The sequence below is a fragment of the Streptomyces sp. SID13726 genome (genome assembly GCF_010548375.1).
Taxonomy (GTDB): Bacteria; Actinomycetota; Actinomycetes; order Streptomycetales; family Streptomycetaceae; genus Streptomyces.
Genome location: NZ_JAAGLY010000015.1, coordinates 112,604 through 226,943, shown reverse-complemented (window position 1 = coordinate 226,943; position 114,340 = coordinate 112,604). Strand labels below are relative to the sequence as shown.

The window sequence follows — 114,340 nt, the reverse complement described above, 5'->3', positions numbered from 1 at the left end:
GCGTCCTGCTCGTTCTGGGTCAGGCCGGCGAACAGGGGTTCCTCGGCCAGGACCTTCAGCAGCCGTTCCCGCAGCTCGACGCCCTCCGGGGTCAGGACAAGCTGCTTGGCCCGGCGGTCGGTGGGGTGGGGGCGGCGTTCTATCAGCCGCAGGCTCTCCAGCTTGTCGATCACGACGGTGGCCGGATCAAGAAGGAGAGACCGACCTCATGCGGTGAACCAGCGCCGGCGCCCGCGCTCCGGTGTGGGCCCTCGTCATCTGCCACCGCGCCGTACGGACCCTTCCCGGCAGCGGCTATCCCGCACGGCAGAATGCTCACCCGGCATTGCGCGGTTCACAACGCCGGTACGGCATCGATCTGCCGCTTCACCCGGAGGAGGTCGAGCTGGCGTCGTTCGCCGACGATCCGGCCGTCGGCCACGTAGGAGGAGTTCATGGCCCGCACCGAAATCTTGTGACCGAAGTGTCACCTGATGACCACCGGGTGACCGCTGTCCACCGGGCGATTTGCCGGAGTCCAAGGAATGCTTGGAGAGCGTCACCGCGAGCGATCAGCCGCCGATACGCCGTGTGAAGCACCCGAACCGCACCGGAAGGAATCTCACGCCATGACCGAGACCGCGCCCAAGGCTCCGACTGCACCAGGGGTGCGGTCCTGGTGGGGGATCCCGTACGCCACCGCCGAGCGGTATCGCCGCCCCGTGGTCGCGGACTTCGATCCGAGTCTCCCGTACGACCGCAAGGGCGTCGTCTCCATCCAGCCGGACAGCGGCGACTGGCTCGAAGCGGACAGTGGGATGGGCGAGGACTGCCTGAACCTGAACGTGTGGGCCCCCGAGCAGCCGGCCGACACGGCGCTCCCGGTGACCGTGTACATCCACGGCGGCGGATTCGAGTACGGCGCGAACACACAGATCACCTCGAACGCCGCCGGTCTCGCCGCGACGGGGCGCGTGGTGGGCGTGTCCATCAACTACCGGCTCGGCGCCCTGGGCCCGCTCTCGCTCTCGCAGTACGGCGGGAAGCTCGCCGAGGCCAGCAACCTCTTCCTCCAGGACATCATCGCCGCGCTCACCTGGATCCAGCGGAACATCGCCCACTTCGGCGGCGACCCCGACAACGTCACCGTCTACGGCCACAGCGGCGGCGCCTACTCCACCTTCGGGCTGCTCGGCGCCTCTTCCGCTGACGGCCTGTACCGGCGACTGGCCGGGTTCTCCGGCGGGCCCGCCCGCTCCATCCCGGCCTGGTGGGCCGAGGAACTCGGGCACCGGTTCGTCACCGAACTCGGCGTCGCGGACAACCCGGAGAAGCTCCTCGACCTCGACCCCCTCTCCCTGCGGGACGCGCTGCGCAAGGTCCTCCCGACGGACCTCGGAGTCCGCGGAGGGGTGGACAACAAGGCCACCGGCGTCGTCCTGGACATCGGGCAGCCCGGCGCGGTGGTGCACGCCCACCCCATGGACGTCCTCGCCTCGGGCGCGCACCGCGATGTCGACGTGCTGCTGAGCATGGCGAGCGACGACATGGGCTGGTGGGTGGCGAACGACCTTGACCGGTTCGACCCGGGCACCGTCGACCGCGTCGTCGACGAGGTTGCGGGGTGGCGCATCTCCCGCTCCCGCGCGCAGAAGATCGTCGACGCCTACGACCGGGACGGCCGTACCCCGGCCGAGGTCCGCGCCGCGGTCATGGCGGACTACCTCTTCGCGATCCCCGCCGCCCGCGGCGCCCTGGCCCACGCCGCCGCCGGCGGGAACGCCCACCTCCTCCTGATCGGCCCCGCCGAGGGCGCACCCGCCGTGCACGGCACCGAGATGTACGCCCTGGTCGGCCAGGAAAAGCCGGGCCGCAGCGTTGAACAGGGCGAGCGTGACACGCGGATCCGCGACATCGTGCTCGACTTCGCCACCGGCGAGCACTCCCGTCTGTGGCCCGCGGTCACGGACAAGCCCACCTCGGAAACCGTCGGCAACTCTCCCTTCGAGGGCACCGCTCACTACCAGCAGGTCCTCGACCTGTGGGAGGGCATCGACCGTCCCTGACGGCCGGCGGGCGATACGGACGACGCAGGGAAAACACGGAGTGAGGTACTCGGTATGAGCCAACCGACAGCAGCAGGCGACGCCGCCGCACCGGCGACGATGAGGGCTGTCGTCGTCACCCGGCCCGGTGGCTTGGAGGCACTGGAGATCAAGGACGTCCCGGTGCCCGTCCGCAAGCCCGGCTGGGTGCGGATCAGGGTGAAGGCGTTCGGTGTCAACGAGTCCGAGGTCACCACCCGCAAGGGCGAGTCGGATGCGGAGGTCAGCTACCCGCGGGTGCCCGGCATCGAGGGCGTCGGCGTGGTCGACGAGGCCGACGAGGACAGCGGGCTGTGGCCGGGACAGCAGGTGGCCACGATGATGGGCGGCATGGGCCGGGCCTACGACGGTGCGTACGCCCAGTACGTGACCGTCCCCGCGGCACAGGCCATCCCGTTCGAGACCAGCCTGCCGTGGGATGTCGTCGGTGCGCTGCCGGAGATGTTCCAGACCGCTTACGGGTCCCTGACCCGGGGCCTGGCCCTCAAGGCCGGACAGACGCTGCTGATCCGCGGCGGCACCTCCACGGTCGGACTGAGCGCGGCCACGATCGCGAAGGACCTCGGAGCGACCGTGCTGTCCACTACCCGCAGCGAGTCGAGGTCGGGGGAACTGCGGGCCGCGGGCGTCGACCACCCCCTCGTCGACAGCGGCACCCTCGCCGACCAGGTGCGCGAGCTGGTTCCGGACGGGGTTGACGCAGCCCTGGAACTGGTCGGCTGCTCAGTCCTTCCCGACACCCTGCGCACCGTCCGCCAGCACGGCACGGTCTGCTTCACCGGAGCCCTGGCGGGCCAGTGGACGATCCCCGACTTCAGCCCGTTCATGATCCCGGGTGGGGTGCGGCTGACGTCCTACGGGGGTGAGGCCGCCGACCTCCCGGCAGACGTCTTCGCCCACCAGCTCCAGGCCATCGCCGCCGGACGTCTCAACGTGCCGGTCGCGAAGGTCTACCACGGGCTGGAACAGGTCCGTGACGCCCAGGCCGACCTTGAGTCCGGTGCCACGCCGGGCAAGCACGTCGTCGTCCTGGGCGACTGAGACCTGATCGCGGGACCCGACAGGGTCATCGCACACATCGTGCGCAGTGGGTGCCTCAGTCCGGCGGTGAGCGTCGGCGATGCCCGTCGTTTTTGGAGGAGAGAACAGATGGCGGACCAGACAGCAGCAGACTTTTTCGGTGCCGTGACTGCCCGGCCCCCGTTGGACCCGGAGCTCGCGCCCGTCGAGGAGGCGCGGGGAGCTGTCTTTCCGGCCCTGACGGACGAGACCCTGCTGGAGATCAGACGGCAGATCGCCGCGGGTTCCCCTGCGTTGGATTCGGAGGCTCTGACGGTGGGCGGCAGAGTGCGCGTGGAGGAACGCAAGGTAGCCGGGCCGGAAGGCGCGCCGGACATCACGGTGCTGATCCTCAGCCCCGTCGAGGACCGAGGCCCCAAGGGAGGCATCCTCAGCCTCCACGGCGGCGGGATGATCATGGGGGGACGCCGGGACCACGTGAGTCATCTCCTCCCGCATGTGATCGAGGGGAGTGCGGTCGTCGTGTCGGTCGAGTACCGGCTGGCGCCGGATCACCCCGATCCCGCTCCGGTCGAGGACTGCTACGCGGGGCTGGTGTGGATGGCGAAGAACGCGGCCGACCTCGGCATCGATCCCGAGCGCCTCCTGATCGCCGGAGTCAGTGGTGGCGGCGGCCTCGCGGCGGGGACCGCGCTGCTCGCCCGCGACCGCGCCTTTCCCAGGCTCAGCCACCAGATTCTGATCTGCCCCATGCTCGACGACCGCTTCGAGACGCACAGCAGTCGCATGGTGGACCGCGAAGGCGTATGGGACCGCCACAGCAACCTGTACGCGTGGACCTCCGTACTGGGCGAGCGGCGCGGCGGCCCGGATGTGTCGCCGTACGCCGCGCCGGCCCGCGCCGAGGACCTCAGCCGGCTGCCGCGCACTTACATCGACACCGGCTCGGCCGAGGGGTTCCGCGACGAGATCCTGAGCTACGCCGGCCGCCTGTCCGAGGCGGGCGTGAGCGTCGATCTCCACATGTGGGGTGGAGGTTTCCACGGGTTCGACATGTCGGTGGGTGACGCGGCTGTGTCGCGTGCCTCCGACGCGACCCGTGAGGAGTTCATCCGGCGGGCCCTTGACGCGTGAGCGGTGCGACAACGCGCTGACGGCGAAGACAGCCGTTGCCTCCTGACGGGCAAGGGGGCGTTCGCCGCGTTTCCGTCAAGCGTCGGTCCTTGTTTCGCGGGCCGCGTAGGCGGCCGGGGTGAGGCCGGTGCGGTCGCGGAAGAAGCGGCCGAAGTTCGCGGGGTCGGTGAAGCCGAGGTGGACGGCGACGGTCCGGGCGTCCCAGCGGGCGGTTCCCAGCAGGCGCCGGGCTTCGAGGAGGCGCCGCTCGTCGATGAGTTCGCGTACCCCCTTGCCGGTGGCGTCCCGGGCGGCGCGGCTGAGGGTGCGGACCGAGCAGCCGAGCAGGTCGGCGTAGTCCGCGGCCTGGTGGAGTTCGCGAAAATGCAGCTCCAGCGCGTCCAGGAAGCGCCCGTACCGGTCGGCGCGGCCCGTGCCGGCCGTGGCGACGGGGGCGATGCCCGGGGAGTTAGCCAGGCGCAGCAGCAGCGATTCGAGCAGACTGCGGCGAAGGGCATGGTGCACGTCAAGGGGGCGGCGCCCCAGCGCGCGGTGTTCGTCCAGGAGTTGGAGTGCCGTCTGCTGGAGCCAGGCGGTGTCGTCGGGGTGCGGGGTGAGCACAGCGGGGGCATCGTGCGCGGTGAGCGGGGTCAGGAGGCGGGCGAGGTCGGGCCGCAGTACGTCGGGTTCGAACAGGATGAAGGCGCCGCGGGCTGCGCCGGGCGAATGCCAGCACTGGGCATGCCCCGGACGCACCCACAGCCACTGGCCGGGGGTCACGGTCCGCGTGACGTGGTCGACGTCATGCAGCAGCTCACCCTCGGTGACCGCGATGAGGTAGTGGAAGGTGGCACGGCCCGGACGGGGCGGATTCCACGGCCAGTCATCGTGCTGGGCGAAGAAATCCTCGACGGTGCTCACCTCAAGGCCGTACGGAGTACCGACCGGGGGCTGGAAACCGTACAGCGGAACCGCGGCTGGTCCGGCCTGCCAACTCGGCCCGGAGTGTCGCTCATCGACCATCACGTGTCCGCAGCCTACCGCCCTCTTCGTTGGTTTCGACGTAAGGATGGGACGTGCCCCCGCGCCCGCGCGGCGCGCCCTCCGCTTCCTTCGATGCCATAGCCCGTCACCACCTCAGGAGGCACACCACTCATGAACGGATCGGCCCTGCACAAGACCGCCGCCGACTGCGCGGAGGAACTCCCCGGATCCCAGCTGGAGCATCCCTTCGGCCCCGACTGGGAGGTCTTCAAGGTACGCGGCAAGGTGTTCATGCTGATGACCGAAGTCCCGGGGCAGCCCGTCGTGATCCTCAAGGCGGACCCCGGCGAGGCCCACGCCCTGCGGGAGCAGTACAGCCACATCACCCCCGGCTACCACATGAACAAGAAGCACTGGATCACGCTGGAGAGCGGAGAAGGCGTCGACGAGGAGCTCGTCAGGGAGCTCGTCACCGACTCCTACCGGCTCGTCGTCGCTCACTTGCCCAAGGCCGAGCGGCCTGTCGACCCGCACACCTACGGCACCGGCACGCGGGCGGCCAGGTGAGCGCGGCCGGTGACCGGCTCCAGGACACCGCCCGACAGGTGGCCCTGGCCCTCCCCGACGTCAGCCACGGCTACCCCTTCACCCCAGGGCTCGACGTGTACAAGGTCGTGGGCAAGGTGTTCCTGATCGTCACCAACGACCCGGACGAACAGATCATCACGGTCAAGTGCGAACCCGAACACGCCCGCACGTACATGCACAAGCACGCATCGATCACACCGGGCCGCTACCTCGACAAACGCCATTGGATCTCCCTCGGTCCCGGTACCGGCATCACCGAGCGGCTGGTCACCGACGTGGTCGAGGATTCCTACGACCTGGCCGCCGAGCGCCTGCCGCGACGCGACCGCCCCACTGCTCGGTGATACGCCGCGAACTTCCCCACGAACGGCTGAGCCGACGCTGCCCCGTGCACGGCTGGCCGCGTCCGCACACGTCCGCCTGCGACCCGAGAGACCGATGGAACCGACCCTGCCGCTCTTCGACGAGGAGCCCTCCCGGCCGCTCGCCGACCGCCTGCGCCCCACCCAGCTGAAAGATGTCGTCGGGCAGGATCACCTCCTGGCCCCGGACGCCCCGCTGGGCCGCATGGTCGCCCAGCAGCGCCTCAGCTCCGCCATTCTGTGGGGCCCGCCCGGCGTCGGCAAGACCACCATTGCCCGGCTCCTCGCGGACGCCGGCAACCTGGCCTTCGAGCCGGTGTCGGCCACCTTCTCCGGCGTGGCCGATCTGCGCAAGGTCTTCGCCACCGCCCGCAGCCGACGCGGCATCGGCCAGGGCACCCTGCTGTTCGTCGACGAGATCCACCGCTTCAACCGCGCCCAGCAGGACAGCTTCCTGCCCTACGTCGAGGACGGCACCGTCACCCTGATCGGCGCCACCACGGAGAACCCGAGCTTCGAACTCAACGGCGCCCTCCTCTCCCGCACCCAGGTCCTCGTCCTCAAACGCCTCGACGAAGCCGCCCTGTCCACGCTCCTCGACCGCGCCGAGCAGCTCACCGGCCACCATCTGCCCCTGGACGACGACGCCCGCCGCGCCCTGATCGCCATGGCCGACGGCGACGGCCGCTACCTCCTCAACATGGCCGAACAGCTCCAGGCCCTCCCGGACACCGAGACACCCCTGGACACCGCCGGGCTCGCCCGCCACATCCAGCAGCGCGCCCCGCTGTACGACAAGGCGCAGGAGGGCCACTACAACCTGATCTCCGCGCTGCACAAGTCGATGCGCGGCTCCGATCCGGACGCGGCCCTGTACTGGCTCGCCCGCATGCTCGACGGCGGCGAGGACCCGCTGTTCGTGGCCCGCCGCCTGGTCCGCTTCGCGAACGAGGACATCGGCATGGCCGACCCGCACGCCGTCCAGCAGGCCCTCGCCGCCTGGGACGTGTACGAGCGACTCGGCTCCCCCGAGGGCGAGTTGGCGATCGCCCAGGCCGTCGTCTACCTCGCCACCGCCCCCAAGTCCATCGCCGTCTACCGCGGCTTCAACGCCGCACACCGATCAGCCCGGCACACCGGCTCACTCATGCCACCCGCCCACATCCTCAACGCCCCGACCCGGCTGATGAAAGACCTCGGCTATGGCAAGGACTACCAGTACGACCCGGACACAACCGACGGCTTCTCCGGTGACGACTACTTCCCCGACGACATGCATCGCCAGACGTACTACCAGCCCACCCGCAACGGCCACGAAGCCCAGATCACCGAGCGACTACGCCGCTGGGCCGATCTGCGCGCCCGCCGGCAACGCGGCTGACCGGCCGACGCCCGCGACATCCTTTCCGAAGGAGAAAACAGATGGCAGGCCGGACAGCAGCAGACTCTTCGGTGCCCTGACCACCCGGCCGCCGTTGGACCCGGAGCTCGCGCCCGTCGAGGAGGGCGCTGGGTGCTGTTTTTCCGACCCTGCCGGAAGAGACCCCTAGTGGTCCGACGGCAGCTGGCCGACGAGCTCTCCGAGCGGGAACCGGTCCCAGGGCACTCCTTGCCCCAGGTGGACGCGGACGGCAGCGACATGGTCTCCGCACCGATGTCGGCCGCCTACTCCCACGCGATGCGTCCTTAACCGAACCGCTCCAGGCGCCGATGGTAAGTGGATTGACTTGCCTCATGGATGGCGCGGAGGCTATCTTCCAATGGTGAGTCCATCGACTTACCTAACGACTCGGCAAGGAACAATCACCATGAATCGTCTTGCGGGCAAGCGCGCCCTCATCACCGGCGGCACCAGCGGGATCGGTCTGGAGACCGCGCAGCGTTTCCTCGCGGAGGGCGCCGATGTGCTGGTCACCGGCGTCACCCCGGCCAGCATCGACAGGGCGCGGCAGATTCTCGGGGACAAGGTGCCCGTCGTGCAGGCCGACGCACGCGATCTCGATGCGCAGCGCGGCCTGGCCAAGCAGGTGCGTGAGCACTTCGGGGAGCTGGATGTGGCGTTCCTGAACGCCGGAGTCTCGGACTGGCGGCCGTTCGAGGACCACACCGAGGACAGCTTCGACCGGCTCTTCGACATCAACGTCAAGAGCGTCTTCTTCCTCACCCAGGCCCTGGTGCCCGTGCTGGCCAACCCGTCCTCGGTCATCCTCAACGCGTCCAACAGCGCGCACGGCGGCTACGGGCTTTCGAACGCCTACGCCGCGACGAAGGCGGCCGTCTCCTCCCTGATGCGGTCGTGGAACGCGGACCTGCTCACCTCGCACGGCATCCGGTTCAACGCGGTCAGCCCCGGCCCGGTGAACACCCCGCTGTACTCCGCCGCCAAGCTCGGGATCGAGGACCCGGCGGTGCAGGTGGCGGTTGTGGAGGGGATCAGCGCCGGTATTCCGCTGGGCCGCATGGGCATGCCGGAGGAAGTCGCCGAAGCCGTGGTGTACCTGGCCTCCGACGTCTCCGCCTTCGCCGTGGGCCAGGACCTTATCCTGGACGGCGGCCAGACCGTCCTCTGAGAGCGAGGATGCGGCCGGGAGTCGGGCGAGGGGCGTGGGTATGTCGGTGGCGGACCGTGACCGAGCGGAATGCGGTGGCGATGCGCGCCAGGCCGGGTATCACGCGCAGATCAAAGCGGAGAACCTCGCGCGCATCATCCGCGCTGCTCGCGACCTCTTCCTCGCCCGGGGATACGACAAGACCTCTCTCGCCCAGATCGCCAAAGAGGCCGGCGTCTCCACCGGCACCCTCTTCAAGCGCTACCCCTCCAAGGCCGCGCTGTTCGCGGCCGTCACCTCCGAACAGTGGCAGCTGGACGTGGAGTACGCCGAAGCGCCGCCGCCCGGTGACCCCCGGTACGGTCTGGACCACATTGGCCGCGACTACGCCTGCCTGGTCGCGCGGCCGGGCACGGCGGCGCTGTGCCGCCTCATCATCACCGAGCTTCCCCAGATGCCGGAACTCGCCGACATCGTCGGCACCGGCTTCGCCATCGACCGCGGCCCCTTCTTCGACCGGCTCCGTGACTACCTGGACGCCGAGGCCCAGGCCGGCACCCTCGACTTCCGTTCGGCCGAAGGACAGCCGCACCCGGCGTCCGCGGTCGCCGAACAGTTCCTCGGCATGATCTGCAGCCAGCTCCTGTGGCCCCAACTCGTACGGAACGACTTTGTCCCGCCCGACCCGACCGACACCGGCATCGTCGACGAAGCCGTCGCCCTCATGCTCACCCGCTACCGCACCGGATCTTGAACTCGGACGCAGCGGATGCTGCCAGCTGACCGCAAAGACGTCGGACGCAGGGTGGCGGCCCGCACCTGAGTCACATCGCCGCGTGGCGCCGGTCCTCGCGCGCTGGGCGGACCCGGACGGGGACCAGGTCAGGACTGTGATGGTGCGGAGGTGCGGCTGCGGGCGGGCAGGGGAATGACGGCGGCGCCGCCGCGCATGGCGTGGTTTTCGAGGGTGAGTTGGCGGATGGCCTCCTCGTAGAGGGCGAGGGTCCGGCGTAGGTCGGTGTTCTCCTGCCGTAGCCGGCGCAGGTTCTCCTCGTTGGGCCCGTCGGTCTTCGGCCGGTCCGTGCGCGTCTGGCTGCGGGCCGCGGGGATCCGGGGCCGGAAATGGGTGTCGATCAGGTCGGCGTAGTGGCGGTGAAATGTGGCGTGGGGGATGCCAAGGCGGCGCTCGATAGCGGTGACGGTCGGTCTGCGTCCGCTGTCGAACGCCTCGTCAAGGACGGTGTCGATGGCGGCCTTGACGGTGTCGACGTCGGGCAGGGCTCGATTCACGCTGCGGGCTCCGGATCGTGGCGGGCCAGGAACGCAGCCGTGGCACGGTGCTGTTCCTGAAGACGGTGTCGGATGTAGGGGGCCAGGCAGGCGCCGTCATCCAGGGCGTCCTCCAGCTGGGTGAGGTGACCGACCAGAGCCTGCTGGTTGGCGGGGGTGAGGGCGGTGTTGCGGCAGGCCAGGGGCTGGCAGTCGGCGAGGACCGGTTGGTAGCCGGGGTCGGCGGGGGCGCGGCACAGAGCGCGGTCGGGGTTGTAGACGCAGGTGACGAAGGTCCCCGGGTACAGGTGCGGGTCGTGGCGTGCCACGATGCGGCGCAGGCGGGCTTCGTCGGTGACGACTTGGCCGTCGAAGACGGTGTGGCGGGCGAACTCGGTGAGCCGGGCTTCGGCCTCGGCTCCGGCCGGTCCGGCCAACGCCGGACGGTCGGCGGCACCCATCCCGGCGAGGAACTGGCCCCGGGCGAGGGCCTCTTCGGCTTCGACCTCGTCGCGGAACCCGGAGTCGCTGGTGCCGGCGTAGCCCTCGAACATCTGAATCCCCTGATGGCGGTACTGCAGAGCGCCGGCGATGGTGCCACCAGGGCGGCGGGCGATGAACCAGGCCAGGGTTCGCCGAAAGCGCCGCGTGGTCAGGTGCGGAACCCGCCCGCGCTCCGGCGGGATGCCGTCCGCGCGCTGGTGCGCGGTGCAGTAGGCGTTGATCCACTTGATCAGGTCGGTGATGTCCGTGTTGGTGGCGTTGCTGTCCAGCACCCCGAAAGGGCTGCGGCGTTGGCGGTAGCTGCGGGAGGTCAGCGGCGGGGCGAACAGGTAGGGCTGTTCGGCCGGCTGGAAGCGTTCGAGGACGGCGACGGCCCGGGCGACCGGGGCGGTGACGATCCAGGTGGCCTGCGCGCCGTGGGCGTTCTCGCCCTTGAAGGCGAGGCTGTGCAGGCGGTGGCGGTAGACGCGGCCGGCGGAGTCGCGTTGGACGCTCAGGCAGCCGCGCTGGAGGTGTTTGGCTTCGGAGTCGCGCATCCCGGAGAGGTAGGCGATCACGATCCAGCAGGCCCCCTGGAGCAGCCGCTCGTACCGCGGCACGTCGTAGTACGAGATCGCCGCCAGCCACGGGCGGCCGTCCAGCTGTCCTTGGACGCGGTGGGTGAGGGGGCAGTCGGAGTCGACGCCGACCTCTTGCGCGGCTTCGGCGATCAGCCGCTCGGCGTCGAGCCGCTCCAGCCGGTCGCGGTCATGGCCCAGCAACCGGGCCAGGTGGCTCAGGCACGGCGCCAGCTGCGGCCCTCGGCGCCGCTTGCCGACGGGAAGAGCTGGCAGGGGCTGGCCCCGGCGACGGTATCCGTCCAGCAGCACGGCCAGGGCCGACAGCGCGTCGGGGCCAGCCGGCACACGCGCATCGAGGGCGGCGCGCTCGTCACGAGCGGCGAGGACATCCTCGGCGAAGTCATCGACCCAGCGCAGCGCCCACGTGAGCAGGGGGCCCAGGATCTGCTCGGGGATACGCTCGGTGAGGTTCTCGCCGAACCGCCGCGGGTTCGCGCGCGCCCACGCCTGCCAGGCCGAGCGCCGCAGCGGGTCGCTCGCCAGGGCATCGGGGACCCGGCTGCGGTAGGCCCACAGCATCCGAATCGCACGGCGGTAGCGGTAGGTGGAGGCGAGGGACAACCGCTGCTCGGCGAGCTCGCGGTGGAAGATGTCGAGGTCCTCTCCGCTCACCTGGGCGAGGGCGAGTCCGCGGTCGTGGACCCAGGTGAGGAAGCGGCGTACGCAGCTGAAGTAGGTGCGGATGCTGGGAATGGTGAGCGGCAGTTCGCCGGGCGGGGTGTCCTGGGCGAGCAAGGCGTAGAACAGGCTCTTGGCCGTGGTCACGAACGGCGGCGGAACCGTGCTGAAGTCCAGCTTGAGCGACTTGCGGTCGGCCCGCAGCCACGCCGGCGTCAGCCACCAGGCGTCGTCGGCGAACCGGGACGTCTCCTCCAGCCGGAATTCGGCGCGCAACGGTCGTGCAGCCAGCACGAGCGCCCGGGCGGGCACCGCCCCGGACCGTGGAGCGACCTCGACAGGACTGGTCACGAAAGCTCCTTCGGGCCGTCGAGCAGGTCCAGCGGGAGAACCGGGCGGGTACGGGCCGCGGCGGCGCGCTGGGCAGGGCTGAACCGGGGCAGGATGTCGCGGGTCAGGACCGTCCAGGTCGCCCCGTGCCGGGCCGCCCACTGATCGACGTCCCGCTGCTCAAGGTCCTCTCGTAACACGTCGGCCAGCGCGAGCAAGGCGGGCAAGTGCCGCTCCAGGACCAGGGCGTTGGGACAGGCGAAGCAGGCCAAAAACGACTGGCGGCACCGGCCGCCGGACGGGCTGTCCTCGATGTCCAGGCACGAGGCGGCGAGCGTGTCCAGCTCGCCCGCCTCCGCCTGGCCGAGCGACCGCTGCGAGACGGCGTCCGCATCCGCGCCGCCCAGGCGCACGACGACGGCACGGGCGTGCCGCTCGGCATCGTTGATCGCCTCGGTCAGCACATCGGCAGCCCACTCGGTGACGAACGGATCCCCGCGCAGGTAGTAGGCGAACGACGTCTCGGCCGTGTTGGTCAGCCGCGCGGACGGCAGGTGCCCGCCCACCTGCTTGGCCGTCCGCGTCTCGGCCGTCTTCTTCATCCGGGTCAGCATCATCTGCAGCGGTGCCCCATCGTCGCCGACCAGGCCGTGACGCTCGGCCCACTGCCCGAGCTTCAGCTTGCGCGCCAACTCGGCGTCGAACGGACCGAGGTGCCCGCCGGTTGAGGCATGGCGGACACCACCACGGCCATTGCCCGCCCAGATCGACCACACCGAGGATGTACCGGAGAACGCCCGGCTGCGGGCCATCATCCGGTGCAGCAGCAGATAGAAACTGCCCATCGCCCTCAACTGCCGGTCCGGGTCCGGGTCCACGCTCCAGTGCACAGTCGTACGGGAGTTGGCCTTGCCCCGGCGGCGTTTGACCAGCGTCACCGCCACCGCCCGCTCCTCCAGCAGCCGGTGTTCGGCGGGCAGCTCCTTCAGCGTCTCCGGGTTACGGCCGCTCAGCCCGGCCGCGTAGACCAACAGAGGAGCCAGGTCCTGGTCGACCACGAACAACTGCCGCGCCTGCGCGTAGCAGGCCGCCGGGTACTCGCCCACCGCCAGCCCCCGGTAATCGACCTGGATCCGGCCTGTCCGCGCCATCGCCTCCAGCCGCGCCCCCTGCTCCCGCTCGGCGGCCAGCAGAGCCTCGGGGTTGTCGAGGAAGCGCCGCAGCAGGTTCTCGCCCGCCGCGATCCGGTCACGGATGGCCGCCACGTCCGAGCGAGCCGCGGTCATCACGGCCTGGAACTCGCGATCCGAGTAGCCCGGGCGCACTGCCTGCTGGGCATCCACCCCGTGCCCAGGCTGCCCGGCGTAGTCCACCACAGCGCCATCCAGCCGGTCCTGGCCCGGAAGGACCCTCACGATCCGCAGCAGATCCTGCAGAGACCGGCGGGCCGACGTCTCCAGACACGTCTCCCGCCGCGACATCAGGTACCGCTCCAAGTGGCGCACCCGCAGTTCCTCCACCCGCTGCGGCGGCACCGGAAGCCTGTCCAGGAGCAGGAGAAACCGCTTGACCGTCTGCCACTGCCCGCTCGCCGCCCGCTGCGTGCGGCGCCCGCCGCCGGGCCCGATCCGCACCCCGAGCGCGTGGGCGAAGTCCCGGTGCATCCCCGCCAGCGGCAGCTCTGCGAACCGGAACACGCACTCGCGGCCGTCCTCACCCATGAAGCGCACCACCGGCGACCCGCCGTCCTCGGGGAACTCCACCGCGGGAGGAGGCTCATAGAAACCGTCCGGCACCACTGCCGTACGCCCGCGGCCCGCCCGCGCCACGCCCTCGCTCACGCGGCCACCGCCGACCGCTCCAGCCAGCCCTCCTCGCTGAAGCCCGCCGGCTCCCACGCCCCCTCCGGTACCAGCTCCAGCCGCGTGCGCATCTCCAGCTCCTGCAAGGTGTGCAGGTAAACCGCCGTCGTCGTCGCCGACCGGTGACCGAGCCTGATCCGCACCCAGTTCAGCGGATCACCGAACACCCGCTGATACGTCAGCCGCTGCTGCTCGTTCATCTCGCCCAGCGCCTGCAGATGCCCCCGCCACAGCAGCTCCAGCGTGGTCACCGCGTACGAGTGCCGCAGCATGTGCGGAGTCGCCGCCACGCCAACGTCCTGCGCACGGCACCGGTTGTTGGCGTCGGCGAAGACCTGCTTCCACCCGGACACCGTCATCGGCAGCCCCCACTGGTTCAGCCACACCATCGCCGGCGCCCACCCGCCATCCCCTGTGGCCACCAGCAGCCGACGCCGCTCGGCCGCGTCCAGGCGGGCCACCGGCACCCACCGGCCGCCCATCCGCACTCGGGGTACAGCCGGGTCCTCCACCAGCAGCGACCGGCGCGTCGGGGTGTAGAAGCCGCGGGCGCGGCCGTAGTCGAGCATCTCGGTCCGGTCCCACTCCATGTAATCGCGTACGTCCCGCAGCACCGAGACCGGCCAGTACACCGCCCGCCCCGAGCGCCCCTTGGAGATCACGTGCGGCAGCATCGCCCGCGCGTTGACGATCCCAGCCCCGGGCGGCGGCAGCTCCGGCAGCTCGAACACCGTCAGCGCCGAGTGCTCACACAGCCGCAGCCCCGTACGGATCATCGAGTCGGCGTACGCCGTATTCCGCGCCGCCCACCGTCCGCGAAACGCCCGCCTCGGCATCTCCGTCGCGTCAAACCCGCACAGCCCGACATTGCGCCACAGCCGGTACGACAACGGCGGCAGCCACTTCACCTCACGCCGCGGACCCGTGTGCGACGCTTCGGCCGGCACCTGCCGCACCGTGCCGCCGCCGGAACCTCGCGCCCAGGGCGACCACGCCGCAGCGGCACGCTGACGGATGGGATTGGCCCGCACAAGGTCCTGCTCGATCGCCCACAGATAGAACTGGTTGACCGTAGAGACCTCCCGGTCCCAGCTGGAGTCCTCCACCCGAGGCCCGTGCTCGTCCCGACGACGCCACCACTCATACGCCGCCCGGTCGTCCATGGACGCATCACGCCAGTCGCGTCGGCCTCGCCCGAACCACAGAAAGTCGAAGTACGTGCGCAGGTCCCGGGCATGGGCGGCCTGAGTGTTCCACGGAGACGACGCCAACCACACCGAGAAGTAGCGGTTCAACGCCACGTCGTACTGACCCGCCGGACTGATCAGGAACGGCTGCCCCTCGGGCACACCCAGCTCGTCCAACCGCTGATCGAGACCGGAGAACAGATCCCTGAACTCCCATATGAACGGCGTCGCTTCGCGCGGCCACGCCGGGTCCCTGCGGGTGAAGTGCACCCGCCAACCCATGATCGACATGACGTTGGACGATAGTCCGTGGACAGCTCAACAGCGCATAACAGAAGGTCGACGGCCACCGGACCGTGCTGTGGCGGACCGAGGACGGCGTCCGGCTCCAGTCGAGGACCGGCCGCGATGTCACCGCGCTCTGGATGGACCTGGCCGTGGCCGCCATGCACCTGCCGCCCGGCGTGATCCTGGACGGCGAGGCCGTGGTGTACATCGCCGACGCCGGCGGCACCGCGCACATCAGCTTCGCCGCGGCGCAGTCCCGCGCGCTCTCCAGCCCCCGCCGCGCGAGGGAGCTCGCCGACCAACACCCCGCGACGTACGTCGCGTTCGACGTCCTCGCCCATCCTGCTGCGGGCTTCCCTGATCTGCGGCCGCATCCGTACTCGGAACGGCGCCAGGTCCTCCTGGACGTGCTCGCCGACGTCGGCCCGCCGATCGAGCCGGTGGCTTTATCCACGAGATCGGACAGCACTTCGACACCGATTTGGGAGGCGGGAAGCCCGAGAGACCGGGGAGGATGTTCACGAGATTCGACAGCGCCACCAAGGGGGCGGCCGGGTCGGGCACCGAGCCCTGACGTACGTTCAAACCCATGATGCGCACCCTGAGATCCCAGCTGGTGGCCCAGTGAGCGGCTGGTGGGCCTACTTGGAGGAACGGACCTGCCGAGAGGTCGATGCCGACGTGCTGCGCGACCGCCGGCTGTCGGCGGTCAGGTCTGTCTGGGAGGCGCTGCGCCCGCTGGGGGTAGGCCTACACGAAGCCGAGCGGGTAGTCCACGCACGATACGAGGCTCTGGGCGACCGTGTGCAGCGCACGCCGCCTGATCCGCTAGACCTCCCCTCGCTCGCAGCCCGCGCCGCGGCTCTCCCAGGCCGTGTGGCGGCGGTGGAGGCGCTCTGGGACGGCGATACAGTGCACGACTGGTTCGTGCTCCTGGTCGCGGTCCTGGACGCCCCAGAGGGGGAGGGCCACCTGGCGACCGTCTACCACCGATCTGGCGGCCCTCCTCCTGGTGTTGCCGCCGCCGAGGCCGGACAGGCGCTGGCCGGCCACCTTCGCGTGCCTTTCCACTTCGCGTCTCCGGACGTCCCTGATGACGACGCCCCGCGCTGGAGGACGATCCAACGGTTGACGGAAGGGCCCTGACTGGGGGCATGGACAGAGCGCAGCGACCCCAAGGAGGCCGGACCACCTGGTGCCTCCCATTCTCATGAACATGGCCTCCGGCCCGATCGGGCTGCCTCCCGAGACGGTGAATAACTGCTGTCGAAACTCGTTGACAAAGCCAAGCCGGTGTGGTCGACCACCGACCGGGACGAGGCACTGCTCTGGTACGCGGCGCTCGAGGGGACGGACATGGAGGGGATCGTGGCGAAGCCGCTGCGGTCGTCCTACAAGGCGGGCCGGGTGTGGTCGAAGGTGAGGCACGCGGACACGGTCGACGTCGCCGTGGTCGGCTTCACCGGCACGGCCCGGCATCCGAAGGCGCTCGCCGTACGGCTGCCCGACGGACACGTCACGCTCTCGCAGAGGCTGACCACGACGCTCGCCTCCGTCGTCGGCCCGCGCCTGGTCCCCCAGGCCGGGCGGGCGTTCACGACGGCCGGCGACTCCTACACGCCCGCCGTCGACGACCTGGTGGTGGAGGTCGTGGCGGGCACCACCCGCCACGCAGTCGTCACCGTGGTCGGGCTGCGCTGACCCGTGACGGTGTCGAGCGGAGGCCGGAAACTCTGAGTGGACGCACCGGATGCCGGTCTGCGGGGCGTCCTGTCCGCGGCGCGGTCGGGAGCTTGGGAGCCGGCGGCGGAGTTGCTGGCGCAGACGCGCGTCGACCGAGACTGGGAGCGACGAGGCCAGTACAGTGCGGGTCTCGCCGAACTCGCTCTGCACCACACCGGATGGTTCGACGAGTGGCGGCGCGTGCGGTCCGATGACCCCGATGTCGCCTTGGTCGCCGCCGAGTTGGAGATCGACCGCGCCTGGGAGATCCGTACCGCCGCGCGAGCCCGGCATGTGTCGCAGGAGCAGTTCCAGGCGTTCCACACGGTCCTGCGCGACGCGATACCGGTCCTGCGTACGGCCGCCGACCTCAACCCCGGAGATCCCGTTCCCTGGCGGGTGCTCATCGCTCACGCTATGGGACTCGGCGCTCCGCGCGACGTGTACGACGAGTACCTGGCTCGGGGCCGCGCGGCGGATCCGCATCACGTGGGACTGCACGCCCGCGCGGTGCAGTACCTGGCGCAGAAGTGGTATGGCTCGCACGCGGAGATGTTTGCGTTCGCCGAGTCGGCCGCCGCCGCGGCTCCTGAGGGGTCACCGCTGCGAGGTTTGCCACTGCACGCGGTCACCGAGTACGCGCTGGAGCACGAGGCAGGGATCGGGAAGGGGCCGGTGGCCTGGTCCCGGATCGAGGGGCTCGTCGAGGCGGGACTGGAGCTGTCGGCGAGCTTCGAGCCGGGTGACCGGCGGGCGGCGGGCTTCCGCAATCACCTCGCGCTCGCGCTGATCCGCTCCGGCCGTGAGGCCGAGGCACTGGAGGTCTTCCGGCTCATCGCTACCGACGCGTGCACGTTCCCGTGGGCCTACATGGGCGATCCCCGGGAGACGTTCCTGCTGATGCGGCAGGGAGTGCGCGCCCATGTCGCCCGGCGGACACCGTACTTCGGCGGTTCCGTGCCCTCGCCGGCCACGGACGGTCCGGCGGGGCCCACGGACCAGTCAACCGCCACGACGTCTCCTGCCGCTGCTCCGGCCGTCGCGCACGCCAGTGCGCCACTGCGTGAGGTTCGCGAGGCTGTTCTGATCGCCGGCACCACCATGCGTCTCGCGCCGGCGCCCGGCGGCGGCACGTTCGTCGAGACGGCACCTTCGGCCGACCCGCCGGGCCGGCGCAAGGGCATGCGTACGACGCTGCTCGGGGAAGGCGAACTGCCCCGTCTGGCTGCCACGTTCAGCCGGGGTGAGAAATGGCCGGTCCTGGTCGTGGCCAAGGAGGGAGCCGACTACACGCTCCAGCTCTACCGCGACGGCCGTCTGGTGACTGCCCACGTGTGGTGGGAGGACCCCGCGGAGATGCCGACACAACAGGAAGCGGCGGAGCGGGCGACCGCGCTGTCGGCGGCGTACAGGAAGACGGACCACCGCCCCCTGGCCGCCGCGTTGCGCGGCACCGCTGACCCACGGCACCACCTCGACGAGGCCTTCGCAGCGCTGGGCCTGCCGCTTCTCCCCGCAGCCTTCGGGTACCGCCCGGAGCCATTGGCGGAGGCTCGGGGGGCGCAACTGGTGGAGCGGCGGTCCTTCCTGCGCGCCATCAAGGAGTCGCTGTCATCGCAGAGCGACGTCACCTCCAGCGGAGAACTGCCGCCCTTGTCCTGAACCGGTCGAGTCCAGCGCGAGTGGTTGTCGTGGTCGGCGGTGGGCTGAGATGTGCCGTCTTCGTTGCAGTGAGTCGGCTGGGGGTGCCTCTGGTCCCCGTCCCCGAGGTCGCCTCGCTGACCGAGCTGAACGCCATGGTCGACCAGTGGGACGTGGATGACGAAGGCCGGCGTCTGCGGTCGAAGACCCGCACCATCGGGGAGCACTTCGCCCAGGAACAGCCGCTGCCGCGGCCGCTGCCCCGCGAGGTGTTCGAGACCGGACGCTGGTTCACCCCGCGGGTCAACCGCTTCGGCCAGGTCACCGTCCGCTGCAACTCCTACTCGGTCCCGGTCCGCTTCATCGGCTGCCAGCTGCGGATGCTGCTGCACGCCAACAACCTGGTCGTCTACGACGGCCGCACCGTGGTCGCCCACCACGAACGGCTCAGCGGCCGGGGCGAATCCCGCCTGGTCCTGGACCACTGCCTGGAAGCACTCCTGCGCAAGCCGGGCGCCTTCCCCGGAGCAACCGCCCTCGAACAGGCCAAAGCCGCAGGGAAGTTCACCCCAGTCCACGAAGCCTGGTGGACCGCCGCCCGCGCCGCCCATGGCGAGGCGGCCGGCACCGGGCCCTGATCGAGGTGCTGCTGCTGGGCCGCCACATGGAACACGAACACGTCGTCGCCGGACTCGCAGCCGCCCACCAGGCCAGCGCCCTGACCGCGGACGCGGTCGCACTGGAGGCCCGCAAGGCCGCCGAGGGCGAGACCTTCACCGAGCCCGTGAAACCTGCTCCGGCCCGGCCCGTCCAGCCGCAGGAGGAGACCAGCGGCACGGTCACCTTCCTGTCCGACTGGAGGCTGTCCCACCTCCCGCCCGACAACCGGCCGCTTCCGTCGGTGGCCCACTACGACCAGCTCCTGCAACGGCACGGCCGCACGGCCGGCGAGAAAGAGGGGCCATGACACGCAAGCGCGGACTGACCGAAGAAGCCGCCACCGCCTCGATCGACCAGGCATGCCGCATGCTCAGGCTGCCGTCGATCCGACAGCAGTTCGCCGACCTCGCCGAAGGCGCCGCCCGCGACCAGATGTCATACCGGGCCTTCCTCGCCGAACTGCTGATGACCGAGTGCGACGACCGGGCCCGCCGACGCTCCGAACGCCGGATCAAGGCCGCTTCCTTCCCGGGGGACAAGAGCCTGCGGGCGTTCGACTTCGACGCCAACCCCAGCATCGACCCGGCCACCGTCAACACCCTCGCCACCTGCGAATGGGTCAAGAAGGGCGAGCCGCTCCGCCTGATCGGAGACTCCGGCACCGGCAAGTCCCACCTCCTGACCGCCCTGGGCACCGAGGCGGCGATGCACGGCTTCCGCGTCCGCCACGTGCTGGCAACCAAGCTCGTCAACGAACTGGTCGAGGCCGCCGACGAGAAGATGCTGTCGAAGACGATCGCCCGCTACGGCCGTGTCGAACTTTATGCATCGATGAACTCGGCTATATGGAAGTTGACCGCAGGGGTGCTGAGCTGCTGTTTCAGGTTCTGACGGAGCGTGAGGAAAAGAACAGCGTCGCCATCGCCTCGAACGAGAGTTTCAGTGGCTGGACGAAGACCTTCACTGACCCCCGGCTCTGCGCGGCCATCGTCGACCGCCTGACCTTCAACGGCGCCATCATCCAGACCGGCACCGAGTCCTACCGCCTCGCCCACACCAAATCCCTGGCCGAGCAGACCGCAGCCGGATGAACAGCACCGCATGGCCGACCCCGCAGCCAACGGGGTCGGCAGCACGGCGAGATCAGCCGTCGACTTCCCGCGCCACACGCTCCAGTCGGCTCCGGTAATCCTCCCACCACGCCTGATCCCCTGGCGGCAAGTCGTCCTTGCCTTGCAGATATCCGACGGATCCGTCGATGAGCTCTCGCACGATATCGGCGTGACCAGCATGCCGCTGAGTATCGGAGATCACGCGCACCACGATGTGGTTCAGCGTCACTTCTCGGCGTTCCTCCGGCCACCACGGGACGTGACCGACCGCGTCAAGCGGCAGCGTCGCGATCGTGCTGTTGGAGTGCTCCCACGCCTGGCGATACAGCCCAACGATCTCTTCCCGAGACTCATCTGCAGTGGCCCACATGTCCGAGTTGAGCTCTGACTCCTCGGTATACCACCAGGACGGCGGCTCCTCGTCGAAGAACGGTCGCCCAAACGTGTCTCCGAGATATCCCAGCTCCACGTTGGCGACATGCTTGACCAGGCCCAACAGGTTCGTGCCTGTGGGAGTCAGCGGACGGCGGATGTCGTACTCCGAGAGGCCATCGAGCTTCCATACCAGGGCGTCACGCGCCTCTTGCAAGTATCGGAGAAGGTCCGCTTTCGGATTCGGTTCGATCATGCCGGGCAGTCTCCCACCCGGCACTGACAGCCGGGAGTGACATCAAAAGTCACTGACATTGATCTTGTCCGCAGGTGCGAAACGACTCCCCAAGTCACCTCGAAATGACTCCCGTTGAAAGTGGCACAGCCACCACTCGGAGGCCGCCGCAGCGTCATGCTGCGGCGGCCTCCCTTCAGTACAGGGCTCTTCCCCGACCAGTGCACGGCGGGCTCAGCCTGGTCGGATGTCCGGCCGGAAGCTTCCACCAGCACTTCCAGTGGACGCCCACGGGCCGCTGGTCCTTGTCGATACCGTGCATCACGAGGCAAGCACTGAATGGGGATGACGGATTCGGCATCTACCTGTAGTAGATCCCATCCGCCTTGTTGGCGCCCGGCCAGCCGCTATGGAAGTCGTAGCCAGGGTAGAGGTCACCGAGCTCAATCCCGGTAGTGCCGTGGATGTCGAGGAAGGTGACCGGGATGGTCGTCTGGTTCACGGCGGAATGGACGTTGTTCTCCCACACGGTGTTGAACCATGACACGCCGTCACCGTGTGCGATGCTGCCGCCGTAGCCGCGGCCGCTACCGGTGTAGTTCTCACCTGTCCAGATGCAGAGGAAGTACTGCGGACAGGCGGCACGGCCTTGGCCTACGGAGATCACGGCCGTCCAGCCGGTTGCGGCTGCTGTGCCCGGGCTCGTCGTGCTTGTGGTGGGCGCCGCCGGCGCGGCGGATGCCGAGGTCGTCAGACCTGCGCCGGCAAGTGCCAGTGACGCGAGAGTGACTGCAACGGTCTTGCGGAATGCCACGGTTCCCCCAGTGTGATAGGGCCTGCTGTCTCCTCTTCAGCAAGGCTGCACCCCGCATCTGGGCCTGTCGTTACGGCTGAGCGCACAGGTCTTCAGTCTGCGTGCACTGTCGCGTGGTGCTGACGGAATTGGCGCGGGGAGAGACCATAGGCGCTGCGGAAGGCCTGGCTGAAATGAGCGGGGCTGGTGAACCCCCACCGGGCTGCGATCGCGTGGATCGGGCGGCTGGCCAGCCCGGTGTTGGCGAGGTCGCGGCGGCACTGTTCCAGTCGGCGTTCGCGGATCCAGCCGGCGACGGTGTGGCCTTCCTGGTGGAACAGTTTGTGCAGGTAGCGCAGGGAGATGTGGTGGGCCGTGGCGATCGCGTCCGGGGTCAGGCGCGTATCGCTGAGGTTGTCTCGGATGAAGGCGTGGATCTGTGCCATGAGCGCGCGTTGTCGGGTGTGGCGTGGCACGGTGCTTGGGGTGTCCAGTGCGTTGGCTAGTGCGGTGGTCAGTATGTCGAGAGTGAGGATGGCAAGCCGAGCGGTGTCGGATGGGCTGAGTTCGTGCAAATGACGGGCGAGGTTCAGCAGGAACTGTGAGGACAGCGCACTGATGCCCTGGGCGCTCGGTAGGCGACCCGTGTCCGGGCGCCGCAGGTCCCGGGCGGGTAGCGGGAGAAAGGAGCACGGGAACCTCAGAAGCAGCAGCCGACTGTCAGAAAAATCAGGTGCGACTTCAGGCAGGTGCGGACGCGAGGTGAGGTACAACACCAGGTCCCCGATGTCGACTTCCGCAGAGCGGCCGTCCTGAGTGATCATGCCGTTTCCGTGCACGAAACAGCACACCGTGAGCACTTCGAGATCGGCCTGGCGGATGAGCTTGGGTGTGAGGTGAATCGAATGCGGCATCGTGATCATCCGCGTCGCCTGCGCAGGCTCGAACTCGCTGATACAGACCTGAGTCCTGCATCCGCTGTCCAGCCGCGGTTCGCAGCGCAGGTGGTAGGGCGCCCAGAGCTTTGAGTTCGCCTCGCGCCAGAAGGCGAAGGCTTCTCCCACCGCGACCTCGGCGGTGCTGACCACGTGCATGACTCGCCACCTGCCAAAGGTCAAGTTCTTGGATCGTGCGAAGAGTTGAGAGCGAGACGGCCGACGCTTGGCGCACGTCACAGGAGGAGCCGAGAGAACCCGACGAGTACGTCCACGACGCCCCTCCACTCGGCGAACGTACGGGGACGACCTTGTTGAGCCCGATGTGCACGAAGCCCCGACTCCGTGGAAGAGCTCGCCCGCCGAAGCAAGACGGGTCTTCCTCCGGTATCGAGCGGGGCATCTCCCATGCCTTGAGCCTGCGGCGCAGCCGGGCACACCAGTAGTGCCGAACTCGTATGAGAACGCGTGGAGTTGTCACGTCCTCGCGTGACGTCTGTCATGGGGCCTGGGCTGAGTGACAATGGCCGGATGGGGGATGGGCCGATCGACCGAGGGGCGGGGCTGATGAGCTTCCGTCGTTACACGTGGTGGGCTGTGCCGGGCACGACCGTGTGCCTTCTTGTCCTCTTCGTCGGCGAGTGGGTGCTCGACGGTGACGTCCCGCTGTGGGCGCGAGGCCCAGCCGCCGCGGCGGCGGTCGTCGAGGTGATGGCGAGCGTGGTGCTGCTCAGCCGGCGGCTGGCTCTATTGCCGGTGACCGACGACCCGCACTCCGATACGTCGCCCTCGGACAGTCGCCCTGCTGAGTTGTCCGTGGGGTGGCTGGCTGCTGCCGGCGGGGCGGCGGTCGTCCTCGCGGTGTTTCCGCTGGTCCTGCGCAATTACGGGTTGTGGGCGGTCGCGCCCGCCATGGCGGTGGCGACCCTGGCGACGTACCTTCCGCCGCGCCGCAGACGACTGCTGATCACCATCGCCGCAGTGCTCGCGCTGCTGCCGGGCGGTGTGGTCAGCCTGGCCGACGGAGACGGGAAGCTGTTGTACGCCGCTCTGTTCCCGCCGGGACTCGTCGCTCTCACCGCCTGGATGACACTGGCCCCCCTGTCGTCGTGGGACACCGCGCGGCGGCTGAGCGACGCGCGACGCCTCGAAGCGGAACTGGCGGTCAAGGACGAGCGGCTGCGTTTCTCCGCCGACCTGCACGACATTCAGGGCCATCACCTGCAAGTGATCGCGCTGAAGGGTGAGTTGGCGGCCCGGCTCGTCAAGATGGACCCGGCGAGGGCCGCCGCGGAGATGCAGGACGTCATGCGGCTCGCGGCCGACGCTCTCAGCGACACGCGTGCCATGGTGCAGGGCTACCGCCGCACGACGTTGGATGACGAGATCGCCAACGCGACGCGGGTAATGGCCGCGGCGGACATCGACGCCAGGATGACTCTCGCGCCCGCCGTCGTTTCGGCGGAGTTGGGTGACTCCGCCCGTCACCTCCTGGGGCTGGTGATGAGAGAGGCCACCACGAACGTGCTCCGGCACAGTAACGCCCGGCACGCCGAGGTCGACTACCGTGTCGTGGGCGGTCGCGCCCGCCTCCGGGTGGGCAACGACGGCGCCGACGGGCATCCCGCCGGTCTGAACGACGGCACAGGCTTGTACACACTCGCCGAGCGACTGGGCGCGGCCGGCGGCGAGTTGGTCTGGACCCGCGACGGCGACCACTTCGTGGTCGAGGCTTCGCTGCCGACGACGGCAGTGGGGGGAGTGGGTCGATGATCCGGCTGCTGATCGCGGACGACGAGGATCTCCTGAGAAGCGCCCTGGCCGCCCTGCTCTCGCTGGAGGACGACCTCACCGTGGTCGCCGAGGCAGCCAGCTCCATCGACGCGATACGGCTGGCTCGCGAGCACCGCCCCGACATCGCCGTCCTCGACCTGGAGATGCCGCCCACCGACGGCCTGCGCGCCGGCGAGGAGATCCGGGCCGAACTTCCCACCCAGATCATCCTGGTGACCCGGCACGCCCGCCCCGCAGTACTGCGCCGCGCGCTGTCCGCCGGAGTCCGAGGCTTCGTCCCCAAGACAACCCAGGCGACCAGACTTGCGGAGATCATCCGTGACGTCGCCGCGGGCCGCCGATACGTCGATCCCGACATTGCCGCGTCGGCGCTCACCGAAGACGACTGCCCCCTGAGCGACCGCGAGCTGGAGGTCCTGCGCGTCACCCGCACCGGAGCCTCGGTCGTGGAGATTGCCGCCGAGATCCACCTGGCCCCCGGCACGGTCCGCAACTACCTCTCCGCCGCCATGTCCAAACTGGGCACACCCACCCGGCACGCCGCAGCCCACCACGCCTGGCAGCAGGGCTGGATCTGACGGTCTGAAGGCGAAGGGTGTAGATTTCCTGCCCGGAAACGCTGAGCTGGCAGTTTGGTTGCTATTGGCAGGAGCGCAGCAGAGAACCAGGGAGTCCCCGTCACCAAAGGGACAGCTCAACGCGTCCCACGAGGAGAGCTACGCCCTGCTGAGTTCCAGCAACACCCGGAGGCTTGCGGCGGGAGGGTGAGCTGCGATTCTTCCCCAGGGCCTGTCTGACAAACGATCACCCGGCAGGTTCGCGTCGCGGTGCGGGAACGGGTGTAGCGGTCGGAGGAGGCCGGTTCACTACCATGGCCCGATGGCCCGGACGAGCAAGCCCACCGACATGCCCCCACCCCGTGTGCTGGCCCGCGCCGCCCGCGAGAATCTGGGCGAGTTCCAGCAGCGGGTACGCCGTCGCCCCGGCCTCGGCGGGGCCGCAGTGTGCCTGGTGCTCCTTGTCGTCGTCATGAACTTCCTGGTCAACGGGCCGGAGAACGTCTGGGGCCGCGGTGTCGTGGTGGCCGGTCTGCTGATCGTCATCACATGGGGCTATGTCTGGGTTCAGCGCACGCGGGGCGGGCTCTACCTGTTCTCGGAAGGGTTCGTCGACGCCGCCGGCCGGCGCATGGTCGTCGTGACGTGGTCGCAGATCCGGTCGGTCGAGGGCCAGAGGACGCAGTTCGCCCTGGGAGCGCTACCGGCGGGCAGCGCCTTCGCCTACGAAGTGGCGTTCACGTCCCGGGTGCCCGGCCACGAGGCGGTGTGGAGGCTCAACACCACGTACAGCAACGTAGGTGAGCTCGCCGGACTGGTTTCCCGGCGCTCCGGTGTCCCGGTGACCGGCCTCACCGGCCCATAGCAGCAGTGCGGTGCGTTGCCGGGAAAGGTGAACGCACCGCTGTCCCAGGACGAGGCGGTTCGCCGGCCCGGTCTACAGATCGATCCGGATGTGCTCCACGTCGGTGAACTCCACGCCCAGGCCGTGTGCGCGGGTGTTGTTGTTGCGGAAGTACATCTCAGCCAGGCCATCGGCGGCGATGCGCTGGAGCTGCTGCTCGGTGGCGCCGGCGTCACGGGCCTCGAACAGCCGGTCCGCCCAGCGTGGCGGCAGGGCTTGGGAGACGTCACGGATCCGTGCGTCGTCGGTGGTGCCGGGAGCCGCGGTGAACCCGAACCTGGCGCGGGTGCTCACGACCAGGCCGCCGGTGCTCGTGGCCTTCTTCCTGGCCTTTGCCCGGATCTGCGGCTGCCACCGCTTCCTGACCTCCCGTTCCAGGCGCTCGCGCAGGTCGCGGCGGGGCCGCTTGAACTTGCCCGCGACGTACCGCTCCACGGTGCGCTGGGAGATCCCCAGCACCTGGGCTGCGGCCCTGGTGCCCTTGAGCTGCCTGACCAGGTACTTCATCTGCGCCTGGGCGCTCTGTGGGATGCGGCGGGTGAATGCCGTTTCCAGTGCCTGGTCCAGGCCGTCTCCGACCGAGTCCGCCATGACCTGCTACTCCCCTTCCCCGGCAGCCGGGTCGTTCTTGATCAGGTTGGTGAGGTTGAAGACCCCGCCGGCCTCCTCGAACTGCTGCTCCGCCCACAGCACGGTCTGGGTGCCCTGGTGCTTGACCATCCCCGGGGAGACACCGAGCCGGAACGTGCCCGCAGCCGGTTTGCCCTCGGGCGTGTACGGCAGGGCATCCAGCGGGCTGGGGCCGTTGGAGGGATAGGCGATGGCATCGGTGCCGATCGCGACCGGGTAGAGATCGGCCGCGGCGGCGGTCTTCATCAGCTTGCGGTGCATGCCGACCCGGACATTGGCGAGCACAGCGGCCCGGATGTCCGGGCGCCACGTCTCCCGCGCGAGCGCCGGCCACGGCTCGTAGTACGGCACCTGACCCCGGCTGCGCTGGCGCAGTTTGCCGATACCGCCCTTCGCGGTCGCCTTGATCGCCTTCACCAGCAGCGCCATCACCGGGTCGACGTGCGTGGAGCGGGCCATCGCCTCCAGGAACTCCGCATCGGTCATGGAGGTGGTGACCCCGAGTTCGGCCATCACCGTCACGTACGCGTCGCGCAGCCGCTGGTACCACGGGTCCAGATAGCGGCCGGACTGCAGGCGCACGTACGCCTCGACCGGCGCGACCTCGAAGCCCAGCTCCACCGCGTACGCCACGGTGGGGGTGGCGTACCAGGCCGGGCCGGTCGGCCGGTCGCCCCTCGGCGTGAACGGCGACGGGAGCCGGCCCGCGTCCACGGTGCGCCCGCCCACCTGTACGCGGGACAGGTCGACGTGGGAGAGATCGACCAGCCACGAGCCCGGCACCTTCGGGTCGAACGCCGGGCGGTTCTTCAGGTGGGTGGGGCCGCCCAGACCGACGGTGAGGCCGTTGGCGGCCGCTGCGAACGCCATGTTGACGTCGATCACGACCAGGTACGGCCTCATGCACTCGTCATCGGTCAGCGGCCGGCACCAGTCGTACGGCTCCTCCATCAGCATCTGGTCCGGGGTGCGCAGGTGGTGGCGCTCGAACCTCCCCTTCAGCAAGGGGTGTTCGTCCGGGACCTCGCACTCCACGTGCTCGTACACCGCGGTGAGCGCGTCCGCATTGAACGCCCGCTCGAACTCACCGGTCGCCTCGTTCCTCTCCGCCCGGGTCGGCGGACGCAGCGCCGTCATCAGCTCCAGACCGGTGGTCGACGCGGTACCCCGCGGTGTCATGACCAACTGGGCGTACGTGCCGAGGTACCGGGCGAGGTCGGCGGGGTGCATGGTCGGCAGCTGCGGGTCGTCCTTGCTGTCCCACTCCCGCACATCCAGCGCGTTCCAGGAGGGGATGCACAGCTGCACGCAGCGGCGCCGGGAGCCCTCGGGATCACGGAAGACGCGCGCCCAGGGCCCGAACCCGCGCTGGGTGAGCTGGAGTTCGGCCTTCTTGATCTGCTTGACCACCTTGTGGCTGTCCGCGAGCCGCCCGGCACGCCGCTCCTCGTCCGACAGCGCGGCGGGCAGCCCGTAGCGCTCCAGCGCGGTGGGGGTCAGGACCAGGACCGGGTCGGCGTCGCGGCCGTTGCGGTGCAGCCGGGGCTGACCGAGGCGTGCCTCGGTGATCGTCCAGTCGACCAGCGCGGGCAGGGACTTGGCGGGCACGTCCAGGACCAGGCCGCCGACGCAGTACGCCGACACCTGCCCGTCCTCGCAGTCGACGACCGCCAGCGGGCCGTTCGCGAAGCGCGGGTCGACCGCGGCCACCGCCGCGGCGGTGGCCTTCTTCGCGGCCTGGCGCCGCAATCCCGACCCGGGCCTGGTGGTACTGCTGGCGACCGGGCGGGCAGGCGGCTTCGCGACGGCCGGCACCGACGGGGTCACCGGGGCGGGCGCGGTGGTAGACGTCTCCGGCACGTCCGGCTCGGAGTCCGGGCCGGCCTCGGGGGCGGGGAAGCGCACGGCGAGGCCTTCGAGCAGTCGGGCGTACGCGGCACGCTGCGGCGGCCGCGGCTCGTTCTTGCCCCCCTCCCAGCTCGCCACCGTCTCCCGGCGGGTACCGAGAGCCCCCGCGACATCCCCCTGCGTCAGACCAGCAGCCTCACGCAGACGCCGACGCTCCACAGGCGACGGCAGATCGCCCTGGTCCACCCGCCCCAACAAGGCGTCAACAGCACCGAACAACTCGCCCTCCGCGGCCACAGAGACCTCACCTCCACCACCCACCCTACTCCCGCCGCCCATTGAAACCCTCGCCGAATCGCACACCGGAACACACGAATTGAGGGAGGATCCGGGGGCGTCCGCTCACACGGCTCGCCCCCCCCCCGACCACCTCAATCGCACGCACGCCACAGCACACAACAAAGCAGATGCACGCGGACGAAGCCGTCAGAACACGCCCTTGTACCCCTGCCACCCCGTCGCGATCTTCGTACGGGCCCCCAACGACCCCTTGCCGTTGCCGGAGTTGCGCCACACCGCGCCCGAGGTGTCCCGGGAGATGATGTCCGCCTTCGCGTCACCGGTGATGTCGCCGACTCCGACGATGACGTTGTAGGAGGAGCCCCAGTTCGCGGCGAGTTTCACCCGGGCCTTGAAGCCGCCGGTGCCGTTCCCGTCGTAGCGCCACAGGGTGTTCGACTTGTCCTGGGCCAGCAGGTCGCCGCGGCCGTCGCCGTTGAAGTCACCGACGCCCACGATCTTCTTGTACGTCTTCCAGTTGTCGTAGAGCTTCACCCGCGCCGACAGCTTCCCCGCCGCAGTCCCCTTGTAGAGGTACACGGTGCCCGTGGAGCTGTTGCGGGCGATCAGGTCGGGCCGCCCGTCGCCGTTCACGTCTCCCGGCGAGGTCAGGACGTCGTACTGGTTCCAACCCTTGCCGAGCGAGGTGCGCGGGGTGTTGGTGAGGAAGGCCTGGCCGCTCCAGGTCCGGTAGGCCCTCAGTTCGCCGTTGCTGAAGCGGACGAGGACGTCGTTCTGGCGGTCGCCGTTCAGGTCGCCGAAGGGGACCAGGGTCACCGAGGAGGGCCAGCCCGAGGCCGAGACGGCCTTGTCGATGCCTCCCGTCCCGTTGCCCGGCCGGTAGCTGACGACACCGGACGGGCTGAGGGTCATGAGGTCGCCGATCCCGTCGGGCATCCAGCTGGTGGAGTTGCTGAAGTCGCGGCGTACGACGGCTCCGTAGGACACCCGCATCGACTGGGTGACCGTCAGCGCGGGTCCCGATCCGTCGGCTGGCGGGGCCGTCAGCTTGAGGGTGTACGTGCCGTTGGGGACGTACGCGCCCTTGCCGTCTCGGCCGTCCCACCGCACGGCCAGGTCGCCCGACGCCTCACCGCCCGAGAACGTACGGACCACCGCGCCCGTGGCCTTGCTGGTGAACGTGGCCTTCCAGGACGCGGCGGGCCTGGAGAGCAGCCCGCGCCACTGCCACCACCAGTCGCGGCCCATCTCGGAGGTCACCTCGGACTCGATCACCCCGAGCGGCTGGGTGGCGGTCCCGCTGGGCACCACGTGGATGTGCCGGTCGGCGTCGACGTAGGCCACGGGGCCGCCGAACTTGTCGACGGTCCATGTCACCCCGCGCAGGCTGGAGTTGCCCGCCGCGAGGTCGCCGATCTTCCGGGTCGTCGCGGTGCCGCCGGCGAAGGAGGTGAGCAGGAGCGCGCCGGCCGCGGTGTCGTGCCGTACGACATAGCCGTCCCCGAGGAGGGCCTCGCCGGACGGGACACCGATGTTCTTCTTCGCCGTGCGGTCCCACACCCCGGCCGTCGCGGCCGGGCCGCAGGACCAGTAGACCCAACGGCCCACCGCCTGAAGCTCCTTGGGGACACACGGGGCGCCGGTGGCGATCGTGTCGGTGACCTTGCCGGTCTTCAGGTCCTTCGCGGTGACGACCCCCGTGCCCGAGCCCGGCGTCCACAGCTTGGTGCCCCATACGGAGGCGGCCGTGACCGAGCGGGTCACGATGGGCTGGAGGTCGGAGTACACGCCGAGGTCGCCGATGTACTGCTTGGCCGGGGAGACGCCGTTGACGATCGCGTAGCGGCCGGTGACGTCGAGGAGGGATCCGCCGGCCGAGGGCATCCGGAAGAACCCCGCCGCGTCGTTCTTGAAGAGGGACTGGACGTAGGAGCCGCTGGTGGGGTCGGAGTCGGCGGTGAACGTCACCGCGCGGCCGTCCCCGGTGGCGTACGGGCCCACGGTGTGGCCGTCCCAGTCCTGCCAGGTGGGTGCGCCCGGTGTGCCGTCCGCGGTGATCGGACGGGTGAAGTACGCGCCCATGAAGCTGGCGTCGGCCTCTTCGGTGGCCAGCGTGCCGTTCTGGAGCGAGAGCCGGTCGATCCTCGCGGCGACCGGCGGTACGGCGGTGAGGTCCTTGAGCGTAGGGGCGGCTGCCCCCGTGTCGGTGACCCTGCGCACCGCCCAGCTGCCGGAGTCGGTGCCGCCCACGGCCAGCAGGCCGGCGTCCGGCGCGGTGACCAGGGAGGTGTTCGCGTGCCGGAGCAGGGTGACCGGGTCACCGCCCGTCAGGGGTACGGCCATCAGCCGCTCACCGGACTCGTCGACCAGGTCCTGCGGGCTCCCCGGCACCGAACGGGCCACCACCAGCCACTTCCCGGCGATGCCCACGGACGGGGTGCCCTCCGTGCCGGGCAGCTTCAGCTCCGTGGCGGGGGCGGAGAGGTCGGCGCGGTCCAGGACGTGGGCGGACCAGAGGCCGGACCACCAGACCAGCCGGTCGGCGCTCAGCGCGACGCCGGTCGGCACGGCGTTCACGGTCACGTCGCCGGTGACCTTCGCGGTGGCCAGGTCCACCAGTGCCAGGTGCCGTTCGCCGTTCGGCAGCGCGTAGGTGAGAGCGGCGGTGGTGCTGTCGCCGCCCAGGACGGTGAAGTTGGTGGTGATGCCGGTCGGCCAGCCGTCGACGGGGGTGCCGTCGGCGGGTGCGCCCGCGCCGTAGAGCCACGGGGTGCGGTTGCTGTCGGTGTCCCGGGCCTGGGTCAGCACATGGGTGCCGAAGGTGGCCTGGTAGGTGCCGTGGGTGAGGGCGACGTCCGTGCTGGTACCGGCGGCCATGTCCCTGAGGACGACCTTCTCGGTGGGCGAGACGACCTCGGCGACGACGTCGGACGACGAGCCCAGGTACCCGGGGATCTCCAGTGAGGGCAGGGCGCCCAGTTCGGTCGTCGCGCCGGTGGCGTACGACGTCCACAGGTAGCCGGAACGGCCCTCCTGGGCGTGCAGATAGCCGCTGGGCCCGGCGCTGCGGATCCGGTCCGCGCGGGGGGCGTAACGGTTGGACTGGAAGACCTTCTCCGCCGCCAGGGCGGTGCCGGCGGAGGCGGTGGCCGCGCCGGTGATCCCTCCGGCGGTCGCGGAGAGGACCGTCAGTGCGGCTATGACCCCGCGGGTGGTGGTACGTCTGGCCAACGTCGGCTCCTGGGCCTCTGGGCGGGACAAAGGCAGGGCATGGCGGGACGGCGGCGGCCCAACAGGCGCACGTCACATGAACGGTGGAATGTCCCCGGCCCCCCGGCCGTCCCCCCAAGCACAGCCGCATGAGGCTAACACCAGCCTGTGCGTCCGTGCCGGTCACTCCCCCTGTCCTGCGGCAACCTCCAGGCGCCCCCGGCACCGAGGGACCGTCCGCCTTGCCATGGCGTGGCCGCGGCGCCGACGGACAGCGGTGCGGCACCTTGCCGGTGCCGCACCGCGTCTTCACGTCGGGACTACGGATACAGCTGGATCACATCGGCTCGGTTGTCGGCTTCGCCCAGCTGACCCATGGCATGCGGAGCCGGCCCACCGAAGATCCACGCCAGCTGGTTGCCGCTGCCCGAGTCGACCCAGTCCTTGCCGACCATCCAGGCGCCTCCGGTCTGGTTGTTGAAGAAGGAGCTGACCTTGTCCCGCCAGCTGGAGCCGTCGGACACGGTGTAGTTGGAGAGGTCGTAGGAGCCGTAGTTGTAGAAGTCCAGGCGGTAGCCGGTGTAGTTGCTGTTCTGCCACACACAGGCGTAACCGGCCCGGCAGTCGCCCATACCGGCAACCGCGCGGGTGGACGGCAGGACGGTCATCTCCACGCCCCGTTCCAGCCGTACCCGGTCCTTGCCCACCCGCTCGGCGCCTTCGTTGTGCCGCAGCAGGCCCGCGATCTCCCGCTCCATCCTGGCGTCCGCCGCCTTCGCGGACGAGGCGTTCTGTGCCGGTGCGGCGATCGACGGCGAGGCCAGCGCCGTCGTGAACACGGACGCGGCTGCCAGTCCGAGTGCGAGCGAGGCACAGCGCATGGTCAACGACTTCCGCGAGTGCAGTGGATTCATGCGTTCTCTCCCTTGAGCGCAGATGGAGACGCCGTTCGTTCCTGACGTCACCGTCATGCTCCGGGGCACCCCTCGAACGGCACCAGGTGTTTCGGGCACGGCCGAATGACGCGGTCACTTGGTGCGTCGGCCCGGAAATCCAGCGGACGTTCGGTCGTGGGCCGGGCAGGATGTCCTTCTGTGAATCCTGTGCTGTGCGGGCTCGCCGTGAATCCGGCTCTGCCTTTCGAACTGGTCGACCGACTGGTCTCGGTCGCGGACGCGGACGTCGCGGAGTGCCTCACGGATCGCGCCGGTCTCGGCCGGGCGCAAGCGGTCGTCCTGGCTTCGCGGTTCGTGGAGAACGCGGTGCCGCTCGTGTACGAGGGTCTGCTGAGCGCCGCCGACGTCGATCCCGTCGTATGGCCGCACGCGGCGCTCGCGCTGCTCGATACGGGGTCCGGTGATCCTGAGTGGGCGCGGCTCTTCGCGGCGGATCCGGACGTGGAGCGCCGTAGGAAGCTGGCCGAGTGCCGGGGGCTCCCGCCCGATGTGGTCGAGATGTTGGCCGTCGACTTGGACGTGTGTGTCGTCGCGGAGCTCGCGTTGTGGGCGTCTGCGGACCTGGCCGTCAGGCTCGCGCGGCATCCGCATGCGGAGGTCCGTCGCGCGGTGGCGGCCAACGAGGCGACGCCGCCGGAGGTACTGGCGATGCTGATCACCGGCGAGGGGCTGCCTGCGGCGGAGCGGTGCCTGGTCTGCGAGCGTGAGGAGACGCCGTTCGTGCACGACCCGCAGTGCGGGCGGCTCGACTGCGATCTGCCGGCTGGCGCCTCGTGCACGGGGCTCCACGAGTCCACCACCCTGGAGACGGTGCAGCTGGCGCTGGAGAATCCAGCCACGCCCCCGGATGCCGTCGTCCGGTTCGCCGACCACCCTTCAGCACCGGTGCGCTGCCGGGTCGCCGTCCGTCCCGGTCTGCCGCCGGAAGTGTGGGCGCGGCTCGCAGGTGACCCGGTGCCCTGTGTCCGGGCCTGTCTCGCCGGGAACCCGGCGATCGGCGAGGACCTGATGCGTGCGCTGGAGGCCGATCACGGCCATGACGTGCGGCACAGGCTGGCGCACAATCCGCGCGTGCCGCTCGACGCGCTCTCCCGCCTGGCCGGCGCTGTCAAGACTGGTTCGGCCCTTCTGCCGCGGATCGCCGCGGCCTCTCCCGCCGAGGTCGAGGAGCTGGCGAGGTCGTCCTACCCGGCCGTGCGGGCGCTCCTGGCCATGCGGCGTGATCTGCCGGACGGGATCCGGGACGCGCTGGCCGAGGACCCGGACGTGAGGGTGGTCAGATCCGTCGCGCCCCATCCGGGGCTCTCGGAGGCGCAGTTGCGCGGCATGGTCGTACGGCACGGGGTTCAGGTGATGTCCAAGGTGGCTGCCAATCCGGACGCGCCGCCGGGGCTGTTGGAGGACCTTGCCACTCGCGTGCCGCCGGTGCGCTCGGCGCTTCGTGAGATCGCCCGGCACCGCAATGCGACGGGGGCGGCGCTGGTCGCCTGTCTGGAGGACGGCAGGGCACGGCTGTCGGCGGCCGGGCACCCGGCTCTTGGGCCGTCGGTCCTCGTCGGGCTGCTCGCCGACGAGGACGATCGCGTCGTGGAAGCGGCTGCCGCCAATCCCTCGTTGCCGGTGGACGTGATGCGGGAGCTGGTGCCGGATCCCGGTGGCGCGTAGCGGCGGTGCGGGCGGTGAGGACCGCCGAACAAGCCCTCAGTGGTCGGGCGGGCCGGGGCGCACCGGACGGGGCAGTGGCTGCTGCTGCCAGTCGCCGAGTCTGGTGCGGAGGACCTGGCGGGCGAGGAGGCGTATGTCGTCCCATGCCGGGTCTGTGGTCAGGGCGTTGTCCCAGTGTCCGACACGGCAGGAGACGTCGATCCTGGCCAGGCGGTGGCCGAGGTCTCGAAAAGCGCGCAGGTCCTCGGGTTCGAAGAATCCGCGCTCCGTGAGTTGTTCGCAGACCCGGCAGATCAGCTCCACCTCTTCGACGACGTCTTTCGTCTCCACCTCACGCTCGCCCAGCCAGGCGAGCTGGTCCTGTGTGTCGGCCGCCAAGAGGGCCATGAAGTGCAGCGTCCAGGTGCGCAGGTGTGCATCGCCGAGATCGTTCATGGGGGCAGGGTCGCATGTGGCTGACGTCATCTGTCGTCATGGTGTGGCGACCGCGCAGGTCAAGGCGAGGAGGCGCTCCGAGCCCAGCGGGCGCTCTTGATGCCGTCAGTCACGAAGTGGAAGGTGGTGCCGCCCGGGCGCGGCCAGGGATCACGCGGGGTGTGGGTGAGGACGAAGACCGGGGTGTGGAACGGTGCCTCCCGCGGCCAGGCGCGTTCGCCGGCGTCGAACATGCGGCGGCCCATGATGCTCGCACCGGTGCGTTCGTGCGTGGTCCGTGCGATGTCGTTGTCGAGGCCTTCCTCGCCGCCCTGGCCGAGTCCGAGGTTCTCGCGGAACCAGCGCTGCGGGAACGCCCATGCCTGGAGCCGCGACCACGACGCCATCCAGTACCGGACCCGCGGGTCGTCCTGGCCGTCGGAGGAGAAGAGGGTCTCGACGGGGACGGCCTCGGGTGCCATGAAGCCGTCGAGCGACACCGTCACGCTGAAGAACACCTTGCCGGCCATCAGTGCTCCGGTTCCTCGGGCGCGGTGGCGTCGCGGGTGAGTTCGGCGGCGTAGACCGCGAGGTGGTGCAGGGTCTGTTCGCCGCCCTCGACGGCGTGGTACTTCTCCACGGCCTCGTCGCGCAGTTCCTTGGTGGGGAAGACCGTGCGCATCACGACCCGGGATTTCTCCCCGTCCGGTTCGAAGGTCAGGACCGTCTCGAAGGCGTTGGGGTCGTCGCGGAACTCGCCGTGCCGCAGTGTGATCCGGTGCGGCGGAACGATCTCGGTCCAGGTGATCCACTCCTGGTAGTCGGTGCCGTCCGGTCCATGCATCACGAAGTCCCAGACCCCGCCCGTACGGAATGCGAAGCGTGGTGGTGGTGAATCCTTCCGGTCCCCACCAGCGGGACAGGTGCCGGACCTGGGTGAACGCCTGGAAGACCAGCTCGCGCGGGGCGTCGACGGACCGGGAGATCACGACCTCGCGGTCCGTGGTCGTGGGGTCGGTGGTGGGAGCTGGGACCGTCGTGGGGGCCGGAGTGGGCTCGTCGTTGCTACTCGTCGGCGTCATGCGGGGGTTCCTCCTTCGGTAGCTGCTTCAGGTCCTGCACGTACTCGTCCAGCCGGCCGAAGGTCTCGTTCCAGAACTGTTCGAAGCCGCCCAGCCATTCGCGGACGGGGTGCAGCCCGCGGGCGTCGAGGCCGTACAGCCGCTGCTTGCCCGCGCCGCGGACCTGCACCAGACCGACCTCGCGGAGGACCCGCAGGTGTTTGGACGCCTGCGGCTGGGTCATTCCCAGGGTCTGGGCCAGGTCGGTCACGGGCCGTTCGCCTGCCCGCAGCAGCAGGAGGATCTCCCGCCGCTGCGGTTCGGCGATCGCGTTGAACGCGTCCGAGGTCGTCGCCGCTCGTGCCATGACCCCATCGCATGCCCATATGGGAATGTGTCAACGCCGGGGTCCAGTGGACACGGTCAGCTGAACCAGCGATCAGTGCCGGGCGAACTGCAACCCGGTCGCCTGCACCACGTCCGGTTTCACGGCGATGCCCGTGACTTCCAGCTGCTCGCCGTAGAGGTCGGTGAGCCTGATCGCGCCACCGCAGCCGGTGCCCTGCTCGGAGAGGAAGTAGTTGTACTCGGTGCGGGGCAACTCCTTCCAGCCGGAGGAGGTCCTCACCTCCAGGCGGGCCAGCGGGTTGCGGTGGCCGATCGCCTGGATGCCGCACCAGAAGCTGCTCGAGCCCGTCTTGTAGCGGATCGAGATCGTGTCGGACGTGCTGGGGCTCACCAGGCTCCAGGTGATGGGGATACGGCCCTGCACAGGGGCGGCGAGCTTCGCGAAGGCCTGGGCGCTGAGGTCGAGTTGGCCGGGGGCGCAGGGCAGCGGGCACTCGTTCGTGACGCGGACCGTGACCGAGGCACCGCTCGCGGCGCGGACGAGGATGTAGGCACCGCAGGCCTTGGCCGTCTCGTAGTCGGCGTGGTTCATCGCGGCCGTCATGACGTCGGAGGTGGGGCCGTACAGACAGGCTCCGTCGCCGTTGCCGACGTCGTAGAAGGTGGCCACGCCCTTGTAGGAGACACCTGGCTCGATCCGGCCGGCCTGCGTCGCCGAACCGGATGCCTTGCGGGCCGGGTCCGCGGCCGGGGTCGACGGCCGGCGCGGTGATGTGCCGGTCGCTGCGGGCGCCGGGCTGTCCTTGCCGGACGGCGACGCGGACGCAGACCCCGACGGGGACGGGGATGCGGTGGCCGGCTCGCGTTCCGGGGCCGCCGCGGTGGTGGTGGCCGCGCCCGCAACGGGGGTGACCGCGGCGGAACCGGCCGCTGACCTCTCGTGGCCGGGGCCGAACGCCACGACCACGGCCACCACCAGGGCGACCACGGCCACGACGGCCGCGCAGACGACGGCGGTCCGCCGACTGCGGCCGGCGGGTGCCGGAGAACGATGCGAGCGAGATGCCACGGGCGTGTCCTTGTGCGGTGCGGGCCGGCCTCCGGTCGATGGAGCTTCCGACCTGTCAGTCGCCGCCGGTCGCGGGAAGGTTGCCGGAGAGTTGCCGGGTCGGTGACTCGCCGGCCGGGTCCAGGCCGGTCATGAGTTCGGTGAACGCCCTTGCCGCGCCCGGGGCGTTGAAGAGGCGGTCCAGGCGGGCGCGCGCCAGATGGCGCAGGAAGGGCTCTCCGTCGCCCGCGTCGTGCACGGTCCGGGTGAGCCAGTGGGAGAACTCCTGGTCGTTCCAGACCCGCCGCAGACAACGCGCCGAGTACGCGCGCAGCCCCGCGTCGTCGCCCCCGGCCCAGTCCCGCACAGCGCGTGCGAACACATCGGCGTCGTACAGCGCGAGGTTCATGCCCTTGCCGCCCATCGGCGACACGATGTGCGCCGCGTCGCCCACCAGGAACAGGCGGCCGTGGCTCATCGGGTCGTGGACGAGACTGCGCAGGCGGAAGACCTCGCGGTCGGTGATCGTTCCGGAGGGGAGGTCCGGGTCGCCGAGCCGGGTGCGCAGTGCGTCCCAGACGCGGGCGTCCGGCCAGTTCGCCGGATCATCGGCGGGCGGGCACTGGACGTAGAAGCGGCTGGCGTGCGGGCCGCGCGGGAAGTGAGCGGCGAAACCCTCCCGGCTGACGGCGAGGAGGGGGTGGGCCGGGGGCGGGGCGTCGGCCAGAACGGTCAGCCATCCGATGCCGTGGTCGAAGGCGTGCACGGTGAGGGCGCCGTCAGGGACAGATGTACGGCTCACCCCGTACTCGCCATCGCAACCGGCCACGAAATCACAGGTGATCGCGTGCGACCCACCGTCCGCGGCGCGGTAACGGACCGTCGCACGCCCCGGAGAGTCAGCGTCGGTGAGGTCGTGCAGTGAGACGTCGGCGGCCTCGAAGCGCACGTCACCGCCGTCCTCCAGGTAGGCCGCCGTGAGCTTCTGGACCAGAACCTGCTGGGGACACAGGCGGGCCGACGGACCGTCCGTGCCGTCATGGTCCGAGACCAGGTGGCGGTCGCCGTCCACCCGGAACTCCAGGACGCCGTCGTACGGCACACCACCCAGCACTCGGTCGGCCAGGCCCCAGCCGTCGAACATGCGTACCGCACGTGTCTCGACGATTCCGGCGCGCTGTCGCCCGGCCACGTGGTCGCGGGAACGGCGTTCCAGGACGACGCAGTCGATGCCGCTGCGCCGGAGCAGGGTCGCGACGGTCATCCCGGCCGGGCCCGCACCCACCACGACGACGGTGGTGGACTCGGATGAATCCTGCAACTGGCTTGCCTCTGCGGCCACTTGGGCACCTCCCCCGCCAGCCTAACGACGGCGCCGGACCTACGGGCCGTATCCGACCAGCCGGTGCGGCCGGTCGGACACGGTCCGTGCAACGGTCGTGCGCGCTCAGCGGTGACAGGTGGTGATGCCGGGCCGCCAGGGGCAGGCGAGTGCGGCGAAGCCGCCGTTCGCCACGACGTCGACACTCAGCTTCTCGCCGTCGCGGACGACCCGCCGGTCCTGGACGAGGCCGGCGGCGCCGTCCCGGATCGTCTCGACCAGCCAGCGGCCGGGGCCGAGCGTCAGCGGTACCCCGGCGGTGCGGGCCTCGCCCGCGTAGACGCCGCCGATGAACCAGCGCTCCCCGCTCCGGCGCGCCAGCACCGCCTCCCGGCCCGGTTCACCGGCCAGCAGACGGGTGTCGTCCCAGGCCGCGGGGACCTGGTCGAAGTACGCCCGGGCCAGTGGACGGGCCTCGTACGACTCGGGGGTGCCCGCGAACATCTGGAGCCCCGACTCGTAGGCCACCGTCAGACCCACCTCGGCCGCGTCGGAGTTCGGACGCAGGCCCACGCGCTGGAACGCGCCCGGGGTGAAGTCCATGGAACCGATGACGTTGCGGGTGAAGGGCAGGGTGGTGAGGTGGGCGGCGGTGTTGGTGCGCTTCTCCTCGCCCGCGACGCCCTCCAGGGTCATCACCTGCGGCCACGTCCGCTGGATGCCCTTGGGGATCGTCGAGCCGTGGAAGTCGACCATCAGGTGATGGGCGGCCGTCTCCTTCAGGATCGTGTCGTACCACCGGAGCATGGACTGGGCCTCGGAGTTCATGAAGTCGATCTTGACGCCCTTCACGCCCCACTTCTCCAGGGTCGGCAGCCACTGGGCGCGCTCCTCGGGGGTGTCGAGGTCGCGCTGGTGGATCCAGACGACGATGCCGACGCCTTTCGCGCGGGCGTACCGGACGAGTTCGGGCATCCAACTGTCGGTCTGCCAGTCGGGGTCGGTGACGTCCCACTCCCCCGGCCGGTAGTACCAGCCCGCGTCGACCGCCTCGTACGGCCAGCCCCGCTCGGCTGCGTAGTCGACGTACGCCTTCTGCGCGGCGAGGCTCTGTCCTGCCTCCTTCCCGCCCGCCAGCCATGTCCACAGGACCGTGCCCGGCCTGATCCATGAGGTGTCGCGGACCCTGGCGGCGGGGGCCAGGTCGTCGGTGAAGGTGGAGCGGGTCACGGTGGCCAGGTCGCCCGTGACCATCGCCCGCCAGGGGGTGGTGAGTCGGCCGGTCGACTCGACGCGGGTGTCCGCGAGTTCGATGCGGTAGGTGCCGGAACCCTGGGTGTGGGCGAGGCGGGCGCCGGAGTAGGCGCCGGTGAGGTCGGACTCGGCGAGCAGGGTGTAACCGCCGTCGGTCGCGAACAGGGCCTGGTCGGAGTACTCGCCGGTGGGGGCGGACGCCGCCGTGTACTGGGCGAACTGGCCCTCGTTGTCGACCCGGTAGGTGCCCAGCCATGCCTTCGCGTCCGGCGGGAGGGTGAAGGCGGACGTCTCGTCGAGGACGTCTCCGGAGCCGGCCGGGAGGACGTAGCGGTAGGCGATGCCGTCGGCGGAGGCACGTACGAGCAGGTCGAGGCGGGCGCCCGCGGCGGTGGCGAAGGACAGGCGGGTCTCCTTCATGTGGACCCTGCGGTCCAGGCGTTTGCCGGACTTCGTCCGGTAACGTTCGTCCACCGTACGGTCCTTGCGGTGCAGGAAGCGCAAGTCCTTGGACAGGTCGGCCTGTTCGGTGACGAGTCCGACGGGGGACGGTTCGATGACGGTACGGCCGTCCCGGGACACGGACAGGGTCACGGTGCCGGTGGTGTCGTCCAACGCCAGCCGGGCGCGCGGCGCGTGTGCCCCCGCGGACACGGACCACGCCCGGTCGCTTTGTTGCCCGGCCTCGGCGGGCGGGGTGGTGCAGAGTGTGGCCAGCAGTCCGGCGCAGAGCCCCGCGACCGCGGTTCTGATCACAACAGCCATGTCAAACCTCTCAGTTGGGCGTCGGGGGCACGGCGGTTACGGCAGCCCCCACGCCGCACCCGGCTCGCTCACGGCGACGGGCGCGATGACCAGGTCGGGGCGGGAGCCGGAGTGGATCAGGACCTCGCGGCCCTTCGGGAGGTCGACGCGGAGCACGCCGTCGCCGAGGTCGCGGGTGCGGGCCGGGCGGCCGTCGTCGAGGAGGACGGTGAGCCGGCCGGTCAGTCCGTGCTTCACTCTCAGCGGTTCGCCCGCCAGGCTTCTGATCCGGACGAAGCGGGTCCTGCCCGCTGCGCGGACGGCGCTGACCAGGAACGCTCCCTGGGCACGGAAGTCGTGCAGGGTTAGATCCGCCCAGGCTGTGGGGACGGCCGGGAAGACGCGGATCACTCCGCCCCAGCTCTGGCAGAACATGTCGTGCAGGGACTGCGAGGCCGACAGCGGGGTCTCGATGACCGGGCCCGCCTCGGTGTAGTGCGTGTTCGCCCGGCACGGGTAGCGGGTGGTCGGGTCGAAGAACTTGCGGAGGTAGGTGATCGCGGTGTCGCCGTCGCCGGCCATCGCGTACATCGAGGCCGCGCCCGTGTAGCTGTAGCCGCGGTGGGAGCCGGTCAGCGCGTGCCAGTGCTCGACCGATCTCCTGATCAGGTCGCGGCTGCCGGGCTGGTCCCAGTTCACCAGGTACAGCGGATACACCATCAGCAGGTGCGAGTAGTGGCGGTGGGACTGCGCGTACGGGGTGTCCGCACCGATCATGAAGCCGTTGTCGTCGACCGGGTACGGTACCAGCCTGGCCAGGACCTCCTGCCAGCGTGGCCTCGACTCGTCGTCGATGCCGAGGAGTTCGGCCGACTCGATGAGGGTCCGGCAGCCCCAGCGGATCAGGGCCAGGTCGTAGTTGGTGTCCTGCGGCGGGACGACGGGGTACTCGGGTGAGAGGGTGCTGGGCAGGTGGAGCCTGCCGTCGCTGCCGGGGGTCAGGAAGTGCAGGTAGTAGTTGATCGCCCGCCGGAGCACCGGGTAGACGGTGTCGCGCAGCAGGGACTCGTCCATGGAGTGGCGGTAGGACAGCCAGGCGTTGTGCAGCGCCCAGGTGAGGTCACCGGTCTCGGCGCCCGTACCCGGCATGCCGACACCGCGGTTGGCGAACATGTCGGAGCTGCGGCCGACGCCCGAGCTGTCGGAGCGGTAGGCGGCGGGGACGTTCGCGACGAGCTGTTCCTGGTTCTGGCGCAGGGTGGTGGCCAGGGAGTCGAGTTCGGGGTGGTTGAAGCCGTGGATGAGCCAGTACTCCAGCTGCACGTTGAGGTTCCACCACACCGCGGGCCAGGGGGTGGGCTCCAGCCAGGGGCCGCACGTGGCCATCACCGGACCGCCCGCGCGGCTGGCCGAGGCGACCTTGTAGAGCTGGATCCAGTGGAAGCTCTGGAGCCGCTGGTCGGGGAACGACACGAAGCTCTTGCGGTAGAACGCGTGCCACCAGCGGGTGTGCCGTTGCCTGAGGGTGTCGTAGGACTTCGCGCGGCGGAGGTTGCGCAGGGAGTCGGCCTCGGCCGCGGTGTCGGACGGGTGGCTGTGTCCGACGCTCAGCAGCAGGTCCGTACCGGAGCGCCGGTACGCCGTTGCCGTCTCGCCGCCGCCGGTCAGGGGCTGGAGGACCTGTTCCGTGCCGTCCGCGGTGGTGCGGGTGGTCCAGGGCGGGTTGGGCGTGTAGCCGGTGGGCGGGGCCTCACTGATCTTCCTCGGGCTGACGGCTTCCTCGGGGTGGAAGGTCCAGTCGGCCCGTTCGTCGCCGTCGGCCGTGACGCGGACCGCCAGGACCTCGTCGTGAATCAGGGCGGCGAGGGTGAGGGTGCCCGCGGTGGTGGTGACGGTGCCGGTGAGTTCCGCGTTCCACAGGCTCAGGCGCCAGTCGACGGCGGTGACGGTGCCGGCCGGTTCGAGGGTCAGCCGGCCGACGGGGAGGCGGCAGGTGCCCCAGCCGCTGCCGAACTCGGGGCGGTGGTCCTGGACCCGGCCGTGCTGGACGGTGAAGCGGATCCGGTTGGCGCCCGGTTCCTGGTAGATCATGCTGCCGAGCAGGCCGTCACCGAGGAACGGGCCCTCGTACCAGAGCGTGGGGAGCCTGGTCCACAACAGGTCCTGGCCGCGCAGGAATCCGGCCCAGGCGCGGTCGGTGGTCATGGTGTCGCGGAGTTTCCACGGGTGTCTGCCGTCGGCCGCGGCGGGCTCCTGCTGTACGGCGTGGGCCGTGCCGGGTAAGGCGGCGGCCGCCGCTCCGGCCACGGCGGTGCCGAGTACGGCTCTGCGGCGCACCTGTGAGTGGTTCTCCGGCTGCGAGGTCATCGTTGTCCTCCAGACCTGACGGATCCTCGATACATCGGGTGTATCGGGGAACCTAGGAGGCCTTCGTGTACCTGTCAATGACCGTGACTTGCCGTGAATCACAAGATGGGTTGGTTATTCATGGGCTAAATCAGTACTGATTCGCAGGTCAGTAGCCCTGCGTCGCCCCCTTGACCCCTCCGATGTTTTTCGACAGAGTCGGCCGGCCCCAGGGTGCGCGTTCATCGCGGCGCTCTTCCCCGACGAGGCGCAGGACGAGATCTTCACCGGCCCGGACGTACGGATCGGCGGCACCCTCTTCCCGAGCGCCAAGGCCCTTCTGGTGGACGGGGGTTACGTGGTCGACGGGACGTCTTCGTTCGCCACCGGCTGCCAGGACGCCGACTGGCATCTGCTGACCGCCGTGGCCGGGTCGGGGGACGGTCGGGACGGTCACCCGCCCGAACTGCTGTGGGCGGCCGTTCCGATGGCCGAGCTGGAGGTGCTCGACGACTGGGACGTCTCCGGTCTCACCGGGAGCGGCAGCAACAGTGTCGTCGCTCATGGCGTCCGTGTGCCGGAGGAGCGGGCCCGGATCCGGGGGCAGTGCGGCTATGCGGCCCGGCTGTGCAAGGAGGCCGTGGACCTGATCGGGTCCGCGTCCGGAGCGTCGTCCCTGCACCGGGAGGTGCCGGTGCAGCGGGCGGTGCGGGATCTGAACGCGCTGAACCCGCACTCGTTCGTCAACCCGGCCACCGATCTGGAGCTGTACGGCCGGGTGTTGTCGGGGCCGGACGCCGGAACGCCGTTCCTCCAGCGGGAGTTCGACGGGTGCCGGGGGGGCGGGATCGGCACCCGTCGGGAGGCGGCTGTCTCAGCCCTGCGCGAGCAGTTCCAGCGTGTCGATCACGCGGTTGGAGAAGCCCCACTCGTTGTCGTACCAGGCGACCACCTTGACGTGCCGGCCGTCCACGCGGGTGAGCTCGGAGTCGAAGATCGACGAGGCGGGGTTGCCCGTGATGTCGGACGAGACCAGCGGGTCCTCCGAGTACTCGAGGACTCCGGCGAGGGGGCCTTCGGCGGCGGTGCGGTACGCGGCCAGTACGTCCTCGCGCGTCACCTCGCGGGCGACGGTCGTGTTGAGCTCGACCATCGAGCCGACCGGCACCGGGACGCGGATCGAGTCGCCGGACAGCTTGCCGTCCAGGTTGGGCAGCACGTGGCCGATCGCCTTGGCGGCACCCGTGGTGGTGGGCACGATGTTGACACCGGCGGCGCGGGCGCGGCGGGCGTCGCGGTGCGGGCCGTCCTGGAGGTTCTGCTCCTGGGTGTAGGCGTGCACCGTCGTCATGAACCCGTGCTCGATACCGGCGAGTTCGTCGAGCACCTGGGCCAGCGGCGCGAGCGCGTTGGTCGTGCAGGAGGCGTTGGAGACGATCGTGTGCAGATCCGGGTCGTAGGCATTGGTGTTGACGCCGTAGGCGAGGGTGACGTCGGCGCCGTCGGAGGGCGCGCTGACGAGAACCTTGCGCGCGCCCGCGTCGAGGTGGGCGCGGGCGGCCTTGGCGGATGTGAACCGGCCGGTGGCCTCCAGGACGATGTCGACGCCGAGTTCGGCCCAGGGCAGCTGGGCGGGCTCCCGCTCGGCGAGCACGGTGATGCGACGGCCGTCCACGACAAGGGTGTTGCCGTCCACGGTCACCGGGCGGCCGGGGCGGCCGGCCGTGCTGTCGTAGGCCAGGAGCCGCGCGAGGGCGGCGGGCTCGGTGAGGTCGTTGACGGCGACGATCTCCAGGGCGCTGTCGCGCTCGAGGAGTGCGCGCAGCACGTTGCGTCCGATGCGGCCGAATCCGTTGATGGCGATGCGAGTCATGAATGGTGTCCCTTCCCTATGGCCACCAGGCTCGCGCACGGCCTGGGCCGCTGACAGTGGCGCGATCGCCACGGTTCACAAGGATCGCGCCACCGCCGCACCGGGCCACCGGCCTATTCGCCCCGGGTGAAGGTGCGGCGGTACTCGCTCGGCGTGGTGCCGAGGATCCGCTGGAAGTGCATGCGCAGGTTCGAGCCGGTGCCCAGGCCAACGTCGGTGGCGATCTGCTCGACGCTGCGTTCCGAGCGCTCCAGCAGTTCCCGGGCCATGTCGATGCGGGCCCGCATGACCCACTGCATCGGCGTGTACCCGGTCTCCTCGACGAAGCGCCGGGAGAAGGTGCGCGGCGAGACCGCGGCCTGCCGGGCGAGCAGGTCGAGGGTGAGGGGTTCGTCGAGGCGGTGCAGGGCCCATTCGCGGGTGGCGGCGAAGCGCTCGCCGAGCGGTTCGGGCACACTGCGGGGCACGTACTGGGCCTGGCCGCCGCTGCGGTAGGGGGCGGCGACCAGGCGCCGGGCGGCGTGGTTGGAGGCGGCCACTCCGAGGTCGCCGCGCAGGATGTGCAGGCACAGGTCGATGCCGGAGGCGGCGCCGGCCGAGGTGAGCACGCTGCCCTCGTCGACGAAGAGGACGTTCTCGTCGACCCGGACGAGGGGGTGCTTGGCCGCGAGCGCCCTCGTGTAGTGCCAGTGGGTGGTGGCGCGGCGCCCGTCGAGCAGGCCGGTCGCGGCCAGGGCGAAGGCGCCGGTCGAGATGGCGGCGAGCCGCGCGCCCCTGTGGTGGGCGGCGACCAGTGCCTCGACGACGTCCGGCGGCGGGTCCTCGCGGTCCGGGAACCGGTAGCCGGGGATGAACACGATGTCCGCCCAGCCGAGCGCGTCGAGGCCGTCGGCGACGTGGTACGACAGCCCGTCCCCGCCGCTCACCAGGCCGGGTGCCGCGCCGCACAGCCGTACCTCGTACGGCATGCTCGCGCGCGTGGTGAACACCTGTGCGGGAATGCCGACGTCGAGGGGCTTGGCGCCTTCGAGGACGAGCACGGCGACGCGACGAAGGCGGGAGGCTGACACGGGGACAGGGTACGCAGGTCAGGGGGGTTGTCGTCGGGGTCGGCGTCGTCGGGTCAGCGCCGGGTGCGGACCAGCAGGTACAGGAAGTACGGGGTGCCGATGACGGCCGTCATGAGGCCGGCGCCGAGCTGGGCCGGTGCGATGACGGTCCGGCCGAGGGTGTCGGCGGCGCAGACCAGCGAGGCGCCCAGAAGCAGCGCGACCGGTACGACCCGGACGTGACGGCGGCCGACCAGTGCGCGGGCCGCGTGCGGGGCGACCAGTCCGACGAAGCCGACGGCGCCCGCGGCGGCGACGGCGGTGGCGCCGAGCAGCACGGCGACGGCCAGGAAGCCGAGCCGGGCGGGTCCGAGCCGCAGGCCGAGCAGGGCGGGGGTGTCGTCGTCGAGGGACACGAGGTCCAGCTCGGCGCGCCGTACGACGGCCACGGCGATGCCCAGTACCAGGGCGCCGGCGACGGGCAGGGCGTCGGGCAGGGTACGGCCGTAGGTGGAACCGGACAGCCAGGTGAGGGCCTTGGTGGCGTTGAAGGGGTCGGTGAGGACGATGAACAGGCTGATGAGGGCGGTCGTGGCGGCGGACACGCCGACGCCCACGAGGACGAGCCGGTTCTGTCCGAATCCGCCGCGTGCGGCGAGGCCGAACACCAGGACGGCGGTGACCGCGGCGCCCGCGAAGGCGGCACCGGCCACGCTCCAGGACCCGGCCGAGGGTGCCGTGGTGACGAGGAGGACAGCGCCGAGCGCCGCTCCCCCGGACACGCCGAGGATGCCGGGTTCGGCGAGCGGGTTGCGGGTGACGGCCTGGACGAGGGTGCCGGACAGGGCGAGGGCGGCGCCCGCGAGGAGGGCGGCCACGACTCGGGGGACGCGGGTGTCGAGGACGAAGGAGATGGACGGGCGGGCGGTGCCCCGGGCCCAGTTGGCGACGTCGCCGAGGAGGAGTCCGGTGTCGCCGAGGAGGATCGCGGCGACGGTCAGGGCGATGAGGGCGGCGGCCAGGGTCGTGACCGTCGCCAGGAACACGGTCCGGGTGGGGATGCGCAGGCGCTCGGGTGCGCCGGTGGTGGCGGTGTCGCGCAGCCGCAGGGCCATGGCGACGAGGAAGAGTGCGCCGAGGATGCTGGTGACGACTCCGGTGGGGACGGCGACCGCGGCCTCGGCGGAGACCGTGGCGCGCAGCAGGACGTCCGCGCCGAGGACCAGCGCGGCGCCGATGAGTCCGGCGACGGGCAGGCCGAGGCGGATGCGGACGAAGGGCCGCACGCGCCGGGCGAGCGGCCGGAGCAGCGCGGGTGCGCACAGTCCGACGAAGCCGACGGGTCCGGCGAGGGTGACCGCGGCCGCCGACAGCAGCGAGGCGAGCACGACGACGGTGATCCTGGTGGTCCGCACCGGCACGCCGAGGCCCTGGGCCGCCTCGTCGCCGAGGGCCAGGGCGTCCACGCGGCGGGCGACCAGCAGCAGTCCGACGAGGCCGATCAGTGCGACGGGCGCCATCCGCAGCACGCCGTCGAAGCCGTTCTGGCTGATGCTGCCCTGGCTCCATTGGTAGAGGCCGTCGGTCTCCTGCGGGAACAGCAGGAGCAGTCCCTCGGTCAAGGAGGTCAGTCCGAGGGTGAGGGCGCTGCCTGCGAGCACGAGTCGTACGGTGCCCGTGCCGAGGCCGGACAGGGCGAGGACCACGGCGGCCGCGGCGAGCCCGCCGGCGAACGCCACCCCGGAGGAGGCGAGCAGCGGCAGCGAGACCCCGGTGACGGTCAACAGGCCGAGGGCGAAGTAGGCGCCCGCGTTGACGGCGAGGGTGTCGGGTGCGGCGAGGACGTTGCGGCTGACGGCCTGCAGGGCGGCGCCCGCCGTGCCGAGCGCGGCGCCGACGAGCAGTCCCGCGGTCATCCTGGGCAGCCGGGACGCGATGACGACGGACGCGTCGGCGGTGTCGGCGCGGCCGGTGAGGGCCTTCCACACCTCGGCTGGGCCGACGGCCGCGGTGCCCTGGGTGATGTCGACGACCGCGAGGGCGGCGACCAGCAGGACGAGGGCGGCCGTCACCGCGGTCGCGCCCGTCCTGGCGGTGACGGCCGGCGCGCCGGTGGTGGGAGCGGGTGCGGTGACGGTCATCTCGCTACTTCGTCAGGGCCGCGACCAGGGCGTCGACGTACGCCTCCATGGACTTGGGGCCGCCGAACATCCAGATGCCGTCGGGCAGTCGGTGCACGTTGCCCTTCTTCACGAAGGGCAGGCCCTTCCACACCGCGTTCTTCGCGAGGTCGACCGTGAAGGGGTCGCTGCCGTCGGCGTCGTTGCCTATGTAGGCGAACTCGACGTCCCCGAGGCCCGTAAGTCCTTCGACATCCGTGGTGGCGAGGCCGTACTTCTCGTCGCCCTTGGCCTTCCAGGCGTTCTTCAGGCCGATCGCGTCGTTGACGTCCCCGATCAGCGAACCGCTGGTGTAGGGGCGGATGGAGACCTGGTTGGAGGCGACGTAGCCGTCCCCGAAGGCGATCCCGCGGCCGGCGAGCCCGGCGTCGGCGAGGGCCTTCCTGCCCTCGGCGAGCTTGGCGTCGAAGTCCTTCTTCAGGGTCTCGGCACGGTCCGTGGTGCCGGTGGCCTCGGCGATGAGGTCGAGGTTGGTCTCCATCTGCCCGATCTGGTCGGAGGCCCGCGCGGAGCGGATCTCCAGGACGGGGGCGACCTTGCGGAGCTGCTTGAGGACGGCGTCCGAGAGGTCGTCGTTGGCGACGATGAGGTCCGGGGAGAGCGAGGCGATGGTGTCCATGCTGGGTTCGCCGCGGGTGCCGATGTCCTTGGGCGAGCCGGTCAGCGGGGCGGCGGTGTCCCAGGCGGTGTAGCCCTTGATGTCGGCGACGCCGACGGGCTGGACGCCGAGGGAGACGAGGTGTTCGACGACGTCCCACTCGGTGCCGACGACCTTCTCGGCGGGTCCGTCGAGGGTCACCTTGGCACCGCTCGCGTCGGTGAGGGTGATGCTCCGGGCGCTCGGGGCGGTGTCGTCGGCGGCGGGCTCGGTCGTACCGCAGCCGGCCAGGGCGAGGGCGGCGGCGGCGGCGGCGAGGGCGATGAGCAGGCGTCGTCTCATGAGGTGGCACTGAGCCTTTCGGTGCGGGCGTGGTGGCGGCCGACGGCGCGGGTGCGCAGCAGGCCGGTCAGGGGGTCGGTGTCGACGTCGACGCGGATGCCGTAGGCGGCGGTGAGCCGTTCGGCGGTGAGGACCTCGGCGGGCGGGCCGTCGGCGACGATGCGGCCCTCGTGCAGGAGGGCGATCCGGTCGGCGACGGCGGCGGCCTGGTCCAGGTCGTGCAGGACGACGCCGACGGCGATGCCGTGGTCGTCGGCCAGGTCCCTCACCAGGTCGAGGAGTTCGACCTGGTAGCGCAGGTCGAGGTAGGTCGTGGGTTCGTCGAGGAGCAGGACGCCGGTGTCCTGGGCGAGGCAGCTCGCGAGCCACACGCGCTGGAGCTGGCCGCCGGAGAGGTACTCGGCGCCGCGTCCGGCGAGGGTCTCGACGTCGGTCATGGCCATCGCCCGGCGTACGGCCGCCGTGCCCTCGGGGTCCGCCCGGCCCCAGCGGCCGCGGTAGGGGTAGCGGCCGAACTCGACGATGTCCCGCACGGTCAGGCCGCTCGGTGTGGGGCGTCCCTGGGTCAGCAGAGCGACGCGGCGGGAGAAGTCACGGGCCGTCAGCGCGAGCCCGTCGCTCACGGCGCCGTCCTCGCCGGTCAGGGTGAGTGCGGCGGTGCGGGCGGGCCGCAGCCGGGCCAGGGCACGCAACAGGGTGGACTTGCCGCTGCCGTTGGGGCCGACGAGGGCGGTCACCAGGCCGGGCCGGAGCGTGATCGCCGCGTCGTGCACGACGTCGGTGCCGTCGTACGCGACGGTCACGTCCCGGGCGCTCAGCTGTTGGCCGGGCGGGCGGGAGGGCTCGGTCGTCTCTTCACCAGAACTCACGACCGAAGGTTAGCCTAACCTTACCCAGCTCGGTCCAGGGGTGGTGCGACCAGGCCCTCTCCCCCGTGAGGTGCGGTCAGGCGTCCTTCACCGTCGTGGTGACGGGCGTGCCGATCTCGACCGTGCGGCTGACCGTGCAGAGCCGGTCGTGGGAGGTCTTCACCGCGCGGGGCAGGATCGCGCGGGCACGCTCGGCGCCCTCGCCGTCCGGGAAGGTGACGGTGAAGGTGACCGCGAGGCCGGTGAGCCGGTTGCCGAGTTCGTCGGCGGTCTTGTCGCCGGTCACCTCGACGGTGAACGCGGAGGGTTCGGCGTGCCGGCCGGTGGCGAGGTCGACGTCCACCGCCGAGCAGCCGCCGAGCGCGGCAAGCAGGAGTTCGACCGGGGTGAACTCGCTGTCGCCGCCGGTGCCGAAGGCGATCGTGCCGCCCCGGGTGTTGGTGGCGACGAAGTGGCCGGCTGCGGTGCGCTCGACGGTGACGGAACGCGCGGTGTCTTCGCTCATGCACAGGACATTAGTGCCGGGTGCCGAGCGGTGCTCGCGGGCCCAGCACCTTGCCCGGGTTGAGCAGGCCCCGCGGGTCGAGGGCGTCCTTGACGGCCCGGTTGAGGGCCATCACCTCCGGGCCGACCTCGGCGCGCAGCCCGTCGCGCTTGAGCAGTCCGACGCCGTGTTCGCCGGTGACCGTGCCGCCGAGGGCGAGGGCCTCGGCGATGATGTCGTGGAAGGCGGCCTGGGCCCGCACCCGTGCCGCCTCGTCGCCCGGTTCGGTGATCAGCAGCGGGTGGAGGTTGCCGTCGCCCGCGTGCGCGATGTTGGCGATGAGGGTGCCGTGGCGTTCGGCGATGGCGTGGATGCGGCCGAGCATCTCCGGTACGGCGGCCTTCGGCACGCACACGTCCTCGGTGAGGACCGGGCCGAGCCGCTCCAGCGCCGGATAGGCCAGGCGCCGGGCCTCGAACAGGGCGTCCGCCTCCTGGGGGTCGGTGGAGCGGGCGGCCCAGCCGGCGCCGGCCTCCGCGAAGCAGCGCCGCATGGTCTCGGCCTCCTCCTCGCCCGCCCGGCCGGGTGCGTCGGTGCGGCCCAGCAGGACGACGTCGGCCTCGGTCGACAGGCCCATCCGCTTCCAGGCGTCGACCGCTTCGAGGCAGTACCGGTCGATCAGCTCCAGCGCGGACGGGGTGATCCCGGCGGCGGCCACGGCGGTGACGGCCCGTCCGGCGTCGACGACGGAGGAGAAGTACCCGGCCACCGTGTGCTCGGGCGCACGGCTCGGCCGCAGCCGCAGGGTCACCTCGGTGATCACGCCGAGGGTGCCCTCGGAGCCGACGAGCAGTCCGGTGAGGTCGTAGCCCGCGACGCCCTTGGCGGTACGACGTCCCACGCGCACGAGTTCGCCGGTGCCGGTGACGAACTGGAGTCCCAGCACGTAGTCGCGGGTGACGCCGTACTTCACGCAGCACAGTCCGCCCGCGTTGGTGGCGACGTTGCCGCCGATGGTGGACCAGCGGGCGCTGGCCGGGTCCGGCGGGTACCAGAGGCCGTGCTCCGCGCAGGCGGTGCGGAGGTCCTCGTTGACCACGCCGGGTTCGACGACGGCGAGGCGCTCCAGGGGGTCGATCCGCTTGATGCCGGTCATGGTCTCGGTGGCGAGCACGACCGACCCGTCCAGGGCGTTCGCCCCGCCCGACAGGCCCGTCCCGGCGCCCCGGGTGACCACCGGCACGCCGAGGTCGAGGCAGGCGCGGACGGCTTGGCGGACCTCCTCGGCGGTGTGCGGCCGTACGACCGCCGCGGGGCTGCCGTGGGGTGCCCATTCGGCCTCGTCGTGGGCGTATCCGGCGGTCAGGCCGGGGTCGGTGAGCACGCGGCCCTCGGGCAGGTCGCGGCGCAGGCGCTGGATCAGTTCGCTGTGCATGAAGGCACCTTGGCATTCCGGCCGGTCACCACTCGGCCGCCACGGTCTCTGTGAGGCGTGACACGGCTTCGAGGTCCGGCCGGTTCCGCAGCAGGTCCACGACCTCGGCGCTCGCGAACTCGCGCCGGTCGGCCTGCACCTCCGGATCGACCGCGCATGCGGCCTGTACGTGGACGTAGTTGAGGTAGGTCGCGAACAGCATGGAGAAGGCGTCGGGGCTCTTGACGACCGCCGGGCCCCCGGCGTCCCGGTAGGCCCGCACCAAGTGCCGTGCCGCGTCGGCGTCGAAGCCGTTGCCGCCCGACCAGACATGGACGGCCCGGGCGAGTTCCCGCTCCGCCGAGACCGGACCGGCGTTGTCCCAGTCGAGCAGGACCGGTCCGCGCGCGCCGACGAGGACGTTCTGCGGGCGCATGTCGAGATGGGACGTCACCACGTCGGCCGCGGCACTGGGCGAGACATGCCGTCCCAGCCGTACGACGGTCGTGGCGGCGAACCGCTCCAGTTCCGCCGCCCAGGGCAGCCCGGCCCGCGCCGCCCTCCCGGTCAACTCGGCCCAGTCGGACGGCTGGTGGCACTCTTCGTACCAGGCGCTCGGGGTCCCGGTCGCGCCCTCGCCTGCCCGGTGCAGGAGGGCGAGGGTCCGGCCGCACCAGCGCAGCGTCTCCGGGTCCGAGGGGTCGGCCGTGGTGCCGTCGACCCAGTCGTACAGCTTGGCGTACGTCCCCTCGGGGAGCCGTACGACATGGGCGCCGGTGCGGTCGGGCATGAGGCGTGGCGCGGCGACGCCCTGTGTCTCCGCGGCGTCGCGCAGTGCGGACTCGGCGCCGACGTCCGGCTCGTGCCTCTCGAAGAGGAGTTCCTTCACCGCCCACGCGGTGCCGTTCCCCGACAGTTTCCAGATCTGTCCGAGCGCGCCGCGGGCGACGGGCGTCATCGTCCACTCGCCCGCGCCCAGTGCGTAGGCGTCCGCGATGAACTCGCCCGTGTCGCGCATTCAACTCCCTGCCGATGCCGTCCTGTTGATCGCAGCCTATCCGCAGCAGTCCGACGCGTCGGCCGCCGTCGGTGCTCCGGTGTCCAGGCGGCAGAAGCAGGACGCCTCGATGGGTACGTCGGCCAGCGCGGCGGCGATCCGCAGGTGCCGGGCGACGATCCGGGCCTCCCCCTCCTTGCCTCCGCGGACCAGGCACTCGTGGAGGCCGTGCAGCGCCCACACGTTGCCCGGGTGCTGGAGGGGCCGCGGGAGGGTGTCGTCGAGGCCGAGGTCGGCGCGGTAGACGGCCTCGGCCTCGGCGACGCGGCCCCGTTCGAGCAGGAGGGCTCCGTAGGCGTGGCGGGTGGGCTGCATCCAGCCCCAGGGCTCGTCGTAGGGGAGGTTGTCGTCCAGTTCGACGGAGCGGGCGAGGGCCGCGAACGCGGTGTCGAACTCGCCTTTGCGGTAGGCGAGTTCGCCGTCCAGCATCGCCGAGGCGATCGCGAGGAGGTCGGCGCAGGTGTTGTTGAAGAGCATGCGGGAGGCGGGGACCCCGGTGACCGCCCGGTGGAAGAGGGCGCGTTCGGCCTCCGCCTCGGGAACGCGGCCGAGGGCGGAGAAGGCGACGCCGCGGGCGTAGTGGAGCATCGCGGTGCTCACGCAGTACAGGGCCGGGTCGGCGGGCGGCGGCAGTTCCAGGATGTCGGTCCAGCGGCCGAAGCGGATCAGTACGTGGACGCGCATCGCGAGGAAGCCTTCGAGCCAGTCCGCCATGGGCGGGCTCGTCACGCGCAGCAGTTCTTCCGGGATCGACTCCTCCAACTGCGCCGCCGTCTCCAGCGCGACCTGCGACCGGCCCAGGAACATCGCCCCGTAGATCCTGAAGTGGTAGTTGTGCGAGCGGTAGAGGGTGTAGAAGTTCATCGCGCCGCCGTGGGCCCGGACCTTCTCGTCCGCGGCGATCGCGGCGCTGTTGTCCGACACGACCCGCCGGTAGTCGCCGCACAGGACCTCCAGGTGGGAGGGCATGTGCAGGAGGTGCCCCGCGTCGGGGACCAGGCCGCGCAGCCGGTCGGCGACGGTGAGGGCCAGTTCGGGGGTGGGTGACATCTCCATCAGGTGGACGTAGAAGTGCAGGACGCCCGGGTGGGTGCGCCCGGTGGCGCCGGCGAGGGCCCGCTCCAGGACGGCCCGCGCCTCACGGGTGCGTGCTCCGGCGGCGGGCTCGCCGGTGCGCAGGTCCCACAGCTCCCAGGGGGTGAGGTTCATCAGCGCGTCCGCGTACAGGGCGGCCACGTCGGCGTCGTCCGGGGCGAGTTCGTGGACGGTGCGCATGGCCTCGGCGTACGGCGGGTTCCACACCGCGCAGTCCTTGGCCGGGTCGGCCTGCGGGTAGCGGGCGCGCAGGGCGCCGATCAGTGCCCGCTCGACGACGGTGGCCCGGGCGGCCGCCTTCTCGTGCGCCGACTCCACGGCCGTATGGGTGCGTTCGACGGTCCTGGCCAGGTCCCGTTCGTCGAAGAACTCCCAGGGTTTGTTGTAGTTGGGGCCGAGCGCGTAGGCGATGCCCCAGTACGCCATCGCGCAGTCCGGATCGGCGGCGGCCGCCTTCTCGAAGCAGGCCACGGCCTCCTCGTGGTGGAAGGCGTACGTCCACACCAGGCCCCGGTCGAACCAGAGTTGGGCCTCGGCGGAGTCGGTGGTGACGGGTCGGCCGTGGGAGCCGAGGTCATAGTACTCCATGCGCCGCTCCTCGCGCTGCCGGCTGTGCTGCACGGGAGTCGATTCTGCCCGAAGAAGGGGCTTTCGGACCCGTGGGAGCCGTTCTGTCCCCCGAACGAACGCAGGTGCCGGAGAGGGGACTTGTGACGTGGGTCGGTCAGTCCCTTCTCCGGCACCGGGTGGCGGGAGCTAAGCCGTCAGACACGGAAGATCTCGAGGAAGCTGCTCCAGAACCCCTTCTTGGCGGGCTTCTGCGCCGTCGCAGCGGGTATGCGTGCCGCCGGTGCGGGCTGCTGGACGACGGACGCGCGGGGTGCGGTGGGCACGCCGTACGCCGAAGCCATCCGGGTGGCCGGGGTGGGGGCGAACTGGACGGGCAGGGTGGCCAGGGCGCGGTGGAACGGGCCGGGGCGCCACTCCAGGTCCTGGGCCGGGACGCTCAGCACAAGGTCGGGCAGGGCGTTGAGGATCTGCTCGATGGCGGTGACCGCGATGACCTGGGCCGGGCTCTTGGCCGGGCAGGCGTGCGGGCCCGCGCCCCAGGCGAGGTGGGCGCCCCGGCTGTGGGCCTGGCCCGACGCGGTGAGCGCAGGGTCGCTGTTGGCGCCGGCGAAGCTGATGACCAGCGGGGAGTTCGCCTGAACCACCACTCCGCCGAGGTCGACGTCCTGCACCGGGAAGTGCGTGGCGTAGTTGGCGATCGGCGGGTTGTTGAGCAGGACGTGGTCGAGGGCGTCCTCGATCTGCATGCTCGGGCCGCCCTCGCCCTCCGGCCCCAGGAGCAGGAGCAGGGAGTTGGCTATGAGGTTGCGGGTCGGCTCCACACCGGCGCCGATCAGCATCACCAGCTGGTCCTTGAGCTCCTCGTCGGTGAGACCGGCCGAGTGCTGGACGAGCCAGGAGGTGATGTCGTCGCCGGGCTCGCGGCGCTTGAGGGTGATGAGCTCCATGAAGCAGGCGGTCAGTTCGTCGCTGGCCTTCAGCGCGTCCTTGCCGTCGAACATGTCGGCCATCGCGCTGGTGACCCGGTCGCCGATGCTGGCGGGGCAGCCGAACAGCTTGTTGATCAGCAGCATCGGCAGCAGCTTGGCGTAGTCGTTGATGAGGTCCGTCCGGCCCCGCTCGCTGAACTGGTCGATGAGGTAGGCGGCGATCGGCTCGACGTCCCGGCGGATGCGGGTGACGTTGAGGCGGTCGAGGCTCTCGGTGACCGCCTTGCGCAGGCGGAGGTGCTGGGCGCCGTCGGTGAACAGGCAGTTGGGCCGGTACGCCATCATCGGCAGGACGGGGCTGTCGAGGGGGACGCGGCCGTCGTTCAGCGCGGTCCAGCGGCGGCCGTCGCGCGCGAACAGACCAGGGTTCTGGAGCACCCGCAGGGCGGTCTCGTGTCCGACGACCAGGGTGGCGTCCACGCCGGGGGCGAGTTCGACCGGTCCCGCGGGGCCGTGCGCCCGGAGGTAGTCGTAGACCTTCTGGGGGTCGGCGGCGAAGGTGCCGTCGTACATGGGGCATCTGGCCGCACCGGCGGCGGCCGTGTCGTGAACGTCCATGTCTGTGTCCTTAGGTGGCCCGGACCGTGCGGTCCGGGCGGGGGGTGGTGGTTCAGGCTGCGCGGTCGAGCAGGTGCCGGACGAGGGCGATCAGGGCCCGGGCGGAGGAGCGCTGGTCGCGTGCGTCGCAGTAGATGACGGGGGTGTCCGGGAGCAGGTCCAGGGCTTCGCGGATCTCCTCCTCCTCGAAGTGGCTGGTCTGCGAGAAGGTGTTGACGGCGATCGCGTACTCGAGGCCGTACTCGTCGATCAGGTCGATGACCGGGAACGTCTCCTCCAGCCGTGAGGGGTCGACCAGGAGCAGGGCGCCGAGGGCGCCGCGGGCCATGTCCTCCCACAGCTGCATGAAGCGCTGCTGCCCGGGGGTGCCGAACAGGTACAGCACCAGCTCGTCGCTCAGCGTCAGCCGGCCGAAGTCCAGCGCCACGGTGGTGGTCGCCTTGTCCGGGACGCCCCGCAGGTCGTCGACGTGCATGGACGCCTGGGTCATCTTCTCCTCGGTGCGCAGCGGAGTGATCTCCGAGAGAGACCCGATGAAGGTCGTCTTGCCCACGGCGAAGTGCCCGACCACCAGGATCTTCGCCGCGGTGGTCACGTCGGCGGAGACGTAGATGGAGCCGCCCGCCGTGGGGTCAGCCGATGTTGAGGGTTTCGAGTCCATGCAGAACCTTCTCGAGTATCGCTCGGGGAACATGCTGGGCGGGGGCCGGTTCAGCGCGACGCAGGAGGTGCCCCTGCTCGAATAAATCGGACAGCAGAAGTCGCGCCACGCCCACCGGCAGTCCCAGGTGGCCGGCGACTTCGGCGACCGACAGATAGCCGCCCGCACAGAGCTCCCAGATGGCCCGTACCTCGGGGCTCGCGCCCAGTGGCAGGGTGCGGTCGGGCGCGAGACAGACCAGCGTGTGCAGGGACAGGTCGTCGTCGGAGGGAAGACGACGGCCGCCCGTGATGACGTAGGAGCGGACGAAGTCGCTGGTTACCGGTGCGTCCTCGCCTGGCCAGGTCATGCGTCTACGCCGGTGTTCTGGCGCGGGGCCGCGCTCATCGCCTTGGTCAGCGCGCCCACCGTCTTCTGCATCCGAATGGACATGGCCTCCATGTCGACGTCCAGCGCCGTCGAGACCGCGAGGTAGGAGCCGCTGCCCCCGGCGATGAGGAAGATCCAGCCGCCGTCGAACTCGATCAGTGTCTGCTTCCACAGGCCCTTGCCGCCGCCGACGAAGGGGGCGACGCTGCGGCACAGGGACTGCAGGGAACTCATCGCGGCGGCGTTGCGCTCGGCGTCGTCACGCACGATGCCGTCGGACCGCTGCATCAGCAGGCCGTCCGCCGAGACGAGGATGGCGTGGCGGGCTCCGCGCACCTCGAGCACGTCGTTCAACACCCACGACAGGTCGGGATTCACTGGTTCTGAGGTCCTTCCGTGTTGTCTGAGTCCCGCCCGAGCACGGTTCCGCGAGCGAAGGCCTTGAGCCGGGAGGCGGTCTCCTCGCTCGCTTCGTCCAGGTCGGGTACGTCCGCGCCGGACGAGGCCACCACGGAGACGGTGCCGTTGCGGCGCCGGCGGCGCTTGGGGAGGCCCCCGGCGGTCTGGCCCACGACGAGGGAGGCGACGGGGGTCGGCTTGGTCACCACCGGCTCGCCCTCGGGGTCGTCGAGGACGACGGGCGCGGGTGCGGGCACGTCCGCCGTCAGAAGGTTCTCGGGCACCCGGATCACGGCACGCACACCGCCGTAGGGGGAGACCGCGTCGACCGACACATGGAAGCCGTAGTGGGCGGCGAGCTTCCCGGACAGGGCGAACCCGAACTTCGGCGGGTCGCCGAGGCTCGTGATGTCCACGGCCCCGCCCGCCGTCAGCAGGTTGGCGGCGCGGGCCTTGGTCTCCTGGTCCATGCCGAGACCGGCGTCGTCGACGATCAGGCAGATCCCGGTGGGGACGGCCTGGATGTTGATCTCGACGGGGGTGCCGGGGGCGCTGTACTTGGTGGCGTTGTCCAGCAGTTCGGCGAGGACCATGGCGACGGGTTCGACCGCGCGGTTGGTGATCGCGACGTTGGCCTGCGAGTGGACGTTGACCCGCTCGAAGTCACGGATGCGTCCCTGGGCGCTGCGGGCCACGTCGTAGACCGAGGCGTTCCGGTCGCGCCGGCCGAGCCAGCCGCCGCAGAGCACCGAGATGCCCTTGGTACGGCGGCTGAACTGGCTGCCGGTGTGGTCGACCAGCATCAGGTCGGCGAGGACCGCGTTGTCGTCGCCGTACTTCTGCTGGAGGCCGTCGAGCAGGGCCAGCTGCTCCTCGGCGAGGGTGGCCAGGGTGCCCACCGCCGACTTCAGGGTGGCCTTGGTGGCCGACTCCGCGTCCTTGCGCACCTCTTCCAGATCCGCGGCGTGCCGCGAGCTCACCGACGAGTAGGTCGTCTGGAGCTCGGCGAGCTGACCTCGTACGCCGGCGATGTCGCCGTGCAGTTTGTTGTTGTTCGCGCGGAGCTGGATGTTGGTTCTCCGTGCGCGCATCACTGCGAAAACCGCAGCGATGAGTACCACGAGCAGGACCCACAGGAGTGGATCTTCGAACAATGACGTCATGAGACTCTCTTCAAGTCGCCTCGCGTCGGGAGACTGACCGTGCATGAGACCCCCGGAAAGGCCCGTCGGCGTGCAGCCGCGGACGTCACCGGCGGACCAACCGTCACTCCTTCACGATGGGGCCGTTTTGGCTGTCCCCCGTACGCGTCCATGACGCGCCGTCAGCCTACTGAAAAGTGTAATGATCTTATCAGTCGCCACAGTGTCAACAGGCGTATCAGGCGCCACACTTGACGACTCTCCACAAAGATCTCGCAGCAAGGGCTCATCATCCGTTGTCAGCGGTCGCCGCCGCCCTCGCCCGCACCGGTCCACGGAGGGTGCTCCCCCGCCCCGGCCACTCGTTCATGATCAACAGCGGCAGCCTACCAAGGCGCCGAGAGCGCTTTCCCCCCGCTCGGGCAAAACTCGATTGCGGCCGTGGGGCCCGGCCCGGACGCTGGGCGCATGCCTTATCTCCTGCGCGCTGCCGCGCTGACCGACGCGCCGGCCGTCACCGAGCTGCTCAACGAGATCGACCGGATCGAGATCGGGCGGCCGGAGACCGACCTGCACACGGTGGAGGCCGACCTCAAGCATCCCGAGGTCGACCTCGACCGCGACTCGTGGCTGGCCTTCGACGGGCCGCGGCTGGTGGCGTACGCCCTCGTGTGGGACGAGTCGCGGGGCGAGCGCGTCGACGCCGACCACTACGTCCTGCCCGACCACCAGCGGGCCGGTGAGCTGCTGCTGGACGCGATGGAGGCCAGGGCACTGGAGAAGGCCCTGGCCAACGGCGCCTCGCGGGCCGTGGTGCATCTGCACCTCAACGTCGCGCCCACCCTCGACCTGGAGCTGATCCGCGCGCGGGGCTGGTCCGTCGTACGGCGCTACCACGTCCTGGAGCGGCCGCTGCGCCCCGGCGAGGACCTCTCACCCCGGCCGGCCGAGGGGGTGCGGCTGCGGGCCTGCGCCGACGAGGCGGACCGCGAGCGGGTCCACGCCCTGTACCAGGCCACCTTCGCCGAGCACTTCGACTTCCAGCCGCGCGCCTACGAGCAGTGGCTGCACGACATCGACGCCGACCGGCTCGACTGGTCCCTGGTGTGGCTGGTGAGCACCGCGGACCTCGGCGACGCCGGCTTCCTGATCGCCCGCGACGACCGCGAGGCCATGGGATGGATCCGCAGCCTCGGGGTCGTACGGCAGGCGCGCGGCCGGGGCCTGGGCGGACTGCTCCTGCGGCAGGCCTTCGGGGCGTTCGCGGCCAGGGGGCGGGAGACCGTGGGCCTCGGCGTGGACACCGAGAATGCCACCGGGGCCCCCGAGTTGTACGCCCGCAACGGAATGTCCGTCCATTTCGCCGTCGACACCTGGGAAACAGTGCTCAGTTGACGGCCTGTTTCTCCGAAGGCGGCTATGCGGCCTTTCCGTTGAGCAATGCGCAGACGAAATTCTCCTGAATGGCGCGCATTCTCTTGAGTTTCTCCGCGTCGGCGGTCCGGTTGATCTGGGTGGTGACGGAGAAGGTCAGCGAGCGGCGGCCGTCGGGGGTCGCGGCGATCAGCTGGGTGTAGCCGAGCGTGTTGCCGGTGTGGCCGAGGACGACACCGCAGCGGGTGTCGTACCGGAAGATGCCGAGCCCGGCGGTGTTGCGGCCCGGCCCGGTTGGCTCGGACGCGCCCGCGACCCACTGCCGCTGCTGCTCGACGACCCGGGGCCCGTAGAGCCGTCCGCCCGCGTAGCCGCGGATGAAGCGGGTCATGTCGGCCGGCGTGGAGACGATGCCTCCGGACGCCCAGACACCCGACATGCCGATGACCTCGCTGACGTCCTCCGGGGGCGCGGGCGGGCTCACGTCGTACCCGTGCAGATACGGCTCCGGCATCCGGTAGCCCTGCGGGAGGCTGGTGGAGCGCAGGTAGAGCGGCCTGTACACGAGTCTGCGCAGGAGTTCCTCGTACGGTGTCCGGGTGGCCGCCTCCGCCATGAGGGCTACGGCGATGTTGTCCGAGTTGGAGTAGCGGTAGCGCGTGCCCGGCTCGAAGCCCAGGGGCTTCCCGGCGACGTAGTCGAGCAGGCGGCGGGAGTCGAAGTGGTGGCGCGGGTCGGCCCGGAGCTCGGCGAGGAACGCGGGGCTCTGTGAGAAGTCCGGCAACCCACTGGTGTGGTTGAGGAGTTGACGGAGCGTCACCGAGCCCCAGGCCGACGGCAGTTGAGGCAGTCGTTCGCGCAGGGTGTCGTCCAGGCGCAGGGCGCGGTGGTCGACCAGGGTGAGCGCGACCGCGCCGCTGAAGGCCTTGGCCGTGCTCGCGATGCGCATGTGGTCGTCGGCGTGCGGCGGGCGGCCCGTGCGCACATCGGCGACTCCGGCGCGCAGGACGCGGGTCCGGTCGCCGTCCCGCAGGACCGCGATGGCGCCGGGCGGTCCGCCCGGGCCGCGCACGAACGCGTCGAGCTGATGTTGGAGCGAGTCGTGGCCGGCGGATCCCGCGCGGGCCACGGCGGTCGCCGGGGACAGGGCGGCCAGGCAGACCGCGAGGACGGACACCGCTCGCAGGCGGGGGTGGCGCAGGGGCATGGAGGCTCCCGGAAGAGGGGACGTCACGGCCCGTCAAGCCTCACCGGGTCCGGCGCTCTCCTGCTTCCCGTGCTGCTGCATACGGACCAGTGGCCGGTGCTCGGGGGCGGCCCGAAATTCGCTGCGAGGGGGCCTTGCCGTCGCCCTTGCGCAGCTTAGTTTGCGGGTACAACGGCATCAGTCGGCATGGTCGCCCGGGAGTACGGTCCGAAACGTTTCCCGGATCAAGAATGACTCACGTCAAATGCAGGGGTGGCTGTCCGCCGGTGGAGCCGTGTGGCGGACAGCCACCCCTGTTTCTCGCCGGTGCCGGTCGATGTCACATCGAACGGCGGCTGGTGCGTCGTAGCAGAACGAACCCGGAGATCAGGAGGATCGCTCCGAGCGCGGCCGGCCACAGTTGCGCACCGGTCTCGGCGAGGCTGCCCTGGTTGCCCTGGGGCTCGGGCTGGGCGAGCACCGGGGGCTGGGTCACGGCGCCGGTGGAGCCGGTTCCGGGGTCTTCAGTCGCGGTGTCGTCCTGGGGGTTCGGCTGACCGGCCTGGCCGTTGCCGCCGTTGCCGTTGCCCTTGTCGGGGGCGGTGGTGCTGTGGGCGGTGGGTGAGCTGTAGGTCTTGGGCTCGTTGCCGGCCGGGGCGGTCGTCTGGCCGCCCGCGGGGGCCTGGGTGGTCGGGGTGGGCTGCTGCTGCGGCTCGTCGTCGTTTCCGGGGTTGTCCTCGGAGCCGTTGTCGTTGCCGCCGTTGCCGTTGCCGTTCCCGTTGCCGGGGTCCTGGCTGGCGCCGGGGTCCGGGTCGGCGCCGTTGTCGCCGCCGTTGCCGTTCCCGTTGTCGCCGCCGTTGCCGTTCCCGCCGTTGTCGTCGTTCCCGTTTCCGCCATTGCCGTTGTCGCCGTTGCCCGGGTCGTCCTGGCCCGTGCCCGCGCCGCACTGGCGGCCGTCGTTGATGCAGCCGACCATCTCGTTCATCAGGTTCTCGTCGAAGACGTTGATGAAGTCGCCGTGGTCGGTGACGGGCTTGTGGACCTGCTCCGGGAAGGAGTCGACCGCGAACAGCGGGGTCGTACGGCCGCCGTCGTTCAGGCTGGGCGCGTCGACGTCGTAGACGATCCGCTGGACCAGCTGCGGGATGGCCTCGAAGCCCTGCGGGCAGGTGCCGTCGTTCTGGGCGAACGCCACGTGGGTGCGGTGGTTGGCGCTGTCGATGTTGCGCCCGTCCCAGCAGCTCTGGAACTTGAAGGTGCGCACCACGTCACTGCCCTGCGGGCACAGTGGGTACTTGTCCTTCAGCTGGCGGTCCTCGAACCCGGTGCAGCTCCAGGACGCGTTGGCGTTGGCGGTGCCGTTGACGAAGGCCTTGGCGTCGCCGGTGATGATGCGCAGCAGTCGCGGCATCGCGGTGACCTTGCCGCGGGGGTTGCCGACGAAGGTCAGCGTCACCTCCTTGGGCGTGACGATCTTGCCGGCGTTGCCCTCGATGCCACCGCCTGGCTTGTTCGCGTCCTGCTCCTGCGTTCCGTTCTGGAGCCGGATCACGGGCCAGTAGTACGTGGACTTGTCGCCCTGGTCGACACAGCTCGTCTGGGCGTCGGCCAGGTCCTGGTCGCTGGCGAAGGCGGTGTTGGACTGGTTGCCGACGTAGTCGTGGAAGTGGTGGGCGCCGTTGGAGACACCCGGGGCCACGATGACGTTGTCCGAGTTGAACAGGCCGTTGGCGTTGACCCCGCAGCTGGTGACGAAGGTGCCACGGGAGGCGTCGCCCTGAGCCTGCGGCGCCTGTGCGGCTTGCGGAGCGTTCTTGATGTCGGCGTAGTCGGCGGCGACGGGTCCGTTGCCGGCCTGCCCGCCGTTGCCCTGCTGCTGGCCGCCTTGATCCTGGCCGTCGCCCTGCTGGTCACCCTGGTTCTGGCCGTCACCCTGCCGGCCGTCGCCCTGGCCGTCCTGGTTCTGGCCCTGCTGGTCCTGGCCGTCGCCCTGCTGCTGGTCCTGGCCGTCGCCGTTCTGGTTCTCGGTCGCGCGCAGGGTGCACGCGGCCATGTCGCCGAGCCCGTCCGGGCGTTCGCCGGAGCGTTCCAGGGCGGCGGATATGCGGTCGATGGTGGCGGCGCGGTTCTCGCCCAGCGGATCGACGATCCGGCTCTGCGCGGCCTCGCTGCTGTCCACCGACGGGTCCTGGAGCTGCTGGTAGGCCTCGGCCACCTGCTGGTCCAGCAGGGCGAGTTCCTTGTCCACGTCCGCCTTCGAACCGTCGGGCACGCTGGTCAGCGTGTCACCGACGTCCGGGCAGTTGATCGTGACGGCTCCCCACGACGTCTGCTGCGGTGTGCCGCTCTCCGTGGCGGAGGCGTACACATTCGCCGCGACCAGGCCACCACCCCCGAGCATCAGGGCTACTGCGGCAAAGGTCGCACGTCGTGCGCCTGTCGGGCGTCTGCGGTTGCTTCGTCCCACGGAAATACTCCTGCGCGTGTCGGCTCTGCGGGCATGCAAATCCCTCGCCCCATACGGACGGCGACCCCCCGGTGTTCAACCGCATCGGAAATTCACAGCACTCTCATACGGAACGCTGAGTTCCACCACTCCCGCCCGAACCTCTGTGCAGGGAAAACGAGATGACTCGCACACATCTGCGCTCTTACGGTTCGCTTCATGAACAGCACGGGTACCGAGCACCTCCTGAACGTCGTGGACGTGGAAGCCACGTGCTGGCCGGGCTCCCCTCCGCCGGGCTCGGTCAGCGAGATCATCGAGATCGGGCTGGCCGTCGTCGACCTGTCGGCCGGTGTGCGGCTCGCCCGGCACCGGGTCCTGGTGCGGCCCGTGCGCTCCGACGTCAGCGCGTTCTGCACCGAGTTGACCGGTATCACCCAGGACGAGGCCGACCGGGGACTGCCGTTCGGGGAGGCGTGCCGGTTGCTGGCGGCCGAGCACGCGTCCGGGGCCCGGCCGTGGGCGAGTTGGGGCGACTACGACCGTCACCAGTTCACCCGGCAGTGCGGGGCGACGAGGACGCCGTACCCCTTCGGCCGCAGGCACCACAACGCCAAGGCCGTGTTCACCGAGGCCAACGGCCTGCGCAAGCGCCCCGGAATGGCGCAGGCTCTGGAGATCGCCGGGCTGCCGCTCGAAGGACGGCATCACCGCGGGGTGGACGACGCGTGGAACATCGCCGCGCTGGTGCTCGGGCTGGTGGGGCGGGGGGAGTGGCCGGACGCCTGACGGTCACCGGTCGCCGGCTGGGCCCGCCTCACGGCTGCCATGCCCCCGGTGACAGCCCCCACCCCCTCCTGCCGGCCCGCCCAACCCCCGCCCGTGTCGAATCCGGCCCCCCGGGTACTCGGCGCGCACCGTCACGGCCCCCGCGGTGCGGGTCGGCCAGGAAGGGGGCAGCGATGACGCAGCACGCCGACGACGGCGTCGACCGCCACGGGGGCGTCGCCGGTCTGCGACTGGCGACGGGGGACACCGCTCCCGACGCGCGCGCCCCGGCACTCCCCGTCGACCGCAACCAGGCGATCCTGGAGGCGGCCAAGCAGGTCGGCGCGATCCTGAAGCGGGCGGAGCACCCGTTCGCGCTCACGGGCAGTGTCGCCGTGTACGCGCACGGCGGTGCCCAGAATCTCCAGCACGACGTCGATTTCGCCGTCCTTCCCGAGGACGCCGGGGCCGTGGCCGAGACCCTGCGCGAGGCGGGCCTCACCGTCCGTACGCCTCCGGAGGACTGGCTGCTGAAGGCCGACTGTCTGGGCCAGCAGGTCGACCTGATCTTCGAGCTGGCGCACCAGCCGGTCACCGTGGAGTTGCTCGCGCGAGCCGAGGAGCTGTCGGTGGACTCGGTGTTCATGCCGGTGCTGTCCCCCACGGATCTGCTGCACAGCCTGCTGTCGGCGTTCTCCGAGCACCACTGCGACTTCGGGGCGGTGCTGCCGATCGCCAGGTCGCTGCGCGAGAAGGTCGACTGGGACGCCGTACGCCGGGGTTGCGGGGACGCTCCGATGCCGGACGCGTTCTTCTACTTCCTGGAGCGGCTGGAGGTCATCGGGCCGAGGACGCCGGGCGCGTCGGATACGCCGGGGACTCCGGAGGGGCCGTCATGAGCGAGGAGAACGTCGAGTACCGCGTCGCCCACCTCCGTGACCGGCTGGCCGCTGAGGAACTGGGCGAGCTGGGAGTCCGCGCCGAGGTGCGGGCGGACGCGGTCGTGGTCACCGGCACGGTGCCGTCCGCGCAGTGCCGGGAGACGGTGCTGCGGACCGTCCGTGAGGAGCTGGCCGGACTCGCCGTGCACACGGACGTGGTGGTGGCGGAGAACGCCACGCCCGACGGGGCGGAGGAGCTGCCGTGATCCGCGTCGCCGCCGTGGGGGACATCCACATGGGCCCGGAGAGCCAGGGCCTGCTGCGGCCCGCCTTCGACACCCTGCCCGACTGCGCGGACCTGCTCCTGCTGGCCGGGGACCTCACCCGGCACGGCACCCCGGAGGAGGCCCGGGTCGTCGCCCAGGAACTGCGGGGCCTCGCGGTGCCCGTCGTGGCGGTCCTCGGCAACCACGACCACCACGACGAGCAGCCCGGGAAGGTCGCCGCGCTCCTGGAGGACGCGGGCGTACGGGTGCTGGAGGGCGAGGGGACGGTCCTGGAGTGCGGCGGGACCCGGGTGGGGGTCGCCGGGACGAAGGGGTTCGGCGGCGGGTTCGTGGGCCGCAGTGCCGGGGAGTTCGGCGAGCCGCTGATGAAGGAGTTCGTACGATACTCACGGCGCTGCGCGGACGGGCTGCGCACCGCGCTCGAGGAACTGGACCGGCAGGACTGCGCGGTCCGGGTGGCGCTGACGCACTTCTCCCCCGTCGCCGACACCCTGGCCGGTGAGCCGCCGGAGATCTATCCGTTCCTCGGCAGCTATCTGCTGGCCGAGGCGATCGACACGGCCGGAGCCGACCTGAGCGTGCACGGACACGCGCACGCGGGCACGGAGCACGGCATGACGGCCGGCGGGGTGCGGGTGCGCAACGTGGCCCAGCCGGTGATCCGGCGGGCGTTCAACGTCTACCACCTGCACGCGGACTGAACCGAGCGGTGCTCACCCGCGCACCGCCGCTCGGTCGTGGGCGTCCCACGCCTCGTCCCGCAGCTCGGGCCGCAGCAGGACCTCCACCGCCGTGCGGGCCAATGCCTCTGCGGCGGCCAGCATCACCTGACGGCCGCGCTCGGAGCCGGCCGCGACGGCGAACTCCGGTGTGTGGTCGGAGCCGTCGTCCGCCATGATCGCCACGAAGGGGTGGATGGCGGGCACCCGCCCGCTGACGTTGCCGACGTCGGAAGAGCCCAGGTAGACGCCTGGTTCGGGCGGTGTCATGGCGATGCCCGTCGCCGCGAGGTGCCGGGCGAAGCGGGCGGACAGCGCGGCGCTGTCACGGAAGTGCTCGTAGCGGGGCGTGGCCTGTTCCACGGTGACCGTCGTGCCGGTCGCCCTGGCCACTCCCTGGGCGCAGGTGAGCAGTTCTCCCGCCAGGTCCTCCAGCGCGGCCGTGGTCACCGCGCGCAGGCCGAAGAGCCCCTCCGCGTACTCGGGGACGATGTTGGTCGCCCTGCCGCCGTCGGTGACGATGCCCTGCACATGGGAGCCCTCGGGCAGCCTGCGCCCCACCACGGCCAGGGTGTTGAACAGCTGGACCAGGGCGGCGAGGGCGTCGATGCCCTCGGTGGGGTTCCCGGTCGGGTGGGCGGCGCGGCCGTGGAAGCCGACCCGGTACTGGGCCTGCGCGGTCAGCGGCGCCCACTGCCAGCTGTGCACCCCGGGATGGAACATGAGGGCCGCGTCGATGTCGTCGAAGACCCCGGCGTCGGTCTCGGCGACCTTGCCTCCGCCGCCTTCCTCGGCCGGGGTGCCGACGGCCCACACGGTGCCCGCGTCCCGGTCGAGCACGGCGCGGGCGGCCAGGGCGGCGCCGAGTCCCGCGGCGGCGATCAGATTGTGGCCGCACGCGTGGCCGAGGCCCGGGAGGGCGTCGTACTCCAGCAGCAGGGCCACCGCGGGGCGGGTCCTGGTGCCGGACCGTGCGGTGAAGGCGGTGGGCAGTCCCGCCACGTCCCGGCGCACCTCGAAGCCCGCCCATTCGAGTTCGCCGCACAGCAGGGCCGCCGCCCGGTGCTCCTCGAAGGCGTACTCCGGGTCGGAGTGCAGCATCCGCGCCATGTCCCACAGCCGCTGCCCGCGGGCGGCCACTTCCCCGCGCACCCGCGCGAGCACCTCGTCCACGGCGTCGGTCACATCGTCCTCCCGGGGGCGTCGTACGCCGGTGTCCTGGTCCGGGTTCCATCGAGGGGCCGTCCTTAACACCACGGGCGCCGTGCCTGTCGACGGTCCTGTGACCGGGCGTAGGGAAGGCGGCCCAGGGCACTCGGGGTGCGGAGGTGAAGGACATGGGACATGGAGGAAACGTCATCGACGAGCTGGTGACCGATCACCGGGAGGTCGAGGAGCTGTTCGGGAGGATCGAGGCGCTGCCGTCCGGCGAGAAGGACCGCAAGCTCTTCGCCGACCAGGCCACCATCGAGCTGGTGCGCCACTCGGTCGCCGAGGAGGAGTATCTCTACCCGGCGGTGCGGGAGTACCTGGTCAACGGGAACACCATGGCGGACCGGGAGATCGAGGACCACTCCACGGCCGAGCGGCTGATGAAGGACCTGGAGGGCTGCGAGCCGGACGATCCCGGGTTCGACCGGCTCATCGGCGAGTTGATGACCGAGGTCCGTTCGCACATCGCCGACGAGGAGCAGAACCTCTTCCCGCAACTGCGTGCCGCGTGCTCGGAGAAGGAACTCGACGAGCTGGGCGACAAGGTGCGCATGGCCAAGAAGACGGCGCCGACCCGCCCGCACCCGTCGGCCCCGGACACTCCCCCGGCGAACAAGCTGCTGGCTCCGGGCGCGGGGATGGTGGACCGGTTGCGCGACGCGCTGTCGGGTCGGGGCAAGCACGCCTGACGCTCCCCGAGGGGCGTACGTCAGGCGATGAGCGCCTCGTCCGACCCCAGCCGGTCGAGCAGTGCGCCCCGGTGCAGTCCGGCCACGGGTTCGAGGAGGTCGGGATGGCGGAGCAGGGCCGCGGCGCCCTGGTCCGTCGGGTCCGGGGCGAGCAGACGGCGGAACGCCGCGGGGGTGCCCCTCGTGTGTTCGCCCAGGGCGACCTCGGCCACCGCAAGTTCGGCCAGTGCCGGGTCGGCGAGCAGACAGGCCGCCCAGCTGGCGACGACCTCGTCCACCCAGCTGCGCCAGGCGTGCTCCTCGGGGTCCCGGTGGCCGGTGGCTTCCGTGCCGGTGACCCAGTGCCCGGTGTCTTCCGCGCCGGTGACCCGGTGCCCGGTGTCGTCCGCCCCGGTCACCCGGTCCAGCCGGGCGGCGCCGCCTGGTCCTGCCATGCCGACCAGGGCGACGTCCATCTCCGTCGGATAGCGCAGCCAGGCGGCGACCGTCACGGCCTGGCGGGCCTGCACCTCGCACAGAGCGGCGGCCAGCGCGCCGCCCGAGGGCGGGTAGGCGCAGGTCAGCCAGTGGGCGGTCGCCGCGATGACCGGGGAGAGATCTGCTTGCACTGCCGGGCCGCCCGAGCTGCTGGTGGAGGAGGGGACTGTCCGAAACCGTAGCCCGGGGACCCGGAGGGATGACATGGCTCCGACCGCCCCGTTCACGTGGTTTCGGCCACACCCGCCCCTTCCCCCGCCTACAGCTCCAGCCAGAACCGGGTGCGCCCGAGCCACAGGTCCAGCAGCGCAGCGTCCCCTCGTGTGACGACTCCGGGTGCGGGACGGGCGTAGAGGAAGAGGAGCAGGTCGGTCACCGGCCCGCGCACGCTCACCGCGGCCTCGCCCGACCCGCGCCGCCAGATCGGCCGCCGCCCGGTGAGGTCGAGCAGCCACTCCCCCGCCGGGCCCGCGTCGAAGCGGAGCGTGTGCCCGGGGCCGAGCAGGTCCGGTGTGCCCGGCAGGGGTTCGTAGGCTTCGGTGACGGTCGAGAACTCCAGCCACTCCTCCACGGCGTCCACCGCGAGGCTCGCCTCGACCGTGAACTCCGCGCCGGTCACCAGGGCCGCGTCGGCGCGGTGCAGCAGGGTCTCGTACGTCATGCGGCGGGCCCAGAACCGGGTGGTCTGCTCGACCAGTTGCTCGTCGGCGGGGGTCCACACCGGTACGTCGGGGCCGGCCGCGCGCAGGGTGCCGGAGAGTCGGGCGGCGCCTTCGGCGAGCCAGCCGCCGAGCGCGGAGTCGTCGACATCGCTGTGGGCGGCCGGGTCGTCGACGGAGGTGTCGGCGGTGGGTCCGGTGGCCCTGGTCCGGACGATCTCCTCCGCCCAGCGGTGGTCGGCGCCCACGTGCCGCAGCAGCCTGCCGAGGTCCCAGCCGGGGCAGGTGGGCACGGCCGCGGTCGGGTCCGCGCCCTTGATGTGGCGGGCGAGCAGATCGGTCTGGGCGACGATCGCCTCGCAGTAGTCGTCGAAGGTCGACAACGCTTCCCCCATTCGCTGCACGATTCGTCATCCCCGCCACCTAACCTGACTCCCTCCGGAACCACTACTGAATAGAGGGGGACACGCCATGCTGGTCAGGGCGGGGAGCGCGGGGCACAGGTTGGCCCACGCGGCTTTGCTGGCGGGTGTGCTGACGGGTTGTTCGGAGGCCGCGGTCGGGGAGTCCGAGACGTCCGCGCGCCCCTCGGCCAGCGCCGGCACGACTGTGCGCTCCGGCGGCTCGATCGGTGCCGCCGGTTCGGCGTGCGAACTGCCCGTCACGTTCGACATGGCGAAGGGCTGGAAGCCGGAGGCGGTCCAGGCGCCTCTGCGGCAGGGGCCGGTCAGCCTGGTGTGCGAGATCGACGCCAAGCCGGCGGGCAGCATCGGCTTCCTGCGCGTGTGGGCGGGCGAGTCCGGTGGCGGTGACGCCCGGTCCGTCCTGGAAGGTTTCGTCGCGGGCGAGGAGGGCGCGAGCGAGGAGCGGTACTCCACCTTCACGTCCGGCGCGCTCTCCGGTGTGCGGGTGGAATACCTCTTCACCAGCGAGCTGCTGGACGAGACGAAGAAGGAGAGCGCCTTCGCCGTCGTCACCGCCGACGGGCCGGTGGTCCTGCACCTCGGCGGGCTCGACACCGAGGAGCACGAGGAGATGCTCCCGGCGTACGAGCTCGCCAGGCGCACCCTGCGCACGGCCTGACCGTCAGGCCTCGGTGCCCGTGTAGAACGCGACGGTCGCCGCGGCCGTCCGCTTCGCCGTCTCCTCGTCCGCGCCGGAGGCGGCGTACGCCTCGCCCCAGCCCCGGCCCGAGCCGGTGATGAACTCGCTGCCCTCGGGCGTGGTGTGCCAGGTCGCGGCCTCCTCCTTGCTGAGCCCGCCGCCCGCGAGGTGCAGCGCGAGCCCGTACAGCCCGAGGTCCCAGCCGACTCCTACGGCCCCGGGCCCGAACTGGTCCCAGAAGTCGTCCGGTACGACGGCCACGTGCTCGAGTTCGAGGACGGTCCGCTCGCCGTCCTCCGGCGTGAGGCGCACCTCGACCTCGCTGAAGCCGGGGTCGGGTCCGTACAGCCAGCTCACCCTGAGCCGCTCGGGCTCGACGCATTCGAGGATCTCGCCGCCGGCGTTGCCCTCCAGCTGGTAGCGGCCGCCGACCTTGAGTTCGCCGCTGACCGGCATGAACCAGCGGGCGATCCGCTCGGGGGAGGTCACCGCGTCCCACACGTCGGCGGCCTCGGCGTCGTACGTGCGGCGCAGCAGGACCGTCCGGGCCTCGCCGGAGTCCACCTGTCGGGTGCCGACCCGCCGGTGCATCCGGTTGATCTCGTCGGCGATCTCACTCATTCTCGCTCACCTCTCCTTGCAGCCTGCGCTCGCGCCGTCCGCGCGCGAGCTCTGTTCCGAGCGCGTCGAGCCGCTGGTCCCAGAAACCGCGGAAGCGCTCCAGCCAGGCGTCCACCTCCCTGAGCGGGGCCGCCTCGACGGCGTAGAGCCGCCGGTTGCCGTCCGCGCGCACGGAGGCGAACCCGCTGTCCCGCAGCACCTTCAGATGCTGGGAGACGGCCGGCTGGGAGATCCCGAACTCGTCCCGGATCACGGCACTGACCTCGCCCGACGCCTGCTCGCCCGTGGCGAGCAGCTCCAATATCCGGCGCCTGACCGGATCCCCGAGAACGTCGAACGCGTGCACGGACCCCACTATGCCACCCACCACTTATATAAGCCAAGGCTTAAGAAGAAAGCCGGGGCCGCGGAGAGATCCGCGGCCCCGGCCGATGATGCCGTGTCACACGTGCGGGCGGTGACCCCGCTCCTGGCGCGGGAAGCTCTGGTCGGCTCCCGGGAGCGTGGGCTTCGGGAGGGTCGCCACCTCCTCCTTGGCCTTGGCGAGCTGCTCCGCCGTGTCCTCGGGCAGCCGGGGCGGCCGGCGGGTGGCGTGCGAGAAGCGGAAGGCGGAGGTGAGGTCGCCGAACGTCTCGCGCCGCCAGTCGGTGACGTTCGGCTCGGCCACCCCGGTGAAGCGCTCCAGGAACCGCAGCGCCGAGGTGTGGTCGAAGGACTCGGAGGCCACCCAACCGCCCACGGTCCAGGGCGAGATGATGATCGCCGGGACCCGGAAGCCGCCGCCGATGGGCAGGCCCTGGATGAACTCGTCCTTGGTGCCGGCGGGCGGGGTCGGCGGGGCCACGTGGTCGAACAGGCCGTCGTTCTCGTCGTAGTTGAGGATGAATGCGGTCTTGCGCCACACCTTCGGGTTCGACGCGATCGCCTCGATCTTCGAGGCCACGAAGTCGGCACCGGCCGCCGGGAGGTAGTCCGGGTGCTCCGACTGGAAGCTGGTCGGCATGATCCAGCTCACCGCCGGGAGGCGGTCGTTGCGCGCGTCGTCCTCGAACGTCCCCTCGGGCTGCGGCCGTACGCCTCGCTCGTACAGGTCGGAGCCGGGCTGGGCGTTCTTGAAGGCGGCGAACTGCTCCAGCATGTTGCAGCCGTAGTCGTCGTCCTGCTGGTAGACCTTCCAGCTGACCCCGGCCGCCTGGAGCCTTTCGGCGTACGTCGTCCAGCGGTACGGCGTCGGCGCGACGTTGCTCGTGATGGGGCCGCCGTGGGTGCCGGCCGGGTCGATGCTGCCGGTCATCCACATCAGGCGGTTCGGCCAGGTCGGGCCGAAGACCGAGCAGAAGTAGTGGTCGCAGATGGTGAAGGTCTCGGCGAGGGCGAACTGGAAGGGGATGTCCTCGCGGGTGTAGTAGCCCATCACGTAGGGGCCGTTGACGCCGTCGGCCTTGCGGTGGGCCGGCAGCCACTGATCCATCCGGCCGCCGTTCCACGCCTCGTGCTGCACGGACCAGGCGTGCGAGGTGGACGGGATCGCCTGGGCGCTCGACGTGTGCGTGTCGAGGTGGAAGGGCAGCAGATAGCCCTTGGGGTTCTCGGCGTCGGGCTGGTAGAAGACCGGCCGGCCGTTCTTCAGGCGCAGCGCGTGCGGGTCGGCGAAGCCGCGGACGCCGGACAGGGTGCCGAAGTAGTGGTCGAAGGACCGGTTCTCCTGCATCAGCATGACGACGTGCTCGATGTCGTCGAGCGAGCTGTGCCGGGGAGGTTCGGCGGCGACGGCCTTCTGGACGCTCGGCGGGAGGAGGGAGAGGGCCGCGGCACCGCCCAGCGCGCCGGCGGCGGAGCCCAGGAGTCTACGACGGGTCAACTCAGCCATGATTGCCCCTTCTTGAGCTGGAGAGAGCTCTTCTCGGTGGCGGTCGGCCCGGGGTGGGGCACGGACCGCCGATCACTCTCCGCCCGGCCCGGCACAGGGCGTCAGGGGCACGTGATGAACATGCGGCCAACGTGTACTCAGGACTTGGCCAAGCCATGACCTGCGGGAAGGGGACGTTGCCCGGTGGTTGCCTCGCGTTGGGCGAGGGATGGGGACTGTTTGCGAAAGGGCATGAGGGCCGGCGGGGGAACCGGCGGCCCTCGGACCGGCTGATCGGTCAGGCCGTGGCGTGGACGCTCAGGCGGGTACCACCGCGGAACGCAGCATCGGGTGGCGGGCCGTCAGTTCCTCGGGCACGGCGAAGGCCTCGGTGAGGGTCAGGGCGTGCGGGACCAGGGCGCCGACGGCGGCCTCCAGTGCTTCCGGAAGCTCGCGGACCTGCTCGGCGGTCAGCCTTTCGTGCGCCAGCAGTTCACCGCTGTGCGCGGCCACGTAGCGCAGCGCGAACAGGGTGTGCAGGTCGAGCAGGAGGAGCCGGGCCTGCGGGTCGGTGGCGAGTCCGGCGGCGGCGAGGAGTTCCTGTGCGGCCAGCCGGTGGACATGGGCGTCGACGAGGGACAGCGCCGAGCCGGAGGCGCCGTTCCAGCGCTCCAGGGGCGAGCCGACCCGCCGGGCGCGCAGCCGGATCCTGGCCCGCTGGTGCCGGATGCGCTCCAGGTCCGCGAGGAGGTCGTGCAGATGCACCGGGTCGCGCAGGGAGCGGGTGGCGGGCGGCACCTCGCTCGGGGGCCTCGGGGTGAAGCCGCCCATCAGCATCTCCCCCGCCGCCTTGACCCAGATGACGGTGTTGTCGCCCTCGGCGGTGATGGTGCCCTCGTTGGCGGCGAGCTGGCCGGCGATGCCGTTGGACAGCAACAGGCCCTGTGCGCCGCAGCGTTCACGGCACTCGGTCATCACCGCGCGGGCCTGCCAGGTGATCCAGCCCTTGGCGATGGCCACCAGCCGCTCGGCGTCCTCGCGTTCGCCCTCCGTGGCCTCCGCCCAGCGGCGTACGACACCGCGCTGGAGCAGAGTGGCGGCGTAGGTCGTGGCCAGCGCCTCGACCAGGGGGGCGTGGTGGGTGCGGTGCGTGAACAGCGGGACGCGCTGGCCGCTGGTCATGCCCGAGGTGACCCGCTGATGGGCGTGGCGCACGGCGACGGTCATGGCGTGCCGGGTGACGCCGAGGCTGTAGGCGCTCATGCAGAGTTTGCCCATGGTGACCCGGCCGATGGAGCGCAGGAACCTCTTGCGGGGGCTGCCGAGGCAGGAGACGAGTTCGCCCCCGGACGTCAGCCGGCCGTGTTCGCCCTGGAGCAGGGCGGTCAGCGGCAGCCGGACCGCGTCGAAGGAGGTGGCGCAGTGGTCGACGGGGCTGCTGGCCGTCTGGGGCAGCGACTCCACGTGCACGCCGGGCAGATGGCGTCCGCTCGCGTCGGTGAGCGGGGTGAGGAAGAGGAAGACGCCGTGGTCCGCGCCGTCGATCACCAGGCGGGCGGCCACCAGGGCGTCCTTGGGGCCGCCGGCCACGGACGTGTTGGGCATCCATTTGCGCGCCCCGGGCGACGGGGTGCTGAGCACGAACTCCCCCGCGGCCCGGTCGAGGGTCGCGGTGGTCTCCAGCTGGGGCGCGTCGTTGCCGTGCGCCTGCTCGGTGCACAGGAAGGTGCCGAGGCGTTCCATGCGCAGCCAGGGGCCGAGGTCCCGGTCCCCGTGGTCGTGTTCGAGCAGGCTGCCGAGGAACAGGTTGTAGTGGATGCTGGCGATGGTCGTCATGCCGGCGTCCACCACCCCGGCCCATTCGTGCAGGGCGCCGAGCGCGACGGGGTCGCGCGCCAGCGCCTGGGGATCGGGGACGGCTTCGTTGACCGTGCGGAGGCGTTGATAGGAGAGCTCCGTGCGTTCCTGGTGGGTCAGCCCCTCGCGATAGGCGAACGTGTCGGAGCTGAACAGGCGGCGCCACGGCTCATGGATCTCAGCCTGGGAGCCGAAGAGCAGGTGTCGAAGTGCGGCGGTCTCGGTCAGCGGCCGTGACGTCACGGGGAGTTGAGAGGTGATCACAGCGGCAACGTAGCCTGGGCGACACCCTGATCACATCATGATCATCACCACGATTGAACTGCCTCAAGGCGTGGTAGTTACCCGTTAAACGGCCTCTCTAATACCACAAGGCGCAATCCACACAAGGGTGATTCCCCTCGCAGGCGGCACTCTACGCCACCACGAATGGGCCACTTCGGTTACCTCGGTTGGGCGTGTCGCCCTTCCCCTCACGGAACACGCCGCAGGGCGCACCGGTCGGTCACCAGCCGCTGACGCGGCTCCAGAAACCCCGGACCTCGGGCGCGCCGGTCGCCGGCCGGGAGCCGTCCACGACGTGGTAGCCGTGGTGCTGGGCCGCGGTGGCGCAGGCGTGGTTGGGCAGCACGCGCAGCCGGGTGCCGACCGGCAGGTCGGGCAGCCGGGCGCCGTCCCGGGCGGTGAGGGTGCCGTGTTCCTGGCTGGCGCCCGTCATGACCAGCCCCGGGACGAGGCTGCCGTCGAGGCCGGCGACCAGGCCGTAGCCCTGGTCCTGCGCCTGGGCGGCGGTGCCGCGGTCGCGGGACATGGCCATCCAGCCGCCGTCGGTGAGGATCCATCCGTACTGGGGGCGGTGGCCGATGACGGTGACGACGACCGACAGGGCGAGGTCCTCCACGCGGCAAACGCCGAGGCCGGCCATCACCAGGTCGAAGAAGACGTAGTTGCCGGCGCGCAGTTCGGTGACGCCGGTGAGGTCCTCGGCGGCGTGGGCGGTCGGGGTCGAGCCGACGCTGACGGTGGCCACGGGCAGGCCGGCCGCGCGCAGCCGCTCCGCCGCGGCGACGGCACTGTCGCGTTCGTTCTCCGCGGCCAGGCGCCGGTCCTCCTCGGAGTGGGCGAAGTAGGACTCGCCCGCGTGGGTCAGCACGCCGTCCAGGCAGCCCGCCGCGTGCAGGACGCGTCCGACGGCGGGCAGTGCCGGGTCGTCGGGCCTGAGGCCGCCGCGGTGTCCGTCGCAGTCGACCTCGATCTGGGCCGGCACCGGAAGTCCGGCCTCGCGGGCGGCCCGGGCGACGGACTCGGCCTGCTCCGCGCTGTCCAGCAGGACGCGCAGGGTGACTCCGCGCCGCAGCAGGGCGACGACGCGCGGGAGTTTGTGGGGGTCGATGCCGACAGCGTAGGTGATGTCGGTCCAGCCGCCGTCGGCGAACGCCTCGGCCTCGGCCAGCGTGGAGACGGTGACCGGACCGGGCGCTTCGTCGCCGTCGTGCAGGAGGGCGGCGACGTCGAGGCTCTTGGCCGTCTTCACATGGGGGCGCAGGGTGACGCCGAGCCGGTCGGCCCGGTCCGCCAGCCGCCGGATGTTCCGCTTCACCCGGTCGACGTCGACGACGGCGAACGGGGTGTCGGGGTCGGCCAGGGTGTGCGTGACGGTGTGCGCGGCCGGTGCGGTCATGGGGGGCCTTCACTTCGTGTAGTTGTAGACCGTCGCCCGGGAGACGCCGAGCAGGTCCGCGATGGTCCGGGCGGCGTCGCGCGAGTCGAACCAGCCGTCCTGGTGGAGCTGTCGTACGAGTGCCTTCTTGTCCTCGCGGCTGAGCGAGCGCGGGGTGGTGGCGCGCTCGGCGGCGGACTCCTCTACCGCCTGGCGCAGTTCGCGCACGGTACGGTCCCGCAGCGTCTCCAGGGGCTGCTCGGGGTGCTCGGTGTCGGTGGCCACAAGGTTCGCCAGCGCGAGGGTCACGGGCGAGAGGACCGACACGTCGAGGTTGAGGCAGAGGGCCGCGACGTACTCGCCGGCGGAGTTCCTGATGCCGATGGACGTGCTCTTGGCGGGGCGGCCGTCGGGGAAGCGGTTGGGGTAGTTCTGGACGACGCTCGGGTAGCGGGGGTCGGCGATGCGGGCCAGGCCCAGTTCGGTCGCGGAGTCCCCCACCTGCCGTCCGGAGAGGTTGTTCTCGATCGCCCGGACGGCGTGCCGCGGATCCCGCAGGTCGTGCAGCACCACCTCGCACAGCCCCGGGAACATCCGGCCCAGCGCGACCGCGATCTTCTCCGCCTCCGCGATGAGGTGCTCGTCCGCATCGTCGACGGCGCCTTGCCCGGTCAACGTCCCGCCCTCCGATCTGTCTGGACTTATTGTCCAGCACTGGATATTCAGACTAAGTGGCGGTTCGACGGGTTGTCCAGCACACCGGTCGCGGTATACATATGGGCCGCCCGGGTGCGGGCCGGTGGCCCGGTGGCGCATTCTTGCTGTGTCGCCCGCGGGACGGCGCACGGACGAGGTAGGGCCGATGACTGGGACCGTCGAGGACGCACACCCGACGGCCGGGCGGCTGGCGGCGCTGTTGATCGACGCTTCCACGGAGGCGATCAGTGCGGCCGGCGGCCACGCCGGAGGGGTCTATCTGCGCTCCCGCACGCCCGGACTGGTTCTGCTCGCCGTGCTGTCGGGGCTGCCGGGACAGCTCTTCCGCCCCTGGTGGCGGCTGCACGCGGACCGGCCCTTCCCCGTCGCGGACGCCTACCGGCTCGGCGTCCAGGTGGTGCTGCCGAACGCCACCGAGACCATGCGCCGCTACCCCCAGTTCGCGGCCGGGCTGCCGTTCCAGTTCGGCTCGCTCTACGTGCCGGTCACCTCCGGGTCGACGACCTTCGGGGTGCTGACCGTCCTGCGCCCGGCCGTCGCGGACGCCGCCGAGGTGCTCTCCGACCGCGACCGCGTGGTGCGGCTGGCCCAGGAGCTGGGAGCGACGCTGTCCGCCCTGGCCGACGAGGACGAGGCGGCGCCGGTCGCGTGGGACGGCGAGCCGCTGTGCCTGCGCCCGCCCACCTCGTCCGTCTCCATGGGCCGCACCGGGCGCTTCGCCTGGGACCCCAAGGCGGCCGACCTCACCCTGGACGAGGACCTGCACACCCTGCTGGGCCTGCCGCCGACGGAGTTCCCGGGCACCGTCGAGGCGTTCGCGGACGCCGTCGCCCCCACGGAGACCCACCGCATCCTGGCCACCTTCCGGGACACGGCCGCGGGCAGACCCCCGGCCCTGCCGCTCTACCTGCGCTCCGGGGACGGCGAGCTGCGGCTGCTGGACCTGTGGAACGCCTACGACCCGCCCGCCGCGCCCGCCGTCCGGGGCGTCGTCGTCGCTCCGGGACCCGTCTCCACGGCGGACTCGGCGGCCGATCTGCTGCCGGACGGGGTGTTCTGCCTGGACCGCCTGGGCCACGTCGTCTACGCGAATCCGCGTGCTGCGCACCTCCTGGGCCGCTCCCGCGCCGAGCTGGTCGGCCGGGACCTGTGGGAGGCGGTGCCGTGGCTGGGCCGCCCCGACTTCGAGGACCATCTGCGGGCGGCCCTGCTGGCCCCGGACCCGGTCCACTTCCATCTCGTACGGCCTCCCGAGCCCGGCGGGGACTCCGGGGCGCCGTCGGACGCGGAGCAGGCTACGACAGAGCCCGCGCGGCAGTCGTACGAAGGTGACTGGCTCGCCCTGTCCGTGTACCCGGGCCCGGACCGGATGACCTGCACGGTCCGGCCCGCGAGCCGGGTGGCGGACAGTCCCGCGGGACAGGCGGGCGCCGAGCCGGGGCCGAGCGCGCTGGCGCCGCTGTACCGGCCGATCGCGCTCGCCATCGCCCTGAGCGAGGCGGTCACCGCCCGGCAGGTGTCCGCCGTGGTGATGCGGGAGCTGCTGCCCGCCTTCGGGGGCCGCCGGCTGGCGATCTATCTCCTCCAGGACCGGCATCTGTACCTGGAGTGGGAGACCGGCTTCCCCAAGGGCTTCCTGACGCCCTTCGACGGCGTGGGGCTGGACGCGCACCTGCCCGGTGTGGAGACGCTCACCAGTGGCCGGCCGCTGTTCTTCGACTCGATGCAGGAGCTGACGGCCGCCTATCCGGGCATCCCGCTGGACGCGACCGAGGGCGCCCGGACGTTCCTGCCTCTCATCGCCTCCGGGCGGCCGGTGGGCTCCTGCATCCTCGGTTTCGACCGGCCGCGCAGCTTCAGCACCGAGGAGCGCACGGTGCTCACCGCGCTGGCCGGACTGATCGCCCACGCCATGGAGAAGGCGCAGCGCTACGAGTCGGAGACCGCGCTCGCCCGGGGCCTCCAGCAGGCGCTGCTCCCCCGCCGGCTGTCCGCGCACCCGCAGCTGGAGACCGCCGGGCGCTATCTGCCGGGCACCGCGGGGATGGACGTCGGTGGTGACTGGTACGACGTCGTCGAGTCCGGCGACGGGCTGGCCCTGGTCATCGGGGACGTCCAGGGACACGGGGTGCAGGCGGCGGCGACCATGGGCCAGCTGCGCAGCGCGGTCAGGGCGTTCGCGCTCGGCGACCGGCCGCCGGACGAGGTCATGAGCAGCACCAACCATCTCCTCATCGACCTCGATCCCGGTCTGTTCGCGAGCTGCTGCTACATCCGGCTCGATCCCGCGACCGGCGTCGCCAGGGCGGCCCGCGCCGGTCATCCGCCCCCGCTGCTGCGCAGCCCCGACGGCCGCACCCGGGTCCTGGACCTGCCCGGCGGGGTCGTGCTCGGCGTAGACGCGCGGGCCCGCTATCCGGTCACCGAGCTCCGGATGGAGCCCGGCGCGGTCCTGGCGCTGTACACGGACGGTCTGGTGGAGCGGCCCGGCGGCGACATCGACGAGGGCATCACCGCGCTGCGGGTGGCCCTCGCGAAGGCCGGTGCTCCCGCCGCCCGGCCGGGTGGACGGTTCCTGGCCGCAGTGGCGGACCGGCTCACGGCGATCGCCCGGCACTCCCTGGACCGCCCCGACGACATCGCGCTGCTGCTCGCGACCCGGCGCGCGGCCCCGGCGTCCGGCGCGCACTGAGTGGTCCGGGCGGGCGCCGGGGCGGCTGTGTCGCCGTTCTGTCACACCCTGTGACGCCCCTCGCCTCCTGGGGCGCGGCAGTGTAGACATGGGCACATGGTCCGACTCCTGGGCCGCTCCGGGGGCGGGCCGGCCCGTCGCCCCGACGGTCCGCACCCCCCGCACGCCTCCGACCGCGCTCCCGATCCGCACCAGAGCCCGGCGCGGGGCAGTTCGCCGACGCGGTCGGAGCGGAACGGAAGCAGGCCCGAGCGCGGTCCGGGAGCCCTGCGGGCGGCGCTCGGCGGGCGCAGTGTGGCCGGGCAGGTGTTCGTCCTCCAGGTCGTGATCGTCCTGCTGCTGGTCGTGGCCGCGGTGGTGGCGCTGGTGCTCCAGGTGCGGCACGACAGCACGATCGAGGCCCGCAACCGCTCGGTCGCGGTGGCCGAGTCCTTCGCCAACGCCCCCGGCACCCGCGAGGCCCTGGACAGCGCCGACCCCTCGGCGGTGCTCCAGCCGCGCGCGGAGGCGGCCCGCAAGGCGACGAAGGTGGACTTCATCGTCGTCATGAACACCGACGGCATCCGCTACACGCATCCCAAGACGGACCGCATCGGCAAGAAGTTCGTCGGGGACATCGCGCCCGCGCTGGCCGGACGGGTCGTCACGGAGGACATCACCGGGACCATCGGACCGCTCGTGCAGGCGGTCGTGCCGATCAAGGCGGACGACGGGAAGGTCGTCGGCCTGGTCTCGGCCGGCATCACGACGGACAGCGTGGGCGGCACCGCCGACCAGCAGCTGCCGCTGCTCCTGCTCGCCGCCGCCGTCGCGCTCGTCCTGGCCATGGCCGGCACGGCCCTGGTCAGCAGACGGCTGCTGCGCCAGACGCACGGCCTCGGCCCGCACGAGATGACCCGCATGTACGAGCACCACGACGCGGTGCTGCACGCGGTGCGCGAGGGCGTCCTGATCGTCGGCGGCGAGGGTCGGCTGCTGCTCGCCAACGACGAGGCGCACCGCCTGCTCGACCTGCCCGCCGACGCCGAGGGCCGGCACGTCCTGGACCTCTCGCTGCCCACCGACACCGCCGGGCTGCTGGCCTCTGGGCGGGTCGCCACCGACGAGGTGCACCGGGTCAAGGACCGGCTCCTGGCGGTCAACCAGCGCCCCACCGACATCCAGGGCGGCCCGCCGGGCAGCGTCGCCACCCTGCGCGACTCCACCGAGCTGCGGGCCCTGTCCGGGCGGGCCGAGGCGGCCCGTGAGCGCCTCGACATGCTGTACGACGCCACGGTGGGCATCGGGACGAGCCTGGACGTGACCCGGACCGCCGAGGAGCTGGCGGAGCTGGCCGTGCCGCGGTTCGCGGACTTCGCCACCGTCGACCTGTTCGACGCCGTCCTCAGCGGCGGACAGCCCGAGTCGGCGACCGTGCTGCGCCGCACCGCGCTCAGCGGGATCCGCAAGGACGCCCCGCTGTACCAGGTCGGCGAGCAGATCCGCCTGGTCGACTCCGCGCCCCAGGCCCGCAGCATCGGCGGCGGCCGGGCCGTCCTGGAGTCGCGCCTCGCCGAGGCCACGGGCTGGCGGGCGCAGGACCTGGAGCGCTCCGCGCAGGTCCTGGCGTACGGCATCCACTCGCTGATCGCCGTCCCTCTCAGGGCCGGCAACCTCGTCCTCGGCACCGTCAGCTTCTGGCGCTCGGAGAAGCCGAAGCCGTTCGACTCCGAGGAGGTGGCCCTCGCCGAGGAGCTGGTCACCCGGGCCGCGGTCTCCATCGACAACGCCCGCCGCTACACCCGCGAGCACACCATGGCGGTCACGCTCCAGCGCAGTCTGCTGCCGCGCAACCTGCCCGAGCAGGACGCCCTGGACATCGCCTACCAGTACCTGCCGGCGCAGGCCGGGGTGGGCGGCGACTGGTTCGACGTGCTGCCGCTGTCCGGGGCGCGGGTCGCGCTGGTGGTCGGCGACGTGGTGGGACACGGACTGCACGCGGCGGCCACGATGGGCCGGCTGCGCACCGCGGTGCACAACTTCTCCGCCCTGGACCTGCCGCCCGACGAACTGCTCGCCCTGCTGGACGAGTTGGTCGCGCGCATCGACCAGGACGAGGCGGAGGAGAGCGGCGACTCGCCGGTCACCGGCGCGACCTGTCTGTACGCGGTCTACGACCCGGTGTCGCGGCGCTGCACCATCGCCCGGGCCGGACATCCGCCGCCCGCACTGATCCACCCCGACGGCCGGGTCGAGTACCCCGAGGTGCCCGCCGGTCCCCCGCTCGGCCTCGGCGGCCTGCCGTTCGAGACGGCCGATCTGGAGCTGGCCGAGGGCAGCCGTCTGGTCCTGTACACGGACGGGCTCGTGGAGGACCGGGAACGCGACATCGACGTCGGCCTCGAACTGCTGCGCACGGCCCTGGAGCAGGCCGGTCCCTCGCCGGAGGAGACCTGCCGGGCCGTTCTCGACGCCCGTCCGCCGTCCCGGGCTGCCGACGACATCGCGCTGATCGTGGCCCGCACCCGGGCGCTCCCCGCCGACCGGATCGCCGAGTGGCAGGTGCCCGCGGACCCGGCCGCCGTCAAGGACGTCCGGGCCTCGGTGACCCGGCAGCTGGCCCGCTGGGACCTGGACGACCTCGCGTTCACGACGGAGCTGATCCTGAGCGAGCTCGTCACCAACGCGATCCGCTACGGCGGCGACCCGATCCATGTGCGCATGCTGTACGACCGCACCCTGATCTGCGAGGTCTTCGACAGCAGCAGCACCTCGCCGCATCTGCGGTACGCGGCGATGACCGACGAGGGCGGGCGCGGACTGTTCCTCGTCGCGCAGCTCAGCGAGCGCTGGGGCACCCGGTACACCCCGGCGGGCAAGGTCATCTGGGCCGAACAACCGCTGCCCTGAGCCACATCGAGGGCTGATTCAGGACATTCAACGCTCATAAGGTGATCTTATGAGCCCATAGATCGGACCCGCGTACCGACTTAGGCTTGCCTTAGCTTAGGCTTCCCCCGAGTTGATCTGTCGTCGCTCGAAGGGAACCTGATCATGCCCCGCCCCCTGCGGGTAGCCATCGTCGGAGCCGGCCCCGCCGGGATCTACGCCGCCGACGCGCTGCTCAAGTCCGATGTGGCCGCCGAACCCGGTGTCTCCATCGATCTCTTCGAGCGGATGCCGGCCCCGTTCGGACTGATCCGTTACGGCGTGGCTCCGGACCACCCCCGGATCAAGGGCATCATCACGGCCCTGCACCAGGTGCTCGACAAGCCGCAGATCCGGCTGTTCGGCAACGTCGACTACCCGACCGACATCAGCCTCGACGACCTGCGCGCGTTCTACGACGCCGTGATCTTCTCCACCGGCGCGACGGCCGACCGCGAGCTGCGCATCCCGGGCGTGGAGCTCGAAGGCTCCTACGGTGCCGCGGACTTCGTCTCCTGGTACGACGGCCACCCGGACGTGCCGCGCACCTGGCCGCTGGAGGCCGAGAAGGTCGCGGTGCTCGGCGTCGGCAACGTCGCCCTGGACGTGGCGCGCATCCTGGCCAAGACGGCCGACGAGCTGCTGCCCACGGAGATCCCGCCGAACGTCCACGAGGGCCTGAAGGCCAACAAGGCGCTGGAGGTCCACGTCTTCGGCCGCCGCGGCCCGGCGCAGGCGAAGTTCTCCCCGATGGAGCTGCGGGAGCTGGACCACTCCCCCAACATCGAGGTCATCGTCGACCCCGAGGACATCGACTACGACGCGGGCTCGATCGAGACCCGGCGCGGCAACAAGCAGGCCGACATGGTCGCCAAGACCCTGGAGAACTGGGCGATCCGCGACACCGGCGACCGCCCGCACAAGCTGTTCCTGCACTTCTTCGAGTCGCCCACCGAGATCCTCGGCGAGGACGGCAGGGTCGTGGGCCTGCGCACCGAGCGCACCGCCCTCGACGGCACCGGCAACGTCAAGGGCACCGGCGAGTTCAAGGACTGGGACGTCACCGGGGTCTACCGCGCGGTCGGCTACCTCTCCGACAAGCTGCCCAAGCTGCCCTGGGACATCGACTCGGGCACGGTCCCGGACGCGGGCGGCCGGGTGATGCAGGAGAGCGGCGAGCACCTCCGGTCGACGTACGTCACCGGCTGGATCCGGCGCGGCCCGGTGGGTCTCATCGGCCACACCAAGGGCGACGCCAACGAGACGGTGTCCAACCTGCTGGACGACCACGCCAACGGCCGCCTTCAGACGCCGGGTTCGCCCGAGCCGGAGGCCGTGGACGCGTTCCTCACCGAGCGGAACGTCCGCTTCACCACCTGGGAGGGCTGGTACCGGCTGGACGCCGCCGAGAAGGCGCTGGGCGAGCCCCAGGGCCGCGAGCGCGTGAAGCTCGTCGAGCGTGAGGACATGCTCCGCGCGAGCGGCGCCTGATCCACCCGCGACGCCGGTCGTGCCGCTGTCCCCGGACACGCGCGGCCGGCGTCGCGCTGTGCACGGAACCCCCGCCGCCGTCCGGTCGTTGCCCCCATGTCCGTACGACCGTACGGGCCGACGCGGGACGAACGGGGAGAGTGTGGCACGCGTACTGGTCATCGGCGGCGGCATCGCCGGTACGGCGACGGCTCTGGCACTGCACAAGGCGGGTTTCGAGGCCACCGTGCACGAGGCCCATCCGGACTCGGCGGAGGACATCGGCGCGTTCCTCACCCTGGCGAGCAACGGCATGCGCGCCCTCGCCCAGGTGGACGCCTCGTCGGCGGTCACGGCGATCGGCTTCCCGCTGACCTCGCTGCGGCTCGTGGACCACACCGGCGGCGAGGTGGCGCACGCCCCGATGGGCGAGGTCGGCGACCCGCTCCTGCACTACCGGTGCCTGCGCCGCGGCGAGCTCAGCTCCGCGCTCCAGGCGGAGGCCGGGCGCCGGGGCATCGCCGTCCGGCACGGCGCCCGGCTCGCCTCCGTGGAGGACGGCCCGGACTCCGTCACCGCGCACTTCACCGACGGCAGCAGCGCGACCGGCGACCTGCTGATCGGCGCCGACGGCCTGAACTCCGCCGTACGCCGGTCGCTGTCGCCCGGAACCGAGCCGTCCTACTCCGGCCAGTACGTCTTCTACGGCTACACACGCGCCGCGACCGCGCCCGGCACGGACGCGTGCATCACCATGGTCCGCGGCAGCAGGGCCGCCTTCGGCTACTCGGTGTCTCCCGACGGGGAGACCTACTGGTTCGCCCGGGTCACCGGCGATCCGCTGTCCACCGAGGAGTTGGCGCAGGGCACGCCCGGCGCCTGGCGCGCGCGGCTGCTGCCGCTGCTGCGCGAGGACTCCACCCCGGCCGCGGACATCGTCGAGGCCACCGGCGACGACCTGATGGTCACCAACGCCACCGAGATCCCCACCGGCACGCCCTGGCGCGCGGGGCGGACCCTGCTCGTCGGCGACGCGGCCCACGCCGCCTCGCCCGCGACCGGTCAGGGCGCGTCGATGGCTCTGGAGGACGCCGTCGTCCTCGCCAAGTCCCTGCGGGACGCTCCGGACACCGACGCGGCGCTCGCCCTCTACGAGGAGATCCGCCGCCCGCGCGTGGAGCACAACACCACGGTCAGCGGCAACATCTCCCGCGGCACCCACACCCCCTCCGGCGCCGCCCGGCCCTCGGACGAGGAACTGGCCCGGCTGCTGGAGTGGGACACGCCGGTCTTTCCGCTTCGTACAATTTGAGTCCGAACGAGACGAAGGAGCCGCCCGTGCCCGGCCACCGTTCCATCACCGAAGCCGAGAAGCTCGCGGCCGAGAAGCTCGGCGGCTTCCCGATCCGCCGGGAGCAGATGGCGGCCGTGGCCAACATCTACCGGGCCGCCTCCGCGGTGCGCCAGCATCTGGAGAACTCCGTGCTGCGCGGCTCGGACCTGACCTGGACGGCGTTCGTCGTGCTGTGGGTGGTCTGGGTATGGGGCGAGTCGGAGACCCGGCACGTGGCGGAGGAGGCCGGGATCTCCAAGGGCACGCTCACCGGCGTGGCCCGCACCCTGGAGTCGCGCGGGCTGCTCGCCCGGTCCGGGCATCCCACCGACGGGCGGCTGGTGCTGCTGCGCCTGACCGACGAGGGCGAGGAGTTGATGCGGCGGGTGTTCCCGGCGTTCAACGAGGAGGAGGCCTTCGTGACGGCCGGCCTCAGCGACACCGAGTGCCGCTCGCTCGCGGAGGGGCTGCGGCAGGTCGTGCTCCAGGTGGAGGAGCACGGCGAGGACCGCCGCCGCCAGTTGCTGGACGGGGCCGAGCCGGCTCCTCGGCGCAGCGGACGGCGGCCCAAGGCCTGAGTCCGGCCGGGCGGTTCTAGCGGGCCGCCCGGACCAGGGCGTCGAACAGCCCCTGCTGGGCCGGGTCCTGGTGCGCGGTGTCCTCGGGGTGCCACTGGACCGCCGTGAACCAGCCCCGCCCGTCGGCGAGTTCGAGGCCCTCGACCGTCCCGTCCTCGGCGACGGCGGTGACGGTGAGCCCGGTGCCGAGGCGGTCGACGCGCTGGTGGTGGTAGCACGAGGCGTCCGTCTTGTCGGTGCCGGTGGCCGCCTCCAGCCGGGTGCCCGGGGAGACGGTGACCCGGTGGACGACATGGCGGTGCTGCCGGTCCGGGCCGCCCATGTCCTGTTCCAGGGTGCCGCCGAGGGCGACGTTGACGACCTGGAGCCCCCGGCAGACCGCCAGCAGGGGGATGCCGGAGTCCAGGGCGTGGCGGGCGACCCGGAGGTCGAAGGTGTCCTGGAGGTCGTCGACGTCGTAGACCGTGTCGTGGGTGTCGGCGGCGCCGTACCGCTGTGGGGCGAGGCCGCCGCCGCCGGGCAGGAGCACGCCGTCGAAGCGGGCGAGGCGGTCGGCGACCCCGGTGTCGGCGGGGTGGATGCCCGCCGGTTCGCCCCCGGCCCGCCAGACCGCCTCGATCAGTGCGCGGGCGTTGACCTCGGCGGCGTACCGCAGGGCGGAGGTGGTGGCCGCGAAGCGAGCGGGGACGGCGATCAGGGGACGGGTCACAGCTGGATCCAGGTCGTCTTGAGCTCGGTGTACTTCTCCAGCGCGTGGGCGGACTTGTCGCGCCCGTTGCCGGACTGCTTCATGCCGCCGAAGGGCACGGTGAGGTCGCCCTCCTCGTAGCAGTTGACCCAGACCGTGCCGGCCTTCAGGGCGCGGGAGACCCGGTGGGCGGTGGACAGGTCGGAGGTCCACAGGCCGGCGGCGAGGCCGTACTCGGTGGCGTTGGCGAGCCGGACCGCCTCGTCGAGGTCGTCGAAGGCGAGGACCGACAGCACCGGGCCGAAGATCTCCTCGCGGGCGAGCCGGGTGCCGGGGCCGACGTGGTCGAAGACGGTCGGCTCCAGGAAGCTGCCGCCGGTGTCCGCGAGCGTGCGGGAGCCGCCGGTGAGCAGCCGGGCGCCCTCGGTCAGGCCGGTGGCGATGTGGCCCTGGACACGTTCCAGGTGGCTCTCGCCGACGAGGGCGCCCATCTCGGTGGCCGGGTCGAGGGGGTCGCCGACCCTGAGTTCCCTCGCCCGCCGGACGATCGCCTCCGTGACCCGGTCCGCGACCGAGGAGTGCACGAGGAGCCGGGAGGGCGCGGTGCACATCTCGCCCTGGTTGAAGAAGATGCCCCAGGCGGCGGTGGCCGCGGCCCGGTCCAGGTCGGGGGCGTCGGGGAGAATGATGTTGGGTGACTTGCCGCCGAGTTCCAGCCAGACCCTCTTGAGGTTGGAGTCGGCGGAGTGGCGCAGGAAGTGGCGGCCGACGGCGGTGGAGCCGGTGAAGGCGAGGACGTCGACGTCGGGGTGGCGGCCGAGGGCCCGGCCGGCGACCGGGCCGTTGCCGCTCACCACGTTCAGGACGCCCGGGGGCAGCCCGGCCTCGGTGGCGATCCGGCCGAGGAGCAGGGCGGACAGGGGCGAGTTCTCCGACGGCTTGAGGACGACCGTGCAGCCGGCCGCGAGCGCCGGGGCCACCTTCCAGCCGGCCAGCGTCAGCGGGAAGTTCCAGGGGACGACCGCGCCGACCACGCCCGCGGGCTCCCGGGTGACCAGGGCGAGGGCGTCGGGCGCGGTGTGCGGGGACTCGTCGGTGAGCTTGTCGGCGAGCTGGCCGTACCAGCGGAAGGTGTTGATCAGGGCGCGCAGTTCGATGTCGTGGGCGTCCGTGACGGGCTTGCCCATCTCCAGGGTGACGGTGAGGGCGAGCCGTTCCCTCTGTTCCTCAAGGAGTTCGGCGACGCGCAGCAGGACGCGGCCGCGGTCGGCGGGGGCGAGCCGGGGCCAGGGGCCGGAGTCGAAGGCGCGGCGGGCGGCGGCGACGGCGTGGTCGACCTCGGCCTCGCCCGCGTCGGCCACCTCGGTGAGGATCTGTCCGTCGCGGGGCGAGACGACGGCGAAGGCGGCCCCGCCGCCGGGCTCGTCGGTGCCGTCGATGTGGTGGTCCGTGGGCGGTTCGAGGGCCTTGGCCCGGCGCAGGAGGTCGTCGTGGGTGACGTCCAGCATGAGGTTCCTCTTCCGGGGTGTGCGGGGCCCGGGCACGGCCGGGCCCCGCTCGGGCACGTCAGTGGTCGGCGGTCCGGGGGCGGACCAGGCGTGCGGTCGCGGCTCCGAGGAGCAGCACCGCGGGGACGGCCGCGACGAGCCAGGCGGCCGTCGTGGAGTCGCCGCCGATGAGGGTGGTGAAGTTGGCGAGGACCAGCACGATCACCGCGGCCAGGCCCAGGGCGCCGAGGGCGGGCGCGACGAGGGTGTTCCAGGGCCGGGTGTCGAGCCGTTCGCGGCGGAAGAAGACGATCACGGAGATCGAGGTCAGGAAGTACAGGAGCATGCAGGCGAGGACGCCGACGCCGCTGAACCAGGAGAACAGGGTGAGGACGGGGTCCTTGCCCGCGAGGGCGAACGGGACGACGAGGAGTACCGCGATCGCGGTCTGCGCGAAGCCCGCGGCCCAGGGCGACTGCCGACTGTTGAGGGAACGCAGGCGGGACGGCAGCAGGCCCTCGCGGCTGAGGGAGAACAGGTAGCGGTTGGCGGAGTTGTGGAAGGCGAGGATGCCGGCGAAGAGGGAGGTGGCGAGCAGCACGGGCAGCACGTCGTTGACCCAGCCGCCGAACTGGTCGGCGATCGGCGCGAACACGAACACCGTGGAGTCGCCGCCCTCCAGGGCCGCTCCGGCGGCCGCGGTGGCCTTCGAGGCGCCGTAGGAGGAGATGAGCATCCAGGAGGTGAAGGCGAAGAACCCGGTGACGACGGCGACCGACAGGTAGGTGGCCCGGGGGACGGTGCGGTGGGGGTCGCGGGCCTCCTCGCCGTAGATCGCGGTGGCCTCGAAGCCGAACATCGACGCGACGGCGAACATGAGGGCGACGCCGGGTGCTCCGTCCAGCACGGCGCCGGGCGAGAAGGTGTCGGCGAGACCGAGGCCCTCCGGGCCGCCGCCCTTGAACAGGGTGACCAGGGCGAAGGCGAGCAGGATGCTGAACTCGGCGAGCACGAACACGGCGAGCACCTTGGCGCCGAGCTCGATACCGACGGCGCCGAGGGCCTGGACCACGGCCATGGTGATCAGCGACCAGACCCACCAGGCGATCTGCACGTCGGCGTAGTGGGCGACGAGGCCGCTGACGGTGGCGCCGTAGAGGCCGTACATCGCGGCCTGGACCGTGCAGTAGGCGAACAGGGCGACGGCGGCGCTGACGCTGCCGGTGGTGCGGCCGAGCCCCTTGCCGATGTAGGTGTAGAAGGCGCCCGCGTTCACGACGTGCCGCCCCATGGCCACGAAGCCCACCGAGAACAGCAGGATCACCGCGCCGGCGACGGCGTAGGCGGCCGGGGCTCCGGGGCCGTTGCCCATGGCGACGGCGATCGGGACGGCTCCCGCGATGCCGGTGAGCGGCGCCTGGGCGGACAGGACGAAGAAGAGGATGCCCAGGACGCCCAGGGCGTTGCGTTTGAGGGTTGCCGCGGAGCGGGAGCCCTCCCCGGTCTGCGAGGAGGCGTCGACCGTCTGACTGTCCACTCGGATCACCTGCTGAGGGAAAGAGGAGAGATTTCGTTTTGAGCCAAACGAGTTGCCCCATGGTGGGCCGGAACTATCCATCTGGCAAGGGGGTGGGGCGAGGAATTTACGCAGGAGAAACCCCCGCCGCGGGCGCGACGGGGGGCCTGTGAGCGGGCACGCTCAGTCGTCGTCCGCGGACCGCCCCGCGCCCAGTCGGTGCAGCAGGGAGCGCAGCTCGGTGAGGGCCGCCTCGGTGTCCTCGCGGGTGCCGAGGCCGGTCACCTGGTGCAGCACGAGTCCGTCCAGCGCGGCGAAGACCAGCCGGTTCAGGGCCGGGCTCGCGTCACCGGGGAGGATACGGCTCAGCTCGCGCTGCGAGGCGCCGAAGTACTCGTCGTACAGCTCGCGCACCTGGGGCAGCAGTTCGGGCCTGCGGCGGGCCTCCAGGAGCAGCTCGTACTGGTAGGCCTGGCCGTCCGGGTCGCCCTCGACCATGTCGGTGAGGCCGGCGACGAAGTCCTCGGGGCGGCCGGTGCCGGGCTCCAGGAGGCTGCTGCTGAGGCTGGTGCGGATCGCGTAGGCCAGCGACTCCTCGATCAGGGTGTCGCGGGAACCGAAGTGGTGGACCACCAGACCGTGGGTGACGCCCGCCTCCTCGGCGACGGCCCGGTAGGTCAGATGGCGCAGCCCGCGCCGGGCCACCACCCGCACGGCGGCCTTGAGCAGCGCCTCCCGGCCCTCCCCGTAGCCGAGCCGCTTGGTCGGTCGGCGGCCACGGGAGGGTGCCTTCTGCGAGGTCCGGGCCGGTTCGGTCATGCCCGCGACCCTACCCGCCCGCCCCGCGGGGCAGGATTCGCCGCTCACCGCCGAGGCGGCCGGACGCCACGGAACTCCCAGTCCCCGCCCAGCGCGGTGGACAGCACTTCCTCGGACTCGGTGGGCTGCGCGCCGACGTCGGCGCGGACGGCGGTGGGCCCGGTCACGATGTGGTTGGTGAGCCTGCCGAGCCCCTCCACCTCCACCTCGACCACGTCACCCGGCCGCACGGGACGGGAGTTGGCCGGGGTCCCGGAGAGCAGCACGTCACCGGGGTACAGCGTGATGGTGCGGGCGATGTCGGCGACGAGGTAGTGCATGTCCCACTTCATCTCGTCAGTCGAACCGTCCTGCACCACCTGCCCGTTGACATAGGTGCGCAGGGTCTTGCCGCGGAAGTCCCAGTCGGTGACCAGGCCGGGGCCGAGCGGGCACAGGGTGTCGGAGCCCTTGACGCGGAGCATGGACCCGGCGTCGGTGTCGCGGAAGTCGTGCAGGCCGTAGTCGTTGGCGATCGTGTAACCGGCGATGTACTCGCCCGCCTCGGCCGGGGAGACGTTCCGGGCGGTGCGGCCGATGACGATGGCGACCTCGCCCTCGTAGTTGAGCCATTTGCAGCCCTCGGGGCGGACGACCGCGCCCCGGTGGGAGTTGAGGGCGGAGGTCGGCTTGTGGAAGTAGGTCGGGGTGTCGGGGAGGTCGATCCGGAACTCGTCGACGCGGCTGCGGTGGTTGAGGTGGACGGCGATCACCTTCGACGGCACGACCGGCGGAAGGTGCAGCGCCTCGTCGGTCTTGACGCGGCGGCCGTCGCCGGCGACCAGTTCGTCGCCTTCGGCGGTGACCTGGACGGCCGCGCCGTCGAGGAGGATGCGGCGGTACTCGGGCATGGCGGGCCTTCCTAGATACGGCTGTGAGGGGTGCGCGGGGTGTTCGGCAGGCCGGTGCCGGTCCAGCCGCCGGCGGGCCGGTCGAACCAGAGGTGGACCTGGCCGGTGCCGACGGAGTTCTCGTACTCGCCGTACTGGCGGCCCTCGGCCACGCAGGACCGCTCGCCCAGCGCGCCGGCCATCATCAGGTAGTGGAAGAACTTGGCCTCCGGCTTGACCCTCCAGAACTCGTCCATGGTGTCGAGGACCCTGTCGTGCCGGCCCTCCTTGAACCAGGCGATCCGCTCGTGGTCGGCGGCCCGGGCCTCGGGGGTGCGGATGTGCGCGGGGTCGCTGGCCTCGTGGTCGCGCAGTTCGCGCAGCGGCCAGAAGGTGTGCGAGAGGGCGCCGGAGGCGATCACCAGGACCCGGCGGCCGGGGGTGGCGGCGATGCCGTCGGCGAGGGCCCGCCCGAGGCGCAGATGGTCCTCCATGTCACCGGTCTGGCAGACCCCGACGGTCACCCACCGCTTCTCGGGCAGCCCCTCCCCCAGGAACTTCCAGAGGTTGGTGGTGGCGTAATAGATCGGCAGGTACTCGTCGTCGATCGCGGTGATCCAGGTGCCGTGCTTGTCGGCGAACCTCTCGACGTTGCGGGCGAGTTCGGGGTCGCCCGGGAAGTCGTACGGCATCCGGCACATGCCGCGCGGCAGCTCCTCGGAGGTGAACAGCCCGGCGCGGCGCTGCTGGGCGGTGATCACGAACTCGACGGTGGTCGCCCAGTGGGAGTCGAGGACGACGACGGTGTCGTAGTCGTCCTTCTCGAAGACGTCCCGGCGCAGTTCGCGCAGGCCGGTGACGAGGGTGATCTCCTTGCCCTCGTTGAGCTCCAGCCGGTCGGCCTCCGGGAGCACGATGGTGGGGACGTGGGCGAGCAGCCCGGCCCCGACGATCTCACCCATGGTCCTCGAACCCCTTCGGTGCGGTGACGGTGTTCTTCAGGTCGCAGTAGAAGTCGAAGCTCCAGGTACCGCCCTCGCGTCCGACGCCGGAGTGGCGGGAGCCGCCGAAGGGGGCCCTCAGGTCGCGGACGAAGAAGCAGTTGACCCAGACGGTCCCGGCGACGAGCCGGGCGGTGACCCGCTCCGCGCGCTCCCGGTCCCCCGTCGCGACGGTGGCGGCGAGTCCGAAGCGGGTGTCGTTCGCGAGCCGTACGGCCTCCTCCTCGTCGGCGAAGGTCTGGAGTGTCAGGACGGGCCCGAAGACCTCCTCCTGGACGATCTCGGAGTCCTGGGCGACGTCGGTGAGGAGGGTCGGCGCGTAGTACTGGCCGTCACCCCGGTGTCCGCCGACGACAGCGCGGGCTCCCGCTTCCAGGGCACGTCGCACGAACCCGTCGATCTTCTCCAGCTGGCGGGGATGGATATTGGGCCCGATGTCGGTCGACTCGTCGCGTGGGTCCCCCTGCCTGAGCGCGGTCGTCTTGTCGACGAAGCGCTGTGTGAACTCCTCGGCCACGGAGTCCTCGACGAGGATCCGGGTGGCGGCCAGGCAGACCTGACCGGCGTTGTCGTACTGCTCCACGGCGAGGTCGACGGCGAGGTCCAGGTCGGCGTCGGCGAACACCAGCAGCGGGGACTTGCCGCCGAGTTCGAGGCTCAGGGGGGTGAGGCGGGCCGCGGCGGAGGCGGCGATGCGCTGGGCCGTGGGCACGGACCCGGTGAAGCTGATACGCCGCACGTCGGGGTGGGAGGTGAGGGCGTCGCCGATCTCGGATCCGTAGCCCTGGACGACGTTGAGCACTCCGGCGGGCAGCCCGGCCTCGGCGGCGATGTCGGCGAGGAGGGAGGCGGTGAGCGGGGTCCACTCGGCGGGCTTGAGGACCACGGTGTTGCCGGCGGCGAGCGCCGGGGCGACCTTCCAGGTGGCCAGCATCAGCGGCGCGTTCCACGGCGTGATCAGCACGCTGGGTCCGGCCGGGTCCCAGCTGACGTGGTTGGCGTGGCCGCGCGTCTCGAAGTCCTCGTGGGCCAGCGTCAGCAACCGGTCGGCGAAGAAACGGAAGTTGTGGGCGACCCGGGGCATGACACCGCGCCGGTGGGAGCGCAGCAGGGCGCCGTTGTCGGTGGTCTCGACGATGGCGAGCTCCTCGATCCGCTTCTCGACGCCGTCGGCGACGGCGTGCAGGAGGCGGGCGCGCTCGGCCCGGGAGGTCGCGGCCCAGGCGGGGAACGCGGCCTTCGCGGCGGCGACGGCCGCGGCGGCCTCGACGGGTGTGCCGCGCGAGATCTCGCCGATGACGGCGCCGTCGATGGGCGAGACATCGGTGAACGTCCTGGCGGAGGCGACGCGTTCACCGCCGATCCAGTGCCGGGTGTCGACGGTCACCCCGGCGACCGTGAGGGTGTGTTCGGTCATGTCCGGTCTCCAAGTCCTGCGATGCGTACGGGGGTCACTGGGCACCCGAGGTGCCGGACTCCAGCAGCCGGCCGCCGTCCCAGACGACACCCACCTGCCGGTAGTACGCGGCGATCGGCTCATGGATCTCCAGCCGGGCCAGCTCCTCGGTGGGCGCCTCGAACAACTCCAACTCGGCCTCCCCCACCCAGGGTTGCCCGCCTTCGAAGGAGGCCGCCCCCGACTCGATCAGCTCGTCGAGGGCCAGCCCCTTGCCCTTCTCGATGGAGGGCAGCCACCGGTGATGGGCCATCGGGTGCGCGTTCACGAAGCCGTTCGACCCGGCGGGCTCCCGCAGGGTCACCACGGCCTGCGCGAGTCGCCGGTCCGCCGCCGCCAGCGTCGCCCCGAACCGGGCCCCCGCCTCGATCCGCGGAGCGGGCCCGTACGGATGCGGCCGCGTCTGGTGGATGGACCCGAGCTTCTTCGGATACCCCTGGTGCAGCCCGCGCGCGATGGCGAAGTCCTTGTCGACCCAGATGTACACGCACCGTGTGTAGGTCTGTCCCCGGTACTTGCACCGGACGACCGCGAAGGCCTCCTTGTACTGGGCGAGCACGGGGTCGAGCAGCTCCGCACCCGACTGTGAGCAGGACTGCCAGTCGGCCCAGATCAGGGCGACCGCGCCGGGGTCCTCGTCGGCCAACTCCAGGGGCTCGGGGAGGAGTTCACGGACCCGCGCGGGATCGGTGCGGTACTCGACGGTGAGCAGGTCGCCGGAGTAGCGCCACGGCGGCGCGGGGATCAGCGACGAGGCACCGCTCGCCGTCTTGGGGGTGAAGTAGCCGCGGAGAGCGGACATGGCGGGGTTCCTTACGCGGTGAGGGCGGGCTGCTTGAGCAGTTCGGCGCGGTAGCGGGCGGCGGAGGCGGCGACGGCCTGGCCGCCGAGCGCCACGACACCGACGAGCCGGCCGCCGTGGTGGTATCCGACGAGCACGTCACCGTCCGGGTCGCCGTCGAGGACCCGGACGTCGTCCCGGCCGAGCAGGGGCGCCCCGAAGGACTGGAGCCGGAACTCGTGCTGGTCGCTCCAGAAGGTGGGCAGCGGCGCGAAGGCCGCCGGCTCGCCCTCGGCACCGGCGAGATGGGCCACCAGGGCGCGCGCCGCGTGCTTGGCGGTGTCGGTCGGGATGGACCAGTGCTCGACGCGGCGCGGTACGCCGTCGTAGCGGGCGTTGGGGAAGCGGGCCACGTCGCCGACCGCGACGACCTCGGGCCGGCCGCCGACCCGCAGCAGTTCGTCGGTCAGCACGCCGTCGCTCAGGTCGAGTCCGTTGCCGTCGAGCCACTCGGTGTTGGCGACCGAGCCGACCGACTCCACGACCACGTCGGCGGGCAGCACGGTCCCGTCCGCGAGCGCGACTCCGGTGACCCGGTCCTCGCCGGTGAATCCGGCCACGCCGGTGCCGAGCGCGAAGCGCACTCCGCGTGCCTCGTGCCGCTTCAGCAGGGCCCGGGCCAGCAGTTCGCCGAGGGGGCCGACCATCGGCAGGGGCAGCGGGTCGACGACGGTGACCTCCCGGACGCCGAGTCCCACGGCGGTCGCGGCGACCTCGCAGCCGATGAAGCCCGCTCCGACCACGACGACCCGGGCTGCGGGCCTGGTCAGAGCGGCGCGCAGGCCCTGGGCGTCGGTGAGGGTGCGGACCGTGTGACGTCCCTGGACCGGGCCCGGGCAGGACAGGCGCCGGGGGCGCATCCCGGTGGCGACGACGAGTCCGTCGTACGACAGTGTCGAGCCGTCGTCGAGGGAGACGGTCCGTTCGGCGAGCCGGGCTCCGACCGCCTTCACGCCGAGCCGCCAGTCGACGTCGGCCACGCTCGCCTTGGGGCGGAAGGCCAGTGACGCGAAGGGTGCCTTGCCGGCCAGGACCTCCTTGGAGAGCGGCGGCCGGTTGTACGGCATGTGGGGCTCGTCGCCGACGACGGTGATCGTGCCGCTCCAGCCCGCCGCGCGCAGCTGCTCGGCGGCGCGCAGACCGGCCATGGAGGCGCCGGCCACGAGGACGCGTGCGGACGGCACGGCCTCAGGCCTCGATCCGGATGGCCTGGAGCGGGCAGACGTCGGCCGCTTCCTCGACCTCGTCGAGCAGGGACTCGTCGGGGGCGGACACGTATGCCAGGTGTCCCGCGTCGTCCATGGAGAACACGTCGGGGGCCGCGAAGACGCACTGGCCGTGGTCCTGGCATTTGTTCATGTCGACGACGACCTTCATGGCCGGTCCTCCTGAGGGAGCGGGAGCGAAGGGGAAGTGGGGCCCGGCCGCGGACGGCCGGGCCCCGGCCAAAGGGGCACGGGAACCGCACCCCCAACTCGTTTGGCTTCAAACAAGGTAGGCAGACGCCACCCCCTGGTCAATAGCTATCCGTATGGATAAATTCTTTTCGCCGACCCCTTGCGGCGAGGCGCACCCCTCCATACCGTTTGGCTTCAAACAACAGGCCGTGGGCCGTCTCTCGCACAGCGCCCCGGATCCCTTTCGTCACGCCACCCGCCTCCCGGACCCGCCTCCCGGAGGTGTCCCGACGTCCGCCCGAGGAGACAACGGTGAGCGATCAAGACCTGTCAGAAGTCCGCCGCCACATGGACCGGCTCGCCGCCGACGGCATCGATGTCGTCCGGGTGACGTATCCCGACCTCATCGGCACGGACCGGGCCCGCGACGTACTGCTGGAGGAGCTCCCCCGCGCCGTGGAACACGGGCTGGCCTTCTGCCGGGCCGTCTACCACACCAGTCCGCAGGGCGATGTGGTGCCGGTGAGCGGCGGCCTGGACGCCGGTCTGCCGGACATCTGCGTACGGCCGGACCTCACCACCCTGGTCGCCCTGCCCTGGGAGCCGGGGGTCGCCGCCTGTCTCGCGGACGTGGTCGACCCGGCGACGGGAGCCCCGGCGCCCGAGTCGCCGCGCGACCTGCTGCGGTCGGTGCTCGCTCGGTGCGAGGAGCACGGTCTGAGCCCGGTGGTGGGGCCCGAGCTGGAGTACTTCCTGTGCGACCGCGACCCGTCCGGCGGCTGGCGGCGCTACGGCGCCGACCCGGGCGTCGTCTACACGGCAGGCCTGCGCGCGGACCCCGACAACCATCTCCTGCGCACCCTGCGCCACGTCAGGAGTCTCGGTCTCGGGGTGCTCAGCGGGAACCACGAGTTCGACGGCGGGCAGTTCGAGATCAACCTGCTGCACTCCGAGGCCCTGTCGGCGGCCGACCGGGCGTTCCGCTTCAAGGCGGCGATCAAGGAGCTAGCCCGGCGGGAGGGCAGGCTCGCCACCTTCATGGCGAAGCCCTTCAACGACGCGGGCGGCTCCGGCTTCCATCTGCACCTGTCCTGCACCGGCCCGGAGGACCGCAACGCCTTCGACGACCCGTCCGGCGCCCACGGCCTGTCGGACACCGCGCGGCACGCGGTCGCGGGGGTCCTGGCCCACGCGCCCGCCCTGGCCGCGCTGCTCAACCCGACGATCAACTCCTACAAACGCTTCGGCCCCGACACCCTCGCGCCCTGGCTCATCGACTGGGGCATGGACAACCGCAGCGCGATGGTCCGCATCCCGCCCGAGCGGGGCTCAGGGACCCGGCTCGAACTGCGTCTCGGCGACGCGAGCGCCAACCCCTACCTGGCGATCGCCGCGACCGCCGCCGCCGCGCTGCTCGGCGACCTGGCCGGCGAGGAGCCGCCCGCCCCGCTGGAGGGCTACGGCTACGACACCGCCAAGGCGGCCGTGCTGCCGACGGACCTGTCCGCCGCGCTGGACGCGCTGGAGGCCGACACCGACCTCGCCGACCTGCTCGGCAAGGACTTCACCAGCTCCTACCTCTCGTACAAGCGCAACGAGGTCGAACGCTTCCAACGGCACGTCACCGACTGGGAGTTCACCGAGTACGCCTACCACCTGTGAAGGGCCCCCGATGACGACAGCCACCACCACCGAGCCCATGCGCCTGGCCGACGTCGACCTCGCGAACCTCGACCACTTCACCGACGGCATCACCCCCTGGCGGATGTTCCACACCCTGCGCCACGAGGCCCCGGTGCACTGGCAGCCCGAGGAGGCGCCCAACTCCGGTTTCTGGGCGGTGACCCGGCACGCGGACATCGCGCGCGTCGACCGGGACGCGGAGACGTTCACCTCGACCCGGTTCGTGAACCTGGAGGAGGTCGACGAGGACCAGATCAGCAAACGCGCCTCGATCCTGGAGCTGGACGGCGTCCGTCACCGCGCCCTGCGCAGCGTGATCCAGCGCCAGTTCGGGGCCGGGGTCATCAACAGCTACACGGACTTCCTGCGCGGGCTGACCGCCAGGACCCTGGACGCGGCCCTGGCGAAGGGCAGTTTCGACTTCGTCAAGGAGGTCTCCGCCGACTTCCCCATCAACGTCCTCGCACGTCTGCTCGACGTGCCGCCGGAGGACAACCAGCAGTTGATCGACTGGGGCAACCGCATCATCGGCAACACCGACCCCGACTACGCCGACGTCCTGCTGCACAGCGCGGAGAGCGAGAAGTACCGCGACCTGCCGTTCCGCTCCCCGGCCTCGCTCGAAGTCTTCGAGTACGGACGGGAGTTGGCCCGGCAGCGGCGCGGCGGCGAGGGCACCGACCTGGTCTCCAAGCTGGTCAACACCACCCCGCGCGACGGAATCCCGCTCTCCCCGCAGGACTTCGACAACTACTTCCTGCTCCTGGTGGTGGCGGGCAACGAGACCACCCGGCACACCATCACCCACTCGATGCTGGCCCTCCTCCAGCACCCCGAGCAGCTCGCCCGCCTCAGGGACGATCCGTCCCTGATCCCCACGGCGGTCGAGGAGTTCCTGCGCTGGGCCTCCCCCGTCTACCACTTCCGGCGCACCGCGACCCGGGACGTGGAACTCGGCGGCAAGCAGGTCAGGGAGGGCGACAAGGTCGTCATGTGGTACGCCTCCGGCAACCGGGACGAGGAGGTCTTCGGCAATCCGTACGACTTCGACGTGGCCCGGCAGCACAACGACCACGTGACCTTCGGCAAGGGCAGCCCGCACCTGTGCCTGGGCAACCTGCTGGCCCGCACCGAGATCCGCATCATGTTCGAGGAGCTGATCCCCCGGCTCGCCAGCATCCGGCTGACCGGTGAAGTCCCGCGCGTGCGCTCGAACTTCGTCAACGGCATCAAGAGGCTGCCGGTGGAAGTGACGCTCGCCTGATCCGCCCCAACAGGAACAGCACCGGGCCCGCCGTCCTCCGCACGGAGGACGGCGGGCCTCGCCGTGGAGGCCGACCGGGCACTATCGGCCGATGTTGTGCACATTATTGACGCTCGCCATAAATACGCCTAGCTTCACGGTGCCGGTCACTCCGGTCACGGCAACAACGGCCTGCGCCCAAGGGAGCCCACGTCTCGTGAAGCACCGCATCCGCACCCGTACGCTCGTCACCGCGGCGGCCCTGCTGCTCGCCGCCCCCGTCGCACCCGCCGCCCATGCCACCGGGGCCGCCCATGTGGAGGGCACGCTGCCGTCGGGCGCGGCCTACCTCATGGACGTACCGGCCGGCTGGAACGGCACGGTCCTGCTCTACAGCCACGGCTACACACCGGCCGGCGCCCCCAACCCGGCGCGCAACGCGCCCGACGACACCACCAAGTCACTGCTGCTGGCCCGGGGTTACGCGCTCATCGGCTCCTCGTACGCCACCAACGGCTGGGCGGTGACGGAGGCGGTGCCCGACCAGCTCGCCACCCTCGACGCGTTCACCGCCCGCTTCGGCCGGGCCGGACGCACGATCGCCTGGGGCACCTCGTACGGCGGCCTGGTCACCACCGCCCTCGCGGAGCGCCACGCCTCCCGCGTCGCCGGCTCGCTGTCCATGTGCGGGCTCGTGCAGGGCGGGGTCGCCAACTGGAACAGCACCCTGGACCCGGTCTTCGCGCTCAGGACGCTGCTCGCGCCCGGCTCCCAGATCCCCCTGACGGACCTGCCGAGTCCCGCCGCGGCGAGCGCCGCGTCGGACGCCATGACGACGACGGTCACCTCGGCCCAGTCGTCCGCCGACGGCCGGGCCCGTATCGCGCTCGCCGCGGCCCTGCACAACATCCCCGGCTGGAACGACCCTTCACAGCCCCGGCCCGCGCCCACCGACTGGGACGCCCAGCAGGCCGGGCAGTTCCAGGCCGTGATCGGGCTGGTGCAGTTCCCCGCCTTCGTCTGGCGCCAGGAGGCCGAGTCCCGCGCGGGCGGCAACATGTCGTGGAACACCGGGGTCGACTACGGCCGGATGCTGCGCAACTCCCCCTATCTCAAAGAGGTCGAGGAGCTGTACAAGAAGGCCGGGCTGTCCCTCAGGACCGACCTCGCCGCCCTCAACCGCGCCCCGCGCACCCACGCCGACAGCGAGGCCGTGGCGTGGATGAGCCGTACGAGTTCCTTCACCGGGCGCCTCACCAAACCCCAGTTGGACATCCACACCACCGGCGACGCGCTGATCCCGGTGCAGGCGGAGAGCGCGTACCGGCGGGCGGCCACCGCCGCGGGCTCGGCGGCGCTGCTGCGTCAGCGGTACGTCGAGAACGCGGGCCACTGCACGTTCAGCCCCGGCGAGCAGATCGCCGCCCTGCACACCCTGGAGGACCGGATCACGACGGGCCGTTGGCTGGGAAGCGACCCCGCCGCCCTCAACTCCCGTGCCACGAAGGCGGACCAGTCGTCGGCCGCGCGCTACGTCCCCTACGCCCCCGCGGCCTACCCGCGCCCGTACGACCGGGCCCACCCGTCCGACCGGGCCCACCCGTCGGACGGGCACCGGAAGTAGCCGGTCACGGCTCCGAGGTCTCGGACTCCAGCGCGGTCCGGGTCGCCTTGCCGTAGACGCCCGAGGTGTCCTGGAGCACGAAGCGGGTGACCTGGTAGGTGCGGACGGCGCTCTCGACCTCCCGGTCGAAGTCGCCGTCGGCGTCGCCGTCGTAGAACCCGACCTGCTTCAGGCGGAGTTGGAGTTCGACGACCTCGGCGCCCTGGTCGCCGAGGCTGAGGACGGGGGCCTCGCCGCCCGAGGCGCTGGGTCCCGGGGCGACCGTGGCCGTGGCGGCGGCGCTGGACGGAAAGCCGGTCGGCGTGGCGGTGTCGCTGGGCGAGGCCGTGGCGTCGGTCGGGCCGGCGGTCGCCGACGAGGTGGGCGATGCGGACGGACCCGTCGGGGTCGCCGCGGGAGAAGGGGTCGCGGACGAGGAGCCGCTCGACGCAGGCGGCTCCTCCGGTACGCCCGCGCGTACGCCGCCGGCCACGGAATCATCCCGGGAGGGGCCGTCGTAGGAGAAGATCCCGCCGACGAATCCGCCCGTCACCAGGACCGCGGCGGCGGCTCCCGCACCGGCGAGCAGGACCGTCCGGCGCTTGCGGCGGTCCGGGCCGTCGTCGCGGGGACCCTCTTCGGACAACTCGTCGTCCGGTGCGGGCGCGGGCGGTTCCGGGACTGCCGGGAAATCGCTCAAGTCCGTGCCGGACATGGGTGGTTGGGGCTCGCCCGTCGCTTCCGGGGGCTCCTCGCCGACCTCCACGAACGGCCGGATCCGGACCGGGTCGAAGTCCTCCGCGGCGGCCGCCTCGGCCGTACGGGCCTCCAGGTGCGCCTCGGCGGCGCGGTGCGCGCAGGAGCAGGAGGGAGTGCCGTCCGTCGCCCTGGGCGCCCCGCACTCCGGGCAGACGAGGACTGGTGGTTCACTCACGCGCGTTCCCTCTCCGTACGATCTTCATATCGTAGACAGTTCTCCCGCGCAGAAATTCCACAAGTCTTATTGATGCGGAGCGTCTGCATCCGCAGAGCCGAGATTCGGCCACCGCGCGTGAAGCAGAGGTGAACGGTGACGGGCACCGGGTCCCAACACCGGGTCATCCGACGGGCAGTTGATGCTCCGAGACGGCGACAACATGGGGTAACCGGCGGTAACTTCTGTCCCGCCCACACCATTCACCCGCGCCCCTCCCCCAGGAGACACTCCCCATGCGCAGACTCTTCGCCTGTCTGGCGGCCGGTGCCGCCGTCCTCGGCGGACTCGCCGTGGCCGCCCCGCCCGCCGCGGCCGCCGACTCGGGCAGCTTCAACGTCCTCAGCTACAACGTGGCCGGACTGCCCGAGGCCCTCTCCAGCGCGCCGACGCCCCGCGAGTCGAGCACCACGGCGATCGGCCAGCGGATAGCGCCGTACGATATCGTGAACGTCCAGGAGGACTTCAACTACCACGCCTACCTCTACGCGGCCGACACCAACCACGCCTACCGCACCCCCACCAGCGGCGGCGCCGGGATCGGCAGCGGGCTGAACACGCTGTCGAAGATCGCGTACGACGAGGACGACTTCGAGCGGGTGCGCTGGAACTCGTGCCAGATCGACTCGGGTGACTGCCTCACCCCCAAGGGCTTCACCTTCATGCGCGAGCGTCTCGCCGAGGGGGTGTACGTCGACTTCTACAACCTGCACACCAACGCGGGCACCAACGACGGGGACCTCGCCTCGCGCGCGGACAACCTCAACCAGCTGACCGCGTTCATCGCCTCGCACTCCGCGGGCAACGCGGTCGTGGTCATGGGCGACACCAACACCCGGTACACGCGCTCCGGCGACACCATCGCGGAGTTCGCCGCGGCCAACGGCCTCACCGACCCCTGGGTCCAGCTGATCCGCGGCGGCAGCGCGCCCGCCAAGGGCAGTGACGCGCTGGTCTGCGACCAGACCGGGACGACCGTCCCCAACACCTGCGAGGTCGTCGACAAGGTCCTCTACCGCAGCAGCAAGCTGGTCTCGCTCAACGCCACGTCGTACAACAACGAGCACTCCAAGTTCCTCACCAGCGACAACCTGATGCTCTCCGACCACGACCCGATCACCGTCGGCTTCACGTGGTCGCGCAACTCCGCCTACCAGCTGAGCGACCAGTTCGGCGGTCCGCACGGCGACTACTTCAACGACATCACCGGCGTCTCCGCGGGCGCCCGCGCCACGACCATCAGTCTGCGGGCCGGTTCCCGGGTCGACCAGATGAGCGTGACCCTGGCAGGCGGCACCACGCTCACGCACGGCGGGACCGGCGGCACGGCGTCCTCGCTGACGCTGGGCAGCGGTGAGTACGTGACCTCGGCGAACCTCTGCCAGGGCGTGAAGGACGGCAACACCCGGATCTTCTACGCCAAGTTCACGACCAACCTGGGCCGCACCCTGGCCGGCGGCACCACCACCTCGGACTGCGTGACCCGCACGGCGCCGAGCGGCTGGCAGATCGCCGGGTTCCACGGCCGCTCGGGCGACGAGGTCGACAAGATCGGCTTCATCTACACCCAGCGCTGACCCACCCGCCCCGGGGCGCGCTCGCGCGCCCCGGGTGCACAGGAATCACAAAGGTGCGGCAGGACGATTGACGCGCTCATGGCCAGGCCCTACTTTCTGATCGATTTACCGAACTCCGTTCGAAATATCGGTCATTGAGGTGTCCCCCGCACGTCACCTGGAGAACAAGATGAGCGCGAACCCCCATCTGTCCCGTCGCGGCCTTCTGGGCATGAGCGCCGCCGTGCCGCTCGCCCTGACCCTCGGCGCGGGCACCGCGCACGCCGCCGACTCGGCGTACGCGATGGTCTACTTCACCGAGTCGACCAACCTCGGCGACGGCACCGACTACGGTCTCCACCTCGCCGTCAGCCCCGACGGGCTCAACTGGACGCCGCTCAACCAGAACAACCCGCTCGTCACCCCCACCGCGGGCGCCCTCGGTCTGCGCGACCCGTTCCTGATGCGCAAGCAGGACGGCACGTTCGTGGTGCTGGCCACCGACCTCAAGGGCACCGACTGGAGCTACAACAGCCAGTACATCCACGTCTGGGACTCCGCCGACCTGCGCACCCTCACCGGCTACCGGCGCCTGAAGCTGCACGACATGACCACGCACAGCTGGGCGCCTGAGGCGTTCTGGGACGCGGGCCGGGGCCAGTACGCGGTGATCTACTCCGCGGTCAACAGCAGCGGCCACAACGTGATCATGGTCAACTACACCAGTGACTTCGTCACGGCCTCGGCACCGCAGGTCTTCTTCGACCCCGGGTACGACGTGATCGACGGCGACATGGCCGTGGGGGTCAGCGGCTACAACTACCTCTTCTTCAAGAAGAACCAGACCCTGGTGTCCGCGCGCTCCACCTCGCTCGACCCGGGCAGCTTCACCGAGTTCAGCGCGGGCGTGGCGCACGGCGGCACCGAGGCGCCGACCGTCGTGAAGTCCCTGACGTCGAACACCTGGTGGCTGTGGGGAGACACGTACACGCCCAACGGCGTCTTCTACGCCTGGCAGTCGAGCAGCCCGGCCACGGGCTCGTGGACGGCCCTGGACCAGCGGACCTACACCCAGCCGCTCAACTCCAAGCACTGCGGTATCGCGACGATCACCACGGCCGAGTACAACAACCTGCTCACCAAGTGGGGCGCACCGGCCTGGAACCGGCTCAAGTCCTACAACTATCCGGCCCGTTACGTCCGCCACTCCAACTACACGGGCCGTATCGACGAGTACCCGGTCGAGCCGTACAAGGACTCGCTGTGGACCCTCGTCCCCGGTCTCGCCGACGGCTCCGGGGTGTCGTTCCGGTCGGTCAACTACCCCGACCGCTATCTGCGGCACTACAACTACGCGCTCCAGCTGGACGTGAACGACGGCACGTCGACGTTCGCCGGTGACGCGACCTTCTACCGCACGGCGGGCCTCGCGGACGCGAGCTGGACGTCGTTCCGGTCCTACAACAACCCGACGCGCTACATCCGGCACTCCAACTACGTCCTGCGCATCGACCCGATCTCCACCACCACGGAGCAGCAGGACGCCACATTCCGAGTGGGTTACTGATTTCTCCGAAAAGCCCCCCTCGCGGTCCGTGTCGCATACGCTCCAGACCTTCTTCACGAGACCTTCACAGGGGGGCATTTCCATGCGCAGAGGACACATAGCCGCGCTCGCGGCCGCGGGTGCGCTGACCGCGCTGACCGCCGTTCCGGCCCACGCCACCGAGTACTCGTCGGCGCTGAAGATCAAGGGCGTGCAGTACGACGCCCCCGGCCGGGACTCCAACAGCTGCTCCACCGGCAACACCGACGAGGAGTACCTGACGATCAAGAACTACTCGCGGACCGCGACGGTGAACCTGAAGGGGTATGTCGTCAGGGACTCCACCAGCACCAACAAGTTCACGTTCACGAAGAACCACACGCTCCAGCCCGGCGACTACGTCAAGCTGCGCGGCGGCCGCGGCACCGACTCCGACGCGAACAACGTCGTCTACCGCAACAACTGCAATTTCATCTGGAACAACGACAAGGACACGATCCGCCTCTACAAGCCCTCGGGCGCGTATGCCGACACCCACGCGTACACCGCGCGCACCAACGACCGGGACGGCAACGGGTACATCACGTACCACGGCTGAGCAGGTCGCGTCCGCTCACCACAGACAGCGCGGCGGTCAGCGCGACGAGGGCCGCCGCCTGGGTCAGGACGCCGACGCGGAGCGAGCCGGGCAGGACGTCGAGCCACGGGTAGACGGCGGTGATCCGCACCGCCAGCAGGAGCAGGCCCAGTGCCGCGAGGGCGGCGGCCTCTCCGGGGGCGGGGACCCGGCTGCCGCCGCGGGCCCAGTGGACCAGCCAGGCGAGGGCCGCCACCAGGTAGCACGTGACGAGCGCCCAGACGGTGTCGGCCCCGTCGGGCAGGGCCACCACCGAACCGCCCATCAGCACACAGCAGGCGGCGAGGACCAGTCCGGGCGTGCCCGCGGGGAGAGCCGCCGGGGGTGCGTCCTGGTGGTGGGCCGCGCACAGCGCCAGCGCCGACGACCAGGCCAGCACGGCGGCCGCGACGGCGTAGGCGGAGTCCGAGGGGGCGAAGTCGAGGGCCCAGAGTTCGGCCAGCGGCCAGAGCGTGGGCAGGGCCGCGACCAGGGCGGACACCTGGGCGAGGCGGCGGCGGTCGCGCAGGAGGGCGAAGTAGGCGACCGGCCACAGCAGCGGCAGGAACCACTGGGCGACCGCGCCGATGCCGTGCCCCACGCCGTGGCCGGTGAAGCCGTCCGTGAACATCTCCCACTGGCTCCCGCCCCGGGTCGACGCCCAGGTCAGCCCCAGCACCCGGTCGACCAGCGCGGACGCGGCCTGGAGCAGGACGGCGAACAGGGCGAAGAGCCGGACGGCCGAGCCGAGCACCGCGTACCGGCGGGGCGCGCCGACCGCGCCAAGCCTGCTGCGCACGGCCAGGGCGGCGACGCTCGCGACCTCGCCGAGGGTGGGCCGGCTCTGCTCCTGGGTCTCCTGGTCGATGTCCCAGAGGTAGGTCTCGACCATCTCCTCCTCGCGCTCCCGGCGGTAGTAGGCGGGAAGCAGGCGCAGTACGGCCCGGTAGCGGGTCTCGAGCAGGGTCGTCATGCCAGGCCTCCGGCGAGTCCGGGCCCCGCGGCGGGGCGGCCGGTGGTTCCAGGGGTACCGGTGGTTCCAGGGGTACCGGTAGTTCCGGGGTCGCGGCGCCCTTCGGCGATGCGCTTCTTCGCGGCGCTGGCGCCGGCGGCCAGGCGCTCCGCCTCGGCGTCCAGTGCCTGGGTGCCCTCGTCGGTGAGGCGGTAGTAGCGCCTGAGCCGACCCTGCTGGACCTCCTCGCGGTCCAGCACGATCAGTCTGTCGGCGGTGAGCCGGTCGAGCACGCCGTACAGGGTGCCGACGCGCATCTGCACGGTGCCCTCGGAGAGTTCCTCGACCTCGCGCAGGATGCCGTAGCCGTGCCGCGGCTGATCGGCGAGAGCGGTCAGTACGAAGAACGCCGCCTGTGTCATGTTCCTGGGTGCCATGGAACCAGAATATATCGGCTCCCGATATATTCAGCGAGCCGAAACGCGGAACAGGGCAGACACGGCGAACAGGGCCCGCCCCAATGCGGATGGTGGGCGGGCCCTGTTCGAGAGGTCATTGTGGCGTGCGGGGTGCCGACCGGGCACGAGTGAACGACGGCTGCTCGGTGTGGAGCGCACGCGCCCCGTGTGCGCGGGGCCCCGGCCGGGTAGGTAGGCCGGAGCCTCGTGTCCGTCGTCTACGGGCGTGGCGCCGCCGGTGCCGTACGCCGGTGGCCGTCCGCCTGCCGGACCCCGCCTGGTCCCGGCCGGTCGGCGGTGACGATACTTGGCCGTGACACCCACCCCTTCTCGCAGATGGACCCATGTCAAGCACTCGCACGGCAGACTCCACGGCACCTTCCACCGTCTGGCTGGCCCGCGGCCGCCACCTCGGATCCGACGCGGCGGACGTCCTGCGCCGAAGTCTGGGCCGGCTCAAGGAGAGCGGGGGCATCGACGACTTCCAGGAGTCGCCCGGCGCCGAGGAGGCGCCGGAGCAGGTCTTCGAGGCCCGCTGGCGGGTCGCCGACGAGGTGACCGTACGGGCCCGGCTGACGCTCTCCCCCCTGTCGAGCGGCGGGCAGGAGTGGGTGCTGGCGGCCGAGGCCGAGCAGCCCTGGGATCTGCGGTGGCCGTCGCCCGCGACCATGTACTGGCCGGATGACGCGGACGTGTTCTGGGACCGTGACGCGGCCACGGGGCTGCGGCTGCGGGACCTGAGCGTGCTGCCCGAGGAGGACAAGGACATCCGGCGGCTGCTGCGGCAGGCCGTGCGCGGCAGTTGGGCCGTGCATGTCGTCGTCCACGAGGCCATGACCACGGATCAGCGCGGGCGCCGTCCGCTGGCGGGGATGCTGCCGCCGAGCCTGCGGCACCGGGTGGTCGAGCACCGGGCGCAGCCGCATCAGCTGCGGGTGCTGAACTGGGCCCTGAAGGACTTCGGCGTGGAGGTGCCGCGCGGCGGTGCGGTGGTGCTGCCCGGGACTCCGGTGCCGCCCGGGTACGACGGCCAGGACTTCTCCGTGCGCAGCGTCTTCCTCGACGGCTCCGAGCCGGCCGAGCTGATCGCGACCGTGACGCGGTACGCCTCGATGCCCAAGCCGCTGCCGGAGGGCGGCCGGGACGCCGTCACCGCGCTGCGGGAGCAGTGGCAGCTGCTGACGACGCAGGAGGAACTGGCCCGGGCGCGCGAGCTGGTGACGATGTACGCCGAGGCGCTGGAGGCCATGACGAAGTCCCGGGACCTGTACCGGGAGGCCGCCGAGCGGGCCAACGAGGCCCTGACGATCTACCGCGAGAACGCCCCGGCGCCCGAGCCCTCGGCCGACCCGCAGACGGGCTCGCCGTTGCAGCAGCTGACCCGGACGTTCGGCCGCTGGAAGGGCACGCTGCGTCCGGCTCCTCGCGACGAGCACCCGGACTCCGGCCCGGAACCCGGCACGGACTCCGGCACGGACCAGAAGACCGGCTGAAGAGCGGCAAGCGGTCGGCGTCGGCCGTGAGAGGCGGGGCGCGTGCGGTGGTGGCGCGGGCGCAGCGCCCGTCGCTCCAGTCGGACGGTTCGCCGATCGTGGCGCGCACAGCCGTAACCCGTGGCCCCCGGCAGATACCGGGGGCCACGGGCAGGTACGGCCCGGCGCCGGGAGTCGGTCCGTCGCCGGGCCCTTCTCGGTTCTGTCTCTCCGGTACCGCACGCGGCCGTTCGCCCGGGCGGTCGGATCAGGGGCCGCTGCTGACGCCCCGCCGGCGGGTCAGCCCGCCTCGCGGATCGCCTCCGCCATCGGGCGCTGGGCCAGCACGGTCGCCGGTGACGGTGAGGCCAGATGGACGACGAGGGCAGTGAGCGCGATCAGGGCCGCGCACACGGCCGCCGTGCCGGCGAGCCAGGCCGGGGCGAGCGGGAGGTCCAGGGCCCGGGAGAGGGTCGCCGAGTGGAAGCGGCCGTCGAAGAGCTGGCCCGCGGCGACCCCGGCCGGCACGACGACCGCCAGGGCGAGCACCGGGACGAAGGGCCGGATCATGAGCAGCAGGCCGAGCAGGGCGCACACGGCCGACACGCCGAGCGCCAGGCCGTAGACCCGCAGGGCCGCGCCGTCGCGGTGCGCCGGGAAGCACAGCAGGCCGCAGACCAGCAGGGCCAGTGCCGCGAGGCGGCTCGGCCAGGCGGGCTTGCGCGCGGGTCGCGGCCGCCTCGGTGCGGCCAGGGGCAGCGGCGGGGCCATGAGCAGGCCCGTCGCCCGGAGCGTCTCCTCGGGAGGGCTCTGCTCCTGGTACAGCGACCGCGGGGGCTGCGGGGGCCGTTCGACCGCCAGCCGCCCGATCAGCTCGACGAGCTCCTCCACCGGACGGCCGGTGGCGGCTGCGCGCACCGCCTCCTGGCCGCAGTGGGGTTCCACCTCGGACCGGTTGAGCAGGGCCACCAGCCGGGTGACGTCCTCCACGGGGCGGGACTCGGCCGCGGCCCGGATCGCCTCGTCAGCGCTCTCCGGGTCTCTGGGCGGCCGGGTCAGCAGGGCGACCAGCCGGGTGACGTCCTCCACCGACCGGTCCACGCCGATCGCCCGGAGGGCCGCGGCGGTTGCCTGCGCGTACTGAGGCGACTGTTCCAGGAGGGTGATGAGGTGGACGACGTCCTCGAGAGGACGGTCGGCCACGGCTGCGCGCACCAGGTCGCCGACGGGATCGCCGTACGACGGTTCGATCGGTATGCCGGGTTCGTTCGGGTGAGCTGCTGACGGGCCGGTGGTCATGCTCTGCTCCAGACAAAGAGTGCGGCCGCTCCCACGTGCCCCCGTCGTGCGACCGCGACATTGAGGTGAACCATTCGTAAGCGGGTGCGCGACGGCGTGCCACTCGGATGAGCCACGTGTGTGAGTGCCGCCCCGGCGAGCCATAGGGCGGCCGGATGCGGGAATCCGTCAGACAGCGCGCCGTACGGCGCCCGGAGGAGGAGGTCGGCCCGTGGATTCGACCACAGCACTGATCGTCGTCGCCGCGGTGCTCGCGGCGCTGGCGCTGGCGGTGGCCGTGGGAGCCCTGGTGCGCCTGGTACGGACCCGACGCGGCCTGCGGCGGGCGGGACTTCCCACCGGGCCCCGCTGGGTCTTCTGGGGTGCGGTCCTGTACTTCGTGCTGCCCACCGATCTGGTGCCGGACCCGGTGTATCTCGACGACATCGGTGTCCTGCTGCTCGCCCTGCGCACCATGCGCGGGTCCGCCGCCGACCGGGCCGCGCTGCGGCTCCCGGAGGGGGACCGGGAGACCTCGCGCCGCCGATGACTACGCAGCGTAAGGAAACCAATCACTCGTTCGATTCGTATAAGTCTCTGGAAGCCGAAGGAAGTCGGCTGACCTGACGGCGTCGTGGGGTGACGGCCGTCCGGGAGAGGCAGTACCGGCGAGGGAGAGACGATGCAACCGTTCGCGCTCAACTACGCACGTCCGGCAGCGACGTTGGAGGCGACCACTCCGTACGTCTACGACTCCGGGCGGCAGTTGAACGTGCTCATGGACGGCCGGGTCGCGGCCCGCGACCACGCCCTGATGAGGGAACTGGGGACCACGACCTCCACGGCGGGCTCCAAGACTCACTTCGACGACTGAACACAGGCCGACAACCCATGACCGTGTTGATTCTGACCTGCGAAGAGGACGTGACGGCCGACATGGTGGTCGTGCACCTCAACGCGACGGGGGTGCCGGTGGTCCGGCTCGACCCGGCTGATCTGACCGACGGCGTCGCGCTGTCGGGCGAGTACGTGCACGGCTCCTTCCGCGGCCATCTGTCGGCGGGCGGACGGCTGGTGGGCATTTCGGGCCTGCGCTCGATCTGGGTCCGCCGGCCGGGTTCGCCCGCCGCCCGGGCGGCGACGCCCTCGCAGTGGCTGACCGAGGAGTCGGCGCAGGCGCTGTACGGCATGCTCCGCGGCAGCGAGGCCCGTTGGATGAACCACCCGGACGCGGCCCGCCGGGCCCGTCACAAGCCCTGGCAGCTGCGGCTGGCCCAGCGCAGCGGACTGCCCGTGCCGGCCACGATCGTGACGACGTTTCCGCAGGCCGCGCGGGAGTTCGCCGAGCGCTACCCGGATCTGGTGGTCAAGCCGGTGTCCGGCGCGCATCCGCAGGACCCGCCGCGGGCGGTGCCGACCAGCCGGGTCGACCCGGACACCGACTTCGCGGCCGTCGCCTTCGGCCCCACCCTGCTCCAACGGCGGGTCGCCAAGCGGGCCGACATCCGGCTGACGGTGGTGGGCGAGACGATGCTCGCCGCGCGGAAGGACGCGGGCGCCGACGACGAGGTGGACGTCCGGTTCGCCCCGCCCACCTCCTCCTGGCGCCCCGCCGAGGTACCGCCGCGGATCGGCGCCGCCGTGCGGGAGTATCTGCGCGCGGCCGAACTGGCCTACGGCGCCTTCGACTTCGCCGAGGACGGCGACGGGACCTGGTGGTTCCTTGAGTGCAACCAGTCGGGGCAGTTCGGCTTCGTCGAGGTGGAGACGGGCCAGCCGATCGCGCGGAGCATCGCCGACTGGCTGGCCCGGCCGGGTCCGGACCCGCGCGCCGCCGCCAACGGCGCGAGCAGGGCGGTGTCCTGAGGGCGGGTCAGTAGGGCCGGGGGGCGGGCGGGAGGGCGGGCTGCCAGCCCTGGCCGGGGTGGCCCTGAGGGGCGGGGCGGTCCGGGACCGGCGGGGGCATGAGGGACTGGAGCGGGCGCATGACGTACTCCAGTTCCCTGCGTACGCGCTCGGCCTCCCGACGGGTCTGAGCGGGGACGTCGCCGCGCTCGGCGACGAGTCGGTCGTAGATGGGGGAATCCTGGAACACCCGGCAACGCGCCTTTCGTTTCGCGGCCCACGCGCATGGGCCCGACTGTCGAGTCTAGGCGCCCCCACGCACCGACGTGCGAATTACGGTGTTGGGCTTGACGGGCCGCGGGCCCTCATGCCCCGGTGGTGGACCCGGGGCGGACGATCATCAGCACGGTGACGGTGGCCCACAGCAGGTTGAAGACGCCGGTGAACATGGCCAGTCGGACCGTGCCCGCGCGCTCCACACCGCCCTGCTCGGTCAGTTCGTCGAGGAGTTCGCCCTGCCGGGGCAGGACGAAGGCGGCCAGCACCCCGCCGGCCACCGCGGTGAGGACCATCGACGTGGTCAGCCACGCGTCGCCGAGCACGCCCATGGCGGCCCCGGTGGCGAGGCCCAGCGCCGGGACGGCGATGCCGACACCGGCGTAGACGCGGCAGATGCGGTGCAGCAGCCGTACCGTGCCGGACCCGGCCTCCGTCGCCGGGGCCCGGCGGACCGCGGGCGGGAACATGCTGGCCGCGACGGTGACCGGCCCCACGGCGACGATCGCGGCGAGGACGTGCAGGGCCAGCAGGAACTTGGTCATGGGGTGGCGTGTCCTTCTGCGGAGGGCGGTCGGTGATGCCGGTCGTCGGTGCCGGGCGGTCGCGCCGGGCAGTGATGCCCGCTCACCCTAGGAATCCCCGGAGTGATCACACAGAGGCTGAAACGACAGCTTCCAACGGGTTCCCGCCAACACCTCGGACCGGCTGTTTCCTGCCTCACCCGGCCCTACGGCGCTGGCGGGAACCCGCCTATCGTGGCGTTCATGCACTCCGTGGTGATCCTGGCGCTCGACGACGTCGTGCCGTTCGACATGGCGGCGCCCATGCAGGTGTTCGACTGGACGCGGCTGCCCGACGGCCGCCCCGCCTACCGGGTCCGGCTGTGCGCCGAGTCGCCGCGGGTGCGGGCGGACGGGGGTTTCACGCTCGGGGTAGAGCTGGGCCTTGAGGCGCTGGCGGAGGCGGACACGATCATCGTGCCGGGCTGCTCCCCCGCCGCCGGACCGCCCTCCCCGCGGGTCCTGGAAGCCCTCCGGGAGGCCGCCGCGGCCGGAACGCGGATCGCGTCGGTGTGCGTGGGCGCGTTCGTGCTGGCGGAGGCCGGACTGCTGGACGGTCTGCGCGCCACCACCCACTGGGTGGCCGCGGACGAACTCGCCCGGCGCTTCCCGGCCGTCGAGGTGCAGCCGGACGTGCTGTACGTCGACAACGGCCTCGTCCTGACCTCCGCCGGCGCGGCGGCCGCCCTCGACATGTGTCTGCACATGATCCGCCGGGACCTGGGCTCGGCGGTCGCCGCGCACTCCGCGCGGATGTCGGTCATGCCCCTCGAACGCGAGGGCGGACAGGCCCAGTTCATCGTGTACGACCATCCGCCCGTGCCCCGGGGTTCGACGCTGGAGCCGCTTCTGGAGTGGGTGGAGGACAACCTCGCCCACGAGATCACGCTCGGCGCGATGGCGGCCCGGTCGGGGATGAGCGAGCGCACCTTCAGCCGCCGTTTCCGCGAACAGACGGGCAGCACCCCGCTGCAGTGGCTGCTGCGGGCCCGGGTGCGGCGCGCCCAGTACCTGCTCGAGAACACCGCCCACCCGGTCGAACGCATCGCCCGCCAGGCGGGGTTCGGCTCGCCCACCGCATTCCGCGAGCGCTTTCGGCGGGTGGTCGGGACGACACCGCAGGCGTACCGCACGGCCTTCCATTCGAAGGACTTCGTCCCCGTGACCACGCATTCCTGAAGCGTCCGAACGGAATTCACGGGCGCTCTCCAGGAACCTTTCGGGGTGTTCCTGAAATATGGCCAGTACTGAGTCATACAAAAAATTCGATCGCATTTTCCCAAGGCCGTGGCGTGCGCTCCTGGCACTCTTGGGTCGGCGCGAACGGCCATTGCGGGCGGTCGCGTCGATTTCCACAGTCAGAGGCTTCACAGTCGACCGGAAAGAGGAAGCAATGCGATCTTCTCTGGCCAGGGCACTCGTGACCGCGACCGCCGTCGTCGGTATCGCCGCCGGAGGCCTCGCGGGGGCGAGTGCGAGCGTGGCGGCGCCTCAGCAGGCCGCCAACCCCGCGGTCAGCAGCCTGCGCGTCTCGCCTCTCGCGGTGAACAACCTCGGCCTGAACACCGCCCGGGCCAAGAACTGGCAGAGCTGTCTGAACGCCTGGGGCTTCAACGCCGGTACCGAGGACGGGCAGCTGGGCACCAACAGCTGGATGGCCGCGCAGAGAATGCTGAATTCCTGGGGCTACAACGCCGGAACCGTCGACGGAGTCGTCGGGCCCAACACGATCACGGCTTTGCAGAAGTTCCTGAACGCCGTCGGCGAGAACGCCGGTACGCCGGACGGAATCGCCGGGCCGCAGACCAGGTCCGCGTTC

At 71.3% G+C, this 114,340-nt stretch carries 103 protein-coding genes and 3 pseudogenes (2 of these 106 cut by a window edge); 44 read left to right on the top strand and 62 right to left on the bottom strand.

Annotation, left to right across the window (positions count from 1 at the left end; all coding sequences use genetic code 11):
* A protein-coding gene (locus tag G3I78_RS32545; protein WP_164431194.1) for a winged helix DNA-binding protein crosses the window boundary here: on the bottom strand, positions 1–173 show its 5' portion. The gene continues 55 nt to the left of window position 1, outside the view; only the first 173 of its 228 coding nucleotides appear in the window; the start codon lies at positions 171–173; its stop codon lies beyond the left edge, outside the window.
* A 435-nt stretch (positions 174–608) separates the two neighbouring features.
* On the opposite strand from G3I78_RS32545, the gene G3I78_RS32535 reads away from it, so the two are divergent.
* From G3I78_RS32535 to G3I78_RS32525, 3 genes are all read left to right on the top strand, one after another.
* A complete protein-coding gene (locus G3I78_RS32535; RefSeq protein WP_164431192.1) occupies positions 609–2,045 on the top strand; it encodes a carboxylesterase family protein in 1,437 nt (478 codons plus the stop codon).
* A gap of 54 nt (positions 2,046–2,099) precedes the next feature.
* The gene (locus tag G3I78_RS32530; protein WP_164431190.1) at positions 2,100–3,125 is read left to right on the top strand and encodes a zinc-binding dehydrogenase; all 1,026 of its coding nucleotides are present in this window, start codon (positions 2,100–2,102) and stop codon (positions 3,123–3,125) included.
* Between the two features lie 144 nt (positions 3,126–3,269).
* Positions 3,270–4,238, top strand: a complete 969-nt coding sequence (locus tag G3I78_RS32525) for an alpha/beta hydrolase (RefSeq protein ID WP_343243906.1) — start codon at positions 3,270–3,272, stop codon at positions 4,236–4,238.
* Between the two features lie 75 nt (positions 4,239–4,313).
* Here the strand turns inward: G3I78_RS32525 and G3I78_RS32520 are convergent, their stop codons facing one another.
* Positions 4,314–5,138, bottom strand: a complete 825-nt coding sequence (locus G3I78_RS32520; RefSeq protein WP_343243905.1) for an AraC family transcriptional regulator — start codon at positions 5,136–5,138, stop codon at positions 4,314–4,316.
* 234 nt (positions 5,139–5,372) lie between these two features.
* Here G3I78_RS32520 and G3I78_RS32515 point away from each other — a divergent pair, with 234 nt between their 5' ends.
* The 5 genes from G3I78_RS32515 to G3I78_RS32495 all read left to right on the top strand — a co-directional run bounded on the left by G3I78_RS32515 (position 5,373) and on the right by G3I78_RS32495 (position 9,454).
* Positions 5,373–5,768, top strand: coding sequence for an MmcQ/YjbR family DNA-binding protein (locus G3I78_RS32515; protein ID WP_164431184.1), 396 nt, complete (start codon positions 5,373–5,375; stop codon positions 5,766–5,768).
* Complete coding sequence (locus G3I78_RS32510) at positions 5,765–6,133, top strand: MmcQ/YjbR family DNA-binding protein (RefSeq protein WP_164431182.1); 369 nt, start codon at positions 5,765–5,767, stop codon at positions 6,131–6,133. The genes G3I78_RS32515 and G3I78_RS32510 overlap by 4 nt, the downstream gene beginning before the upstream one ends.
* Before the next feature lie 94 nt (positions 6,134–6,227).
* A complete protein-coding gene (locus tag G3I78_RS32505; protein ID WP_164431181.1) occupies positions 6,228–7,532 on the top strand; it encodes a replication-associated recombination protein A in 1,305 nt (434 codons plus the stop codon).
* A gap of 427 nt (positions 7,533–7,959) precedes the next feature.
* Positions 7,960–8,721: an SDR family oxidoreductase gene (locus tag G3I78_RS32500; RefSeq protein WP_164431179.1), complete on the top strand. Its 762-nt coding sequence runs from the start codon at positions 7,960–7,962 to the stop codon at positions 8,719–8,721.
* Positions 8,722–8,761: 40 nt separating this feature from the next.
* On the top strand, positions 8,762–9,454 hold the full coding sequence (locus tag G3I78_RS32495; RefSeq protein ID WP_164431177.1) for a TetR/AcrR family transcriptional regulator: 693 nt from the start codon (positions 8,762–8,764) through the stop codon (positions 9,452–9,454).
* 128 nt (positions 9,455–9,582) lie between these two features.
* On the opposite strand, the gene G3I78_RS32490 is transcribed toward G3I78_RS32495, so the two are convergent.
* Genes G3I78_RS32490 through G3I78_RS32475 form a run of 4 tightly spaced genes read right to left on the bottom strand, consistent with a single transcriptional unit; the run spans position 9,583 to position 15,381 of the window.
* On the bottom strand, positions 9,583–9,990 hold the full coding sequence (locus G3I78_RS32490; RefSeq protein WP_164431175.1) for a hypothetical protein: 408 nt from the start codon (positions 9,988–9,990) through the stop codon (positions 9,583–9,585).
* Complete coding sequence (locus tag G3I78_RS32485; RefSeq protein WP_164431173.1) at positions 9,987–12,062, bottom strand: site-specific integrase; 2,076 nt, start codon at positions 12,060–12,062, stop codon at positions 9,987–9,989. The genes G3I78_RS32490 and G3I78_RS32485 overlap by 4 nt, the downstream gene beginning before the upstream one ends.
* Positions 12,059–13,882, bottom strand: a complete 1,824-nt coding sequence (locus G3I78_RS32480; RefSeq protein ID WP_164431171.1) for a hypothetical protein — start codon at positions 13,880–13,882, stop codon at positions 12,059–12,061. The genes G3I78_RS32485 and G3I78_RS32480 overlap by 4 nt, the downstream gene beginning before the upstream one ends.
* Entirely contained in the window at positions 13,879–15,381 is a 1,503-nt protein-coding gene (locus tag G3I78_RS32475) for a site-specific integrase (protein WP_239158177.1), read from the bottom strand. The genes G3I78_RS32480 and G3I78_RS32475 overlap by 4 nt, the downstream gene beginning before the upstream one ends.
* 56 nt (positions 15,382–15,437) lie before the next feature.
* Here G3I78_RS32475 and G3I78_RS32470 point away from each other — a divergent pair.
* The 7 genes and pseudogenes from G3I78_RS32470 to istB all read left to right on the top strand — a co-directional run.
* A pseudogene (locus G3I78_RS32470) lies at positions 15,438–15,971 on the top strand (hypothetical protein); the annotation flags it as partial.
* 31 nt (positions 15,972–16,002) lie between these two features.
* Positions 16,003–16,524: a hypothetical protein gene (locus G3I78_RS32465; protein ID WP_164431167.1), complete on the top strand. Its 522-nt coding sequence runs from the start codon at positions 16,003–16,005 to the stop codon at positions 16,522–16,524.
* A gap of 147 nt (positions 16,525–16,671) precedes the next feature.
* Complete coding sequence (locus G3I78_RS32460; protein WP_164431157.1) at positions 16,672–17,079, top strand: hypothetical protein; 408 nt, start codon at positions 16,672–16,674, stop codon at positions 17,077–17,079.
* Positions 17,080–17,115: 36 nt separating this feature from the next.
* Positions 17,116–18,762: a hypothetical protein gene (locus tag G3I78_RS32455; protein WP_164431155.1), complete on the top strand. Its 1,647-nt coding sequence runs from the start codon at positions 17,116–17,118 to the stop codon at positions 18,760–18,762.
* An 83-nt stretch (positions 18,763–18,845) separates the two neighbouring features.
* Positions 18,846–19,379: a hypothetical protein gene (locus G3I78_RS32450; protein WP_164431153.1), complete on the top strand. Its 534-nt coding sequence runs from the start codon at positions 18,846–18,848 to the stop codon at positions 19,377–19,379.
* Complete coding sequence (locus G3I78_RS32445) at positions 19,328–19,708, top strand: hypothetical protein (protein ID WP_164431151.1); 381 nt, start codon at positions 19,328–19,330, stop codon at positions 19,706–19,708. Before G3I78_RS32450 ends, G3I78_RS32445 begins: the two co-directional genes overlap by 52 nt.
* Positions 19,705–20,492 (top strand): annotated as a pseudogene (gene istB, locus G3I78_RS32440) (IS21-like element helper ATPase IstB). The gene G3I78_RS32445 and the pseudogene istB overlap by 4 nt, the downstream one beginning before the upstream one ends.
* A gap of 52 nt (positions 20,493–20,544) precedes the next feature.
* Here istB and G3I78_RS32435 read toward each other — a convergent pair.
* The 3 genes from G3I78_RS32435 to G3I78_RS32425 all read right to left on the bottom strand — a co-directional run bounded on the left by G3I78_RS32435 (position 20,545) and on the right by G3I78_RS32425 (position 23,007).
* Positions 20,545–21,141: a DinB family protein gene (locus G3I78_RS32435; protein WP_164431149.1), complete on the bottom strand. Its 597-nt coding sequence runs from the start codon at positions 21,139–21,141 to the stop codon at positions 20,545–20,547.
* A 340-nt stretch (positions 21,142–21,481) separates the two neighbouring features.
* Positions 21,482–21,934, bottom strand: coding sequence for a peptidase inhibitor family I36 protein (locus tag G3I78_RS32430; protein WP_164431260.1), 453 nt, complete (start codon positions 21,932–21,934; stop codon positions 21,482–21,484).
* Positions 21,935–22,026: 92 nt separating this feature from the next.
* Complete coding sequence (locus G3I78_RS32425; RefSeq protein WP_164431147.1) at positions 22,027–23,007, bottom strand: helix-turn-helix domain-containing protein; 981 nt, start codon at positions 23,005–23,007, stop codon at positions 22,027–22,029.
* A gap of 408 nt (positions 23,008–23,415) precedes the next feature.
* On the opposite strand from G3I78_RS32425, the gene G3I78_RS32420 reads away from it, so the two are divergent.
* The 3 genes from G3I78_RS32420 (at position 23,416) to G3I78_RS32410 (ending at position 26,064) form a co-directional block, all read left to right on the top strand.
* Positions 23,416–24,621 (top strand): histidine kinase, encoded by a 1,206-nt coding sequence (locus G3I78_RS32420; RefSeq protein ID WP_239158176.1) that lies wholly within the window; start codon positions 23,416–23,418, stop codon positions 24,619–24,621.
* Positions 24,618–25,220, top strand: coding sequence for a response regulator transcription factor (locus G3I78_RS32415; protein ID WP_164431143.1), 603 nt, complete (start codon positions 24,618–24,620; stop codon positions 25,218–25,220). The genes G3I78_RS32420 and G3I78_RS32415 overlap by 4 nt, the downstream gene beginning before the upstream one ends.
* Positions 25,221–25,521: 301 nt before the next feature.
* Positions 25,522–26,064, top strand: a complete 543-nt coding sequence (locus G3I78_RS32410) for a DUF6585 family protein (protein ID WP_164431141.1) — start codon at positions 25,522–25,524, stop codon at positions 26,062–26,064.
* 72 nt (positions 26,065–26,136) lie between these two features.
* Here G3I78_RS32410 and G3I78_RS32405 read toward each other — a convergent pair whose 3' ends face one another.
* The 4 genes from G3I78_RS32405 to G3I78_RS32390 all read right to left on the bottom strand — a co-directional run bounded on the left by G3I78_RS32405 (position 26,137) and on the right by G3I78_RS32390 (position 33,005).
* Complete coding sequence (locus tag G3I78_RS32405; protein ID WP_164431139.1) at positions 26,137–26,694, bottom strand: XRE family transcriptional regulator; 558 nt, start codon at positions 26,692–26,694, stop codon at positions 26,137–26,139.
* 6 nt (positions 26,695–26,700) lie between these two features.
* On the bottom strand, positions 26,701–28,920 hold the full coding sequence (locus tag G3I78_RS32400; RefSeq protein WP_164431137.1) for a helix-turn-helix transcriptional regulator: 2,220 nt from the start codon (positions 28,918–28,920) through the stop codon (positions 26,701–26,703).
* A 147-nt stretch (positions 28,921–29,067) separates the two neighbouring features.
* Positions 29,068–32,112, bottom strand: a complete 3,045-nt coding sequence (locus G3I78_RS32395; RefSeq protein WP_164431135.1) for an FG-GAP-like repeat-containing protein — start codon at positions 32,110–32,112, stop codon at positions 29,068–29,070.
* Between the two features lie 299 nt (positions 32,113–32,411).
* Positions 32,412–33,005 (bottom strand): peptidase inhibitor family I36 protein, encoded by a 594-nt coding sequence (locus G3I78_RS32390; protein ID WP_164431133.1) that lies wholly within the window; start codon positions 33,003–33,005, stop codon positions 32,412–32,414.
* Positions 33,006–33,185: 180 nt separating this feature from the next.
* Here G3I78_RS32390 and G3I78_RS32385 point away from each other — a divergent pair, with 180 nt between their 5' ends.
* The gene (locus G3I78_RS32385) at positions 33,186–34,712 is read left to right on the top strand and encodes a hypothetical protein (protein ID WP_164431131.1); all 1,527 of its coding nucleotides are present in this window, start codon (positions 33,186–33,188) and stop codon (positions 34,710–34,712) included.
* 36 nt (positions 34,713–34,748) lie between these two features.
* On the opposite strand, the gene G3I78_RS32380 is transcribed toward G3I78_RS32385, so the two are convergent.
* From G3I78_RS32380 to G3I78_RS32345, 8 genes are all read right to left on the bottom strand, one after another.
* On the bottom strand, positions 34,749–35,147 hold the full coding sequence (locus G3I78_RS32380) for a hypothetical protein (RefSeq protein WP_164431129.1): 399 nt from the start codon (positions 35,145–35,147) through the stop codon (positions 34,749–34,751).
* Positions 35,148–35,206: 59 nt separating this feature from the next.
* Positions 35,207–35,656: a hypothetical protein gene (locus G3I78_RS32375; protein WP_239158175.1), complete on the bottom strand. Its 450-nt coding sequence runs from the start codon at positions 35,654–35,656 to the stop codon at positions 35,207–35,209.
* Positions 35,656–35,970, bottom strand: a complete 315-nt coding sequence (locus tag G3I78_RS32370) for an SRPBCC domain-containing protein (protein WP_343243904.1) — start codon at positions 35,968–35,970, stop codon at positions 35,656–35,658. Before G3I78_RS32370 ends, G3I78_RS32375 begins: the two co-directional genes overlap by 1 nt.
* A 221-nt stretch (positions 35,971–36,191) precedes the next feature.
* A complete protein-coding gene (locus G3I78_RS32365) occupies positions 36,192–36,554 on the bottom strand; it encodes a metalloregulator ArsR/SmtB family transcription factor (RefSeq protein ID WP_164431127.1) in 363 nt (120 codons plus the stop codon).
* 72 nt (positions 36,555–36,626) lie between these two features.
* The gene (locus G3I78_RS32360; RefSeq protein WP_164431125.1) at positions 36,627–37,604 is read right to left on the bottom strand and encodes an RlpA-like double-psi beta-barrel domain-containing protein; all 978 of its coding nucleotides are present in this window, start codon (positions 37,602–37,604) and stop codon (positions 36,627–36,629) included.
* A gap of 55 nt (positions 37,605–37,659) precedes the next feature.
* Positions 37,660–38,925 (bottom strand): 4-hydroxybenzoate 3-monooxygenase, encoded by a 1,266-nt coding sequence (locus G3I78_RS32355; RefSeq protein WP_343243903.1) that lies wholly within the window; start codon positions 38,923–38,925, stop codon positions 37,660–37,662.
* Between the two features lie 105 nt (positions 38,926–39,030).
* Positions 39,031–40,923: a glycoside hydrolase family 97 protein gene (locus G3I78_RS32350; RefSeq protein ID WP_164431123.1), complete on the bottom strand. Its 1,893-nt coding sequence runs from the start codon at positions 40,921–40,923 to the stop codon at positions 39,031–39,033.
* 36 nt (positions 40,924–40,959) lie between these two features.
* Positions 40,960–43,269 (bottom strand): Tat pathway signal sequence domain protein, encoded by a 2,310-nt coding sequence (locus tag G3I78_RS32345; RefSeq protein ID WP_164431121.1) that lies wholly within the window; start codon positions 43,267–43,269, stop codon positions 40,960–40,962.
* 466 nt (positions 43,270–43,735) lie between these two features.
* Between G3I78_RS32345 and G3I78_RS53285 the strand changes: the two are divergent.
* Positions 43,736–43,984 (top strand): annotated as a pseudogene (locus tag G3I78_RS53285) (hypothetical protein); the annotation flags it as partial.
* Between the two features lie 138 nt (positions 43,985–44,122).
* Here G3I78_RS53285 and gap read toward each other — a convergent pair.
* The 14 genes from gap to G3I78_RS32270 form a co-directional block, all read right to left on the bottom strand.
* The gene (gene gap, locus G3I78_RS32335; protein WP_164431119.1) at positions 44,123–45,121 is read right to left on the bottom strand and encodes a type I glyceraldehyde-3-phosphate dehydrogenase; all 999 of its coding nucleotides are present in this window, start codon (positions 45,119–45,121) and stop codon (positions 44,123–44,125) included.
* Positions 45,122–45,234: 113 nt separating this feature from the next.
* Positions 45,235–46,191 carry a helix-turn-helix domain-containing protein gene (locus G3I78_RS32330; protein ID WP_164431111.1) on the bottom strand — a complete coding sequence of 319 codons (957 nt, stop codon included), beginning with the start codon at positions 46,189–46,191 and terminating at the stop codon, positions 45,235–45,237.
* Between the two features lie 53 nt (positions 46,192–46,244).
* Complete coding sequence (locus G3I78_RS32325) at positions 46,245–48,311, bottom strand: iron ABC transporter permease (RefSeq protein WP_164431109.1); 2,067 nt, start codon at positions 48,309–48,311, stop codon at positions 46,245–46,247.
* 4 nt (positions 48,312–48,315) lie between these two features.
* Entirely contained in the window at positions 48,316–49,290 is a 975-nt protein-coding gene (locus G3I78_RS32320; RefSeq protein ID WP_164431107.1) for an iron-siderophore ABC transporter substrate-binding protein, read from the bottom strand.
* The gene (locus G3I78_RS32315) at positions 49,287–50,159 is read right to left on the bottom strand and encodes an ABC transporter ATP-binding protein (protein ID WP_164431105.1); all 873 of its coding nucleotides are present in this window, start codon (positions 50,157–50,159) and stop codon (positions 49,287–49,289) included. Before G3I78_RS32315 ends, G3I78_RS32320 begins: the two co-directional genes overlap by 4 nt.
* A 76-nt stretch (positions 50,160–50,235) precedes the next feature.
* On the bottom strand, positions 50,236–50,664 hold the full coding sequence (locus G3I78_RS32310; RefSeq protein WP_164431103.1) for an OsmC family protein: 429 nt from the start codon (positions 50,662–50,664) through the stop codon (positions 50,236–50,238).
* Positions 50,665–50,674: 10 nt separating this feature from the next.
* Entirely contained in the window at positions 50,675–52,078 is a 1,404-nt protein-coding gene (locus G3I78_RS32305; protein ID WP_164431101.1) for an FAD-linked oxidase C-terminal domain-containing protein, read from the bottom strand.
* Between the two features lie 25 nt (positions 52,079–52,103).
* A complete protein-coding gene (locus G3I78_RS32300) occupies positions 52,104–53,075 on the bottom strand; it encodes a phosphotransferase (protein ID WP_164431099.1) in 972 nt (323 codons plus the stop codon).
* A gap of 36 nt (positions 53,076–53,111) precedes the next feature.
* Positions 53,112–54,797, bottom strand: a complete 1,686-nt coding sequence (locus G3I78_RS32295) for a hypothetical protein (RefSeq protein ID WP_164431097.1) — start codon at positions 54,795–54,797, stop codon at positions 53,112–53,114.
* Positions 54,798–54,973: 176 nt separating this feature from the next.
* On the bottom strand, positions 54,974–56,326 hold the full coding sequence (locus tag G3I78_RS32290; RefSeq protein ID WP_203615804.1) for a cytochrome P450: 1,353 nt from the start codon (positions 56,324–56,326) through the stop codon (positions 54,974–54,976).
* A gap of 52 nt (positions 56,327–56,378) precedes the next feature.
* Positions 56,379–56,987: an ATP/GTP-binding protein gene (locus G3I78_RS32285; RefSeq protein ID WP_164431095.1), complete on the bottom strand. Its 609-nt coding sequence runs from the start codon at positions 56,985–56,987 to the stop codon at positions 56,379–56,381.
* Positions 56,959–57,336 (bottom strand): DUF742 domain-containing protein, encoded by a 378-nt coding sequence (locus tag G3I78_RS32280; protein WP_164431093.1) that lies wholly within the window; start codon positions 57,334–57,336, stop codon positions 56,959–56,961. Before G3I78_RS32280 ends, G3I78_RS32285 begins: the two co-directional genes overlap by 29 nt.
* Positions 57,333–57,734 (bottom strand): roadblock/LC7 domain-containing protein, encoded by a 402-nt coding sequence (locus tag G3I78_RS32275; protein ID WP_164431092.1) that lies wholly within the window; start codon positions 57,732–57,734, stop codon positions 57,333–57,335. The genes G3I78_RS32280 and G3I78_RS32275 overlap by 4 nt, the downstream gene beginning before the upstream one ends.
* Positions 57,731–58,918, bottom strand: a complete 1,188-nt coding sequence (locus tag G3I78_RS32270) for an ATP-binding protein (RefSeq protein WP_164431090.1) — start codon at positions 58,916–58,918, stop codon at positions 57,731–57,733. Before G3I78_RS32270 ends, G3I78_RS32275 begins: the two co-directional genes overlap by 4 nt.
* A gap of 447 nt (positions 58,919–59,365) precedes the next feature.
* Between G3I78_RS32270 and G3I78_RS32265 the strand changes: the two genes are divergently transcribed.
* The gene (locus G3I78_RS32265) at positions 59,366–60,292 is read left to right on the top strand and encodes a GNAT family N-acetyltransferase (protein ID WP_164431088.1); all 927 of its coding nucleotides are present in this window, start codon (positions 59,366–59,368) and stop codon (positions 60,290–60,292) included.
* Positions 60,293–60,314: 22 nt separating this feature from the next.
* Here the strand turns inward: G3I78_RS32265 and G3I78_RS32260 are convergent, their stop codons facing one another.
* Both G3I78_RS32260 and G3I78_RS32255 read right to left on the bottom strand, forming a co-directional pair.
* Positions 60,315–61,478, bottom strand: coding sequence for a serine hydrolase domain-containing protein (locus tag G3I78_RS32260; protein ID WP_164431086.1), 1,164 nt, complete (start codon positions 61,476–61,478; stop codon positions 60,315–60,317).
* A 319-nt stretch (positions 61,479–61,797) separates the two neighbouring features.
* Positions 61,798–63,858, bottom strand: a complete 2,061-nt coding sequence (locus tag G3I78_RS32255) for a DUF1996 domain-containing protein (protein WP_164431084.1) — start codon at positions 63,856–63,858, stop codon at positions 61,798–61,800.
* A gap of 264 nt (positions 63,859–64,122) precedes the next feature.
* On the opposite strand from G3I78_RS32255, the gene G3I78_RS32250 reads away from it, so the two are divergent.
* From G3I78_RS32250 to G3I78_RS32235, 4 genes are all read left to right on the top strand, one after another.
* Positions 64,123–64,692, top strand: coding sequence for a 3'-5' exonuclease (locus G3I78_RS32250; RefSeq protein WP_164431082.1), 570 nt, complete (start codon positions 64,123–64,125; stop codon positions 64,690–64,692).
* Positions 64,693–64,865: 173 nt separating this feature from the next.
* Entirely contained in the window at positions 64,866–65,570 is a 705-nt protein-coding gene (locus tag G3I78_RS32245; RefSeq protein ID WP_164431080.1) for a nucleotidyltransferase family protein, read from the top strand.
* The gene (locus G3I78_RS32240) at positions 65,567–65,818 is read left to right on the top strand and encodes a BON domain-containing protein (RefSeq protein ID WP_164431078.1); all 252 of its coding nucleotides are present in this window, start codon (positions 65,567–65,569) and stop codon (positions 65,816–65,818) included. Before G3I78_RS32245 ends, G3I78_RS32240 begins: the two co-directional genes overlap by 4 nt.
* A complete protein-coding gene (locus tag G3I78_RS32235) occupies positions 65,815–66,540 on the top strand; it encodes a metallophosphoesterase (RefSeq protein ID WP_164431076.1) in 726 nt (241 codons plus the stop codon). Before G3I78_RS32240 ends, G3I78_RS32235 begins: the two co-directional genes overlap by 4 nt.
* A 12-nt stretch (positions 66,541–66,552) precedes the next feature.
* Here the strand turns inward: G3I78_RS32235 and G3I78_RS32230 are convergent, their stop codons facing one another.
* A complete protein-coding gene (locus G3I78_RS32230; RefSeq protein WP_343243902.1) occupies positions 66,553–67,743 on the bottom strand; it encodes an amidohydrolase in 1,191 nt (396 codons plus the stop codon).
* A 152-nt stretch (positions 67,744–67,895) separates the two neighbouring features.
* On the opposite strand from G3I78_RS32230, the gene G3I78_RS32225 reads away from it, so the two are divergent.
* Entirely contained in the window at positions 67,896–68,459 is a 564-nt protein-coding gene (locus G3I78_RS32225) for a hemerythrin domain-containing protein (RefSeq protein ID WP_164431075.1), read from the top strand.
* Between the two features lie 20 nt (positions 68,460–68,479).
* On the opposite strand, the gene G3I78_RS32220 is transcribed toward G3I78_RS32225, so the two are convergent.
* Complete coding sequence (locus G3I78_RS32220; RefSeq protein ID WP_164431074.1) at positions 68,480–69,067, bottom strand: hypothetical protein; 588 nt, start codon at positions 69,065–69,067, stop codon at positions 68,480–68,482.
* Positions 69,068–69,195: 128 nt separating this feature from the next.
* Positions 69,196–69,990 carry a maleylpyruvate isomerase family mycothiol-dependent enzyme gene (locus G3I78_RS32215; RefSeq protein ID WP_164431073.1) on the bottom strand — a complete coding sequence of 265 codons (795 nt, stop codon included), beginning with the start codon at positions 69,988–69,990 and terminating at the stop codon, positions 69,196–69,198.
* 76 nt (positions 69,991–70,066) lie between these two features.
* Between G3I78_RS32215 and G3I78_RS32210 the strand changes: the two genes are divergently transcribed.
* Positions 70,067–70,678, top strand: coding sequence for a lipoprotein (locus G3I78_RS32210; RefSeq protein WP_164431072.1), 612 nt, complete (start codon positions 70,067–70,069; stop codon positions 70,676–70,678).
* 3 nt (positions 70,679–70,681) lie between these two features.
* Here the strand turns inward: G3I78_RS32210 and G3I78_RS32205 are convergent, their stop codons facing one another.
* The 6 genes from G3I78_RS32205 to G3I78_RS32180 all read right to left on the bottom strand — a co-directional run bounded on the left by G3I78_RS32205 (position 70,682) and on the right by G3I78_RS32180 (position 77,361).
* Positions 70,682–71,320 (bottom strand): SRPBCC family protein, encoded by a 639-nt coding sequence (locus tag G3I78_RS32205; protein WP_164431071.1) that lies wholly within the window; start codon positions 71,318–71,320, stop codon positions 70,682–70,684.
* Positions 71,313–71,675 (bottom strand): metalloregulator ArsR/SmtB family transcription factor, encoded by a 363-nt coding sequence (locus G3I78_RS32200; protein WP_164431252.1) that lies wholly within the window; start codon positions 71,673–71,675, stop codon positions 71,313–71,315. Before G3I78_RS32200 ends, G3I78_RS32205 begins: the two co-directional genes overlap by 8 nt.
* 87 nt (positions 71,676–71,762) lie before the next feature.
* Positions 71,763–73,190: an alkaline phosphatase family protein gene (locus tag G3I78_RS32195; RefSeq protein ID WP_164431070.1), complete on the bottom strand. Its 1,428-nt coding sequence runs from the start codon at positions 73,188–73,190 to the stop codon at positions 71,763–71,765.
* Between the two features lie 297 nt (positions 73,191–73,487).
* Positions 73,488–75,290 carry an acyl-CoA dehydrogenase gene (locus G3I78_RS32190; protein ID WP_164431069.1) on the bottom strand — a complete coding sequence of 601 codons (1,803 nt, stop codon included), beginning with the start codon at positions 75,288–75,290 and terminating at the stop codon, positions 73,488–73,490.
* Positions 75,291–75,531: 241 nt separating this feature from the next.
* Positions 75,532–76,707 carry a DSD1 family PLP-dependent enzyme gene (locus tag G3I78_RS32185; RefSeq protein ID WP_164431068.1) on the bottom strand — a complete coding sequence of 392 codons (1,176 nt, stop codon included), beginning with the start codon at positions 76,705–76,707 and terminating at the stop codon, positions 75,532–75,534.
* A 9-nt stretch (positions 76,708–76,716) separates the two neighbouring features.
* Positions 76,717–77,361 carry a PAS domain-containing protein gene (locus G3I78_RS32180; protein WP_239158173.1) on the bottom strand — a complete coding sequence of 215 codons (645 nt, stop codon included), beginning with the start codon at positions 77,359–77,361 and terminating at the stop codon, positions 76,717–76,719.
* 187 nt (positions 77,362–77,548) lie between these two features.
* Here G3I78_RS32180 and G3I78_RS32175 point away from each other — a divergent pair, with 187 nt between their 5' ends.
* The 5 genes from G3I78_RS32175 to G3I78_RS32155 all read left to right on the top strand — a co-directional run bounded on the left by G3I78_RS32175 (position 77,549) and on the right by G3I78_RS32155 (position 86,383).
* Positions 77,549–80,095 (top strand): SpoIIE family protein phosphatase, encoded by a 2,547-nt coding sequence (locus G3I78_RS32175; protein ID WP_164431064.1) that lies wholly within the window; start codon positions 77,549–77,551, stop codon positions 80,093–80,095.
* Between the two features lie 96 nt (positions 80,096–80,191).
* Positions 80,192–82,984 (top strand): SpoIIE family protein phosphatase/ATP-binding protein, encoded by a 2,793-nt coding sequence (locus G3I78_RS32170; protein WP_239158172.1) that lies wholly within the window; start codon positions 80,192–80,194, stop codon positions 82,982–82,984.
* A gap of 144 nt (positions 82,985–83,128) precedes the next feature.
* Positions 83,129–84,493: an FAD-dependent oxidoreductase gene (locus G3I78_RS32165; RefSeq protein ID WP_164431062.1), complete on the top strand. Its 1,365-nt coding sequence runs from the start codon at positions 83,129–83,131 to the stop codon at positions 84,491–84,493.
* Between the two features lie 142 nt (positions 84,494–84,635).
* Positions 84,636–85,784, top strand: coding sequence for an NAD(P)/FAD-dependent oxidoreductase (locus G3I78_RS32160; RefSeq protein WP_164431060.1), 1,149 nt, complete (start codon positions 84,636–84,638; stop codon positions 85,782–85,784).
* Positions 85,785–85,810: 26 nt separating this feature from the next.
* Positions 85,811–86,383, top strand: coding sequence for a MarR family transcriptional regulator (locus G3I78_RS32155; RefSeq protein ID WP_164431058.1), 573 nt, complete (start codon positions 85,811–85,813; stop codon positions 86,381–86,383).
* Positions 86,384–86,399: 16 nt separating this feature from the next.
* Here the strand turns inward: G3I78_RS32155 and G3I78_RS32150 are convergent, their stop codons facing one another.
* The 10 genes from G3I78_RS32150 to G3I78_RS32105 form a co-directional block, all read right to left on the bottom strand.
* Positions 86,400–87,092, bottom strand: a complete 693-nt coding sequence (locus G3I78_RS32150) for a gamma-glutamyl-gamma-aminobutyrate hydrolase family protein (RefSeq protein ID WP_164431056.1) — start codon at positions 87,090–87,092, stop codon at positions 86,400–86,402.
* A complete protein-coding gene (locus G3I78_RS32145; RefSeq protein WP_164431054.1) occupies positions 87,089–88,579 on the bottom strand; it encodes an aldehyde dehydrogenase in 1,491 nt (496 codons plus the stop codon). Before G3I78_RS32145 ends, G3I78_RS32150 begins: the two co-directional genes overlap by 4 nt.
* 58 nt (positions 88,580–88,637) lie before the next feature.
* Positions 88,638–90,095 (bottom strand): APC family permease, encoded by a 1,458-nt coding sequence (locus G3I78_RS32140; protein WP_164431052.1) that lies wholly within the window; start codon positions 90,093–90,095, stop codon positions 88,638–88,640.
* A 162-nt stretch (positions 90,096–90,257) separates the two neighbouring features.
* The gene (locus G3I78_RS32135; RefSeq protein ID WP_164431050.1) at positions 90,258–90,893 is read right to left on the bottom strand and encodes a TetR family transcriptional regulator; all 636 of its coding nucleotides are present in this window, start codon (positions 90,891–90,893) and stop codon (positions 90,258–90,260) included.
* 44 nt (positions 90,894–90,937) lie between these two features.
* A complete protein-coding gene (locus G3I78_RS32130; RefSeq protein WP_164431048.1) occupies positions 90,938–91,783 on the bottom strand; it encodes a fumarylacetoacetate hydrolase family protein in 846 nt (281 codons plus the stop codon).
* 11 nt (positions 91,784–91,794) lie between these two features.
* Entirely contained in the window at positions 91,795–92,724 is a 930-nt protein-coding gene (locus tag G3I78_RS32125; protein ID WP_164431046.1) for a 3,4-dihydroxyphenylacetate 2,3-dioxygenase, read from the bottom strand.
* Positions 92,717–94,180: an aldehyde dehydrogenase gene (locus tag G3I78_RS32120; protein WP_164431044.1), complete on the bottom strand. Its 1,464-nt coding sequence runs from the start codon at positions 94,178–94,180 to the stop codon at positions 92,717–92,719. The genes G3I78_RS32125 and G3I78_RS32120 overlap by 8 nt, the downstream gene beginning before the upstream one ends.
* 34 nt (positions 94,181–94,214) lie before the next feature.
* Positions 94,215–95,021 (bottom strand): acetoacetate decarboxylase family protein, encoded by an 807-nt coding sequence (locus G3I78_RS32115; protein ID WP_164431042.1) that lies wholly within the window; start codon positions 95,019–95,021, stop codon positions 94,215–94,217.
* Positions 95,022–95,032: 11 nt separating this feature from the next.
* On the bottom strand, positions 95,033–96,244 hold the full coding sequence (locus G3I78_RS32110) for an FAD-dependent oxidoreductase (RefSeq protein ID WP_343243901.1): 1,212 nt from the start codon (positions 96,242–96,244) through the stop codon (positions 95,033–95,035).
* A 4-nt stretch (positions 96,245–96,248) separates the two neighbouring features.
* Positions 96,249–96,437: a ferredoxin gene (locus G3I78_RS32105; RefSeq protein WP_164431040.1), complete on the bottom strand. Its 189-nt coding sequence runs from the start codon at positions 96,435–96,437 to the stop codon at positions 96,249–96,251.
* A gap of 332 nt (positions 96,438–96,769) precedes the next feature.
* Between G3I78_RS32105 and G3I78_RS32100 the strand changes: the two genes are divergently transcribed.
* The 3 genes from G3I78_RS32100 (at position 96,770) to G3I78_RS32090 (ending at position 101,007) form a co-directional block, all read left to right on the top strand.
* Positions 96,770–98,119: a glutamine synthetase family protein gene (locus G3I78_RS32100; RefSeq protein WP_164431037.1), complete on the top strand. Its 1,350-nt coding sequence runs from the start codon at positions 96,770–96,772 to the stop codon at positions 98,117–98,119.
* A gap of 10 nt (positions 98,120–98,129) precedes the next feature.
* A complete protein-coding gene (locus G3I78_RS32095) occupies positions 98,130–99,404 on the top strand; it encodes a cytochrome P450 (RefSeq protein WP_164431035.1) in 1,275 nt (424 codons plus the stop codon).
* A 196-nt stretch (positions 99,405–99,600) separates the two neighbouring features.
* The gene (locus tag G3I78_RS32090) at positions 99,601–101,007 is read left to right on the top strand and encodes a hypothetical protein (protein ID WP_164431033.1); all 1,407 of its coding nucleotides are present in this window, start codon (positions 99,601–99,603) and stop codon (positions 101,005–101,007) included.
* Between the two features lie 4 nt (positions 101,008–101,011).
* On the opposite strand, the gene G3I78_RS32085 is transcribed toward G3I78_RS32090, so the two are convergent.
* Positions 101,012–101,920, bottom strand: a complete 909-nt coding sequence (locus tag G3I78_RS32085) for a peptidoglycan-binding domain-containing protein (RefSeq protein WP_164431031.1) — start codon at positions 101,918–101,920, stop codon at positions 101,012–101,014.
* Positions 101,921–102,195: 275 nt separating this feature from the next.
* Here G3I78_RS32085 and G3I78_RS32080 point away from each other — a divergent pair, with 275 nt between their 5' ends.
* The 3 genes from G3I78_RS32080 to G3I78_RS32070 all read left to right on the top strand — a co-directional run bounded on the left by G3I78_RS32080 (position 102,196) and on the right by G3I78_RS32070 (position 105,659).
* Positions 102,196–103,536 carry a jacalin-like lectin gene (locus G3I78_RS32080; RefSeq protein WP_164431029.1) on the top strand — a complete coding sequence of 447 codons (1,341 nt, stop codon included), beginning with the start codon at positions 102,196–102,198 and terminating at the stop codon, positions 103,534–103,536.
* Positions 103,537–103,705: 169 nt separating this feature from the next.
* Positions 103,706–105,082 carry a glycoside hydrolase family 43 protein gene (locus G3I78_RS32075; RefSeq protein ID WP_164431027.1) on the top strand — a complete coding sequence of 459 codons (1,377 nt, stop codon included), beginning with the start codon at positions 103,706–103,708 and terminating at the stop codon, positions 105,080–105,082.
* 82 nt (positions 105,083–105,164) lie between these two features.
* Positions 105,165–105,659: a lamin tail domain-containing protein gene (locus tag G3I78_RS32070; RefSeq protein ID WP_164431025.1), complete on the top strand. Its 495-nt coding sequence runs from the start codon at positions 105,165–105,167 to the stop codon at positions 105,657–105,659.
* Here the strand turns inward: G3I78_RS32070 and G3I78_RS32065 are convergent.
* Both G3I78_RS32065 and G3I78_RS32060 read right to left on the bottom strand, forming a co-directional pair.
* Positions 105,643–106,650, bottom strand: a complete 1,008-nt coding sequence (locus G3I78_RS32065; protein WP_164431022.1) for a hypothetical protein — start codon at positions 106,648–106,650, stop codon at positions 105,643–105,645. The genes G3I78_RS32070 and G3I78_RS32065 overlap by 17 nt on opposite strands.
* Complete coding sequence (locus G3I78_RS32060) at positions 106,647–107,051, bottom strand: PadR family transcriptional regulator (RefSeq protein ID WP_164431246.1); 405 nt, start codon at positions 107,049–107,051, stop codon at positions 106,647–106,649. Before G3I78_RS32060 ends, G3I78_RS32065 begins: the two co-directional genes overlap by 4 nt.
* A 380-nt stretch (positions 107,052–107,431) precedes the next feature.
* Here G3I78_RS32060 and G3I78_RS32055 point away from each other — a divergent pair, with 380 nt between their 5' ends.
* A complete protein-coding gene (locus G3I78_RS32055; RefSeq protein ID WP_164431020.1) occupies positions 107,432–108,580 on the top strand; it encodes a hypothetical protein in 1,149 nt (382 codons plus the stop codon).
* A 279-nt stretch (positions 108,581–108,859) separates the two neighbouring features.
* Here the strand turns inward: G3I78_RS32055 and G3I78_RS32050 are convergent, their stop codons facing one another.
* Positions 108,860–109,858, bottom strand: coding sequence for a hypothetical protein (locus G3I78_RS32050; RefSeq protein WP_203615800.1), 999 nt, complete (start codon positions 109,856–109,858; stop codon positions 108,860–108,862).
* A 211-nt stretch (positions 109,859–110,069) separates the two neighbouring features.
* On the opposite strand from G3I78_RS32050, the gene G3I78_RS32045 reads away from it, so the two are divergent.
* The 3 genes from G3I78_RS32045 to tgmB all read left to right on the top strand — a co-directional run bounded on the left by G3I78_RS32045 (position 110,070) and on the right by tgmB (position 111,703).
* On the top strand, positions 110,070–110,387 hold the full coding sequence (locus tag G3I78_RS32045; protein WP_164431018.1) for a YkvA family protein: 318 nt from the start codon (positions 110,070–110,072) through the stop codon (positions 110,385–110,387).
* Positions 110,388–110,519: 132 nt separating this feature from the next.
* Positions 110,520–110,711, top strand: a complete 192-nt coding sequence (tgmA, locus tag G3I78_RS32040; RefSeq protein ID WP_164431016.1) for a putative ATP-grasp-modified RiPP — start codon at positions 110,520–110,522, stop codon at positions 110,709–110,711.
* 17 nt (positions 110,712–110,728) lie between these two features.
* Positions 110,729–111,703 carry an ATP-grasp ribosomal peptide maturase gene (gene tgmB / locus G3I78_RS32035; protein ID WP_164431014.1) on the top strand — a complete coding sequence of 325 codons (975 nt, stop codon included), beginning with the start codon at positions 110,729–110,731 and terminating at the stop codon, positions 111,701–111,703.
* Positions 111,704–111,710: 7 nt separating this feature from the next.
* Here tgmB and G3I78_RS32030 read toward each other — a convergent pair whose 3' ends face one another.
* Together G3I78_RS32030 and G3I78_RS32025 are read right to left on the bottom strand one after the other, a co-directional pair.
* Positions 111,711–111,932 carry a hypothetical protein gene (locus G3I78_RS32030; RefSeq protein WP_164431012.1) on the bottom strand — a complete coding sequence of 74 codons (222 nt, stop codon included), beginning with the start codon at positions 111,930–111,932 and terminating at the stop codon, positions 111,711–111,713.
* 115 nt (positions 111,933–112,047) lie between these two features.
* The gene (locus G3I78_RS32025) at positions 112,048–112,503 is read right to left on the bottom strand and encodes a hypothetical protein (RefSeq protein WP_164431010.1); all 456 of its coding nucleotides are present in this window, start codon (positions 112,501–112,503) and stop codon (positions 112,048–112,050) included.
* Between the two features lie 222 nt (positions 112,504–112,725).
* Between G3I78_RS32025 and G3I78_RS32020 the strand changes: the two genes are divergently transcribed.
* Together G3I78_RS32020 and G3I78_RS32015 are read left to right on the top strand one after the other, a co-directional pair.
* Entirely contained in the window at positions 112,726–113,700 is a 975-nt protein-coding gene (locus G3I78_RS32020) for a helix-turn-helix domain-containing protein (protein ID WP_164431008.1), read from the top strand.
* A gap of 214 nt (positions 113,701–113,914) precedes the next feature.
* Positions 113,915–114,340: the 5' portion of a peptidoglycan-binding domain-containing protein gene (locus tag G3I78_RS32015; protein WP_164431006.1), read on the top strand. It continues 27 nt past the right edge of the window; 426 of the gene's 453 nt are visible here — the first part of the coding sequence; the start codon lies at positions 113,915–113,917; its stop codon lies beyond the right edge, outside the window.

Coding starts and splice junctions, on each gene's coding strand:
- G3I78_RS32195 (WP_164431070.1), bottom strand. CDS start 73,190: ATGGCTGAGTTGACCCGTCGTAGACTCCTGGGCTCCGCCGCCGGCGCG.
- G3I78_RS32135 (WP_164431050.1), bottom strand. CDS start 90,893: ATGACCGAACCGGCCCGGACCTCGCAGAAGGCACCCTCCCGTGGCCGC.
- G3I78_RS32250 (WP_164431082.1), top strand. CDS start 64,123: ATGAACAGCACGGGTACCGAGCACCTCCTGAACGTCGTGGACGTGGAA.
- G3I78_RS32310 (WP_164431103.1), bottom strand. CDS start 50,664: ATGAGCGAAGACACCGCGCGTTCCGTCACCGTCGAGCGCACCGCAGCC.
- G3I78_RS32415 (WP_164431143.1), top strand. CDS start 24,618: ATGATCCGGCTGCTGATCGCGGACGACGAGGATCTCCTGAGAAGCGCC.
- G3I78_RS32105 (WP_164431040.1), bottom strand. CDS start 96,437: ATGAAGGTCGTCGTCGACATGAACAAATGCCAGGACCACGGCCAGTGC.
- G3I78_RS32265 (WP_164431088.1), top strand. CDS start 59,366: ATGCCTTATCTCCTGCGCGCTGCCGCGCTGACCGACGCGCCGGCCGTC.
- gap (WP_164431119.1), bottom strand. CDS start 45,121: ATGACTCGCATCGCCATCAACGGATTCGGCCGCATCGGACGCAACGTG.
- G3I78_RS32125 (WP_164431046.1), bottom strand. CDS start 92,724: ATGGGTGAGATCGTCGGGGCCGGGCTGCTCGCCCACGTCCCCACCATC.
- G3I78_RS32530 (WP_164431190.1), top strand. CDS start 2,100: ATGAGCCAACCGACAGCAGCAGGCGACGCCGCCGCACCGGCGACGATG.
- G3I78_RS32350 (WP_164431123.1), bottom strand. CDS start 40,923: ATGGCTGTTGTGATCAGAACCGCGGTCGCGGGGCTCTGCGCCGGACTG.
- G3I78_RS32120 (WP_164431044.1), bottom strand. CDS start 94,180: ATGACCGAACACACCCTCACGGTCGCCGGGGTGACCGTCGACACCCGG.
- G3I78_RS32405 (WP_164431139.1), bottom strand. CDS start 26,694: ATGGCGGACTCGGTCGGAGACGGCCTGGACCAGGCACTGGAAACGGCA.
- G3I78_RS32060 (WP_164431246.1), bottom strand. CDS start 107,051: ATGACACAGGCGGCGTTCTTCGTACTGACCGCTCTCGCCGATCAGCCG.
- G3I78_RS32255 (WP_164431084.1), bottom strand. CDS start 63,858: ATGCTCGGGGGTGGTGGCCTGGTCGCGGCGAATGTGTACGCCTCCGCC.
- G3I78_RS32475 (WP_239158177.1), bottom strand. CDS start 15,381: ATGTCGATCATGGGTTGGCGGGTGCACTTCACCCGCAGGGACCCGGCG.
- G3I78_RS32535 (WP_164431192.1), top strand. CDS start 609: ATGACCGAGACCGCGCCCAAGGCTCCGACTGCACCAGGGGTGCGGTCC.
- G3I78_RS32300 (WP_164431099.1), bottom strand. CDS start 53,075: ATGCGCGACACGGGCGAGTTCATCGCGGACGCCTACGCACTGGGCGCG.
- G3I78_RS32215 (WP_164431073.1), bottom strand. CDS start 69,990: ATGGGGGAAGCGTTGTCGACCTTCGACGACTACTGCGAGGCGATCGTC.
- G3I78_RS32020 (WP_164431008.1), top strand. CDS start 112,726: ATGCACTCCGTGGTGATCCTGGCGCTCGACGACGTCGTGCCGTTCGAC.
- G3I78_RS32240 (WP_164431078.1), top strand. CDS start 65,567: ATGAGCGAGGAGAACGTCGAGTACCGCGTCGCCCACCTCCGTGACCGG.
- G3I78_RS32295 (WP_164431097.1), bottom strand. CDS start 54,797: ATGGAGTACTATGACCTCGGCTCCCACGGCCGACCCGTCACCACCGAC.
- G3I78_RS32285 (WP_164431095.1), bottom strand. CDS start 56,987: ATGGACTCGAAACCCTCAACATCGGCTGACCCCACGGCGGGCGGCTCC.
- G3I78_RS32375 (WP_239158175.1), bottom strand. CDS start 35,656: ATGGCCGGCAAGGTGTTCTTCAGCGTGACGGTGTCGCTCGACGGCTTC.
- G3I78_RS32130 (WP_164431048.1), bottom strand. CDS start 91,783: ATGCCCGAGTACCGCCGCATCCTCCTCGACGGCGCGGCCGTCCAGGTC.
- G3I78_RS32425 (WP_164431147.1), bottom strand. CDS start 23,007: ATGCACGTGGTCAGCACCGCCGAGGTCGCGGTGGGAGAAGCCTTCGCC.
- G3I78_RS32080 (WP_164431029.1), top strand. CDS start 102,196: ATGCGCAGACTCTTCGCCTGTCTGGCGGCCGGTGCCGCCGTCCTCGGC.
- G3I78_RS32165 (WP_164431062.1), top strand. CDS start 83,129: ATGCCCCGCCCCCTGCGGGTAGCCATCGTCGGAGCCGGCCCCGCCGGG.
- G3I78_RS32170 (WP_239158172.1), top strand. CDS start 80,192: ATGGTCCGACTCCTGGGCCGCTCCGGGGGCGGGCCGGCCCGTCGCCCC.
- G3I78_RS32400 (WP_164431137.1), bottom strand. CDS start 28,920: ATGGGCGGCGGGAGTAGGGTGGGTGGTGGAGGTGAGGTCTCTGTGGCC.
- G3I78_RS32225 (WP_164431075.1), top strand. CDS start 67,896: ATGGGACATGGAGGAAACGTCATCGACGAGCTGGTGACCGATCACCGG.
- G3I78_RS32185 (WP_164431068.1), bottom strand. CDS start 76,707: ATGACCGCACCGGCCGCGCACACCGTCACGCACACCCTGGCCGACCCC.
- G3I78_RS32290 (WP_203615804.1), bottom strand. CDS start 56,326: ATGGACGTTCACGACACGGCCGCCGCCGGTGCGGCCAGATGCCCCATG.
- G3I78_RS32420 (WP_239158176.1), top strand. CDS start 23,416: ATGAGCTTCCGTCGTTACACGTGGTGGGCTGTGCCGGGCACGACCGTG.
- G3I78_RS32115 (WP_164431042.1), bottom strand. CDS start 95,021: ATGTCCGCTCTCCGCGGCTACTTCACCCCCAAGACGGCGAGCGGTGCC.
- tgmA (WP_164431016.1), top strand. CDS start 110,520: ATGCAACCGTTCGCGCTCAACTACGCACGTCCGGCAGCGACGTTGGAG.
- G3I78_RS32095 (WP_164431035.1), top strand. CDS start 98,130: ATGACGACAGCCACCACCACCGAGCCCATGCGCCTGGCCGACGTCGAC.
- G3I78_RS32365 (WP_164431127.1), bottom strand. CDS start 36,554: ATGGCACGAGCGGCGACGACCTCGGACGCGTTCAACGCGATCGCCGAA.
- G3I78_RS32075 (WP_164431027.1), top strand. CDS start 103,706: ATGAGCGCGAACCCCCATCTGTCCCGTCGCGGCCTTCTGGGCATGAGC.
- G3I78_RS32145 (WP_164431054.1), bottom strand. CDS start 88,579: ATGCTGGACGTCACCCACGACGACCTCCTGCGCCGGGCCAAGGCCCTC.
- G3I78_RS32070 (WP_164431025.1), top strand. CDS start 105,165: ATGCGCAGAGGACACATAGCCGCGCTCGCGGCCGCGGGTGCGCTGACC.
- G3I78_RS32410 (WP_164431141.1), top strand. CDS start 25,522: ATGGCCCGGACGAGCAAGCCCACCGACATGCCCCCACCCCGTGTGCTG.
- G3I78_RS32390 (WP_164431133.1), bottom strand. CDS start 33,005: ATGAATCCACTGCACTCGCGGAAGTCGTTGACCATGCGCTGTGCCTCG.
- G3I78_RS32325 (WP_164431109.1), bottom strand. CDS start 48,311: ATGACCGTCACCGCACCCGCTCCCACCACCGGCGCGCCGGCCGTCACC.
- G3I78_RS32065 (WP_164431022.1), bottom strand. CDS start 106,650: ATGACGACCCTGCTCGAGACCCGCTACCGGGCCGTACTGCGCCTGCTT.
- G3I78_RS32370 (WP_343243904.1), bottom strand. CDS start 35,970: ATGCATGGACCGGACGGCACCGACTACCAGGAGTGGATCACCTGGACC.
- G3I78_RS32435 (WP_164431149.1), bottom strand. CDS start 21,141: ATGATCGAACCGAATCCGAAAGCGGACCTTCTCCGATACTTGCAAGAG.
- G3I78_RS32245 (WP_164431080.1), top strand. CDS start 64,866: ATGACGCAGCACGCCGACGACGGCGTCGACCGCCACGGGGGCGTCGCC.
- G3I78_RS32500 (WP_164431179.1), top strand. CDS start 7,960: ATGAATCGTCTTGCGGGCAAGCGCGCCCTCATCACCGGCGGCACCAGC.
- G3I78_RS32515 (WP_164431184.1), top strand. CDS start 5,373: ATGAACGGATCGGCCCTGCACAAGACCGCCGCCGACTGCGCGGAGGAA.
- G3I78_RS32205 (WP_164431071.1), bottom strand. CDS start 71,320: ATGAGTGAGATCGCCGACGAGATCAACCGGATGCACCGGCGGGTCGGC.
- G3I78_RS32320 (WP_164431107.1), bottom strand. CDS start 49,290: ATGAGACGACGCCTGCTCATCGCCCTCGCCGCCGCCGCCGCCGCCCTC.
- tgmB (WP_164431014.1), top strand. CDS start 110,729: ATGACCGTGTTGATTCTGACCTGCGAAGAGGACGTGACGGCCGACATG.
- G3I78_RS32050 (WP_203615800.1), bottom strand. CDS start 109,858: ATGACCACCGGCCCGTCAGCAGCTCACCCGAACGAACCCGGCATACCG.
- G3I78_RS32345 (WP_164431121.1), bottom strand. CDS start 43,269: ATGACCTCGCAGCCGGAGAACCACTCACAGGTGCGCCGCAGAGCCGTA.
- G3I78_RS32055 (WP_164431020.1), top strand. CDS start 107,432: ATGTCAAGCACTCGCACGGCAGACTCCACGGCACCTTCCACCGTCTGG.
- G3I78_RS32280 (WP_164431093.1), bottom strand. CDS start 57,336: ATGACCTGGCCAGGCGAGGACGCACCGGTAACCAGCGACTTCGTCCGC.
- G3I78_RS32260 (WP_164431086.1), bottom strand. CDS start 61,478: ATGCCCCTGCGCCACCCCCGCCTGCGAGCGGTGTCCGTCCTCGCGGTC.
- G3I78_RS32025 (WP_164431010.1), bottom strand. CDS start 112,503: ATGACCAAGTTCCTGCTGGCCCTGCACGTCCTCGCCGCGATCGTCGCC.
- G3I78_RS32270 (WP_164431090.1), bottom strand. CDS start 58,918: ATGACGTCATTGTTCGAAGATCCACTCCTGTGGGTCCTGCTCGTGGTA.
- G3I78_RS32175 (WP_164431064.1), top strand. CDS start 77,549: ATGACTGGGACCGTCGAGGACGCACACCCGACGGCCGGGCGGCTGGCG.
- G3I78_RS32380 (WP_164431129.1), bottom strand. CDS start 35,147: ATGAACGATCTCGGCGATGCACACCTGCGCACCTGGACGCTGCACTTC.
- G3I78_RS32495 (WP_164431177.1), top strand. CDS start 8,762: ATGTCGGTGGCGGACCGTGACCGAGCGGAATGCGGTGGCGATGCGCGC.
- G3I78_RS32210 (WP_164431072.1), top strand. CDS start 70,067: ATGCTGGTCAGGGCGGGGAGCGCGGGGCACAGGTTGGCCCACGCGGCT.
- G3I78_RS32305 (WP_164431101.1), bottom strand. CDS start 52,078: ATGCACAGCGAACTGATCCAGCGCCTGCGCCGCGACCTGCCCGAGGGC.
- G3I78_RS32505 (WP_164431181.1), top strand. CDS start 6,228: ATGGAACCGACCCTGCCGCTCTTCGACGAGGAGCCCTCCCGGCCGCTC.